Below are 91989 nucleotides of genomic sequence, written 5' to 3' on the forward strand. Positions count from 1 at the left end.
CAGATAAGCCACATTGATAACCAACTCGGTGATACCGGCCTCACTGAGGCGCTCGATATGGTACTCGATCAGCGGCTTGCCCCCTGCTCGTAGCATAGGCTTCGGCGTGTGTTTGGTCAGGGGCATCATCCGCTTGCCCAGACCGGCGGCAAAAACCATCGCTTTCATTGCAGGTCACCTGCCTGTCGGTAATCCCGATACCAGGGTTGGGTTGCACACAGCGGCAGTAAACGCCGCTCGAACCAGGCGCCGAAAGCCGCCAGCTCCGGGTACCGGGCGGCGGCTTCGAGGACATAGCGTATCACCAGCGGCAAGTCATTGAGATAACCCGCCTTGCCGTCGCGCAGGTGCAGGCGCGCGAAGATACCCAGCACCTTTATATGTCGCTGCAGCCCCATCAGATCAAACCAGCGCAAAAACTGCTCCCGGGTCACAGAATCGTCGCCAGGCATAACACCGATATCGGCTTCGATCAGCATATCGCCGTAGGCCAGCGCCCAGCGTCGCACCTGGTCCGGGTCCCAGCGCACGTAACAGTCCTTCAGCAACGACACCAGATCGTAGGTAAACGGCCCCCACAGGGCGCCCTGAAAATCGATCACCCCCAGGTCGCCACCGGCGCAAATGATGAGGTTGCGGGAATGATAATCGCGGTGCACCAGTGCCCGCGGCTGCCCGGCGGCACTGTCGATCAGCAACTGAAACACATCCTCGAGCAGCGCCTGCTCATCCGCTACCAATGCATGGCCGAGCAACCGGGGCACGAACCAGTCCCGAAACAGCGCCATTTCATCGAGTAAACGACCCTCATCATAGGCCGCCACGAGATCGGGCCGCGGACACTGTTGCAGTCGCAGCAGTGTCATCAATGCCTCGCCGTAGAGGCCGGTCGCCGAATCGGCATCGAGGGCGTCGGCCAGCAGGCGATCGCCAAAGTCCTCCAACAGCATAAAGCCGTGCTCGGCGGCACTGGCGACAATCCTCGGAGTGCGAATCCCCTCGGCCTGCAAGGCATCGGCCAGCGCCACAAATTCCTGGTTGTGGGCGCGATCCGGCGGCGCCATCACCGCCAGCAGACCGGGCGCGGTATCGATGCGAAAATAGCGGCGCAAACCGGCATCGCCGTGCAGAGGCTGCAACGCCACAGCCTGCCGCCCCCCGTTTATTTTTGTGAGCGCCCCGGCAACCCAGCGCTGTAAGGCTTGCACTTCGGCCATGAATTTTACCATTCCCCCGCTGACAAGGACGCTACCCTACACCGCTTTAATTCAAACTGACATTCGAAAAAATCAGGCGAAACCATCGTTCGACAAGAACGTTCGAACCGACCAGTCGGCACAGGCATTCGAGCCGGTCATTTAAAACAAGAGGTGGAGCCTGTCGTGCTAATCAATTGTATGAGCCGATCCGCATGGCCCTCTCTTCAGGCGTTTACTTTCGCTCCGGCCCCCCAGGGCAAAGATTCTACCCCATACTGACACAAAGTCATCAGCCAGCCACAACAACAGCGGGTCCACTTCCAACCAAGCCACAGCACCGGCGGCGCTACTGCCCGCTTATAGCTAAAAGGCAGCTTCCCAAGTAGAATCTCACCTCGCCGCCGGCGCGCCCGCAGGGATCACCCGGGGGTAATGAAAAACACAGATTGGACATCGCATTAATGGCCGAGCCCCGACAGCGCCTCAGACAGGACATTTACCGGCATATTCAACAGCAATCCCGCCAGACCGGGTCCCCATCGGCGCTGATCGGCCTGGCGCTGTTGGCGCTGCAGCCGATACTGCCGGTGCAGGCCCAAACCGGCGCCGATGCCAGTCACCGCGGTTGGGATTGCCGCCCCGGGGCGAATCCGTCCGCCTGGGACTGCCGGGAGATTCAACTCCCCGGTCCCGGCGGCCGCCAAACACAGCAGCCGCCGGACCCGGCCGAGACGGCCACAGCCACCAGCGCCAGCCAGATCGACTGGGTGCCGGCACAACAACTGTCCGAGACCCGACGGGCCGAGTTGGCTAATAATTGTTGCGGCGCCTACGTCGAACCCGAACGCACCGATGACGAGGCGAATCTGGCACCCGCGCAGGCGCCGCTGCGCGCCTCCGCCGATCGCGCCGAGGTGTTGCAGCAAACCACCACCGTGCTGGAGGGCGAGGTGTTCCTGCGCCAGGGTGAGCGGGAGCTGCACGCCGATAAAGCGCAACTCGACGACGCCACCCGCATCGCGACCCTCGAGGGCAATATCCGGTTGCGCCAACCCGGCCTGTTGATGACCGGCGACAGGGCGCAGATACATATGGATGACAACCGGGCCAGCCTGGAACAAGCGGAGTTCGTCATTCACGAAGCCCACACCCGGGGCAGCGCCGACCGCCTCGAGCAAACCGACAAGCATCTGCTGGTGCTCGATAACGGCAATTTCACCAGTTGCGAACCCGACAGCGACGCCTGGCTGCTGGAGGGCAGCGAGATTGTGCTCGACAGCAACGAGGAAGTCGGTCGCGGCAAACACGTGCGCCTGGAGGTGGCCGGGGTGCCGATATTCTATGCCCCCTACCTGGAGTTTCCCCTGGGCGATACCCGCAAATCCGGCTTTCTGTTCCCCTACCTCAGCAGCAGCGATATCGGCGGCGGACTCAATGCCGGCGTGCCCTACTACTTCAACCTGGCGCCCAACTACGACCTCACCCTCACCCCCAGCCATATGGACGACCGCGGTGAAATGCTGGAAGCGGAGTTTCGCCACCTCTCGCGTTATTTCCAGACCACCGTCAATGCGGCCTTTCTGGGTGATGATAAAGATGGCGACGACAAGGACGATGAAAAGCGGGTCGAGCGAGGCAGAATCGACTTTGCCGAAGGCAGGATCACCGCCGGGGAACTGGCGGCGCTGGAGGCAAAACTCGGCGAGTTCGAGGGCGAGGATCGCTGGCTGTTCAACCTGGACCAGATCGGCGGCCTGGGACAGCGCTGGAGCACCCGTATCGACTTCACCCAAGTCAGCGACACCGACTACTTTCGCGACCTCGACACCGCCAGCCTGAGCGTCAATGCCAACACGCATTTAAGGCGTCTGGGCCAATTCGATTACCGGACCGACAACTGGCTGTTGAGCGCCCGGGCGGAAGAATATCAAACCCTGTTTTCCACCCGCACCGTACTCGCCCCCTACCGCCTGGTGCCCGAACTCAGCGCCGCAGGTGTTTACCGGGCCGGCAACTGGCTGTTCAACCTGGACAACACGGTGGTGCGTTTCGATCATCCGGACGCCGAGATCGAGGACCTCAACCGGCGCCAGCTGACCGGCGACCGGGCCCGCCTCGAATACAAAGCGACCTGGGACAAGGAGTGGCTGTGGGGCTTTTTCAAACCCGCCGTCGCCCTCAAGCATCTCAGCTACCAACTGGACGACAATCTGGCCACCCCGCTCGAACAGGATGCCCCCGCCGTTACCGTACCCCAGGGCACTGTCGATATGGGGTTGATATTCGAGCGCGATGGGGCCCTGTTTGGCAACGCCTACCTGCAGACATTCGAGCCGCAGCTGTTTTACTTTTACAGCGACTTCAAAGACCAGAGTGAACTGGCCCGCGTCGACTTCGACACCTCGGAGCCCACCTTCACCTACAGCCAACTGTTTCGCGACAGCCGCTTTACCGGCGGCGACCGCATCGACGACGCCAACCAGTTGACCCTGGGCCTGACCAGCCGTTTCATCTCTCCGGAGTCGGGGGTCGAGCGCCTGAGCCTGAGCCTGGGCCAGATTTATATTTTCGAGGATCGACGCGTAACCCTGGCCGGCGCGCCCTCGAACGCCAATAAAACCGAAATCGCCGCCAGGGTGGCGGCCCAGGTCGGCAAGCACTGGCAGTTTACCAGTGAACTGCTCTACGACGAGGAAGAGCAGGTGATGTCGCAGGGCAATTTCTCCCTGCGCTATATGGACGATCAGTACCGCCTGTTCAACCTGGGGCACAGGTTCCGGCGCCAGGCCGGCAGGCCCGATGTGAATGATATTGACAACGACGGCGACACCACCGAGTTGATCGAAAACGACCTCGACCAGGTGGACGCCTCGCTGATCTGGCCCCTCTACGGCGGCCTGAGCCTGGTGGCCCGCTACAACAAGGATTTGACCCAGCAGCGGGAACTGGAGAAGATTGCCGGTCTCGAATATAACAGTTGCTGCTACCGCGTGCGCGCGGTGTGGCGCCGCTGGATCGACAACGACCTTATCGACGTGGTCGACGACTCGCTGCTGGAGTTCGATGAAGGCGTCTTCTTTGAAGTTGAATTCAAGGGACTCGGCGGTACCGGCGGCACCATCAGCAGCGTCCTGAGTGAGGGCATCTTCGGTTATGAGCGGCGCGAGGAAAACCTCCGCTGAGTCCCCGCAACAGGACACGGTAGCATGCGCAACCCCCGCAGACAGAACAGCGGTATACAGAACGACAGCAAGCAGAAAACAGTATGTTGAGAAACCATTTCCCGGCTAGCAAAGCGATATTTATGAACAGACGAGTCAATACCCACAAACCCGCAGCTCACAGCAGGCAACATGCAGATAAAACCCCGCACCAAACGGGTCGACTGCCGGCGCTATACGGCAAACTGCCGGTCTGGCGGGTTGGTGCCGGGCGAGCTTTTGGCGCGGCCCTCGCCGCCGTCGCCCTGATCGGCTCGCTGTGCGCCCAGGCCCAAACCACGACCTTGGACAAGGTAATCGCCATCGTGGATGACGATGTGGTCATGGCCAGTGAACTGGAGCAGCAACTGGCCATTATCAGTACCCGTATCCAGGCCCAGCAAACCCAGCTTCCCCCCGAGGATGTGCTGCGCTCGCAGGTCCTGGAGAAGCTGATTGTCGACCGCTTGCAACTGCAGATGGCGGACCGCGCCGGAGTGCGCATCGAAGATGGGCAGATCAACCAGGCCATCGCCCGCATGCAACAGGCCAACAATCTCACCGCCGAGGCCTTTGCCGAAGAACTGCGCCGCGAAGGCATGACACCCAGCACCCTGCGCGAGCAGGTGCGCCGCGAGATGGTGATCAACCAGGTGCAGCAGGGACGGGTCAACCGCCGTATCCAGATTACCGAGCAGGAAATAGATAACTTTCTCAACTCCACCGAGGGCAAATTCTGGACCTCGCCGGACTACCAACTCGGGCATATGCTGATCGCCGTTGCCACCGGCGCCGGCGAAGAGGAAAAAAACGCCGCTAGAGAGAAGGCAGAGCAGTTGTTCCAGCAATTGCAACAGGGCGCCGATTTCAAACAACTGGCTATCGCCAATTCCGCCGGCCCCCAGGCGCTGCAGGGCGGCGACCTGGGCTGGCGCAAGACGGCGCAACTGCCGGCTCTGTTCGCCGAGGTAGTTCCGGGACTGAAACCCGGCCAGACCTCCGCCCCCTTCGCCAGCGACGCCGGCTTTCACCTGCTCAAGCTCTACGACCAGCGCGGCGGCGGCGAGCGTATGGTGGAACAGGCCAAAGTCCGCCATATCCTGATCAAGCCCTCCACCATCCTCAGCGACGACGAGGCGCGGGAGAAACTCCTCGATATCCGCCGCCAGATCGTCGCGGGCGGCTCGTTTGAAGCGCTCTGCAAAGAACACTCCGAGGACATCGGCTCGATGCTGAGCGGCGGTGACCTCGGTTGGTCGACACCCGGCCAGTTCGTTCCGGCGTTCGAAGAAACCATGAAGCAGACCGCGGTGGGCGAGATCAGCGAGCCGTTTCGCAGCCAGTTCGGCTGGCATATCCTCAAGGTCGATGAGCGCCGCAATCAGGATATGACCGAAACCGTGATCCGCAATCAGGCGCGCAACCTGCTGCGCAAGCGCCGCTTCGAGGAAGAGCTGCAAACCTGGCTGCGGGAAATCCGCGATGAGGCCTATGTCGAAATTAAAGGGTGATCCCAACACAGGTGCCGCCGGCAGGGCCGCGACAGACGCCTTCGGGGAGAGCCGCCGGAACATCGAACCCTGTTGCAGGGTTCGCCTATAGGACCCGTTCATGGCTTATCGTATCGCCTTCACGCCGGGTGAACCGGCGGGCATTGGACCCGATCTGGCAGTAGAGCTGGCACAGCAGGCCCGGGACACTGAATTGGTCGCCATCGCCGACCCGGAGCTGTTGCAGGCCCGGGCCGCCGCCCTTAAATTGCCGCTGCACCTGCGGGAAGTGGATTTGCAGCGCCCGCCGCAGCCGTTGCGAGCCGGCGAACTGGGCCTGCTGCCCATCGGCACCGCCCGGCCGGTGCTCGCCGGCCGCCTCGATCCGGCCAATGCCGCCTATGTGCTTGCCTGCCTGGATACCGCAATAAACGGGTGTATGGCGGGCCGCTTTGCCGCTCTGGTCACCGGCCCGGTGCAAAAAAGCGTGATCAACGAGGCCGGCTTCCCTTTCAGCGGCCACACGGAATACCTGGCCGCCAAAACTGCGACCCCCAAAGTGGTCATGATGCTGGCCACCCCCGGTTTGCGGGTGGCCCTGGTCACCACTCACCTGCCACTGGCGGCGGTTGCGGCGGCAATTACAGTCGAGAACCTGACCGCGGTTATCGACATACTTTACAGCGAGTTGCGGACTAAGTTCGGTATCGCCGCCCCCCGTATTCTGGTCTGCGGCCTGAACCCCCACGCCGGCGAGCGAGGCCACCTGGGCCGCGAGGAGATCGACGTCATCGAACCGGTGCTGGCGCGGCTGCGCCAGCGCCCTATGGACCTGCAGGGGCCGCTGCCCGCCGATACCCTGTTTACCCCCAAATACCTGCAACAGGCCGATGCGGTGCTGGCCATGTATCACGACCAGGGCCTGCCGGTGTTGAAGCACCAGGGCTTCGGCGAAGCGGTGAATATCACCCTGGGCCTGCCCTTTATCCGCACCTCCGTCGATCACGGCACCGCCCTGGCACTGGCGGGCAGCGGCAGCGCCGATGCCGGCAGCCTGGGCGCCGCAGTGGCCAGCGCCGAGGCCATGATCGACACCACAGCCATGGGACCCGGCCAGTGAGCCAGGCCGTCCCCGGCCACCGGCCGCGCAAACGCTTCGGGCAAAACTTCCTGGTCGATCCGGGTATTATCCAGCGCCTGGTCGACACCATTGCCCCACGCCCCGGCGACAACCTGGTGGAAATCGGCCCGGGGCAGGGCGCCCTCACCGAGCCGCTGCTCGCGGCCTGTCCGGACCTGCAGGCGATAGAGCTGGACCGCGACCTGATCCCGCTGTTGCTGGCGCGCTTTGACGATTATGCGGGCTTCAGGATTCACCGCTGCGATGCCCTCACCTTCGACTTCTCCGAGTTGGTGACCGCCGGCCCGGACCGGCGCGCACTGCGTATCGTCGGCAATCTGCCCTACAATATTTCCACCCCACTGATCTTCCACCTGCTCAGCTTCGGGCAATATGTGCGGGATATGCACTTCATGCTGCAAAAGGAGGTGGTGGCGCGGCTCTGCGCGCAACCCGGGCAAAAGGCCTACGGGCGGCTCGGTATCATGGTGCAGTACCACTGCCAGGTGGAAAACCTGTTCCCGGTGCCGCCGCAAAGTTTCCGGCCGGCGCCCAAGGTGGATTCAGCGATCGTCAGGCTGACCCCCTATGCCGAACCGCCGGTGGTGGCCAAAGACGTGGGGGCGCTGCAACGCCTGGTCAATACCGCCTTCCAGCAAAGGCGCAAGACGCTGCGCAACGCCCTGCGCTCACTGCTGCCGGTGGAAGTCATTGAAAAACTGGAAATTGACACCAGTATTCGTCCTGAAAATCTCACGTTGCCGGACTTTGTGCGCCTCAGCGACAGCCTGGCGGAACACAACCCGGCAGCGATACCCACCCCTACACACACCACTAAACACACCACTAAACACACCACTAAACACACCACCAAACTACAGCGAACCCAATGACGCCCGAACACATCGAGATATCCGTCGAAACCAACTATATCGATCAGCAGTCTCAGCCGGACGCCGGGCGCTTCGTCTACGCCTATACCATCACCATCAGAAACTGTTGCGATACCCCGGCCCAGTTAATCAGTCGCCACTGGGTTATCACCGACGCCAACAATGCCCGCCACGAGGTGCGCGGACTTGGTGTCGTTGGCGAGCAGCCTCGCCTGCAGCCGGGGGAAGCATTCACTTACACCAGCGGTGTGGTGATCGAGACCGAGACCGGCACCATGGAGGGCAGCTACCAGATGCGCACCGACGAAGACCTGCTGTTTGACACCCCCATTCCGGCCTTCGCCCTCGTGCCACCCCACGCCGTGCACTGACGCTCGCTATGGCCACTTACGCCGTCGGCGATCTACAGGGGTGTCTGACCCCGCTGCGCTGCCTGCTCGGCGAAGTGCAGTTCGACCCCCGTGCCGATCGCCTGTGGCTGGTGGGGGATATCGTCAACCGGGGCCCGGAATCTCTCGACACACTGCGCTACGTCTACAATCTCGGCGACGCCGTTAGGTTGGTGCTGGGCAACCACGACCTGCATCTGCTGGCGGTCGCCCACGGCCTGCGCCAGCCCAGCCGCGGCGACACCCTGGGCGAGATCCTTACGGCGCCGGATCGCGACCAACTGCTCGACTGGCTGCGCCGGCAACCGCTGGTTCATCACGACCCGGCCCTCGGCTTTACCATGGTGCACGCCGGCATCCCACCCCAGTGGGGTTTGAAAAAAGCCCTGAAGCGGGCCGCCGAACTGGAGGCAGTACTGCGCGGTGATCATTTTTACGCCTTTCTCGCCACGATGTATGGCGACAGGCCACGGGGCTGGAGCAAGGATTTAATTGGTTTCGACCGTTTGCGAGTGATCACCAACTACTTTACCCGCATGCGCTTTTGCAACGCCGCCGGGGAACTCCAGTTAACCAGCAAATCGAGCCCCGATAACGCCCCCCGCGGCTATCGCCCCTGGTATACACACCCGCACCGCAAAACCCGCAAGCACAAGCTGATATTCGGCCACTGGGCAGCCCTGGCGGGCAAGGTGGAGCAACCCAACCTCTACGCTCTGGATACCGGCTGCGTCTGGGGCAGCCATATGACCATGTTGCGATTGGAAGACGAGACCTGGTTCAGTTGCGACTGCGAGCCGTTTGTATGACCGAAATCCGGCCAAGACGCTAAAAACAACATAGAGCAAACGGCGACAATCCGGCTTGCGGCATCAACCCTCAACCATAACCATTGGGGTTGCCCGACTGCCAGCGCCAGGCATCGGTCACCATGCGCTCCAGATCGAAGCGGGCGCGCCAGTCGAGATCGCCGGCGGCAAACGCCGGATCGGCGAAGCACTCGGCGATATCGCCGGGCCGGCGCGGGGCGATATCGTAGGGCACCGCCCGGCCGCTGGCGGCCTCGAACGCCTTTACCACCTGCAACACGCTGTAGCCCTGCCCGGTTCCCAGGTTATAGGTGTAACACCCAGGTGTTACCTGCCGTAGCCTCTGCAGGGCCTTCACGTGCCCCCGGGCCAGGTCGACCACGTGAATATAATCGCGCACGCCGGTGCCATCGGAGGTCGGGTAGTCGTCACCGAAGACCTGCAGGCGGGCCAGTTTGCCCACCGCCACCTGGGCCACATAAGGCAGTAAATTGTTGGGGATGCCCTGGGGGTCCTCACCGATGCGACCGCTCTCGTGGGCGCCGATGGGGTTGAAATAGCGCAGCAGGGTGATCTTCCAGTCGTTGCCGGGGGCGGCACTGAAGTCGCGCAATACCTCCTCCACCATCAACTTGCTGCGGCCGTAGGGGTTGGTGGCCGAGGTGGGGAAATCCTCGCGGATAGGTACGCTGGCCGGATCGCCGTAGACGGTTGCCGAGGAGCTGAAGATCAGTTGCTTCACCCCGACCTCCCCCATCACTTCGCACAGTGCCAGGGTGCCGCTCACATTGTTGTGATAGTAGGACAGGGGAATTTCGCTGGATTCGCCGACGGCCTTAAGGCCGGCAAAGTGCAATACCGCCTCGATATCGTGCTGATCAAACACCCGGCGCAGGGCCTTGCGGTCATTGATATCCAGGGTGTGCACCGGCACGGCGGCGCCGATGATCTCGCCCACACGCTCCACGGCCACGGGTTTACTGTTGCAGAAATTGTCGACAACCACCGGGTCAAAACCCGCCGCCGCCAGCTCTATGCAGGTGTGACTGCCGATATAACCCGCACCACCTGTAACCAAAACCGCCATAACATTACCCCGTGTTGACAAAACGCCCCTGCCATCGCGTCCTTTGAATCCAGCGGCAGGACCGACGATAGCAGCCGACTAAAGAAAAATAACACCCTGCGATAGAACCGTACGTATAGAAACAACGTACAGAACCTCACGTGCAGAACCTCGCGTATAGAACCTTACGGAAAGGATCTTACTTAAAAGACCTTACCTATAGAACCTTACGATAGAACCTGACAGCAGCGCCTGGCAATAAAGCCCCGGTCGGGTTTCGCGCGCAAGTTCGCCGATTGCGCCCGACTATTGGAAAACCGCCGCTAAAACACGTTCGTAAAGCTGGCAGCAAAACACACGGCAAGACCAACAGTAAAACCACAATGCGCCCGCCGGCCCCATTCTCGTGCGGTTTTGCATCGGGCCACATAAAGGCGCTCTATTATCGCACACAATGACACCTGGAAGAGCACCTACAATCCCGGCGCATTTTAGGAAAATATTGTCTGAATTCTAAACTGGGAGAATTTTTTGCCGCCAGTGGTCTATCGCCCACTCAAATTGCGACTATGCTTATCAGAGTGGGGAAAAGCGGTTCCTCTCGAGCCCGCAAAAGCCCCGGCCGCCGCACTTTTGGCCGGTTTTGCCGCGGCATAAACCGGTGCCGGCCGCACATTTTTGCTAACACAGTTGTTGTAAATTGATGGTGGTGACTCTATTGTGGTAACCCTGTGCAGTTGCAACTCTTTACGGTTAAAAGAGTCCCTGAGTTAGTCCCGGCAAAAGTGTAACGGGCGACAACTTACGGGAACAAAGTCAGTTTCTTGAATCTAATCGGTAAAGGAGGCAAACCATGAGTATCTTCAGCCATTACCGCGAGCGCTACGAGACTACTCAACAGGAAGAGATGACTATCCAGGAGTATCTGGATCTCTGCAAGGCAAAGCCGGGCGTCTACGCCAGTGCCGCAGAGCGCATGCTGATGGCCATCGGCGAACCCGAGCTTATCGACACATCCCGCGATTCGCGGTTGAGCCGCATATTTTCCAACAAGATCATCAAGCGCTACTCCGCCTTTGACGACTTCTACGGCATGGAGGAGTGTATTGAGCAGATAGTGTCCTTCTTCAAACACGCGGCCCAGGGGCTGGAGGAGAAGAAACAGATACTCTACCTGCTCGGCCCAGTGGGTGGGGGTAAGTCCTCACTAGCAGAAAAGCTCAAGTCGTTGATCGAAAAACAACCAATTTATGCCATTAAGGGCTCTCCGGTCTTCGAATCGCCCCTCGGCCTGTTTGACGCCGAGGAGGACGGCCAGATTCTGGAGGAGGACTACGGGATTCCGCGCCGCTACATCAAGCAGATCATGTCGCCCTGGGCAGTGAAACGGCTGCATGAATTCAACGGTGATATCAGCCAGTTCAAAGTCGTCAAACTCTACCCCTCGATTCTCGACCAGATCGCCATCACCAAAACCGAGCCCGGCGACGAGAACAACCAGGATATCTCTTCGCTGGTGGGCAAGGTGGATATCCGCAAGCTGGAGGACTTCCCGCAAAACGACCCCGATGCCTACAGCTTCTCCGGGGGGCTGTGCCGCTCCAACCAGGGCATCATGGAATTTGTGGAAATGTTCAAAGCCCCCATCAAGGTCCTGCACCCGCTGCTGACCGCCACCCAGGAGGGCAACTACAACAGCACCGAGGGGCTCGGCGCCATCCCGTTCGAGGGCGTCATCCTGGCTCACTCCAACGAAGCCGAATGGCAGACGTTCAAGAACAACAAAAACAACGAGGCGTTTATCGACCGGGTGTATATCGTCAAGGTCCCCTACTGCCTGAGGGTCTCGGAGGAGATACGCATTTACGAGAAGCTGCTGCAGAACAGCTCCCTGTCCCAGGCCCAGTGCGCCCCCGATACGCTGAAAATGCTGGCACAGTTCAGCACCCTGTCGCGCATCAAGGAGCCGGACAACTCCAATCTCTACTCCAAGATGCGCATCTACGACGGCGAGAATCTGAAAGATACCGATCCCAAGGCCAAGTCCATGCAGGAGTATCGCGACGCCGCCGGGGTCGACGAGGGTATGAACGGCCTGTCCACCCGCTTCGCGTTCAAAATTCTGTCCAAGGTGTTTAACTTCGATCCCACCGAGATTGCCGCCAATCCGGTCCATCTGCTGTACGTGCTGGAGCAGCAAATCGAGCAGGAGCAGTTTCAGCCGGAACTGCAGGAGAAGTACCTCACATTTATCAAAGAGTACCTGGCGCCGCGCTATGTGGAGTTTATCGGCAAGGAAATCCAGACCGCTTACCTGGAGTCCTACGCCGAATACGGCCAGAATATTTTCGACCGCTATGTCACCTATGCCGACTTCTGGATTCAGGACCAGGAATACCGCGATCCGGAAACCGGCGAGATTCTCGACCGGGCGGCGCTCAACGAAGAATTGGAGAAGATCGAGAAACCGGCCGGCATCAGCAACCCGAAGGACTTCCGCAACGAGGTGGTCAACTTCGTGCTGCGCGCCCGTGCCAACAACAACGGCAAGAATCCGGTCTGGAGCAGCTACGAAAAACTGCGCACGGTAATCGAGAAGAAAATGTTCTCCAATACCGAAGACCTGCTGCCGGTCATTTCCTTTAACGCCAAGGCCTCCGCCGACGACAAGAAGAAGCACCAGGATTTCGTCGCCCGCATGACCGCCCGCGGTTATACCGAGAAACAGGTGCGGCTGCTGTCCGAATGGTATCTGCGGGTACGCAAGTCGCAATGATCGGGCGCGCTACTCCGTTGCGGTAATCGGGTGCAGTAGCCGAGAGCAGCGGTCGGGTGCCGAAGCCAGGCCGGAGGGCCCGGCGCCGGCCTGGTCACCGGGCTAAACGGAGACCCTAAGGAGGGTTGTATGGTGAGTTACGGGAAAGCTCTATGAGTTATATTGTCGATCGCCGCCTCAATGCCAAAAACAAGAGCGCCGTCAACCGGCAGCGCTTTCTGCGCCGCTACCGGCAGCATATCAAGAAAGCGGTGGCGGAGGCGGTTACCCGCCGTTCCATCACCGACATCGACAAGGGCGAGCAGATCAGCATCCCCACCCGGGACATCAGCGAACCGGTCTTTCACCACGGCCGCGGCGGCCGGGTCAACAACGTCCTGCCCGGCAATAAGGAATTCGTGCAGGGCGACCGCATTGCGCGCCCGCCGGGCGGAGCCGGCGGCGGCGGTGCGGGCTCCGGCGCCAGCGACAGCGGCGAGGGCATGGACGACTTCGTCTTCCAGATTACCCAGGAAGAGTTTCTCGACTTTATGTTCGAGGACCTCGAACTGCCCAATATGGTGAAACGCCAACTGGCCGGCAACGAGGCCTTTAAAACCCGCCGCGCCGGCATCAGCAACGAGGGCAATCCGGGCCGTATCAATATCGTGCGCTCGCTGCGGGCGGCCAACGCCCGCCGCCTGGCCCTGACCGGCAGCAAGCGCCGCAAGCTCAAGCAACTCGAAGAGCAGATCGAAGCGCTGGAGGCGGTCGAGCCGGTGCTGCGTGATCACGCCAAACTCGAAGCGTTGTTGACCGAAGCGGCGAGCCTGCGCAGCCGCATCAGCCGGGTACCCTGGCTGGACGATTTCGATATCAAGTACAACCTGCTGGTAAAACAGCCGATTCCGCGCTCCAAGGCCGTGATGTTTTGCCTGATGGATGTCTCCGGCTCCATGAACCAGGCCACCAAGGATATGGCCAAGCGTTTTTTCATCCTCCTGTACCTGTTCCTGCAGCGCAACTACGAATACACCGAGGTGGTGTTCATCCGCCACCACACCAGTGCCAAAGAGGTCGACGAGCAGGAATTTTTCTACTCCCGCGAGACCGGCGGCACCATCGTCTCCAGCGCACTGAAACTGATGAAGGAGATTCTGCACGACCGCTACCCGCTGTCGGAATGGAATGTCTACGGTGCCCAGGCATCGGACGGTGACAACTGGAATGACGACTCCAGCACCTGCTACAAGCTGCTGATGAGCGATATCATGCCGAAGATGCAATACTACTCCTACATCGAAATCACACCGCGCAACCACCAGGCGCTGTGGGAAGAGTACGAGGGAGTTGCCGAAGCCTACCCGGACACCTTCGCGATGCAGCAAATCGTCGACGTGAGCGATATTTACCCGGTATTTCGCGCGTTGTTTCACAAGAAGACCGTATGAACCAGCCGACCATGCCAAACCAAGCCAAAACCAAGCAAAGTGAGCCGCTGTCCACCACGTCGGAATGGACGTTTGAACTGGTTGAAGCCTACGACAAAGAAATCGGCAAACTGGCCGAGGCATTCGGGCTCGATACCTATCCCAATCAGATCGAGGTGATCAGTTCCGAGCAGATGATGGACGCCTACGCTGCCGTGGGTATGCCGCTCGGCTACAACCACTGGTCGTACGGCAAGCAGTTTCTCAACATCGAGCGCTCCTACAGTCGCGGGCAGATGGGGCTCGCCTACGAGATCGTCATCAACTCCAACCCCTGTATCGCCTATCTCATGGAAGAGAACACCATGACCATGCAGGCACTGGTGATCGCCCATGCCTGCTACGGGCACAACTCGTTTTTCAAAGGCAACTACCTGTTTCGCACCTGGACCGACGCCGACTCCATTATCGATTACCTGCTATTTGCCAAAAACTACATCTCCCACTGCGAAGAGCGCCACGGCATCGACGATGTCGAGGCCATTCTCGACTCCTGCCACGCGCTGATGAACTACGGCGTCGACCGCTACAAACGCCCCTACCCCATTTCCGCCGCCGAGGAAAAGCAGCGGCAAAAAGAGCGGGAGGAGTACCTGCAAAAACAGATCAACGACCTGTGGCGCACCATCCCCAGGCCGGGGCAGGAAGAGGCCGATGCCGAGCTGCAGCGCTTCCCCGAGGAGCCCCAGGAAAACCTGCTTTATTTCATCGAGAAGAATGCTCCCCTGCTGGAACCCTGGCAGCGGGAGATCGTGCGCATCGTGCGCAAGATCGCACAGTACTTTTACCCGCAGCGCCAGACCCAGGTCATGAACGAGGGCTGGGCCTGCTTCTGGCACTACACACTGCTGAATGAACTCTACGACCAGGGCAAGGTGACCGACGGGTTTATGCTGGAGTTTCTGCAATCCCACACCAGCGTCATTTACCAGCCCCCCTATGACAGCCCCTACTACAACGGCATCAACCCTTACACACTGGGCTTCAATATGATGATGGACATCCGTCGCATTTGTGAAGCCCCCACCGACGAAGACAGGGAATGGTTCCCCGATATCGCCGGCAGCGACTGGCGCGAAACCCTGCAGTTCGCCATGCGCAATTTCAAGGATGAGAGTTTTATCCTCCAGTTCCTGTCACCCAAAGTGATGCGGGACCTGAAACTGTTCACCATTGTTGACGACGACCGCAAAAAAGATATCGAAGTCACCGCCATCCACGACGAAAGCGGTTACCAGTCGGTGCGCGAGTCGCTGGCAGGTCAATATAACCTCGGCAATCGCGAGCCCAATATCCAGGCCTACAGCGTCGATATCAGAGGTGACCGGTCGCTCACACTGCACCACCGGCGCCACTCCCGCAAGCCGCTGGACGATTCCTGCGAGGAGGTCTTACGTCACCTGCACCGCCTCTGGGGTTTTGATGTCCACCTGCATTCACTGCAGGACGACGATATCAAACAGAGCTTCCACTGCCCGCCGCCGACACTGTCGAAAGATGGTGATCTGGGCTGAGTGCCCGCTGAAAATGATGAGGGTGCCGGCACTTCGGTGTGCGCCTGCGCGCTGCTCACCGGCGCCGGCTTACTGGCGTGCAGATTCGAAGTTAAGGACAATTTGAAGAAAGACCCGAAGCGGTTATCCGGTTACCGACTCCAGACGTCATGTCTACTCGGCAATCAACCGCTCTACCTTGGCCAGCAGTTCATTGTTATCGAAAGGTTTGGGCAGGATATCGTTGGCACCATTTTGCAGGGCCCGCTCCAGGCCCTCGGGTGTCTCGGCGGAAATCACCAGCACCTTCGACTGGGCGTGCTCCTCGTGTTCGCGAACATAGGTTAGTACCTGGTGGCCGTCGATACCGGGCATTTTCAGATCGAGCGTAATCAGGCAGGGCTTTAGTTGCGACAACAGGGTACCGGCAACAAAGCCGTCTGCGGCCACCTCCACGTCGTAACCCGCCCGCTTCAACACCCGCCGGATGGCTGCCGCCATCTCCGGTTGGTCTTCGATCACCAGGATCATGCGGTTGTCATCCGCGAGGTCTCCCGGCACCGGCATCTGGTTCTCACGCAGGAAAGCCACAAAGTCATCGGCGCGGATACGATGATCACCCCGCCCCGGCAACTTGTAAGCCTTGAGACGACCTCGCTCGATCCAGCGAATGACAGTGCGGAAAGTGACGCCACAATACTTGGCGGCCTCTCCTGTGGTCAGCACTCTCAATTCAGTCATAGTCGCTCTGTTCTCGCCTCGGTCGGCCGGTCATTTACATTCATGTTATAAAAATCCGTCACCGTTAAAGGTTTGCGGTCATAAGCCGACATTATCCTTAAGACTAGCGAATTTTTCACCTGACATAAATGACAATTATTCCTATTGTGACATAGATACAGACATAATGATTCTAAATGTCACGATTGACAGGTTAGTCAATTAATGTACAATAGCCACGATATACAGGATTCAATACCGCTCGATTCAACGACTGACTCGGCGGCACTGTCGGCTCAACATCCCTCCACCCTTTACGGCAGAGTCGACAACGAGAAGAACACCCTAAGACCCTTGGCCCCCATAGCTTTTCTTGGGGGCGTTTTTTTTATACCTTTGCTTTTCCAGCCACTATTGTCGTGCTTACGGCCGACTGCCGCTTATGTATAAACCCCCCAGGCCCCAGAGCATCTTGCTGGTGGATGACAATGACGTTAATCGCCAATTGGTGCGCCATATTCTGGCCGATACCTATCCGCTGGTTTACGAAGCCGCCGATGGCAACGAGTGTCTGGCAACGCTGCAAAAATACGATATCGACCTGGTGCTGCTGGATCTCAACATGCCGGAGAAATCGGGCTTCGAGGTGCTGACCGAATTGCAGCGCAACGGCGCCAAACGCAACCCGGCGGTCATTGTGGTTTCCGCCGACAGCGATCCCGCCAGTATCAGCCGCACCTTCCAACTCGGTGCCGCCGACTATGTCACCACACCGTTCAATCGCTATGAACTCCTGGCCCGGGTGCATACCCATCTCGCCCTGCACAACCGCGAGCAGGAATTGGAAGAGCGGGTCCAGGAGCGCACAGCAGAGCTTATGGAAACCAATCGGCGCCTGCAGGAAACTCACGGCCAACTTTTACAGGCGGAGAAAATGGTTTCCCTTGGCCAGTTGGCCGCCGGCGTCGCCCACGAAATCAATAATCCGGTGGGTTATATCAGCTCCAACATGGATACTCTACGCGCCTATTTCGACGACCTGCTGGCGGTACTCGACGCCTATCAGGAAACCGAAGAAAGCATCAACAATATACAAATCAAGGACGAGCTGCAGGAGTTGAAGTGTCGATTAAACCTCGATTTCCTCAAAGAGGACATACCGCACCTGGTGGACGAATCCCTGCAGGGCGTGCGCCGGGTTAAACAAATTGTGGCAGACCTGAAAGGCTTCTCCCATCCGGAACAACAGGAGTGGCAACAAGTCGACCTGCACGACACCATCAACAGCGCCCTCAATATCGTCCACGGCCAGCTTAAATACAAAGCTGAAGTCGTTAAACAGTTCGGCGAACTACCGCCCATCGAGTGTATCGCGCCGCAAATCAACCAGGTGCTGGTAAACCTGCTGGTCAATGCCGGGCAGGCCATCGAGGGTCGAGGCACCATCACGCTGGTGACCGGCCTGGCAACTGACATCAAAACCCGCGTTGCGGGCGATGCCGTTTTTGTCAGCGTCAGCGACACCGGCATCGGTATGTCAGCGGATACCCAAATGCGTATTTTTGATCCCTTCTTCACCAGCAAACCGGTGGGCGAGGGAACCGGCCTGGGCCTGTCGGTATCCTACGGCATCATTGAAAATCATCGCGGCGAAATTCTGGTCGACAGCCGCCCGCAACAGGGCAGTTGCTTTACACTCATCTTGCCCGTCACCCAAACCGGAGCCGGCCCCGGTCACTGAAGCCGGCTCGCGCGGCGTTCTGTCGGTAGTCGCAGGCGCCGCAGTCAGTCGACGTCCGCCGCCGGTCGCCGCCTAGGTCCCCGACTGCCGATTCTGGCGATTCTGGCGATTCTGGCGATCACCTGCGGACTCAACCCCTGGTAGAGCCCCAGCGACAACACCACCATGGCAGCACCGCCCAACAGTTGTGCCGACACCTGTTCGCCGGCGACAAATACCCCGACACAGATTGCCAGCACCGGTGTAATCAGGTAAGTCAGCGATACCGTGTTGACCGACAAATGCCGCAAGATATAAAAATACAACGAAAACCCCAACATAGAACCAAACAGGGAAAGATAGCCGATGCTCAACACTGTGCGCGACGACCAGTGCTGCGGCCAGCTACCCTCGAGCAACCACCAACTCACCAGCAGCGCCGGCACCGACATCAATAAAGTACCCGTAGTCTGACGCAGCGGGTCGATATTCCCGCCGAGCCGTTTCAGCCAGACACTGCAGAAAGAGAAAAAAAAGCACGACAGAAGCATTCCCGATACACCGTATACCGCCTTATCCCCGAGCGACAACTGATCGGTGTATATCACCGCCAAACCGGCAAGCGCTATGGCCAGTGCAGCAATTCGGCGCCCGTTGAACGGATTCTCCCGCAACAACAACATCGACATAACACCGGTTATAAACGGTGACAAACCCATAATGAGGGCGATCAGACCGGAGGGAATAAACTGTGCCGACCAATAGACCAGCGGCATGTTTGGAAAAATCCCAAGCGCCGCGACACCGTAACGCTGCCAGTCATTAGCTTCGCAAAACAGATTGCGACGCAACAGCCCGAGCAGCGACAGGCCGATCACCAACGCCACCAACATCCGCAGGCTGACCGCCGCCATAAAGCTGATACCACCGCTGCTCCACTGAATCGCCAGGGGTGTGGTAGCCCAGATCAAAACGACCCCCAGATAGGCCATCAATACAGACATCATCGAATCCTCTTTGGCGAACCTTGAAGTAAAGGTCGCAAACACGAAAAAGGCCGCAGGTTGTTAACGCTGCGGCCTTCGGTAAACTTATCTCTGTTGCAGTTTTATCGCATCAGAGCGACCTCGGGCACACAGCACGGCGGCAGATACCAGGTGACGGTATGCACTCGGCGGCACATCTGCACTTGCAGACCAGCCTTTCTGAAGGTCTTGAGATCGCGTATAAAAACCACGTTGAATGCTACTCTTTAGGTTAAAATCAATTAGGTTAAAATCAATTAGGTTAAAACCGATTAGATTAAAACCAAGGTCAAGATTAAGGTCAAAATCGAAACTTAAAACCGAGAGCCAATATTGAGCGTTGAAATCGGATAAAAGTCAGATTGAAACGGAAAAATAGAAATTTGCAAAAACTTGTTTTAGAGTGTGAGGCAATCCCGTTATAGCGTCAAGCCGCTTTACCGATTTTTTATGGATGTTTATCTCGTTGGCGGTGCTGTCCGCGACCAGTTGCTCGGTTACCCGGTATCAGAAAGAGACTGGGTGGTGGTCGGTGCTACCCCCCGGCAAATGCTCGATCTCGGCTATAAACCGGTGGGCAAGGATTTTCCGGTCTTCCTGCACCCCGACACCCGGGAAGAATATGCCCTGGCCCGCACCGAACGCAAAACCGCGCCGGGCTACACCGGGTTTCAATTCTATACCGCAGCCGATGTAACACTCGAAGACGATCTCATCCGCCGCGACCTCACCATTAACGCCATGGCGCAGGATCAGTACGGACACTTGATCGATCCCTATAACGGCCGCGCAGATATCGCCGCTAAATACCTGCGCCATGTGTCGCCGGCGTTTGCCGAAGATCCGGTGCGGATTCTGCGGGTTGCACGGTTTACCGCCCGCTATCACCATTTGGGATTTCGCCCGGCGCCGGAGACACTGGCACTGATGCAGCGCATGGTGGCGCAGGGCGAGGCCGATCATCTGGTCGCGGAGCGAGTCTGGAAAGAATTGGACCGGGCGCTCGGTGAGCGCAATCCCGAAGCGTTTATTCGCGTGTTGCAACAGTGCGGTGCCCTCGGCGCCGTAATGCCGGAACTGGAGCGGCTGTTTGCCGCCGCCCCGGGTGCCGGCGAGGCCCCGGGGGAACAGGCTCTGCGCACGTTGCAGCAGGCCTGCGCCATGGGCGGCGCTGGTGCCGTGCGCTTCGCCGCGTTGGTTTACCTGCTGGCCGATCACCACCCCCGGCAACTCGACGCCATAACGTCGCTGTGCCGGCGCCTCGGCGTGCCCAAAGAACCGCGTGAACTGGCGTTGTCCGTCGCTGCGCGACGCCGCGATTGCCACCGGGCGCTGGCGTTGGACGGCGCCGCCCTATTGCAACTTGTCACCGCCCTCGACGGCCTGCGCCGCCCGCAGCGTTACGAGCAGTTTCTGTTGTGTTGCGAGGCCGAGGCGCGCAGTTTTCCGGATCGACAACAGGCCCCCTATCCCCAGGCGGACCTGCTGCGCGACGCCCTTAAAACCTGTCTCGCCGTCGATGCGAAAGCCCTAGCGCAGGCGGGTCTGCAGGGCCAGCAACTCGGCGCCGAATTGCGGCGCCGGCGCAGCCGGGCGCTGGAGCAACTGATAGCAGCGCGGTAATCTGCACCCGGCGACCGGGACAGACGTTAATGACACTGGCTAAAGGCACCTACCTCTGGTACTCAAGAGGATTGGTGCCAGTTTATCGACCCCCGCCCCCAGTCGAGAATACCGTGGGGAGGTCTGCCTCCGGACGGGGCAATTGGCACCCCTGTGCTTAAACATCAGAGGCAGTTGCCTGCAGCGGGTGCCATTGAGCACCGACAGAGAAAACCTATTATTAAGGAAAGACAATGACAGCAAACCATCCCGTCGCCCTGATAACCGGCGCCGCCCGCCGCATCGGCGCACAGATCGCCGAGACTCTGCACCGGGCTGATTTCAACGTGGTGCTGCACTACAGAAACTCCGCCACCGCCGCCGAACAACTCGCCGCCACCTTCAACCAGCGGCGACCGGACTCCGCCATTTGCCTGGCAGCCGATCTGTGCCAATCGACACAAGTGCAGCACTTGGCAGAACAGAGCCAGACGCAATGGGGTCGTGTAGACGCGCTGATCAACAACGCCTCGAGCTTCTATCCCACACCTATCGGCAGCGCCACCGAGGCACAGTGGGACGACCTGCTCGGCAGCAACGTAAAGGCGCCCTTCTTTCTCAGCCAGGCCCTGGCAGCGGCGCTGACCCGACAGCGGGGCGCCATTATCAATATCGCCGATATTCACGCCGACAGACCACTGGCCGAACACACGGTTTACTGCATCGCAAAGGCGGGCAACGTCATGCTGACCCAGTCGCTGGCCCGGGAACTGGCGCCGGCGGTGCGGGTAAACGGCATTGCCCCCGGCGCGATTCTCTGGCCCGAGCAGGCCGCTGAGCTCAGTGACGACGGCAAACAGAAAGTTCTCGGCCGCGTGCCCCTGGCGCGGCCCGGCGCGCCGGCGGATATCGCCGCTACGGTGCTGTTCCTATTGACCGGCGCCCCCTATATCACCGGCCAGGTCATTGCCGTGGACGGGGGGCGTTCGCTCACTTGAGCGCCGCCCGGGAGAACTGCTGCCCGCGCCAGCTGAAATCCGCAATCCAGAGCTGTTGCCGGCGCTTGTCGTAGCGCTCCCAAAGCTCACCGTAGGAGCACTTGAGAACCGGGTGCAGTACCTGCGGCGCTATCTCCGCCAGCGGCCAGAGCACAAATGCGTTTTTGGTCACCTCATCGCGGGGCAGTGCAACGCCGTCGACCGTGCCGGCGACATCGCCGTAGGTCAGAATATCGATATCGAGCGTGCGGGAACTGAAGCGGGGCCCGTCGCGCCGGCGCCCGTTGGCGGTCTCGATATGCCGCAACTGCCCCGCCAGTTCACCCACCCCGAGCGAAGTATCGATGCCCGCCACCAGATTGAAAAAGTTATCTCCGGCAAACCCCACCGCCTCGCTTTCATAGACCGACGACAGCAGCAGCTCGCCGTAGGTCTGGTGCAGTGCGTCCAGGCAGGCACTGATATGCCTGTGACGATCGATGTTACTGCCGATACTGAGATACACCCGGGCCATCACCACACCTCTACTGTGCGGCACCGGCCAGCTTGTCGCCGCGCTCGATCAGGATCCCCACATCCCGCGAACCCCGCAGCGCCCCCGGCTTACTCAGGCGCAGGCGCAGCCAACTGACCCCGAATTCCTGCCGCACGATCGCCGCCACCTGCTCGGCCAGGGTCTCCACCAGTTGAAACTGGCTGTCCTCTATAAAGGCGATCAGGCGCTTGGCCACCGCCTTGTAGTCCAGCGCATGCTGGATATCGTCGGTCTGTGCCGCGGGGCGAATGTCCGTCGCCATCTCCAAATCCAGGCTGACCCGCTGTTTCACCTCCCGCTCCCAGTCAAAAATACCGATGATCGTTTCGACCTGAAGGTCTCTGATATAGACAATATCCATACTCACGTCCGCACTATTTGTCATTTATCGGGTGAACCTGCCATTCATGGAGCCGAAAGCTCAGCTACTCGCAGCAGGGGTGCCGGTCAACGCCGGCAGACTTTCCAGCGACCAGCGCGGCTTGACCGTCACCCCCAGATCGTCGCGCTGGCCGGCCAGCAGCCGCTGGCAACCGGCATAAGCAATCATGGCGCCGTTGTCGGTGCAAAACTCCTGGCGCGCGTAGTAGACCCGCCCGCCGGCTTTTGCCAGGGCCGCCTCCAGCACCGCCCGCAGCCGCACATTGGCGGAGACGCCGCCGGCGATAATCAGGGTACTCAGCCCGGTCTGCTCGAGCGCCCGCCGGCATTTGATTGCCAGTGTCTGCACCACCGCCTCTTGAAACGCATGGGCGATGTCGGCGCAGGTCTGCTGGTCCGGCAGACCGTCGGCCCCGGCGTGCTCCGCGACTGTATTGAGGGTAAATGTCTTCAGGCCACTGAAGCTGAAATCCAGGCCCGGTCGATCGGTCATGGGGCGGGGAAATACAAAGCGCCCGGCGGCCCCCTGCTGCGCCAGCCTGGCGATATGCGGACCGCCGGGATAGTCCAGATCGAGCATTTTGGCCGCTTTGTCAAAGGCCTCGCCGGCGGCGTCATCCAGGGACTCACCGAGCAGCTCATAGACGCCGATACCGTCCACCCTGACCAGTTGCGTATGTCCCCCGGAGACCAGCAGCGCCACAAACGGGAAGGCGGGCGGCTGCGCCTCCAACATCGGTGCCAGCAAGTGACCCTCCATATGGTGCACACCGATAGCCGGCACATCCCACGCATAGGCCAGCGCCCGCCCGGCGCAGGCACCTACCATAAGTGCCCCAATCAGGCCCGGACCGGCAGTATAGGCGACCGCATCGACTTCGTTCGCCTCACTGCCAGCCTCGGACAGCAGGCGCTTTACCAAGGGCAGCAATTTGCGCACATGGTCCCGGGACGCCAGCTCCGGCACCACCCCACCGTACTCGGCGTGCAGCTTCACCTGGCTGTAAAGGCAGTGACCGAGCAGCCCGCGCTCACTGTCGTAGAGCGCCAGCCCGGTTTCATCGCAGGAGGTCTCTATCCCCAAAACGCGCATACACCTACCTCGTATATTGAGTCGTTATCCGGCTCCCAGTGATACCCTTGCCCCGGCGACCGGTAACAAACAAAGGCCGCCGGCCTTGCTTTTAGCCGGCATGATAATCGAAACCCGTATCATTAGCCTCCCCCATGCACCAAATTATCTGTCCAATGCCGAACGGCTCGCTTTAGGCAACCGCTTTCGCGTCGAGCGCCTACTTGTTGTTGGTGATGTACGTGGGCGAAACCGTGCCAATTGACCGGCCTGGGCGCTTGCAGCCAGCGCGCTAAGTGTATAGAATTTGCGCCCCTTAGATTGCGAGAAGTCACGGGGCGGACCCGGCAGCGGGCGGCGAGACTTCTGGCGCGAATGAACTCATACAAGGTAACAGCATGCCTTCGGTAAAACTGAAAGAAAACGAGCCTTTTGATATTGCGCTGCGCCGTTTCAAGCGCTCCTGCGAAAAAGCCGGTGTCCTGGCGGAAGTGCGGCGCCGCGAATTCTACGAAAAGCCGACCGCTATTCGCAAGCGCAAGGCCGCTGCCGCGGTAAAACGCCACGCCAAGAAAATGCAGCGCGAAACCCGCAAGTTCCAGCGCCTGTATTAATCCCCGACCTGTCGCGACACCCGGTGTGCGGCTTTATCCGGGCTTTCACCGCTAGCTGCCCCCGCCCGAACGGGGCCGAACCGAAGCGAGAACGACCATGGCCGACGCTGAGCTAAAACAACGTATCACCACTGCCATGAAAGATGCCATGCGCGCCAAAGACAAGCCGCGCCTGGGCGTTATCCGCCTGATCCTGGCGGAATTCAAGCGCATTGAGGTGGACGAGCGCATCGACCTCGACGAACCCCGTATTCTCGCCGTGCTGGATAAAATGGCCAAACAGCGCCGCGACTCCGCCCGCCAGTACACCGATGCTGGCCGCACCGACCTGGCCGAGCAGGAAGACTTCGAGATAGGTGTCATTCAGGAATTTCTGCCGGCAGCCCTGGGCGACGCCGAACTGAACACCATTATCGCCGCCGCGATCACCGACAGCGGTGCCACCAGCGCCCGGGATATGGGCAAGGTGATGGGATTGGTCAAACCCCAGGTGCAGGGACGAGCCGATATGGGCGCCGTCAGCCGGATCGTCAAAGAGCAACTTGCCGCTCAGGCTTGATGGTTTACGACAGCCTCTAAAACCGCAATCACCAGCCCACCGCTCCCTCGCTTGCAGCAAAGGGATTGCCGGCCCGAATGGCGCTGCTGATGCGAAAGAGAAACCCAACGCTCAAAAAAAGCAGCCCACGGCAAATCCGCGGTAACAACGGGCTCAACGCATCGGACGACGCCAAAGAAAAGCCTTCGCAGTGACGTTGACCGCAGGCCCGACGCCCCCAAACTCACCGCCTTGACGTGCTCTCGGCCTGTTGTTAGCTAGCGCCACGAGCCTCTGCCGGTGCGCTGTAAACTCCACCCTGTAACCTGTAAACTCACGCTATGTCCTCCCGAATCCCGCAAACCTTCATCGATGATCTGCTCGATCGGGTCGATATCGTCGAGGTAATCGACACGCGGGTAAAACTGAAAAAAAGCGGCAAAAACTACAGCGCCTGCTGCCCGTTCCACGACGAGAAAACCCCGTCTTTCACCGTCAGTCCGGACAAACAGTTCTACTACTGCTTCGGTTGCGGCGCCAGTGGCAACGCCATCGGGTTTGTTATCGACTATGAACGCCTGAGCTTTCCGGAGGCGGTCGATAGTCTGGCCCGGCTCAGCGGCCTGGAAGTACCTCGCGAAGCCCGGGAGGTCTCACCCGAGGATAACGATCGCAAGCGCATCTACCAGCTGCTGACAAAATCCGACCAGTACTACCGCCTGCAATTGCGCCGTCATCCGCAGCGGGCCGAGCCGGTCGACTACCTGAAGGGACGCGGCCTCAGCGGCGAGATCGCCCGCGACTTCGGTATCGGCTACGCGCCGCCCGGGTGGGACAATCTGCTGCGGGAACTGGGCACCGGCAAGGAGGAAAAGCGCCTGCTGACCAGCGCCGGCATGCTGATCGACCGGGAAGCGGACCGCAAGTGCTACGATCGCTTTCGCCACCGTATCATGTTCCCCATTCACGACACCCGCGGCCGGGTTATCGGCTTCGGCGGCCGGGTGCTGGGAGACGATAAACCCAAATACCTGAACTCGCCGGAAACGCCGGTGTTCCACAAAGGCCTCGAACTCTACGGCCTTTATCAGGCGCGCCAGGCCTATCGCGAACTGCCGCGGCTGTTGGTGGTGGAGGGGTATATGGACGTGGTGGCCCTGGCCCAGTTCGGCATCCGTTATGCCGTTGCCACCCTGGGCACCGCCTGTGGCGCCGAGCACCTGCGGCGCGCCTTCAAGTACACCGCCGAAGTGGTGTTTTGCTTCGACGGCGACAGCGCCGGTCGCACTGCCGCGCGACGGGCGCTGGAGAGCGCCCTGCCCACCATGGAGGACGGCCGCCAGGTCAAGTTTCTGTTCCTGCCGGAAGGGGAGGACCCCGATACACTGATCCGGCAGGTGGGGGCGGAGAAATTCGCCCGCATGATCGACAACGCCCTGCCACTGGAGGAATTCCTGTTCAATGCGGTGGCCGAGGGGCTGGATATTCAGTCCATGGAAGGCCGCGCCCGCCTCAGCAAGCTGGCCGCCCCGCTGTTGGGACGCATTCCCAAAGGCGTATTTCGCGAACTGATGTTCGACAGCCTTGCCAACCGCACCGGCCTGAGCAGAGACACCCTGTCCGAACTGATAACGGCGAGCCCCGAGTCACCGCCCGCTGACCTGCACCAACCCGAGGCGGCGGTACCGGACCCGGCGCCGGCCGCACCCGCCAACGCGCCTGCCGCGGCGCAAGCCACCGCGCCGCCCGCTGCGACCCGGGAGCCGGGCCCGTTAAAGCGCCAGCCCCGCAACCGCAGCGGGCACCAGGTACGGCTGCCACCACAGAAAATGATCAGTGTGCTGCTGCTCCAGCACCCTGAACTGGCTCGGGAGCTCGAAGACACGGCCTGCTACCGCGATGCCGAAGATGATGATCTGGCCTTATTTGCCGAACTGGCGGGCCTGCTGCAAAAGAACCCCAACTACACTATCGGCGGTATTTTGGGTTACTGGATGGCAGCCCACGGGGCGCAGGCCACCGCGGCGCTGGCTGAACTGGCCGGCAACCACATGCCCGCCAGCGCCCGCCAGCTCCACCATTTCGACCCTCAAACCGAGTTTCGCGACAGCCTGGCCAAAATCCACGCCCTGCTGGATGCCCGCCAGCACCGGCTGCTATTGGAAAAAGTCAAAAGTAGCGCCTTTAATCAACTCAGTGAGGACGACAAACAGCGCACCCGGGAACTGCTCGCCAAGTACAAAAAATAACCCGCTTTATTCTCGTAAAAAGCCCTATAAACGGCTTGAATTCCTAGAATGAAACGCAATATATGCGCTATAATCGCCCGTTTTATGTCCACCTACCACCCCCAGGACCTCGAATGCCCGAAAACAACGTCCAGCAACAGTCTCGTATCAAAGAGTTAATTGCCCGCGGCAGGGAGCAGGGCTATCTGACGTATGCTGAAGTTAACGACCACCTCCCGGAAGATATCTCCGATCCCGACCAGGTCGAAGACATCATCCAAATGATAAACGATATGGGTATTCAGGTGTACGAAGTCGCACCGGATGCCGATACGCTGCTGATGACCGATGGCGATGCCTCGGCCGATGAAATTGCCGCGGCCGAAGCCGCCGCCGCCCTGGCTGCGGTGGAGACCGAAGCCGGTCGCACCACCGACCCGGTGCGTATGTATATGCGCGAAATGGGCACCGTGGAACTGCTGACCCGCGAAGGTGAAATCGCCATCGCCAAGCGCATTGAGGAGGGGGTGCGCGAGCTGATGCACGCCCTGGCGTTCTGGCCCGGCGCGGTCAGGGGTATCATCGACGAATACGATCTGGTCGATAAAGAAGAACGGCGGCTGCCCGATGTTATCAGCGGCTGGCTGGACCCCTCTGACGACGTGCCCTCCCCGATTCCCGCCAGTACCGAGGTGGTCGCCGACGCGACCGACGACGACGATGACGACGAGACCACCAACGGCGTCGACCCGGAAGAGGCCAAGCAGCGCTTTGGCGAACTGAAAAAACAGCACGTCAAAGCCGATAAAGCCATCGCCAAATACGGTCGCGACAGCAAGCAGGCCGGCAAAGAGCTGGAAGCCCTGGGCGAGCTGTTCAAGTATTTCAAGCTGCCCCCGCGCCAGTTCGACCCGCTCTACACTTATGTACGCGGGGTACTCGACCGCGTGCGGCAGGAAGAGCGCGGCGTGATGGCCCTGTGTGTGCGCAACGCCAAAATGCCGCGCAAGACCTTTATCAAGGAATTTCCGGGCAACGAAATCAACGAGGAGTGGATTCCGGAGATCATCCGCAAAAAACGCGACTACTCCGAGGCCCTGCGCCCGGTGGTGGACGAAATCATCCGCTCCCAGCGCAAGCTGCAACAGCTCGAGGAAGAGGCCGGGCTGGAACTGTCGGCCATCAAGGAAATCAACCGTCGCATGTCGATCGGCGAAGCCCGCGCCCGGCGTGCCAAGAAGGAAATGGTGGAAGCCAACCTGCGCCTGGTGATTTCCATTGCCAAGAAATATACCAACCGCGGCCTGCAGTTTCTCGACCTGATCCAGGAAGGCAATATCGGCTTGATGAAAGCGGTCGACAAATTCGAATACCGCCGCGGTTACAAGTTTTCCACCTATGCAACCTGGTGGATTCGCCAGGCCATCACCCGCTCCATCGCCGACCAGGCCCGCACTATCCGGATTCCGGTGCATATGATTGAGACCATCAACAAGCTCAACCGGGTATCGCGCCAGATGCTGCAGGAAATGGGCCGCGAGCCAACGCCGGAAGAACTGGGCGAGCGCATGGAAATGCCGGAAGACAAGGTGCGCAAAGTCTTGAAAATCGCCAAGGAACCCATCTCCATGGAGACCCCCATCGGCGACGATGAAGACTCGCATCTAGGTGACTTTATTGAAGACAGCACCATAGTGTCGCCGGTGGAATCGGCCACCGGTGAAGGTCTTACCGAGTCGACCCGGGAAGTACTGGCAGGGCTCACCGCCAGGGAAGCCAAGGTGCTGCGTATGCGTTTTGGGATCGATATGAACACCGATCACACCCTCGAAGAGGTGGGCAAACAGTTCGATGTCACCCGCGAGCGCATTCGCCAGATCGAAGCCAAGGCGCTGCGCAAACTGCGCCACCCTTCGCGCTCGGATCACCTGCGCAGCTTTCTCGACGAGTAGGCTCCCCTGTGATAAAAAGGTCGGTCGTTACCGGCCTTTTTTATTGCCGATTCAACACCCACCCCAGCACCTATCCCGGTATCGACCCAGGGGCCAACGCTTATGAACGTTTACGACGATAACAGTTTAACCATCGGCAAGAGCCCGCTGGTCAAAATCCAGCGTATCTCTGTTGCCGACACCAACATCTACGCCAAAATCGAAAGCCGCAACCCCGCCAGCTCGGTGAAGTGTCGCATCGGCGCCAGTATGATCTGGCAGGCGGAAAAGGACGGCAGCCTCAAGCCCGGCATGGCGATTATCGAGCCCACCAGCGGCAATACCGGTATCGCCCTGTGTTTCGTCGCCGCCTCGCGGGGCTATCCGATCACTCTGACCATGCCCGACACCATGAGTCTGGAGCGACGCCAGACCATGAAAGCGCTGGGCGCCGAGATCGTGCTCACCGACGGCGCCAAGGGTATGAACGGCGCTATCGCCAAAGCCCGGGAAATTGCCGCCGCCGACCCGCAGCGCTACTTTATGCCGGGCCAGTTCGACAACCCCGCCAATCCGGCCATTCACGCTCAGACCACCGGCCCGGAAATCTGGGAGGATACCGATGGTGAGGTCGACGTGCTGGTCAGCGGTGTGGGCACTGGCGGCACCTTGACGGGCATCTGCCGCTATATCAAGGGGGAGCGGGGTAAGGCCATTACTGCGGTTGCCGTCGAACCCACCTCGACCACCATGATCAGCGCCGCTAAAAAAGGCGAGGAGCCGACCCATGCACCCCACAAGATTCAGGGAATTGGCGCCGGTTTCCTGCCCGCCAACCTGGACCTGGAGATGGTCGACCAGGTGGAGCAGGTCAGCAACGAGGAGGCCATTGAGTGGGCGCACAAGCTGATGCAGCGGGAGGGTATCCTGGCGGGTATCTCCAGCGGCGCGGCCATGGCCGCCGCCGATCGCGTCGCCCGCCAGCCCCGGCACCGGGGCAAAAACATCGTGGTGATACTGCCCGACTCCGCCGAGCGCTACCTCTCTACGGTGCTGTTTGAAGGCCGCTTCACCGACAACGAAACGGTACAATAACCGGCGGCGCGGGCTGGCATCGGTGCGGCCGGCGCCGTATAATGCGCGGCTCGCGCTGGTAATTACACCACGCTTTTCAGAAGAACACGGGCCCGTAGCTCAGTTGGTTAGAGCATCCGACTCATAATCGGCAGGTCGACAGTTCAAGTCTGTCCGGGCCCACCATCTATCAATGGCGATACACTCGTCTCTACCAATATCGGTGAACGCTCACCCCAAGATGTCCGGCGACACCATAGACCACAATCGGAGCCCGAACATCCCGTGGTGCAAACCGTCCCGGCAAAAAACGCGCTCACCCAACGCGACTACCCCCACTATATAAAGTACATGGGCTCGAAGTCGAAAATCATGGACTTTGTGCTCACCGGTATCAATGCCGTCTACCGCGGCGGTTATGTCTGCGATTTGTTTGCCGGGAGTGCATCCCTGTGCGGTGCCGCGGGCGATCGGGTACCGATTCACTCCAACGATATACAACATTACTCCTCCATACTCGCCGCCGCCTATCTGACGGCCTGGCGATCAAATGAATGTCCCGGCGTCGACACTGTGATTGCGCAAGCGACCGATATTGTCGAGGCAAACAAACGGCAACTTGGCCTGGATATCTACTACCACGCAGATATGCAGCTGGAAGAATTCAACGCCATCGAACTACTGCAACAATCTTTTATTGAGCAATCATTTACACGCCCGTGGCACCTTTTCCTACAATACTATTCAGGCACCTGGTGGTCGGCGCAGCAGTGCCTGTGGATCGATGCATTGCGCCAGGTCGCCGAGCGCTACCGCCAGCAACCTTGCTATCCGGTTATCCTGTCGGCGCTGATGTTTGCCATGGCATATACCAGTCAGGGCACGGGACACTACGCGCAATACCGGGATGCCAAAACACAGACCTCGATGCAGGATATATTGATTTACCGGCGCCGTGACCTGAGTGTCTATTTCGCAAAAAAATTCGCTGAAGTCATGAACAGCCTGCCGGCAACAGCGACCCGCATCCCGCATAAAATCACCGCACTGGATTTCGCCGCCTGCCTGCAGGAGCTTGAGGGCGGCACCGTCTACGCCGACCCGCCCTACTGCTTCGTGCACTACAGCCGCTTTTATCACGCTATCGAGACACTGGTGTTATACGATTACCCGCAAATCCAACAAAAAAACGGCATCCAGGTTAAAGGCCGCTATCGTGAAAACCGCCATCAATCGCCGTTTTGTATCCGCACCCTGGTCAAACCCGCGTTCGAAACGCTTTTCAAAGGCATAAAAAAGTGCGGTGCCAACCTTGTTCTCAGTTACAGTAACACCGGGCTGATCACCATCGACGAGTTGGGCGAGTTGGCCAGCAAAACACTGGACCGACCGACCATCGAAATACTGACAAAAGACCACCAACATATGACACTCGGCCGCCAGTACGACCGGCACCGTGAGGTCGAGGAATGTCTACTGTTGATTACCTAGGGGTAACTGATGGAACCGCAGCGCCCAATCACTTGGCTCGGTTCCCACAGCGCGATATCTCCCCCATAAAGGCCTTTGGACCGGCAACTGGGAAGTGGTCGACAGATAAACACAATACCTAACTATTCAACACAACCGGCGCGTCGTAAATCAGTTTAATGGCATCACGGTAGGTGTCGATCTGCCCCGCCAGCGTATTTTTGCCAGCGACGGTAGATAGTGTAATTCCGCCGTTGAGTATCGACAAAAACATATCCGACAGGGTACCGTGATCTGTCGGCAGACGTGGCGAATAACACCTTTCGATAGCCTGCAGCGTACCGATCAGGCGTTCTCTCAATCTATCGACGGACTTTTTCAACATTTGCTTCAACTCACTGCCGAACTCGTGGTTTTCATAGATGCAACCGGCCACGATACTGACTACACGAAAGTCATCTTCCGGTATATCCTTAAGCGTGCCGGAGATATCGTCGAGTAATTTGAACATGCGCTGCAACGGATCATCGGAAAAAGCATCGGCCTGTCCGAACCAGATGTCCAGCGCTCGATCGATATTATCGAGGTAGCTTTCCACCAGTTCCTTGGCCAAGTCGTTCTTGGCCTTGAAGTGGTAAAAAAAACCACCTTTTGTAATATGCGATTCAAGCAGTATGTCGTGGATTGAGGTACTCGAATAACCCTTCCTGTTGATCAAGGTATGTGCCGCTCTCAATATACGCTTGCGGGTGTTTATCCTTCTGTCTGCATACATTTTTCTGCCTCTGTCTACGCTTGTATGGTCATAACGGGTTTTTAGGAATTTCTGTACTGTCCACAGCAGCCATCGTATCGGCAATCACGGATGCCGGGCATCACTGAAGTCCGACGCATCTCTGGCGCTGCTGATGACAACTGCCCGACCGCTTGCCGGAACCTTTACGACAGCCACCACAGCAACGCGGGTTAGTGAAGGTTTCATTGCAAATGCTCCTTGTGTTCCTGCTGGTGCGTCTATGCAAAACTGCCAACCGGCGTTTTGGGCAGGGGCCGGCTCAAAGGCAATGCCCATCTGGTATCACAGCGTCGCGCGATAAATCAGGACATGGAAAATGCCAAACATCTCACAAATAAAAAGCGGACCGGCTTGCCCGGCCCGCTCTGAGGGGTCGACAACACGCCGGCCTAAGCACGCCGGCCTAAGCACGCCGACCCTGCATATAAAACCAGCGCGGCCTGGCTACCTTGCGCAACCGCCGGCCGGCTTTTTTGTCCTGCCGAATAAACACCGGCCCCTGATCGACGCTCTCGAAGCAAAATTGCCGCGGCAGGCTGCTGTAGAGAGACTTGGGCGGTTTATCACCACGCAGTCCTTTCAGCACAGCACCGGTATCGAAGCTGTGATAATAAATCCGCCCGATACCCACTTCGTCTACCAGAAAGCCAATGGCCGCATTTAACAGTGCCTCGTGCCAGAGTTTACTGTGCTCGGCCAACTCCCGCAGGTAATCTGTGGCCCGATCCACGTAGACCCTGGTGCCGAAGAAGTCGAAGTGTATCTCTCCAGCCCTGGCAGCCATTTGACATTCGCGACTCAAATAATGGATCTGCCGCAGCCAGTCGGTTTGAATCTCCTCGATCAATGCCTCATCGGTAACCAAGTCCAAATCAATCCTGGCCCAACCCAGTGTCAGGCGCCGGGTGGAGATAGGATGACAATGATATTGAAACAGGTTCACATCAGCGGCCACACCGTACCGATAAGCTTGATCGTGCCGATTGCTAAAGTTCATCTGCAATACCAGGTTGGCACCGGGGCGCGATACCTGGTGATAACCATAGGCTTTATCGTGTCCCCAGGTATCCAGGGTCAGGACATAAACCTGGCTGTCTTGAGGCCAGGCACCGCTCAGGGCGTCCGCTGTCAAGGTGCCGTCACCGCAGTGACTCAGGAGAGCTTTAAGCACCGGCTTATCCAGCAGTTTACCGAATCGGGTTTTTTTCAAAGCCGACAGCCGCACAGCACCGGCACCGTTCATATGGCGCTGCAACAGGCAGACCGCATAGTGATCTTTGTAATAGTGATACAGTGTCCGCTCACCGGCCAGGCAATGGACAATTTCTTTTGCCAGTTTGCTATCCATAACATTGACTCTTTTAAAAGACGCGAGCGCTCCCAGGCAAGCAATACAGCTGCCGCCGCATCGGAATACGATCGCTCAATAGCTAAAGCACGATTGCACGAATTGAAAGTTGGGCAGACACCACCGCGCCCGGGACTAATGCCCAGGGCTTAACAAGACAGTGTTGCAAATATCTATCGGATCGGGTTATCCGAACTGCGAACTGGCAGCGAGGCCCAACAAAGTGACAACATAATTTCTATCAAACATTTGAGCCTCCTGATTTTGGCGAGGTTATAAACGGGGGCGCACTATAGACAGATTTTGCCGCCACTGCAAGCGACGGCCCTAACCGGGAGAGAAAACCATAATATGTCCCCCAGAGCCCACCTGACACAGGTCACCGAGACCAGCCCACCCATAGTGATGGATCACCGGTTTCAAACGTCTACTTCAGAGTCGCATCGTCTCTCTGCGTATGGCCACTATGGATACCGATCACAACTGCCTGCTGTTTTCCAGCCCGCTGGTAAGCGCGGGCACGTTCGATTGCCCGGTGACGGCGCCCGACTTCACCAACACCGGCCCCATCGACGACTATCTGCTGGCATTTCCCCGCACGGCGGTAAAAATCCGCCACCGGGAGATGCGCCGGGCGATTGTTGCCGACCCGAATATCGTCACCATTTACAACAAAGGCCAGGAGTACGAGCGCTACCCCCTGTCGCCCTACGGCGATCGCTGCGACTGGTTGACGGTTTGCCCGGCGACAGTGTGCGAAATGCTGAACAGTCTCGGTGTTCGCCAAACAGGCGACCCGGATCGGTTGTTCCAGGTCACTCACAGCATGAGTTCGCCTGCCGCCTACGCGTCGTTACGGCGGCTGATCGCCGACCTGCACCGCCACCCGGCAACCGATGCCGTAGCGGTCGAGGAAACCGTATTGCGCATCTTCCAACACACCTTATGTGCAGCCTATGCAGAGCGCGGCCCCGCAATGCCGAAACGCCGGGCGACCGGTGCAAAACATAGCGAGTTGGTCCGGCAGACCTGCGAGCTGTTGGCCACCCGCTACACCGACCCTCTGTCTGTGGCGCTGCTGGCCCGGGAAGTAAATACCAGTGCCTACCATCTCTGTCGCGTATTCCGCCGCCTGACCGGGGCCACGATTCACTGCTATCTCACCCAACTGCGCCTGCGCGCCTCGCTGCAGGCAGTATCGGAGCCCCGCAGCGATCTGGCCACCCTCGGGATTAATCTGGGATTTTCCGATCACAGCCACTTTTCACAATCGTTTCGCAAAGCCTTTGGTATCACACCGTCTGAATACCGCCGCACCTGTCGGGTCACAGAACCGCGGCAGCTCAGTCTGCACTGAAATTGAAAACAAGCAAGATTTTCATAGTTTGAGCGCAGCACCCCCACTAAGCTGTGCCAGCGCCTCTCACTCATTGCAGGCGCCGTCCACCAACCACCAATCTCAAGCCTGAAGCCAAACACGGGGGTGTCTATGAACATAAAAAGCGTAGTACAGTCATCATTGCCGGCGGGCTTGCTGCTGCTCGGCGCCGCCTGCTCGCTGGCGGACAGCGACCATGAGAGTCTGATTCCCCAACTGGGATCAACGCCGGCAGCCACGGTCACAGCGCCGGGTACACCGGCAACCCCGTTTGTCGAAGCGGACGTGGAAGTACTGCTGACCCTGACCGGTGAGCAAACCGGGGACAATTTCGGTTGGGTGGCCGAAGACCTCGGCGATATCAACGGCGACGGCGCCAATGACTTCATCGTTACCGCGCCGTCTTTCAAGACCAACCTGCCGTTTTCCGCCGGCAAGTTTTATGTCTACTCCGGTGCCGAGGGCAAGTTACTCAACAGCGTTACCAGCCCCGGCGTGCCACTGCTCGGCTACAGCGCCAAAGACGCCGGTGACGTCGACGGCGACGGCATCACTGACTATGTCGTCGGCTCGTTTTCCAGTGTTATGGTGTTCTCCGGCGCCACCCACGCCATAGTGCAGCAGTGGTTCCGGCCCGGCGAATTTTTCGGCGCCTCAGTGGCCGGCGTCGGCGACCTCGACAGCGACGGCTTTGACGATCTGGTCGTCGGCGCCACCTACGCCGGTAAACGCGCCGCCAACCGCGGGCGGGTCTATGCCTACTCCGGCCGCACCGGTGAACTATTGTGGCGGCGCAGCGGCCGCCGTGCCGGCGACCAGTTGGGCACCGCTCTGGGCCGGCTCGGCGACGTCAACTACGACGGTATACCGGATATCGTCGCCGGCGCCCGCGGTGCCGGCCGCCGCGAAGAGGGGCGCGCCTATGTGTTGTCGGGCAAGAACGGCCGGCGCCTGCACACCCTGAGACCGATAGGCGAGCCGGGGCTGACCGGTGACACCGCCGGCGTGGTGGCGGGCACCTTCGCTGTCTTCCATGCTTTCGGTGTCGGTGATATCGACAGCGACGGGGTGGCGGATATCTACATCGGCGACTATAACGCCCGGCGCGAGGATACCGACGGCACCGGACGCGGCTATCTGTTTTCCGGCTACACCGGCAGACGCCTGCATGTATTCGAGGCGGAAAACCTCGGCGATGGTCTGGGGCCGGCGCGGGGCGTCGGCGATGTGGATCACGACGGCATTAACGATATTTTCGTTGCCGCCTACACGTTCACCGGCGGCAGCTTTGCCGGTAAAGGCTACCTCTACTCAGGTGCCGAGCGGCGCCTGCTGCGCACTATGACCGGCGCGGCAAGCGGCCAATTGCTCGGCGTGGACGCCCTGGGTGTCGGCGATGTCAACCGCGACGGCCTCACCGATTATCTGCTCACCGGCAGCGGCATTCTGCATCTGATCGCCGGGCAGGCGCATCGGTGACACAAAAGGCTGATTCGGCGCCGCACTATATAAGCGAGGACGTAGAAGAGTGCGATATTTACCTAATCTTCTTTCGGAAAACTGCCTGGCAGTTTGATGTCAATCTCTTCCGAGGAGTTATCTGCCATATTATTTCGACTTATTCGCTGAAGAGCACCTTGAGCGACTAACATGCCGGTACTGAAAGTTGCGTCTGAAGCTTTGTCATATAGTTTATTTTTCGCCTTATCTTGCATTGAAGGCGGAGGAGCTTGCGACGTCAACATATCTTTAATCTCGGCCTCCTGCTCAGGTAATGTTGCAGGCATTAACGGGAGGTCATGAGTCTTTCTGTCCAGTTCAGGTGGTAAATCCGGGAGGCTGGGTAAATATGGGCCAGCGGCCCTCACGGCGCCATTCAGAAACATCCCGGCGGTGTCAACTGTGGTATGAAATGCCGCCAAGTCCCGTGTATCTCTCAATCTTTGCCGGTGTTCTTCCGGGGCTTTTCTAAGCTTTTCCAATGCATTTTGTGCTTGCTTTGAAAAACGCCTACCCTCACTGTTTTCCGGCTTAACTTCTTCGGCTTCATCCTTTTCGATGGGCAACGCACCGGGCATCGTAAGATCTGGAGTATCACTCGACAACGGATTTTTAATGGTTTCAACTCGGGCTATTTCATCACGCAAACCGCTTGCTATAAATGCTCCCCTCGCAGCTTGCGCGGCTATAGAAGGAACCGTTTTTTCCGCTATCGTATAAGCCGTGTCGGCTGTTGTGGAAGTTATATAATTGTCCGTTCTATTCTTAACGGTGCTGGCAGATTGCTTGAGATGCGTGCCGGCCTTTTCAATGCGCTGGCCGGTTCCGGCTACTGCGGACTTTAAACTTTTCCCAGCATTCTTTATTCTTCCCGGGTTAGCACGGCGATCTACCGCTTGCGTACTCTCTTTCTTACCACCGTTGTCTCTGCGGGGTAAAAGATGTGCCTTTTGTAAACCAGACGAAAGTGTAGTGCGAAAATCCACGACCGCAGCCTATAAAATCTGTGTATTTTAACAAGAGAATCCCTTCTTTATATTCCTAATAAGTAGCGCTATGGCCAGTTTAGTTCCAGGTATCAGCGGCGATAGGCAATCTCGATAAAGCTCCGGGTATTCTCCGGTGTCAACCCGGGTTGGCCTCTATCGGCGCGGATCAAAACGTGAGGGGTCGTGTAATAAGCTTCCATATGCGACAAAATGGCGAAGCCCGGCGGCATGCTTTCCATCAGTATATGTTCACCGCCCGGCAGCTCTTTGTATTCAAAGTTCGGCAGTTGTTGCCGGTAAAACGCCAGCACTTTCTCCACGGTGTCGGGTGAGGCAAAGGTGGCGGCCGGCAACTGTCCGGCCTGCCCCATAATGCTCGGGTCTAACGCGTGCATCATAATTTTGCTGTTGGCGTAAACCGGCAGCGTCACCTGGTCCTCGGTGCCCTGGCTGGCCCGGGACACCTTGGCCATCATCTCGGCGAGTTGTTGCTGCTGGCGATCCATTTTCGCCTCCGACAGCGCCATGATACGCCGGCGCTGCGCCGCGGACAGTTCGCCGCCACCGGCGGCGTCCATAATGGCATCCACTTCGCGGTCATACTCGTCACGGTTAAAGGCTGCCAATTCGTCTTCCAGTGCGTGTTGCTGTTGTTCGAGCTTGGCCAACTGCCGTTCGAGCACCGCCAGTTGGCGCTCGTCGGCGGCGCTCAGCTCGCCTTTTTCGGTGAGCGAGCGGTAGCTTCTGCGCAAGCTTCCGGCGTGCCGTTCCAACTTCTCAGCCTGCGCCATCAGCTTGTCTTCAGGACTCCTGCAAACCTCGACCTGGGTCTGGGTGCGATCCAGCGTGCGCAGCATATGCGGTTCGATACAGGCGCCGAAAGCCGTCATAAAATCCGTCGCCCGGCGAACTTCGCCGCTCGCGTAACAGGCGTCGACAGCGCCGCGGTAGCTGTCCAGAAACGTCTTCTTCGGCACATCGAGGCAGACAGCCGTTTCGTAGAAATCTTCATTTTGCTGTGCCATCTTCACCATCATATCGATAGCGGACCTGGGAGGAACTTCGGCAATAGCGGGCGCGACCAGCAACACGGCTGCGGCCACAAGGGTCGTTTTCATGAGTGGTTACACCCTGGTATTACAAATAGGATTACAGCCGGTTCACCCGCTGAGGGGGAAAGCGATACATGCTGGCGCATTATATGAAAGGCAGCGCGGTGGCGATGTGAATCCTCTCACAGTCCAGAGTGACATCGCCTCAAGTCACACGATGCGCAGTCAGACCAGAATGGAGGCCGCCAAGCCACCCCCAACCGATGAAAGAAAAACCAAGCTACTGCTTGTCAACCCGCACATTCATTTTCCGGGCACGCCGTTTCCACAACCGGCGCGCAAGTTTCTGCATGTCCTCGGTTTTATCGCCCTCGTCGATAATCTCCAGCCCGAGCAGCGTCTCGAGCACATCCTCAAGTGTTAAAATCCCTTCCATACCGCCGTATTCATCCACCACCAGCATGATGTGGGCACGCCGCTTGAGAAACTCCTCGAAGGCCCGGGACAGGGAGATGGAGGGAGAAACCGCATTTAACTCCCGGCGGTAATTTTTCACCTTGCCGGTGCCGTCGGTGTTGACGTGAGCCTCGAGCAAATCGCTGCGCAGCACAAAGCCGGTCACTTTTTCATGGTCACCGGCGTAAATGGGGACACGCGAAAAGCGCGCGTTGTTATAGTTGGTAAAGTAATCTGCAACAGTGGTGTCCTCCGGCAGCGAGAACACCACAGTGCGCGGCGTCATGACATCCTTGACCCGCGTTTCACGCAAGCGCAGCAGATTTTTCAGCATCTCCGATTCCCGCCGCGCCAGCTGGCCCTCATCGACACTGAGTTCCGCCATGGCGGCGAACTCGTGGCGGCTAAACCCTTTCAGGGTCGGCTCGTTGGCCAGTCCCTGGGTCAGCTTTTTGGAGAGCTTCACAAACGGGTACAACGCCAGGATCAAGTACTTGAGACCGTAGGCGGTAATCGGGGCCAACCTGCGCCAGTAATGGGCCCCCAGGGTTTTCGGGATGATCTCGGAAAAAACCAGTATCAACAGCGTCAAGATCGCCGAGGTTATGCCCACGTAGCCACTGCCGAATACCACCGTGGACTGGGCCCCGACACCGGCAGCACCTACCGTATGGGCAATGGTGTTGAGGGTGAGAATCGCCGCCAGGGGACTGTGTACATCGTCTTTCAGGCGCCGCAGCAGCCGCCCGGAGGGCTTCTTGTTCTTCTCCAGCAGCGCGATATGAGGGGTAGTCACACTCAGCAGCACCGCCTCGGCAATGGAGCAGAGGAAGGAAAAACCAATGGCGACAAACAGGTAGGTAAAGAGCAGTACCATAGTGATAAATCAGAATGACCTCTTGGAAAGCCCTGCCCTTTATTATGCGTGGGTGCCTATTCAAGCAAATCCCAGCGCCACTGTCACCACCCGAACCGGGAATTTCAGCCCGCCCATCGGTTCCGCCGCAGCGGCGCTGGCACGCCTTACTTCATTGCTGCCGGCGTGATAGTTTTGTGATTATTAATTGACACCTGCGTGAAGTATTACCCTCCCCATGCTCCTAGTATTTATTCGGGTTGCAAAAAACGTTGCGAAAGCCCTTGCAAGAGCGCTTTAAAAAGCGCGCCGAAAGAGTCCGCTGCGATTTTCAGTTGCTTGCGCCCCCTAACGCCCGAGCCTTCCATAAGAGGATATACACCCATGAAATCACGTTTTGTCTGGCCCCTTTTACTGATCTGCGGCCTGTTTGCCAGCCATGCCGCTGTGGCAACCGATATAGAATACGAAGTGACCATTACCAACTTGACCCGCGGCAATAACTTCACCCCCATCCTGGTGGCCAGCCACCGCTCGGGCGTGGCGCTGTTCGAACTGGGCAGCCGGGCCGGTGCCGAGCTGGCGACGCTGGCCGAGGGCGGCGATACCGGTCCGCTCGATGCGCTGCTGAGCAGCAACCGGCGCGTGGCCGATACCAATACCTCGGAGGGCCTGTTGGCACCGGGAGCAACGGTCAGCATCAAGATCAAAGCCAGTCACTGGACCCGGCGCATCAGCCTGGCCTCGATGTTACTGCCCACTAACGATGCCTTCTTCGCCCTCAACGGCGTAGCCCTGCCGCGCGGCCGCCGGCAGGTGACTTACCTGGCGCCCGCCTACGACGCCGGCAGCGAAGCCAATGATGAACTGTGTTTCAATATCCCCGGCCCCACCTGCCAGGGTGAAGGTGCCTCACCCGGCGCCGGTGGGGAGGATTTTGTCCATATTCATGCGGGTATCCACGGCATCGGCGATCTGTCTCCGGCCGCTTACGACTGGCGCAACCCGGTGGCCCGGATCACTATCCGCCGGGTCTCTTCCTATTACTGATCAGTGAGCCGCGGTGCGTCTTAGCGAACCGCGGTGCTTGCTATGAGGTGCGCCGCTGTTACAAAGGCGCATTTCCGGTATTAGAGGTGCATGTATTGCTGCTACAGAGGTGCGTTGTTGTCACAGCGGTGCCTTGCTGTAACGGCCGGCGCTATCCGGCACTATCCGGCGCCGGCCGATCGCCTCCGAACAGTATTTCTATATCGGCATCCTCTTCGGTTATTTTTGCGTACCAGACCCGTGCCGCCCCCGCGGCCACCCAAATGCCGGAGAAGTGCAGCAGGTCCGGCAACTCGGCAAGCTCAGAGACCGCAGCCGTTGCCAGCCGGTACTGTTTTAGCACCGGCACCGCACCCGCTCTGCGCTGCACATAATAAATAGCCTGCTCATCAACCTGCCAGTTGTTCCAATCCACCAGCGCCAGGGCGTCCACCACCAGCGTTTCCTTCGCGGCGTCACCCAGATCGGTTTTCCAGATACCCGGTACGCCGGCCTTGGTAAAGTAAAGCGTCTGCCCGTCGGCGGATAACTGTCCCACCTTGGCGCCGCCGCGGGTAATCTGCAGCAGCTCACCGGTCGAGAAGTTTTTGCGCCAGATTTGCCACTGCCCGCCGCGCTGCGAACCGAAGTACAAAGACTCACCCGCGGCGGACCAAAACGGCGCAAAGCCGCTGTCAATACCGTACTCCGGTACCTGTCGCTGCCTGTCCACATCGTATACGCGCACGCCAAAGGCGCCGTTGACCGGCACTGTATAGGCGATCAAATCGCGGTTCGGCGACCAGCGCGGACGCATCACCCAGGGGCCGTTGCTGCGGGTCAACTGAAACAGTTCACCCGCCTGTTGCAACCACAACTCGGCACTGCCGCTGCGATCGGACACAAACACCCGGCTGCCGCCGGGTGCGGACGGACGCGCATCCCAATTGACACTTTTATCACGCACGATGCCGGTAGCCGGCGCCGGCGCCGGCAACCGCAACTCGACTACCGCGCTGCGTTCGCGCCAGCGCTCCAGCACGATATTGCCGTCTGCACTGACATCCACAGCATCACCGGCCACCAGCCCTTCGGGAATCAGTACCGGGCTGACCCCGGCGGTAGACTTATTCACGCCGGCCCGCCACAGTTGAAACGGCCCCAGGCGATTGGAGGTAAACACAATCGACCCGCCGTCCGGCGCCCAGGCCAGTCCGTGCACCTTGGTCAGGTCGCGGGTCACCCGCTGCCAGGGCCCGCGCCCCGCAGACGGCCCGATAAAAATATCCTCGACCCCGAGTTCGAACTGCACACTGACGGCAATACGCCCGCCATCCGGGGCAATGGCGAGATCGTCGACACCCTGGCCGACCGGCAACGACAGGTTCTCCACAGCCCCGTTCTCGAGGCTGATACGGCGCAGTCGGGCCGGCTCCAGCGCACCGGCGCCCGTCACCATCAACAGTTGCGTGCCATCGCCGCTCCAGACCAGGTCGTGCAGAACCCGGCCGCCACAATCGCCCACCAGGGTTTCGCGCCCGCCGATCACCGGCACCAGCCATAGCTCGCAGCCGCGCCCGTCGCTAACCCGGGCAAACGCAATGCGGGTCTGGTCAGGGGCAAAGACCGGTTGGTGATCATGACTGTCGCCGGCAGTCAGTCGCTGCAGACCGCGACCGTGCAGTTCGCGCACATAGATGGCCATGGCACCGCGGCGGCCGCTGGCATAGGTGAGCAGCGCACCGTCCGGGCTAAAGGACGGGTAGCGCTCCAGCAACTCGCTGACCACCAGTGTCCGGCGCTCATAGGCAGCAGCCGACGGCATCGCCGTCTGTGATGCCGGCCAGCGCAGCAGCGCCAATACCAGCACGGCGGCGAGTCCGAGGGCGGCCACCAGCCAATACCGGTGTTGATGCCAATTGGCAGCGGAAGCCCCGGCAGTGCTGTCAGCGCCGGTCAGTATATTGAGGCGATAGCCGTTCTTGGCCAGAGTCTCTATCGCCACAGGGGCTTCGAGCTGTCGATCCAGCGCCTTGCGTAACAGGGAAATACAGCGTGTCACCGCATCGTCAGTCACCGGGCGCCCGGCCCACACCTGATCGATAAGCTCCTGCCGGCTCACCACTTCGCCGCAGCGCTGCCCCAGCAGCCGCAGCACCCTGGCAACCTTGGGCTCCAGGCGCACGCGCCGGTCGGCGTAGATAAGGGCGCTCTCACGCAACAGCAGCCGGCAGGGGCCAATCGAAACCTCGTCGTCCCGCGCATCGGGCATATGTAAGACAGTTGTCATACCGGCTCTCCCGCTTCACTGCCTGGCGGTTTGTAATTGGGGGTATTCTATACCAGCGCCCGGGTCCCCGCCCGCTCTCTGCCTTCAGGTCTCAACATCCTGCGCCGCCAACCAGTCCCTGGCATCCGGCCCCGGCGCTGTCTGCTCACTTTTACGTCAAAATACCGTCCCTCGGAAAAAAATCAGCATTTCCTCAGTATCCGCAGGCCCGCAATCGCTAGGCTGGCCGCACCTGTTTTCCCACTGAGGACCCACACCATGCAGTTACCCAGAGGTATAGCAATCATCGCGCTGGCGCTGTGTCTCGGCAGTGCCGCCGAGGCCGCCAGCTTTATCGAGGGCGACCTCGCGCGCCGGGCCGAACTCGGCTTTCGCATCCGTATTGCAGATGACCAGTTGCAGGTGGCACGCCTGCAGGAGGAATCGGCAGCGGCAGCGGCCGGGCTGCGCAACGGCGACGTCATCACCCGTATCGATAACCGCCGCCCCGGCTCGCTGCTGGACGCCCAGGCGCGGCTGCAGAAGCACAGAGGCGACGTCAACCTGAAGCTCAGGCTGAGCCGCGGGGGGCGCATGTTTGACGCCGGTTTTACCCCGCCGCCGCGACCCCTGGAGGCGATTCCCAATGTCGACAGCCACTACGGCGTGGTAACTACGGACGACGGCGCCAGACTTCGCTCAATTGTGGCGGTGCCGGCCGGCAACCGCGACAAGCTGCCGGCGGTGTTTTTTGTGCAGTGGGTATCCTGCGGCTCCCTCGAATATGTGCCGCGCAATACCAGCCGCACCGTCTTCGAGCGGCTGGTACAGGATGCGGGCTGGGCGCTGATCCGCGTCGAGCGCAGTGCCAGCGGCGACAGCGAGGGCCCGGCCTGCCACCGGCTTGACTACGACACCGAACTGGCCCACTACCACCAGGCCTTCAAGCAAATGCTGTCGCACCCGCTGGTGGACGCGCGCAAGGTCGTCATTTACGGCTCGAGCCTGGGCGCGACCCTGGCGCCGCTGCTGGCCGAACGGCTGGCCGCAGAGAATATCCCGGTGGCCGGTGTGATGGTCAGCGGCGGCGGTGGCGTCACGTATTTCGAGCGCATGCTGGCGTTTGAGCGGGCCTACCTCGAGCGCCGTCCCGAGGTAGACCCCGCCAGCATCCACAGCGAGCTGCTCGAGCGCAGCGTTTTCTATACCGAATACCTGATCAAGGGCCGCCAGCCGGACCGCATTGCCGGCGATTCCAAAGCCATGGCAAGAGTCAGGGACAATATCCGCGGCCTGGGCCGGGAGGAACAATACGGCAGGCCCTTCAGTTGGCACCAGCAGGCGGCGCGGCATAACTTCCTGCGCGCCTGGCATCGAACCGAGGCGCCGGTGCTGGTGGTATTCAATGAATTTGATCAGTATGAGTCCCGCCACGGCCACAAGATGATCGTCGATATGATCAACCGCTGGCGGCCCGGCAGTGCCACTTATGTCGAACAGGAAAAGACCGGCCACAGCAACTGGCGCTTTGCCACCATCGAAGCGGCCTATGCGGACACCGAGGGGGTCGCCGCCCCGGAATTTATCGCCGCCCAGTATGTACACTGGCTGAAGGGACGGTAGCTCACCCCGACCGCCGCTTGGCTGGTAGGAGACCGGTCATCGAAATTCGGGCGCCGGCGCGGCCGATACCTCATCAAGCATATCGCGCGCCGGTTGGTAGTCCCGATCGGCCGCGCGGGTCAGCCAGGTGACGCCCTGTTCGCGATCGCGCTCCACACCGAGCCCCAACAGATAGAATCGGCCCACATTGAACATCGCCGGCGAGTGCTCCTGCGCGGCTGCCGCCCGATAGTGGGACAGTGCCTGGGCCGCGTCCCGCTCGACACCCCGGCCGTTTTCATACAGGTAACCGAGACTGTTCTGGCCGGCGGCGAGCTTTTGCGCAGCGGCTTTTTCAAACCAGTAGCGCGCCTCGGCGTCATTCTGCTCGACCCCCTCCCCATCGAGATACAACAGGCCCAGTTCATGCTCGGCAAGCGCGTAACCCCGGCGCGCGGCTGCCGTAATCTGTTTCACGCCGGTGGCGGTGTCCTTTTCCACACCCTGCCCGCGCAGGTATTGCAGCCCGGAAACCAGTAGCGCAGTGGGCTGCTTCTTCGCGGCGGCCCGGTCGAGCCAATAGCGCGACTGGCCGTAATCCTGCGCCACACCCCGGCCGTAATAGTAGGCCAGGCCGAGGTTGACTTCGGCGGCGACAAAATCCTGTTCGGCGGCCAGCCGAAACCAGCGCACGGCTTCGGTTTGATCCCGCTCGAACGTCCAGCCTTTTTGATAGGCGGCCCCCATCAGGTTTTGCGCATAGGCGTTGCCCCGCTCGGCAAACGGCCGGGCAATATCCAGCGCTTTCTGGTATTCGCCCTGCTCCACCAGCGCCTGGGTTTGGCCCAGAATGCTGTCCGCCGCCGGCTGGTCACCGTCGCGGCGCTCCAGCACGGTAAACACTTTCACCAGAATAAAAAGCACCACCATCCAGGCCCAGACGTTGCGCCAGCCGCCTTTTGACTCGCCGCTCGACACCTCTGTCGGGGTGGCGCGCTCGCCTTTGAGCAGCCACATCATCGCCTGGATGTGTTCGTGATCGAAACAGCGTTGCAGTTCCAGTTCGTCCTCGGACCAGAGGAACACCTCGTTGTAGGCGCGAATCACCTGTTGCGGAAAACGGATGGTATTGTTTTCAGCATCGCGGTGGACGATATCGGCAAAGAAGTGAAACAAGCTGTACCACAATTCCTGCTTCAGCAGGATATCCTGCAGTTCGTCGGTCTCCAGCAGTGCCAGCCAGGCCTGGGGTTCATACCGCTTTCGCGGGTTTTCCCACACGGCGTTGACCCAAGCCATAAAAACCTCTGCCGTCAAAAAGTCCGCCTCTTGCGGGGCGGAGGCGGCAGCCAGCTGCGCAGGTGGTTCCGGCAGCACCTGAGCGCCGGTCAGCGCTTCACCGGCCTTCGCGGCCGTGGGTGCCTCCAACTGGCGCACCGGTGGGGCTTCTGACTGGTGTTCAGATACAGTCTCTGGTTTGTGCTCCGGTGAAGCCTCTTTTTTATGGTCCGGTAAAGCCTCTTTTTTATGGCCCGGTGAAGCCTCTTTTTTAAGGTCCGGCGAAGCCTCTTTTTTAAGGTCCGGTGAAGCCTCTGGCCCGCCTTCCGGCAAAGCCCGGACTGGGTTCTCCTGTGAGGGCGCGGATTGATACCCAGGTGAGGTCTTTAATTGATGTTCACCTGAAGCCTCTAATTGATGTTCAGGTGAAGCCTCTAATTGGTGTTCAGGTGAAGCCTCCAGTTGATGTTCAGGTGAAGCCTCTAATTGATACTCCGATGAGGTCTCCTCATCGAGAAACTGGCTGATATACATGGCCTGTTCATAGGCGTCGCGCAGTTGTTGAAATCTTTCCGGGTCGGTCTCCGGCGAGCACTCCTTGATCAGCGAGGTGTAGGCCATTTTGATGGAACGCCGATCGGCAGTCTCGCGGATGTTCAACAGCTCCCAACAGCTATTCACCCGAGCAGGTCCCCCTCCAACTCCTCGAGTTTTTCCACCAGGGTCTCGCGCGCTTTTTCCGCCAGCGCCAAGTCTTGCTTGTCGAGTACCTGTTCGAATTCACTGATCAGATGGGCGACATACTGGCGCACGTCGCCGAGGTTCTGCTCGTAGATACGCTCGGCTTTCGCCAGCACGGCGCGGTTGGCAGCCGTCTCCCGCGGGTGAACCTTGATATTGGCGAGCTTGTCCAGGCTTTTGCGAATATCCCCCTGCGACAGGCTGCCGGGGGCCTTCTCAATCACCTTGCGAATAATTTCACCGCTGGAGACGATCTTCACCTCCACCTCCAACAAACCGTTCACATCGTAGGAAAAACGCACATCGGCGCTCTCTTCACCGGCCTTGGCCTTGGGTACTTTGATATTCAACTCGCCCAACAGGATGTTGTTGAGCGTCAGGCGGCTCTCTCCCTGAAAGATTTTCACCGCCAACTCGGTTTGCTTGTCCTGGATGGTAACGATATTTTCAACCCGACTGGTGGGAATTACGGTATTGCGCTCGATGATCGGCATAAAATGGCCTGCCTCGTAGCCCGCGGCGCTGCCTTTCTCCACGGCGACTTCGATCCCGAGCGTGTAGGGACAGACATCGGTCAACACCACATCCCGCAGCGCCTGGTCGCGGGACTTGAGCGCGGCCTGAATCGCCGCGCCCCTGGCCACCACTTCGTCCGGGTTGATGGTGCAGGAGGGCAGGCGGCGAAACATGCGCGAGATGGCACCGCGAATCAACGGCATGCGCGTGGCACCGCCCACCAGAATCACATCCGACAGGTCCGTCGGGCGCATGCGGGAATCGCGCAGCACCCGCTCGATCGGCTGGCGCAGGCGCTGCACCACCTCGGCGCAGAGTTTTTCCATGGTGGCCCGATCAATGCGCCATTCGAGTTCACCCGCCCCGGTGGTTACCGCCAGCGCGGCACCGTCCGCATCGGTCAACTGGTGCTTGGCGCGGTTGACCGCGGCCCGCACTTTACTGAGGTCTTTGCTGCTCAAATCGCGCTTGGCCACGCCGGCGGCCTTGAGGAACGCCACCTGTAAAGCCTCGGTAAAATCTTCGCCGCCGAGAAACGTATCGCCGGCGGAGGCATGGACCTCCATAACACCGTTAAACATTTCCATGACCGATACATCAAAGGTGCCGCCACCCAGGTCCACCACGATAAAGGTGCACTCCTCCTCCCGATCGTGCAGGCCGTAGGCCACCGCCGCCGCCGTGGGTTCGTTGATCAGCCGCTCCACGGTGAGGCCGGCCAGTTCGCCGGCCACCTTGGTGGCATGGCGCTGGGCGTCGTTGAAATAGGCAGGCACGCTGATCACGGCTTCAGTAACGGTCTGCCCCAGCAATGCCTCGGCATCGCCCTTGATATTTTGCAGGACCAGGGAGCTGAGTTCGACCGGGGTAAAGACCTGTTTGCCGAGGGTGACGCTGGCTTTGGAACCCATACGGCGCTTGAACGCCTCGACGGTAAGCTCCGGGTGGGTGAGCAGGCGCTCCCTGGCGGCCTTGCCCACCAGGCATTCGCCGTTATCGTCGACCCCCACCACCGACGGCGTCAGGAGATCGCCGTGCACATTGGGAATCAGTTTTACCTCGCCCTCCTCCCAATAGGCCGCCAGGCTGTTGGTGGTGCCCAGGTCAATTCCAATGATTGTCATAATTCTCCCTTGCAAACTGTCACATTGAAAACACGGCTCAGGTCCGCCGACCACGTCAAAAGATGGTGATATAGAGTACCAACAAAAATGTTTTTAATCACCTCGGACACCCCGGCCTGCGGTTGTGCCGCGCCCCGATTTCAACATTACTGCCGGCCTGAAAGTACACAACTCAGACCATCTCCTATAATCTTTCTGTCAAGCGCACAAGACGGACACTTTTAATGGAACACAGTATTGTCAATCACGCAGTCTACTATCTGTTGGCGGCTGTCGTCGCCGTGCCCCTGTTTAGAAAGATCGGCCTCGGTGCCATCCTCGGCTACCTGGCCGCCGGTGTCATATTGGGGCCATCGGTTACCGGCACCATCAACGATCCCGAAGACGTCCTGCACTTTGCCGAATTCGGTGTGGTGATGCTGCTGTTTCTGATCGGCCTGGAGCTGGCGCCGGATAAACTCTGGCAAATGCGCAGCCAAATCCTCCTCAACGGCGGCACCCAGTTAGTCGCCAGCGCGGCGCTGATTGCACTGGTGCTCTATGCCGCCGGGCTCTCGGCAACGCTCGCCGTGGTGATCGGACTGACGCTGGGTCTGTCGTCCACTGCGTTTGCCATCCAACTGATGGCCGACCAGGGCGTGCTGGCCACGGCGGCGGGGCGGCAGGGTTTCGCCATACTGCTGTTGCAGGACATCGCGGTAATTCCGCTGCTGTTGTTCGTGGAGTCCCTGGCGCCGGCAGCGAGCGCCAGCAACGCGACGCCCCTGCCCTGGTGGCTGGGCCCGGCGGCGGTGGTGGCGGTACTGGTGGCGGGTCGCTATCTGGCCAACCCCATACTGCGGATCGTCGCCGCCTCCGGCAGCCGCGAGATCATGACCGGCGCCGGTCTGCTGATCGTGCTCGGGGTGGCACTGCTGATGGAAACGGTCGGTCTGTCGATGGGACTCGGTGCGTTTGTCGCCGGTATCGTGCTGGCGAACTCCAGCTTTCGCCGCCAGTTGGAAACCGATATCGAACCTTTCAAAGGTATTTTGCTCGGCCTGTTTTTTATCGCCGTGGGCATGACCCTGGACTTAGAATTGCTGCTGCGCGAGCCCCTGCTTATCCTCGGCGCCGCCCTCGGCCTGATGGCCGTGAAGACCGCCGTTATCACCGCTATTCTGCGGCTGCAGAAAACCGCCTGGGGCGACAGCCTGCAAACCGCGCTGATGCTGTGCCAGGGCGGTGAATTCGCCTTTGTGATCATGGCCCAGGCACTGGCCATCGGCGTCGCCGATCAGGCCACCGTGGATATGATCGTGCTGGTGGTGGGCGTATCCATGGCACTGACGTCGCCGCTGGTGGCACTGCTGCGGCTGTGGGGCGGCACCGGCCAGCAGCAGCCGCAGGCCGATTACGACAGCCGCAGCCACGAACACGAACCGGAAGTCATCATCGCCGGCTTCGGCCGCTTCGGCCAGATCGTCGGCCGCATGCTGGTCGCCAACCGCATTCCCTTTACCGCGCTGGACAAAGATGCCTCCCATGTGGATTTCATCAAGCGTTTCGGCAACCGCATCTTCTACGGCGACGCCACCCGCAGCGATCTGTTGCACGCCGCTGGTATCGAACACGCCCGCTTGCTGGTGGTGGCGGTAGATGACGTCGAGGAATCCCTGCAAATTGTCAGGCAGGTAAAAGCCGACTGCCCCGAGGTGAAGCTGATCGCCCGCGCCCACAACCGCATGCATGCCTATCAGCTCTACGAGGAAGAGGTGGACATCGTCGTGCGCGAGACCTTCGAGAGCAGCCTGCTGGCGGCAACCCAGACGCTGATTCAACTGGGATACAACGAGGGTACGGCGCTGGAGCGCGCCGATATGTTCCGCCTGCACGACGAGGGCCTGATCCGGGAGGCTGCCGAGCACCGCGACGATCTCAACAAACTGCTGGCGATCGCCCGCGAGGGGCGGCGCGAGCTGGAGCAGTTGTTTGGCCAGGACTCGGCAGCCTGAGCCGATCGCGACGATTGTCGCGCCGCAGTGCCGCTGCGCGACCTTTGGCCTGTCGCACGGGGATAAAGCGGCGTTGAACGACTACACTTACAGGAGCGGCAGGCAGATTAGGAGAAGCGCGGTCAGATATAGGTTTTGAAGATCAAAATGCTTTAATATCGTCGTGTTATAAGGCAGATGTACTTAGCAAGGATACCGCCATGGATACCGTGAGTGAAACCAACGTTCGCCCCCTGAGAAGCCTCAACCTGCTGTCCCACCGCGAAATATCCGAACTGATGGAGACCAATGCCGAGGTTTTCCGGCAGTTTCGCCAGTGCGCACTGGCGGTATTGAATACCGACAGTCAGATCGACGATGCCGCGGAAATGTTGACCCGGTATGCGGACTTCAATATCGAGGTGGTCCCCCAGTCGCGCGGACTGAAGTTGAAAATCTACAATGCACCGGCCTCGTCGTTTGTCGACGGCGTGATGATCAGGGGGATTCGCGACCACCTGTTTGCGGCGCTGCGCGATATTGTCTATTCCCACAACAAAATCGCCAAAAGTGGCGAATTCGACTTGCAGAGTTCGGCCGGCACCACCGACGCCGTCTTCAAGGTGCTGCGCAATGCCGACATTGTGCGGCCCAATCAGGCACCGGACCTGGTCGTCTGCTGGGGCGGCCACTCCATCAGTCGCGCCGAGTACGACTACTCCAAGCGGGTGGGCTATGAATTGGGACTGCGCGGCATCAATATCGCCACCGGTTGCGGCCTTGGCGCCATGAAAGGCCCCATGAAAGGCGCCGCCGTCGGGCACGCCAAACAACAACTGCGCGACGGCCGCTATATGGGCATCTCGGAGCCGGGCATTATCGCCTCGGAGTCGCCCAACCCCATCGTCAATGAACTGGTGATCCTGCCCGATATCGAAAAGCGCCTGGAGGCGTTCGTGCGCCTGGCCCACTGTGTGGTGGTGTTTCCCGGCGGCGCCGGCACCGCCGAGGAGGTGCTCTATCTGATCAGTATTCTGATGCACTCGAAAAACAAGAATAAACCCTTTCCGTTGATTTTTGCCGCCCCGGAAAGCAGCGGCCTGTATTTCTCCTCACTCAACCGGTTTATCCGCAACACACTCGGCGAGGAGGCCACCCGCTGCTATCAGATCATCATCGGCCAACCGGACAAGGTCGCCCGGGAGGTAAAGCACGGCATCGAGCGGGTGCACCGCTTTCGGCGCAAGACGCAAGAGGCCTACTACTTCAATTGGCAAATCGAAATCGATCGCGCCCTGCAGACGCCTTTTATACCCACCCATGAAAACATGGCCGGGCTGCGCCTCGACCGGGAGCTGCCGGCGGCCGAACTGGCCGCACAGTTGCGCTGCGCCTTCTCGGGCATTGTGGCGGGCAATGTCAAGGCCTTTGGTATCGAACAGATTGCCGAGAAGGGCCCCTATCAACTCCGCGGCGACCCGGCCATCATGGCCGAACTGGAGCAACTGCTGCAGCAATTTGTACAACAGCGCCGCATGAAACTGGGGGCCGGTGAATACCACCCCTGCTACGAGTTGCAATCGGGTTAACCGCGAATTTTTTGCCAAGTTTGCGAACTGCTTCTAAATTATGGATAAAGCGTCGGCTGAAAAAAGAAAACTTGCTATGGTTTAAGGAATAACCCGATCCAAGGTATGGGTCACCGTTTTGCGGTCATGTTATCTGACAGCCTTATTTTGACAGTTAAGGGAAAATAACAATGCCCAGTGACAACCTGTTTGCGCCCGATTACTGGTATGTCGTCAACGATCACTTCAAGCACATCGTCTATCGCAACAAAGACAAGGCAAAAGCCCTGCGGTATGCCGAGAGTAAAAACCGCAATAAGGCCGCCGACGGCTCAGCCGGCATCCAATACAGCGTTATGTCCGGTCACCAGGCCCTCGAGAAAAACTACCGGGCCATCGGCTGTCCACCCACCGGCGGCTGAGCTGTAAAGCCGCCAGTCCGGGGCCTCCGGGGCACGCATCGCGCCGCGTGTGCAGATTTTAAAACCATCCTTACAACCCGGAACAAAGCCGCTACCCTCACCTCTTCTTCCCTTATATAATGCGCGGTCTTGGTTGTATTTATCACCGCTTGGCTTTATAAATAGGTGTCGCCTAAGTTCACCTGTGATGGCTATCGCCCGGGCGTGCGGATTCTGCACTCCGGGAGCCGGCATCGCACGCCTTACAATCCCATTAAACAAGAGCGAAGGGATGATCAAGCAGTCCAAGAGCATCGAGTTCAAGCTGAATGTAGGCTTTGCAGCCATAGTGCTGGGCCTGATCGGCGTGATTACGCTGGTGCTGCAATTCAAACTGCGCGCCGAGCTGGAGGACGACAAAGCCACCCAATTGCAACTCAACGGGGAGGTGCTGATCGCCGAACTGAACCGCCAGATCGGCATGATCAACACCCTGGCGTTGAGTGTGGCGGAATTTGCCGCCAGCGCACCGCCGCAGCGGCAGCTGTTCAACCAGGTACTGCCGGACCTTATCGATCTGACGACGTCGCAAAGCCTGGTGGCGGGCGGAGGTTTCTGGCCGGAACCCTACGCGTTTGACGCCGATACCGAAAGGGCCAGCTTTTTCTGGGGCCGCACCACCAATAACAACCTGATGTTTTTTGACGACTACAACGACCCCAGAGGTAACGGCTATCACCGCCAGCAGTGGTACGTCGCCGCCCGCCACCTGCCCAAGGGGCAGTGCTACTGGTCGCAATCCTACGTGGACCCGCACTCCAATCAGTCGATGGTCACCTGCACGGTGGCTGTGCACAAAGACAAAAAATTTATCGGCGCGGCCACAATTGACCTGAGGCTGGAGGGTTTATCGGCGTTTTTTCGGGAACATACCCGAGACACCGACGGCTATGCCTTTGCGGTGGACCAGGACAACCGATTCATCACCTATCCGGAAACGAGTTGGATCAAAAAGGACGGCGCCGGTGACAATTACACAGTCGCGGAACTGGCCGGCACCCTGACGGCGCTCTATCCCATCGCCGCCGCCCTGGATAAACTCAACGCCGATATTATCGCCCGGGCCAGGCGCAGCACCAACGGCTTTCGGCAAATTGCCGGCAGCCTCACCGACAGCAGCCCGCAGGTGTCAACCCGCAACGCGCAGATTATGGCCGCGGCACTGCTGCGCATGCCCGACTGGCAGGGCCTGAACACACCGACACTCTCGATCAACAACGATCCGCTGTTTAAGGAACCGGTCAACGTCGGCATCTTTCTGATTCCCGATACCCTGTGGAAAATTGTCGTCGTCACCCCGATCAGCAAAAACCTGCTGTCGACCGACACCATTATCGGCGACACCCTGAAAAGCCTGCTGGTGCCGGTGGTGATTCTGGTGGTGCTGTGCTTTATCGCCCTGCGGCATGTGGTCATTCGCCCGCTCAGGACCATTACCAATACACTCAAAAAAGAAACCACCAATACCAGCAATGAGTTCAATCTGCTCGATGAAAACCGCAAGGATGAATTCGGCCAAATGGCTTACTGGTACAACCGGCGCAACCAGGAGCTGGCCAGCGCCATGGACAAACTCTACTACGCCAACTCGGAACTGGCCTACCACGCCAGTTACGATCCCCTGACCAATTTGAGCAATCGGCGCGAATTCGAAAATCAACTGGAGCAACTCGCCAAAAGCGATCAGTGGAAAAACTACGCGCTGCTGTTTCTGGACCTGGATCAGTTCAAAGTCATCAACGACACCTGCGGTCACCTGGCCGGCGACCAGTTGCTGACCAGGGTGGGCAGAAAACTGACCATGGAAACCCGGGACAACGATATCGTCTCGCGCTTCGGCGGCGACGAATTCGGTATTCTCACCTGTTGTGAGGATATCGAACACGCCGGGCACTTTGCCGAGCGAATCAGGTTCACAATCGAAAAAGCGCATTTCAGTTGGGAAAACCAGTCCTACGCCGTAACCTGCAGCATCGGCGTGGTCCACCTCGGCGACATCCCCGCCGATAAGACCACGGCGCTGCGCTATTCCGACAACGCCTGCTACGCCGCCAAAGATGCCGGTCGCAACCAGGTGCACTGTTACCACAGTACCGATCAACTGGTGATGCAGCGCGAAGGCGAAATGAACTGGCTGTTCAAGATCAGGGATGCGGTCAAGGCCAACAAACTTTTTATCGAATACCAACCGATCATTTCACTGAAAAGCCACCAGCGCAAGATCGTCGCCCTCGAAGCCCTTATCCGCATGCGCGGCTCGGACGGTGCCACCGTGCTGCCGAGCGCCTTCCTGCCGGCGGCGGAACGTTACTCGGCGATGCTGCAGGTCGACAAATGGGTGATCAAGGAAGCGCTGAAAACCTTGTCCCAGTGGCGGCCGGTGATGAACAATATCGAGTTCATTTCCATCAACCTGTCGGCCGAGACCCTGTGCCACGCCTCGCTGCTGCCGTTTATCGAGTCGAACCTGAAAGAGTATCCGGTCGACCCCAGCAAGCTCTGCTTTGAAGTCACCGAAACCCACGTCATGATCAATCTGGAAGCGGCCAGGGCGACACTGCTGGCGCTGCGCGGCCTCGGTTGTAAAATCGCCCTCGATGACTTTGGGGCCGGTATGTCGTCGTTCGGGTATCTGCGCGAGCTGCCCGTCGACATCGTCAAAATCGACGGCGCCTTTGTCAGGGACATGGCCACCGACAGCGTGCACTACGAATTCGTCAAGTCGATACACAATGTGGCCCAGGTGATGAGCCTGCGCACCATTGCCGAATTCGTCGAGGATGAAAACACCATCAACCTGCTCGACGGTATCGGTATTCACTACGCCCAGGGTTACGCCATCGACAAGCCGCAGAGCTGGAGTATCGTGGCGACCATGATCACCAACGACAATATCATTGCGTTCGCCAAATAAACCACCAATAGTTACGGCGGAAATACCGTATGATACGGCTTTTGCCGCCGGTGGCGGTGCTTGTGAATACGTGAGGAGAGGTTGTGGCTATACCGGTACCCGAGGATATTGTTCCGCTGGAGACTATTCTGCCCGATGAACCCCTGTTGATGATGGGGGCCGGCCCGGTGCCGATACCGGCCAGGGTGGCGGCGGCAAACTCTATCGTTATCAACCATCTCGGCGACACCCTGGCGCAGGTTATCGAACAAGTCAAAGCCATGTCGCGCTACGTGTTCCAGACCCGCTCACAACATATTCTCGGAGTCGCCGGGCCCGGTTCCGCCGCGATGGAAATGGCCGTCGTCAACCTGGTCGAACCCGACAGTACTGTGCTCAGCATCTGCAACGGTTTTTTCAGTAACCGCCTGGCCGATATGTCCCGGCGCGCCAGGGCCCGGGTGGTTCAGGAAATCGTGCCGGACGGCGTCGCGGCCGACCCGATTCAAGTGGCGGCACTGCTGGCGCAACACCGCCCGGCGGTACTGACCATCGTCCAGGGCGAAACCTCAAATACCGTCTTCAATCGGCACCTGCCGGCTATTTGCAAAGCTGCGCAGGCACACAACTGCATGGTGGTGGTCGACGCAGTCTGCACGCTCAGCACTATGGAACTGGCGATGGACCAATGGGGCATAGACGCGGTGATCACCGGCGGGCAAAAGGGGTTGTCCTCGATTCCCGGCGTATCCCTGGTAGCCTTTTCCAATAGCGCCTGGCAGTTTATCGAGGCGCGCACCGATGAACTGATGCACTGGTGTTACGACGCCAAGCTGGCCGACCAGTTCTGGTACAAAAAGTCCTACCACTATACTGCGCCGGTTTCAGGCATACTGGCCATTCACGAAGCCCTGCGGCTGATCTGCGAGGAGACCCTGCCGGCCCGCATCGATCGCCACCTGCGCTGCTCGCAGGCGTTGCAGGCGGGCATTGAGGGAATGGGACTGTCGCTGTATGTCAAACCCGAGGCGCGTTTGAATTCGGTCGTAGGTATCGAGGTACCGGATGGTATCGAGTCAAAAGCCCTGTTGCGCTATATGTCCGAGCGCTACCGGGTGGAGATTTCCGGTTCGTTCGGACCCAATATCGTCCGCATTGGCCAGATGGGGGAACAGAGTCGCAGCCACCACTTGTTTCGCACGCTGCACGCCCTCGGTTCCAGCATCAAAGCGCTCGGAGCCCGTATCAACCTGCCGGCGGGTGTCGCTGCGCTCGAGCAGAGTCTGGAGGCCCATGAGTTCGGCGATGGTTATTGATCGTTGTTTTGCCAAGGCTCTGCTGCCATAGCTACGTCCAGTCTCAGTTATATCCGGTCTCATCGAAGCGGCTTCGGGCCGGTATCCGCTTTATGAGCACCCATGCCCGGTATGAAAAGATTGACGTGCAAACTCTCGAAAACCGGAGGGTTAACGGTGGGCAGCAAACCGATTGAAACTGATGCCGGCCAGCGAACGGTATTAAAAGAAGTTGGGAGCCTGATGGTGGCTGGGCCAGATACGCCAGCAGGTGAAAAATTGGATGTAGCGGCTACACTTTTCGAGGCTTATGGAGCGAGGCATTTCTCTATGAATACGCCTGATCCTGTTCAGGCCATCAAATTTAAAATGGAGCACAAAGGGTTGTTTCAAGCGGGATTGAATCGGGAATGCTGCGCGCCGGTGCCGATACCTGACCCGGAAGATCCCCGGTCTGTCATCCCGGCACCGGCCTGGCGCCGCTGCTGCCAATCATCGAGCCACTCGACAAGACGTTCGATGTGCCCGATATCGTGACTCACACGCGACGGCGACATATCGTGCAGTCCCATACCCAATTCCGCCGCGCGCACATAGTTCTGGCTGTCGCGCAGTACCGCGACCACCGGAATACCGAGCGCGTCGAGAAAGCGCATCAGCTTGGCCAGACTCTCGGTATTTTTGCGCGTGCGATTGGCGACGACCGCCAGTTTGCACTCGCTGCGGTTGATCTTCGCCACCAGCAACAGGTCGGCAATACAGCGCGACGCCGCGTGAATATCCATCAGGGACGGGAGTACCGGTACCAGAATACTCGACGAGCCCCGCGTCAGCTCCCGAATCTGGTCGCTGGTCACACCGGCCGGCGAATCGACAATCAAGTGAGCGGTCCCGCTCGGTACCCGCAGTTGCCAACTGCGGGTCGCCTGCATATTGCGCTTGTAGGCCGCAATGCCCTGGATCGTCGGCATGGTCACCGACCGCCGGTCCAGCCAACCCATGGTCGAGCCCTGGGGGTCGTAATCCATGACCACCGGTGCAGCACCGCGCTTTGCATAACAGGCGGCAATATTGGTGACGAGCGTCGATTTGCCGCAGCCCCCTTTCGGGTTGAGGACGACTATCTTGTTCAGCGGCTTGTTCAGGGGCTTGTTCATTGGGTTACAGCGTGGCCGGCATAGCCTTGGGGTCCGCAACAGCGATATGTTAAAGAAGAATAAAAGGCCACCCCCGAAAAGTCCACCAGCGGGCCGGTCCGTTCCGGCCCCGGCATAGGCTTCGGCCGCTACCAGCTGTAGGACACACTCAGAGAGCCGTAATTGTGGGAATGGGGTTGCTTTTTGAACTCCCGGGTTCGAAACACCCGGGCATAGGACACTTTCCAGTGCCCGGCGGTAAAGCTCACACCGGTGGAGATATCAGCCACCAGCACTTCCTTGTCAACCGAGTGACTGTTTTTAAACGTATTGCCGTCGAGAAAAATATCCCGCCCTACGATACGGGTATCGAGCGAAATAAAACCGTGCAGGCCGGAAAAGCCACTGCTGCTGAGGCGCGGATCGATGCGGCCCGGGGCGCTGTTATCGCCGCCCGGGCGCACGGCGGAGGTGCCGAAATCATCCGGCAAGCGCCAGCCGATACGATACTCGACCCCGACATTCAGGTAGGCCGCCACATTGCCCAGGTTGATGCCGCTGTGGCCGATCAGGTCGTGGGCCAGACCGCGCCCGAGCGGTTTGTCAAACAGGCGGTGTTTGTGTTCGTAGGAAATTTGCAGAGCCGGCTCGTTGCGCAACTGGTTATCCCAGCCCTGAAATTTGTCGAAACCGCGCAGGTCGTGAATAAAATCCTGCGCCTCCCGGGCGTAAGCGCCCGGACCGACAATGCCGAAGGTGACACCTACGGTATCGAGCTGATCGCGACTGCGGGTGTGGTATTCGATACCCGTGTAGAGAAACCCGGCATAGGGCCGTTCATCTTTCACTAACTCCCGGGCCTCGATATCGGCCGGCGTATAGATCAACTGACCGGCGCTGAACACCAGGTTGCGGGAGAGTTTTTTGCGGTCGCGCAGGTCGTGGAAAAAGTGCAGCTTGTCGTTGACCTGCCGCAACCACTTCGGAATTCTGGGATCGGTCTCGTAAGACGACAAATCCGGTGAGACCCAGGAGGCGCGAATGCCGTTGGTATAGTTTTGGTCGCTTTCGGCAAACAGGTCATTTTCGAAGTACAGGTTCAGGGACCAGGGATCGCTGTTGTGATGTGCCGCCGCCGGTGGACCGGCCAAACTCAGCAAACTGATAAAAAATCGAGTGTAAATGCGCATAGACCTCTCATTCGCAGATGGTAGTGTTGGGTAACCCAGTGGGGTAATTCTTATCGGATAACGCTATAACCGACTACATGATTGCCGGCTGCATAAATAGTACCGCACTCGCCTCAGGCGCCTGCTGTTGGCGATACCGAAGCGAAGGCGTGCCAGTTGATCGGTCTGCCTCTGGCTAAGGCTCTCAGAAACACGTCGTGAACCCGTCCATGGGGACTCGCCTAAAGCGCCTACTTCTGGTCCCGACAGCATCCCTGCTGTCGAGAGTTTCTGAAAGCCTTAGCCAGAGACAGACCTAACCGCAATACGCTTAATCAAGACCGATACGACTTGAACGGGCATCAATAAACTGGCGTAAATCCCCCCAGGCAAGTGCCATTCGTTACAGGTTTTTTTGAGGTGCCGATATAGAACCGGCTGGCGGCAGGGAGTTCAATCGGCCACCGCCGATCCACTGCCAACCGCCGCTACCCGGGCTGATAAGTCTGCCCCTGCAGCAGCGGTTTGCTGCGTTCAAACGCCTCCACCATCGCCGCCATAAACACCCGCACCCGCGAGGTGCGGCGCAGGTCGCGGTGGGTGAACAGCCAGATCTGGTAGGCCTCTTCGCAGCGCAGGTCCGGCACCCGCTGCAACTCGGGGTGCTGGTCGGCCATAAAGCAGGGCAACATGGCAATCCCCAGCCCTTCACGCACGGCGGATAGCTGCAACAGCGGATTGTTGAGGTGGTGACGGGTGGGCAACTTCGGGTAAGCACTGTTTTTCACCCAGTCGGGGTGAGATTCCAGGTCGTCCCAGCCGATCCATACGGCCTCCTCGGCCAGATTCGACAGCCCTACTTTTTTGACGTAACTGCGCGCCGCATAGTTGGCCCGGGCATAGGTGGTCACCTTGCGGCCCACCAGGTCGCCGGGGGGGCGGTTGGTAATCCGAATGGCCACGTCGGCCTCGCGGTTGTTGAGGCTGAGGGCATCGTAAGTGGCGACAACGTCCAACTCGATCTGCGGGTATTTGCGAGTGAAGCTGACAATATCCTGCATCAATAATGTCGAGGCCAGGATATCGGGCATAGTGACTTTCAGCGGACCGCTGAGCTTGGAGTCCTTGCCGAGCACGCGCCGCTCCAGCGCGTGCACCTTGTCCTCCACTTCCTGCACCTCTTGAAAAACATCTCGCCCTTCGGCAGTCAGGCGATAGCCGCCGGCCAGGCGGTCGAACAACCGCACTCCCAGGTCCTGCTCCAGCGCCCGCACCCGCCGCGACACCGTCGAATGGCTGACATCGAGCTTCTGGGCCGCCGCCCGCACCGAGCCGGCATCCGCCATGGCCAGGAAGACTTTAAGGTCCGACCACTCCATTGCCATCTACAACCACCTTACTTCGCCAAAATCGATACATATTGCCGACACCATTCCATTTTCGTCTCATTTTTGCAACAGAGAAGCGCAGATATCGCCGGTTTTTATTCCCAAATGCAACACCTATACTTTGCCGCAGCAAGGAGATCGCTTTGTGACATCGCCTATCGCCGCCAATACAGCCAAGTTGCAGGAAGCCTTTCGCCACCGCCGCAGCGTGTCGGAGTCACTGACCCGGGGTCTCAGCGCCGAGGATATGGTGGTCCAATCAATGGACGACGCCAGCCCGGCCAAATGGCACCTGGCCCATACCACCTGGTTTTTCGAAGCCTTCGTCCTCAACAAGTATCAAGACAACTATCGGCCGGTGGACCCGGACTATAACTTTCTCTTCAACTCATACTACAACAGCGTCGGCGAACGGCACGCACGCCCGCTGCGGGGCATGTTGACGCGCCCCGGGATCGAAGCGGTCAGGGCTTACCGACGCGCCGTAGACGCTTCGGTGCTGGCCTTACTGGAGCAACCCCACCCGCGCGCCAGGGGGCTGGCCGATACGGTCACCGTCGGCCTGCATCACGAGATGCAGCACCAGGAGCTGCTGTTGACCGATCTTCTGCACGCCCTGTCGATCAATCCCACGGCACCCGCCATGCGCCCCGCCCCGCCCGCGGACGACACCCGTGCCGCCGGCCTGGTGTTTATGCCCTTCGACGAGGGCCTCTATGAAATAGGCGCGGCCGGCGACGGTTTCAGTTTCGATTGCGAGGGGCCGCGACACCAGACCTACCTGCGCGGCTTCAGCCTCGCCAACCGCACCGTCACCAATGCCGAATGGCTGGCGTTTATGAACGACGGCGGCTACAGCACGGCCACCCTGTGGTTGTCCGACGGCTGGGCCCAGTGCCAGGCAGAGCAGTGGCAGGCACCGCTCTACTGGAGCCAGCGCGATGGCGAGTGGCACCAGTTCGGGCTTTACGGACGCCAGCCGGTCAATCCGGAGGCGCCGGTCTGCCACGTCAATTACTTCGAGGCCGATGCCTTTGCCCAGTGGGCGGGCGCGCGCCTGCCCACCGAGCAGGAATGGGAAGTAGCCGCCGGCGATGCGCCTATCGCCGGTAACTTCCAGGACCGCGAGTACTGGCGGCCCCGCGCCGCCGCCGGCAGCGGCCTGCAACAACTCTACGGCGACGTGTGGGAGTGGACCCGCAGTCCCTACGCGCCCTACCCCGGTTTCAGCGCCGCACCCGGCGCCATCGGCGAATACAACGGCAAGTTTATGTGCGGCCAGTTCGTGCTGCGCGGCGGCTCCTGTGCCACGCCGCAGCAACAGTTGCGCCGCAGCTACCGCAATTTTTTCTACCCTCACCAGCGCTGGCAATTTTCCGGTCTGCGCCTAGCCAAGGACCTTTGATATGCCCGCCGCACAATCCGCCAGAGCCAGCGCCACAAAGACCGACGATACCCTGTTGCGGGAGGTGGTGGAGGGCCTGAGCCAGGTCCACAAACAGTTGCCGTCAAAATATTTCTATGACTCCGCCGGCTCGCGCTATTTCGACGAGATTTGTCAACTGGAGGAATACTACCCCTACCGCACCGAGTTGGCGATGCTGCCGGGGATCGCCGATGACTTGTCCCATCTCATCCGGGACCAGCGCGATGTGGTGGAATTCGGTGCAGGCTCGCTGGTCAAGATTCGCCTGTTGCTGCAGCACCTGCCGCAGATCAAGCGTCTTCTCCCCATCGATATCGCCGGCGACCACCTGCGCGAAGCGGCCGCCGAGCTGCGCCGGGAATTCGAGCACCTGGAGATTGTGCCGATCGTGGCGGATTTTACCCGGCAGGTGGAACTGCCGGATCGCAACAAGGTAAAAAAACTGGGGTTTTTCCCCGGCTCCACCATCGGTAATTTCACCCCGCTGCAGGCGGTGGCATTTCTGGATCGCGCGCGCCGTTCCCTGGGAGCGGGCGCGCTGCTGTTGATCGGCGTCGACACCAAAAAGGCACCGGAGATTCTGCACCGGGCCTACAATGACAAACTCGGCGTGACGGCAAAGTTCAATCGCAATATCCTCACCCATATCAATCGCGAGGCGGGGGGCGACTTTGACGAGGATAAGTTCGATCACTACGCCTTTTACAACCCCACCCAGGGCCGTATCGAAATGCACCTGATCAGCCGCGAACAGCAGGTGGTGACAGTGGAGGATTACCAGTTCGCGTTCTCGAAAGGGGAAAACATCCACACCGAGAATTCCCATAAGTACACGCCCGAGGAGTTTCTGACCCTGGCAGCAGAAGCCGGCTGGCGCGGCGTGCGCAAGTGGCTGGATGATGAAGAATTATTTTGTGTGCACTTGTTGCAGGCCGGTGGCTGATTCGCACCTCTTGCGGTGACACGGTGCGGGGACGTAACTTTAGTTGCGTCCCCTTAGCATGGTGCCACTCCCCTTTCTAAAGGCACCTCTTCCAGCGGCACAGTTCAGGGACAGGTAAAACCTGTCCCTGAACTGTGCCGCTGGACAATCGACTCTTAAAAACATCGCGCCACCATCCCTCACATATATTCGTCATATAGGATTGAAAGGCGGGCTTACACAGCCGCCTCAAACCCGCGTCTGAAATAAACACCTAACGCCATGCACTGAAACGGGGCCTAAAAACATCCCAAAACAAAAGAGTTGGATGAACAGGGTCGATTTAACACGCCCGGCTGCTATAAACTTGTTAAGATTACCTGTCCATCTCTGTAAACCGGATGCTTCAGGCGAGCGACGTAACGGCAGTTCCGATGAAACCAACCAAGACCAAAGCCCAGGTGCGAAAGGAGATCGGCAACCAGGTCCGCGACTTCCTCGCCGAGGGCGGCAAAGTGGAACAGTTGCAACCGGGTGTCAGCGGCCGCGACATCAACCAGGCCCTGCCGGTCACCTTCAACCAGCCGAAAGTTAAACGCACACCACTGCTCGAGGAGATCAAGGCCCTGGATGCCCGCAAGGGCAAACACCAACCGAAAGTCCTGGCGCCGAAAAAACCCGTGAAAAAACTCCTGCACGATGACTTCGGGGAACCGGTGCGCTGGGTATGGCTGGAGGACTGAGGCACACGCCGGTCAATTCAAACCACACCGACCCGCCAGGCAATCAGGTAACTGGCCAACCCGAATAAAACCATCACCCCCCAGATAATCCCCAACAGCAACCACACGCGAAACGGCTTGCGTTCGCCGGCGTTGGTCGGGCTGTTCAGATAGCGCTGCACTCGGTCGCGATCTTCGGGGGTTAGCTGACTCATCAAAACAGTTCCGCCTCCAGGGCCATCAGGGTATCACTGCCCGCCAGGATATGGGCACTGAGCGCCTGGGTCTGGGGCAGCAGACGCTGAAAGAAGAAGCGCGCCACCACCAGTTTGGCGCGGTAAAAATCGGCCTCGCCACCGCTGCCACCGGCCAGTGCCGCCTTTGCCATGCGCGCCCACAGATAAGCATAAATGGTGTAGCCAAACAAGTGTAAATACTCGACCGCGGCCGCACCGGGGGCATTGGGATCGCGCTCGGCCTGTGCGATCACCGCCTCGGTCACCTGCTGCAGGCGGGCCAGTTCGGCGCCCAGCGGCTGAATAAATTCCGCCAGCTCTTCACTGTCGCTATTGGCCTGTATAAAAGCGTCGACCTCACCGGCGAACTGGCGGAAGTAGCGCCCGCCGGCGGCCACTGTTTTTCGTCCTATCAGGTCCATCGCCTGCACGCCGTTGGTACCCTCGTAAATCTGAGTGATGCGCGTATCGCGCACCAGTTGCTCCTGGCCCCATTCGCGGATAAAGCCGTGGCCACCCAACACCTGTTGGCCGATCAGAGTGGCCTCCAACCCTTTGTCGGTAATAAATGCTTTGGCGATTGGCGTCAGCAGCGCCACCATGCCGGCAGCCTCCTCTTGCTCCGCGGCAACGTCGGAGAATTTCGCGATGTCGAGCCAGCGGGCTACATAAGTCGAGAAGGCGCGGGAACCTTCGTTAAATGCCCGCATGGTCAACAGCATGCGCCGCACGTCCGGGTGCACGATGATCGGGTCGGCGGCCCGATCCGGGTTCTTGATACCTTCGGGACTGCGGCCCTGCAAACGCTCGCACGCGTAGTCCGCCGCATTCTGGTAAGAGGCCTCGGCCGCCCCCAGTCCTTGAATGCCCACCCCCAGGCGCTCGTAATTCATCATGGTGAACATACAGGCCAGCCCCTGGTTGACCTCCCCCACCAGCCAGCCTTTGGCCCCATCGTAATTCATCACGCAGGTGGCGGAGGCCTTGATGCCCATTTTTTTCTCGATGGAACCGCAGGTTACGGCGTTGCGCTCACCCAGACTGCCGTCGGTATTTACCAGAATCTTCGGGACCAGGAACAGCGAGATACCTTTGGAGCCGGTCGGGGCGTCGGGCAACTTGGCGAGCACCAGGTGAATGATGTTCTCGGCCATATCGTGTTCGCCCCAGGTAATGAAAATCTTGGTGCCGGTGAGACTGTAACTGCCGTCGGCATCGGGCTCGGCGCGGGTGCGGATCATGCCCAGGTCGGTGCCGGCGTGCGGTTCGGTCAGGTCCATGGCCCCGGCCCAGGTACCGTCATAAAGCTTGGGCAGATAAGTCTGTTTGAGTGCATCGCTGCCGTGGGCATCGAGCGACAGGCAGGCGCCGGCAGATAACATAGGGGCCAGGCCGAACGACATATCCGCGCCCTGCACCATCTCCTCCACCTGTGCCACCAGGGTTTTCGGCATGCCCATGCCGCCGAACGCCGGGTTGCCGCCCAGGCCGCACCAGCCGCCCTCGGCATAGGTTTGGTAGGCCTCTTTGAAGCCCGGCGGTGTGGTTACCTGGTGGTCCTGCCAGCGGCAGCCGTGCTCGTCTGCCTCGCGACTCAGGGGTGCCACCGCTTCGGCGGCTATCTTGGCCGCCTCCTCCAGAATGGCATCGGCGGTATCCACATCCACCTGCTCGCGGGTGCCGGCCAGGGCGGACCAGAGCTTGTCCACCTCGAGAACTTCCTTGATAACGAAACGCATATCGCGCAGGGGTGCCTTGTATTCAGCCATTGTCGCCTCTCAATCAATACCGGAAAGCTTCAGAGCCAGAGCCCGTTACTACACTTTGGACCAATTTTGCAGCATCGGAAAGTGTGAACGGACCTCTGGTGGGGATTACGCACTCTAGTACAAAAATGGATCAACTTCAAACAAACGTTTGAAATAGGATTGTATCGATAATACCGGTGATCTGGAGGTGGTATGGTTCGTGTTCAGATTCGTTCCTCCGGTGGCACGGTGCGGGGACAGGTTTTACCTGTCCCCTTCGAGGGGGACCACTCCCCGTGCCAATAGCACCATTTGCAGGATACTGCGGGGTAGCTCTAGCGCAGGGGAGTGGCACCATTCTATGGGGACAGGTAAAACCTGTCCCCGCACTGTGCCGCTGGAAGAGGTGCCTTTAGAAAGGGGAATGGCGCCATGCTAAGGGGACGCAACTGAAGTTACGTCCCCGCACCGTACCGCCGCAAGAAGTGCCAATAGCACCTTAAAATAAACCGCCTAAACAACCTCATCCAGCAAAGCACCCGCCGGATTATCCGCCTCCCTGGCTCCGCTATCGATCAGTCGCTGATTGATATCCACGTTTCGATTACCGGCTTCGACCGGTGAATTCGCAGCGGCCTCTCCACCCCCAGGTTGGCCGGCGCGAGCAGCCTCCTGCCCGGCTTCTTGCGCACCGTCACCACCGCCTGCAAGCTGTTCCGCCCGCAGGCGCGCCTCCTGCTGTTGCAGTTCGCGCAACTCGACCTGCGCATCCAGTTGCAACTGCGCCGCGGCGGCCGCCACCCGTCGATCCTGGGGAGACGGATCGCTCGGCGCCAACGCCGCCCGCTGCACCTGTTGCGCCTTGGCGATAGTGGCCTCGGGATCGCCGGCCACACGACTGGTGTCAATACTCACTTCCCCGGCAACGGCATAGCCCACCCCGTCAGGACCCCGCTGTAAGGTATACCGCGGCGCGCCGGCATACTGGCCGCCCACTGCCGCATGGGCCTGCTCATGGGCACGCACTTCCCGATCCCGGGCCGCCAGTTCGCGAATCTCGCGCTGGTCCTCCTGCAAGCGCCGCGCCTGTTCGTCCCGCTCGCGGGCCGTTTCCCGCTCGCCTTCATCACGACCCCGCACGCGCAGGCGTTCCTCGGCCTCGGCAGGTCGCTCGCCGGGATCGCGGCGATTCTGCAGGCGCCCGGATTCGGCGGCTATCTCCACCGCCTTCAACGGCGAACCGCGCAACTCGGCGCTCTCCTCGCCCACGCTTGACTTGTCTACGGTACTGTAGGGTGAAAAATTATTGGCAAAATTGGGAGGTAAATTCGGGTTTATCATAACAACCGGTCTGCACCGCCCCCTAAGCCTTGGTATCCAGGAGGGTGCCGAGGGTTTCATCGGCGGTTCTCACAATCCTGGCGGAGGCATCAAACACCCGCTGCTGGATTCTCAGATCGATCAGCGGCTCGACCAGACCGGCGCCGCCACCGGTGTTATCGCGAACGCCTTCACTGCTTTCAATACTGGTGGGACTGCTGTTGCCTTCGATCTCTGCCACGCTGCCGGGATTGGCTGTGGTGCCGGCCCTGGCAATCTCGTTGGCTGCTTTCAGCATCTCCTGCTGACTCTGGCGGATACCGTTCAAACCCTCGTTGAGAATCGTATTGATCGTCACTGCATACCCTCTCTGGGGACAACCTTTGAAAAGCCCACAGCGGCAATAAGTTGCCGGCTGTTACTTAGTCTAACCATTTTGTGGATAAAAAACAGACAGCAGGCGGCAAAATCTCCGTTTCTTTAATACGCATTTGTCTTAAAAGACGACTTAATCGAGTAGTTTTTGAATATCGAGACAATCTGCGGCGAGTTCCGGGCGGCCCGCATCCAGATGGGGCACCTCCCCCAGACAGGGGGCGGGCAGGGACTGTTTCAGCGTGTCGAGATTATCCTGATAGGCGGCCATGGGCGGGGTCACGCCGTTGGCGACCCAACCGCTCAGTGTCAGGCCGTCGCGGTGGATAGCCTCGGCGCTCAGGAACACGTGATTGAGGCAACCGAGCCGCATGCCCACCACCAGAATCACCCCCAGGTTGAGTTCCCGCGCCACATCGGAGAGATACTGGCGGCGGTTGAGCGGTACCCGCCAGCCACCGGCGCCCTCGACCAGAACCAGATCGCAGCGCTGGGTCAGGACGCCGCGGCAAAAGCCGGTCAGGCGCGCCGCATCGAGCTGCCGCCCGGCCTGCGCAGCGGCGATATGGGGGGCGATGGCCGGCGCCAGGGCGACGGGATTGACCTGCTCATAGGGCAGATCGAGGGTCATGGCGGCCTGCAATTGCAGGGCATCATCATTGCGCAACCCCGCCGGAGTGACTGCGCATCCGGCCGCCACCGGTTTCACCGCCGCGGTGGTCAGGCCGCGCTGCCTGGCAGCCCACAACAGGGCACAGGCAATAAATGTCTTGCCGACCTCGGTGTCGGTGCCGGTCACAAAAAAGCCTTTGGCCATCTCAATCACCTCGCCAACACATAGTAAACCTCATAGCTGGCCGGCAGTGTGTGACCACAGCGAAACTGTTCGTAGGCGGCTGTAAACTGCCGCAGGCGCCGGCGTCCGGTCAGTCCGGCGCGCTGGCCGGCATTGACATTATGGGCCCCCAGGGCTTTCAGTTCCCGGGTCAACTCGCGCACATCACCGTAGTGCATCACGCGGGTCTCGCACTGCCACTGGATTGCGCTGAAGCCGGCATCACTCAGCGCCTGCTCGATCTGCTCGCGGGGTGCAAAACGGTTGACGTGGGTGTAGTTGTCGACCCGGCTCCAGGCGCAACGCAACTCGTGCAGGGTAGCCGGCCCCAAAGTGGCGACAGCGAGCCAACCGCCCGGTTTCAGCACCCGCCGCCACTGCTCGAACAAACGGCCCGGGTGCTGGCACCATTGAATTGCCAGGCTCGAGAAAATACCCGCGATGCTGCCCGCAGCCAGGGGCAGGCATTCGGCGTCGCCGCCGACCCAGTGGACAGGACCGCGCTCGGGCGGCGTACCGCGGCGGGCAAAGGCCAACATCCCCTCGGCGATATCCAGTCCCAGCACCCGGGCCGCCGGCACTTGTCCGGCCAGCGCACGGGTAAAGTGTCCGGTACCGCACCCCACATCCAGCAGCGTTGCATCGCTGCGGTTGATAGCTTGCAGGTGACCCTCCCCCTGCAGCAGTTGCAGCAGACGTTCGCCCACCTGCCGCTGCAGTACAGCGGCCGCATCATAGGTCGCGGCAGCCCGGCTAAAGGAGGCCGCCACTTTGGTTTTATCGAGACGGGCCCCGGCATCGCCGCCTTCGACAGGCGCGAGGCGCTGCAGAAACGCCTCCACTTCCGCCGCCAGCTGCTGCGGTTCGGCCAGACACAGGGCATGGCCGCAACCCGCCAGGCATTTCACCGTCTGCACTGGGTTGAGTTGCGCCATAGCCGCCGCGGCGGCGGCCGGCACCAGGGCATCACGGTCACCCAGCAAATGCAGGCCCGGCGGTTTCAAGTCGGCAAAAGCCTTGCGGTTATCGAGACCGGCCAACAGCGCCAGTGCCGCCCGCCAACGTGGATCGGGCTGCGCGCCGCCCGCCCGCCGGTAACCGCGCAGCCACTTCAAAACTGCCCGTTCGCGCCGATCACCGCGGGCCTGCAAACCGTCAAACCGCTGTAGGGTGACCGCCGGCCGGCGCCGAAAGTCTTCGGCAAACGTTTGGAAGACGTCGTTGGGCATGGCACTTGGCCAACCCGGCCGGGCCACGAAACAGAGATTGCTGGCCAGCGTAATCACCCCTGCCACCCGCTGCGGGTAGCGGTGGGCATAGCGGCAGGCCAGCATACCGCCCAGCGACCAGCCGAGCAGCACACAGCGGCGGGGGAGTTTTTGCCGCAATCCCTGCAATAGCGACTCAAGCCCATCATTGCCGACGGCGTGGTCACCGGCAAAGCCCGGTATATCCACCAACAGAATATCTATCTTGTCATCCAGGTGGGCCAGCAGCGGCTCGAAGACCCGGCTGTCAGAGCCCCAACCGTGCAGCAATACCAATGGCGTCGCCGCCGCCTCGGCGGACGCTGTCGCCGCGGCGGCCCGCCGCCAGCGCAGGGTAATCCACTCGGGGCGACACCGCGCGGCAGCGGTCACGGCCGGTAACCCCCGGCGTCGGCCAACGCCGCCAGCAGGCCATCCACATCCGCCTCGGTATGCGCGGCGCTGAGGGTAATCCGCAGGCGCGCACTGCCGGCGGGTACCGTCGGCGGCCTGATGGCCCCCACCAAAAAGCCCCGCGCCTCAAGATAAGCGGCCAACTGCAAGGTGCGCTGGGAATCGCCGAGGATCACCGGCTGAATCGGCGTCGCGGAATCTGCCAGCGACAGCCCCAGCGTCGAGGCGCCGCGGCGAAAACGTTGAATCAGCGCCGCCAGCCACTGGCGCCGCCAGGGCTCGGCGCGCAGCACCTGCAAACTCGCCCGTGTCGCCGCCGCCAGCGCCGGCGGCAGGGCGGTGGTGTATATATAGGTGCGCGCCTGTTGAATCAGGGTTTCTATCAAAGCCTCGGAACCCGCCACAAACGCACCGGCGGTGCCAAAAGCCTTGCCCAGGGTACCGATCAGAATCGGCAGTGCCGGCTCGGCCAGCGCGAAGTGTTCGGCCACACCTCCGCCGCTCGGCCCCAGGCAACCGAAGCCGTGGGCGTCATCCACCAGCAGCCAGGCTCCATGTTGCTGCGCCAGTGTCACCAGTTCCGGCAGCGGCGCAATATCACCATCCATACTGAAAACACCATCGACTGCGATCAGGCGCCGCCGCGCCTCTGTGGCCAGCAGGCGGCGCTGTAAATCGCTGCTGTCGAGATGCCGGAAGCGCTGGAAGCGCGCACCGCTGGACAGCCCCGCATCGAGCAGCGAGGCGTGGTTGAGACGGTCCTCAAACACCGCATCGCCTTTGCCCACCAGTGCTTTCACGGTACCCAGATTGGCCATATAACCACTGCAGAACAGCAGGGCGCGGGCGCGGCCGGTGAAATCCGCCAGCTCGTCTTCCAGCGCGCGGTGCTCGCGTCCGTGCCCGCTCACCAGGTGTGAGGCGCCGCTGCCAACGCCATAGCGTTCGGCAGCACGCTTGAACGCTGCGACAACTTTGGGGTGTTTGGCGAGACCGAGATAGTCGTTGCTGCAAAAGGCGGTAAAACACCGGCCCCCGGCATCCGTCACCCGCCGTCCGGGCGCCGTTGCCAGCACCCGCCGGTGGCGATAGAGGTGATCTTCACTGCGCTGTGCCAGCGCCGGCGCCAGGGCCTGCTCCAGCGTCACGCTGTCATCCCGCCGCGTTGTAAAAGTGGCGATCCGCACCGGGCTCTTTATTCACGGCGCTGCCATTGGGGCTGGCGTCACCGCGGTGCTGAACAATTCCTTCCAACAGCGCCTCGGCCTCGGCGTTGTGCGGCACCTCGCCGGCCTCGGCCTCGATACCGAGCCGCCGGAATAGAACTTTGTCCTTGTCCGCAGCCGGGTTGGGTGTGGTCAGCAGTTTTTCACCGTAGAAAATCGAATTGGCGCCGGCTAAAAACGCCAGCGACTGCATCTGTTCGTTCATATCTTCACGGCCCGCCGACAGGCGTACATGAGACCGCGGCATCAGTATCCGGGCCACGGCGATGGTGCGGATAAAATCGAAAGGGTCCAGGTCCGGCTGTTCCGCCAGGGGCGTACCCTTGACCTTGACCAGCATATTGATCGGCACGGATTCCGGGTGGCTCGGCATGGTCGCCAACTGCTGCAGCAGACCGGCGCGATCGGCGGCCGCTTCGCCCATGCCGACAATACCGCCGCAACACACCTTCATACCCGCCGCCCGCACATTGTCGAGGGTGTCGAGGCGGTGCTGGTAGGTGCGGGTGGTGATGATCTCGCCGTAGAACTCCGGCGAGGTATCCAGGTTGTGGTTGTAGTAGTCGAGGCCGGCCGCGGCCAGGCTCTGCGCCTGGGTCTCGCTCAGCATACCCAGGGTCATACAAGTCTCCAGCCCCAGCGCCTTGACGCCCTTCACCATTTCCGTGACATAGGCTATGTCTTTCTGCTTCGGCGAACGCCAGGCGGCGCCCATGCAAAAGCGGGTGGCGCCGGCGGCCTTGGCCTGCCGGGCCTCGGCGACCACCTTTTCAACCTGCATCAGTTTTTCTTTTTCCAGGCCGGTGTCGTAGCGGGCGCTCTGCGGGCAGTACTTGCAATCCTCGGGGCAGGCACCGGTTTTAATGGAGCACAGCGTGCTGACCTGCACCCGGTTGGGATCGAAATTCTGCCGGTGCACGGTCTGGGCCTGAAACATCAGGTCGTTGAACGGCAGGGCGAACAGCGCCTCCACCTCCGATCGCTGCCAATCGTGACGCACGGTTGTCGCCGTATCGGTTTGCATAAACCACCTCGCTTGCTCGCGTTATGTCGACACTGCGTCCCTGTCACCCGGCTGCGTGTCCCGACCGCCGGCCCTTGTTCCCGGCCGACTCCCAAGCGCACAATACTAACGGTACTCACCAACCTGTCAACCTCAAAAGGACTTTAGGGTTAACAACTTATGCCACATCTCACCCGTTTTATCGATTACCTGCTGCCCGCCCGCTGCCTGCTGTGCGACCTGACAGTGACCGGACCCGACTGTATCTGCGCGGGTTGCCGCGGCGATCTGCCGCAGCTCCCGGCCGGTTGCCGGCGCTGTGCCCTGCCGCTGCCCGGCGACGCCGATATCTGCGGCGCCTGCCTGCAGCGGCCACCGGCTTTTGCCCGCACCCTGGCACCGTTCACGTTTATGCCCCCTGTAGATACCCTGATCCACGCCTACAAGTACCGCCGCCAATTGGCCGCCGGTGCACTGCTGGGACAGTTGCTGGCCCAGCACCTGCGCCGGGCCTATGCAGACGACCAACTGCCGGAATGGCTGCTGCCGGTACCGCTGCACTGGCGGCGCTTGTTGCTGCGGGGTTTTAACCAGGCGGCACTGCTGGCCGCACAACTGGGCCGGGAGCTTGCGCTGCCGGTGGTCGACGGCTGCCGGCGCCGGGTCCACACCCCGCCGCAGGCGGGCGTTGAGCGCCAGCGGCGCCGGCGCAATCTGCGCGGCGCCTTTACCCTGCGCTGCGATCCCGCTCACCGCCATGTCGCCATTGTCGATGATGTCGTGACCACCACCAGCACTGTCGCCGAACTGGCCGGACTGCTGGCAGCCGCCGGTGCCCGGCGCGTCGACATCTGGTGTATTGCCCGCACACTGCAAAGTTATTGATGCCGGCGAAACAGTTGGCATCAGGCTGACAGACAAGATGTCCGGCCGGCTGTGAGTCATTACAAACAGCTATTGGAATTGACCACAAATAAGCTATTGGAATTGACCATATATAAGTCAATGCAAACCATTGATCGATAGCAGGAAAATACTGTTGTAGAACCGCGCGCAATTGCGGCACAATTGCCTGTTTACCGAAAAAATGATGGCGCGACGACCCCGGGTAGTGAAAACCCGGCGGCAAAAACACAGAGTAGTGACGACAATGAGCAGCCCAATCGTAATCAGTGGTATCGGCTTGTGGACGCCGGCGGAAAGTATCAGCAACGAAGAGCTGGTAGAGAGTTACAACGCCTACGCCGATCATTTCAATACGGCAAACGCCACCGCTATCGCCGCCGGCGAGTTGGAGGCCAAGCCCTATTCAAGCGTGGAATTCATCGAGAAAGCATCGGGCATCAAAAGCCGCTTTGCCTACCAGAAGGCGGGCATTCTGGATATCGATCGCATGCGCCCGCTGATTCCGGAACGACCCGATGACGCCCTGTCGGATCAGGCCGAGATGGCATTGAACGCGGCCCGCCCGGCGCTCGCCGCGGCCGGCAAAACCGCCGCCGATATCGATGCGGTGATTGTCTCCTGCGCCTACACCCAACGCTCTTACCCGGCCATCGCCATCGAAGTGCAGGACGCCCTCGGCATCCGCGGCTTCGGCTTCGATATGCTGGTGGCCTGCTCGGCAGCCACTTTCGGCCTGCACCGGGCCTACGAAATGGTGGCCGCCGGTACCGCCCGCTGCGTGCTGGTCATCAACCCGGAACTCACTTCTCCGCAGGTCAACTATACCGACCGCGACAGCCATTTTATTTTTGGCGATGTCGCCACCGCTACCGTGGTGGAGAAAGCTGATACCGCCAGCAACAGCGCCACGCGCTTCGAGATTTTAAGCACCCGGGCGTTGACGGCCTACTCCAACAATATCCGCTCCAACTTCGGTTACGTCTCGCGGGCCAATGACGTCGATCCTTTCGCCGGTGACAAGCTGTTTCACCAGGAGGGGCGCAAGGTTTTCAAAGAGGTCTGTCCGCTGGCGGCCACCCATATCACCGAACACCTGCAAGCGCACGACCTCACGCCCGAGAACGTCAAGCGCTGGTGGCTGCACCAGGCCAATATCAATATGAATTTATTGATCGCCAAAAAATTGCTGGGCCGCGACGCCAGCGCTGAGGAGGCGCCGATTGTGCTGGACCGCTACGCCAACACCGCATCGGCCGGCTCGCTGATCGCACTGAACCTGCACCACCAGGATTTGCACAGCGGCGACTACGGCCTGCTGTGCTCGTTCGGCGCCGGCTATTCGATCGGCAGCCTGTTGTTGCGAAAAGTGTGAGATATGCAGGGCCATCCCTATGATCGCCTCACCCCGGACACCGTGTTGGACGCCATCGAAAGCCGGGGCTATCTCAGCGACGCCCGCATTCTGGCGCTCAACAGTTATGAAAACCGCGTCTATCAGGTGGGTCTCGACAGCGGCGATCCACTGATTGCCAAATTCTACCGGCCCGCCCGCTGGAGCGACGAGCAGATACTCGAAGACCACGCGTTTACCCAAGAGCTGGCGATGCTGGAAATCCCGGTGGTGCCGCCGCTGTCCCTCGACGAGCCGGACGGGGGCGAGCCGATAACTCTGGCGCGCTGGGGGGGATTTCGCTTTACGCTCTACCCGCGCAAGGGCGGCCAGGCGCCGGAGCTGGACAACTACGACAATTTACTGATCCTCGGGCGCTTTCTGGGCCGTATCCACGCCGCCGGCCGCAGCCGTCCCTTCGCCCACCGCCCGGCGCTTGAGGTGCAGAATTTCGGCATCGACAGTTATCGCTATCTGCTGGATCACCACTTCATCCCCGATGAATTGATCGTTCCCTACCGCAGCCTCTGCGAGGACCTGATCGACAAACTCGAGCGCACGTTTGCACGCACCCCTTACACGCCGATACGGCTGCACGGTGACTGCCATCCGGGCAATATCCTCTGGCGCGATCAGGCGCCCCACTTTGTCGACTTCGACGATGCCCGCAACGGCCCGGCGGTGCAGGACCTGTGGATGCTGCTGTCCGGCGACCGCCAGCAGCAGACCCTGCAGTTGAGTGAGATTCTCGAGGGTTACCAGCAGTTCTGCGACTTCAACTTCGCCGAGTTGGCCCTGATCGAGGGGTTGCGCACGCTGCGCATCATGCACTACGCCGCCTGGCTGGCACGGCGCTGGGAGGACCCGGCGTTTCCCCACAATTTCCCCTGGTTCAATACCCAGCGCTACTGGGCTGAACATATTCTGGAACTGCGTGAACAACTGGCGGCCATGGACGAACCCCAACTGGTGGTGATTTAGGCCGGCAGCGGCGACAGGCGGTCCGAATCGGTCACTATTGGCGCCGCTACCACTGGTAATAGAACCTTTCTGCCCCAATAATGGTCTCTAACTGAACACCGCACCAAAGCAGGTCCGCCCCATGCGCCATCTCCGCGACACCGCCAGCCTTGAACATCGAGACGATACGGTCTGGCAGACCATCCGCTCGGAAACCCGCCTGCAAAGCGAACAGGAACCGATTCTCGCCAGTTTCCTGCACGCCACTATTCTGAATCACGACAGCCTCGAGGCGGCCCTCAGTTTTCACCTGGCCAATAAGCTCGACAGCCCCGCCGCCTCGGCGCTGCTGGTGCGGGAGGTGATCAGCGAAGCGCTGGAGGCGGACCCGGCCATCGGCGTCGCCGTGCGCGCCGATCTGCGCGCCATTCGCGAGCGCGATTCCGCCTGTGCCTCGCTGGCGGTACCGTTTTTGTTTTTCAAGGGTTTTCACGCCTTGCAGGCCTATCGGGTGGCCCACTGGCTGTGGGAGCGGGGCCGCGAGCCCCTGGCATTATTTCTGCAAAATCGTATTTCGGTGGTATTCGGTGTGGATATCCACCCGGCGGCGCTTATCGGCCAGGGCATTATGCTCGACCACGCCACCGGCATCGTGATCGGTGAAACGGCGGTGGTGGATGACAATGTCTCCATTATGCAATCGGTGACCCTGGGTGGCACCGGCAAGGAATCCGGCGATCGCCACCCGAAGGTGCGCAAGGGGGTGCTGATCAGCGCCGGCGCCAAAATACTTGGCAATATCGAAATCGGCGAGGGTGCCAAGGTCGGTGCCGGCAGTGTGGTATTAAAGCCGGTGGCCCCACACACCACCGTCGCCGGGGTACCCGCCAAGGTGGTGGGGCGGCCGCAGACCAACCAGCCGGCGTTGGATATGTGCCACGAACTCAACTGCGATATGGATTGCGACGATCTGACCGGGGCCGACTCGGAGCTGCGCCGTAAAACCTAGCAATACCAATCTGGACACACCCCGAAACCCGCCTGCGCCGGCTTGCCTTTCACTCCAGATGCCTGCTTTTGGTAGTTGTGGTACCAGGGGTGGTGCTAGTGGTAGTACTTCAGCAAGTGAAATGTCAGTTAGTCGGTCTGCCTCTGATGGTTATTGCGTGCTGAGAGAAAACCGTCTGGATAAGTTAGCGTTCTAAACTTTTTATGTGCCACGCCATGGCCCGGCGGGGGTGCGCTGTCCCGATCGGGCGTAAGCTTGCCTGTCGCCCCGGCAGCTGCGGAACTCAACCATTTTTTTGCTTCGCAAAAAAATTGGGATTCGAACAGTCCTCACTCAAAAACGCCGGGGCGACAGGCAAGCTTAAACACGCCCTGATTGATCGGGACAGCGCACCCCCGCCGGGCCTTAACTCCTGCATATTTTTCCTGTATCGAGAAATCCGCAACAGGCAGTATAAAAAAAGCCGCTGCCCGCGCCGGGTGGCACTCCCCTCACTCGCATCACCTAAAAATGCCGGAACCACAGGGAAGCGTAAACACGCCCTGATTGATCGGGGCAGCCCCCCCCCCCCCGCCGGGCCTTACCTTTTGCACACTGTTCTTATATCGAGAAAACCGTAACAGGCAGTATGAAAAAGAAAACAACACAGAAGCAGACCGCTTAATTAACACATATTCGCCAGGGCAAGTGCCGCTGCACCGAGTCCTGGCAGCTCACTAAGCCCGATCCCAGGGAAAAGCCACCACCGTATCGATATGATCGGCGCCCATTACCTGCATCAACAGTCGATCCACACCTAACGCCACACCGGCACAGTCCGGCATACCGGCGGCCAGCGCCGCCAGCAGGCGCCGGTCCGACCGCGGACAGGGCAATTTGAGGGCCCGGCGGCGCCGGAGGTCGGCGGCGAACCGCCGTCGCTGTTCCGCGACATCAATCAGCTCCCAATAACCGTTGGCCAGTTCCATACCACCCAGGTAGGCTTCGAAACGCTTGGCTACCGGCTGACCCTGCGAGTCGTTGCCAAGCCGTGCCAGGGCGGCCTGCGAGACGGGGTAATCATAGATAAAGGTAAGGCCCGGCCCGAGCTGAGGTTCGACGGCGTGGGAAATCAGCAGGTCCAACCAGGTATCCCGGTCGGCACCGGGCCAGTCGGCACCGATATAGGGCTGCGCCAGTTGCCGCAGTTCGCTCTCCGAGGCCGTGTGCGGGTCGATCTCCAGATGCCGCTGGAAGACTTCCCGATAACTCAGCCTGCACACCGGCTCGACATCGACAACCGCCTGTAGCAGCGCCGTCACCTCATCCATTAATGTCTGCTCGTCGTAACCCGGGCGGTACCACTCCAGCATGGTGAACTCCGGATTGTGGCGGCGCCCCGCCTCGCCGCGGCGAAACGCTTTGGCGAGGGAGTATATCGGCCCGCTGCCGGCTGCCAGCAGGCGCTTCATGGCAAACTCCGGCGAACTTTGCAGATAGCGGTCACCGGCGCCAGTGGGCACCCGCAGACTGTCGATATGGGGGTCGGTGGGCGCCGCCGCCGCCAATAGCGGCACCTCCACCTCCAGCACCTGGCGAGCTGCGAAAAAGCGGCGAATTTCTGCGTTGAGCGCGGCGCGGGCACGCTGCGCCGGCAAGGTCGCCGCCGGGGGCCAGAGTGAATGCTGCACGGCGGCGCGCGGAGGCCAGTGGCAAGCGGCGCTTACTTGCCCGTCGCCCGCCCCAGATATTCCCCGGTGCGCGTATCGACCCGCACCACTTCACCCTGGGATAGAAACAGCGGCACTTTTACCACCGCGCCGGTGGCCAGGGTCGCCGGCTTGGTGCCACCCTGGGCGGTATCGCCCTTGAGCCCGGGATCGGTTTCGACTATTTCCAGTTCGACATGGTTGGGCGGTGTCACCATCAGGGGCGCGCCGTTATAAAGGGTAACCACACACACATCCTGCTCCTTCAACCACTTGGCGGCCTCGCCGACACTGGCCTTGTCCGCCGGGTGCTGCTCGTAGGTATCGGGCTCCATAAAATGCCAGAACTCGCCGTCGTTGTAGAGATATTCCATATCCCGGTCGACCACGTCCGCCCCCTCCAGGCTCTCCCCGGACTTGAAGGTGCGCTCCCACACGCGACCGCTCTTCAGGTTGCGCAACCGCACCCGGTTGAACGCCTGGCCCTTGCCCGGTTTGACAAACTCATTTTCTAAAATGGAGCAGGGCTCACCGTCGAGCATGACTTTAAGACCGCCGCGGAATTCGTTGGTAGAATAGCTGGCCATTATCCCCTCATTACCAAACTGATTATTAATAAACTGGCATTAGACAAGATCAGCAACCCGCTACTGACCCGATGACAAAGGCGCTAATGATACCTCGAACCGTACCAACATGGCAGACCAACCACTGGCAGGATGAACTGGCCGACCTGATTCGCGATCCCCGTGAACTCCTGCAACTGCTGGACCTGGACCCGGCGCTGGCCGGCCCCGGCGACGCCGCGCAACAACAGTTTCCACTGCGCGTACCGCGGGCCTTTGTGGCAAAAATGCGCCGCGGCGACAGCCGCGACCCGCTGCTGCGCCAGGTGCTGCCGCTCGGTGAGGAGCTCACCGCCAGCGCCGGTTACAGCCGCGACCCGCTGCTCGAGACCTCCAGCAATCCCCACGCCGGGCTGATCCATAAATATGCCGGCCGCGTGCTGCTGATCGTCGCCCGGCAGTGTGCGATTCACTGCCGCTATTGTTTCCGCCGCCACTTTCCCTACCAGGACAACAGCCCCGGCCGCCGTGCCTGGCAGGCGGCACTGGACTATATTCGCGCCGATACCGGCATCAGCGAGGTGATCTACAGCGGCGGCGATCCCCTGGCCCTGCCGGATAAACAGCTCGCCTGGTTGAGCGGCGAAATCGACGCCATCGCGCACGTGAAGCGGCTGCGTATTCACACCCGGCTGCCGGTGGTGTTGCCCAACCGGATCGACGACGGCTGCCTGCGCTGGTTGTCCGCCACCCGGCTGCAGACCGTGGTGGTGCTGCACGCCAATCATGCCAACGAGATAGATGCGGAAGTCGGCGCAGCCACGGCACGCCTGCGCGAAGCGGGCGCCACGGTGCTCAATCAGACGGTCTTGCTGCGGGGTGTCAACGACAGCGTGGAGGCCCTGGCGGCGCTGAGTGAAACGCTCTTCGCCCGGGGTATCCTGCCGTATTACCTGCACCTGCTCGACAAGGTGGCGGGCGCCGCTCACTTCGACATCCCGCTGCCGCAGGCGCGGGCGCTATACCGGCAGTTATTGGGCCGCCTGCCCGGCTATCTGGTGCCCCGCCTGGTCCGCGAGGAACCCAATGCAGCCTCCAAAACACCTATCCTGTGACACGTTTGTAAAAAAATGTTATACAACGCGGGTGACCAGTACCTATTGACATAGGTTCGACAATTAATATAACTGTTGTGACTAACCCGCCACTACTTAATAATACGGTCACGCCCAGCAGGTCGTAAGGTGAAATAACCCATCTTGATGCGGTGGGTTTGTTTGCGTGTCTCCTATACTTAACAAGACCGAGAGGACTGGCCAAGCCACTGTAATGAGTTCGGAAACTGTCTCCCATCTACTATCCCAGTTCATCCTGCCGGCCCAGGACGTGAAGGCGCTGAGTTTTTGCAAAAGCCCCCGCGCCGCCAAGGTGAAACAGTGGGCGCAGACGTTGCCGGCCACCCGCATGAACCGTACCGGCGCCCTGCTCTACCAAGCGCTGCCCGAGGTGGTGCGCCTCAACACCAGTGCCGAAAACAGACTCGAGATGCTCGAGGGCCTGCGACCCTATGTGCAACAGTGCATCCAGGGGCTGTCGAAGGACTTTCTGAACCAGCCGCTGCTGTTGCCGGAGGGTGCCCTGAAAATGGCGACCGTGGCGCAGGCGTTACAAAAACATATGACCAGCGGCTACCTGCTGGTAATTCGCGATTTATGCGCTAAACCGAAGATCAACAAGAGCCCGCTGCTGCAAAAACTGGTGCTCGCCCTGCACCGCGCGGTTACCGGTCTGGGGCTGTCCCTGTTGCGCAGCTATCAGCTCTACACCCCGGTGCCGGCGCAGTGCTGGCTCAACCTGCACACCCTGTACAAACTGGCCGGCAAGTTGGACCTGCTCGAGCAGGTGGTCCCCGATGTCATGGCGACGGATGTGCAGGCCTCCACCATTCAACGCACCTATCTGCGCGCGTTGATGCTGGCCTGCGCCAGACCCAACCAACTGCGGCAGAACGAGGTCAACGCCCTCTATGAAGCCCTCGGAAACTGGGTCACGCTGGTGAGTTTCAACGCGGGGCGGGAACAGCACCGGGAAAACCTGTTTGTGGTGAATCTGTCGGCCGATATCGCCCCCATGTACAAATCCCGCTTCCAGGGCTCGATGGATGACGACACCCGCGAACTCGACGTCCGGCAACTGCTGGCGGCGCTCAAGAAACAAAAAGATCACAAAGAGGGCGGTGAGCAGATCATTCCCATCCCCGCTGAAATCAGCCCCGCACTGCTCGACCATATTCTCGACACCTGGGGTACAGTGCGCCAGCGCAGTTTCGAACGACGCCTGGCCAACGGCGAACTGGAAGTGACCGTTGGCATCGCCAGCCTGCACTTCCACATTACCGACGGTCTGCCGTTCACCCGCTTTTTGGGCGACGCCGCCGCACCGGGCCAGGCACCGAGCGCGTTTCGCGCCCGCGGCGACAGCGGAGAACGCTGGTCGGCGGACAGCTTCGAGACAGCCACCGGCGATGACACCGCCGAAGATATCGGCGCCGCTGCCGCGGTGCATATTCTCGATGCCAGCCCCGGCGGTTACTGCCTGGACTGGCGCGAGCAGGTATCGGTACAGGTGCGGGCCGGCGAGGTCTTGGGCCTGCGCGAACCGGGCCGCAAAAAGTGGAGTATTGCCGTAGTGCGCTGGCTGCGGCAAAATCGCGGCGCCACCCAGTTGGGCGTGCAAATTCTGGCACCCTCGGCCACACCTTACGGCGCCTGCATGGTGCGCTCGGCCGGCGGCGGCTACACTGAATATATGCGCGTGCTGATGCTGCCGGAACTGCGCGCCGCCAATCGTCCGGCCAGCCTGCTCACCGCGGCGGTGCCGTTCCAGGAGTATTGCAAAGTGAAACTGAACCAGCGCGGCGAGGAACAGATCGTACAACTGACCCGCAAAATACTGACTACGGCGTCAGTCAGCCAATTCAGTTTCCGCCACCTGGACACCGGCAAGAAAAACCAGCAGCAACATCAATCCAAAGAGTTTGCATCGGTCTGGAACAGTGTTTGAAAAAACTACAGAAAGTCGAAAATTCATGTTGCGGCAGCCGACTGCGCCCCCCAAAATCCATGACCGGAAAGTGATACCCAGTTCGCATTCCAGTTGCACACTCGTTCAAGAGAACTACCATGGTGCAGTATTTATCGAGTAAGATAGCGGCCACTATTTTCAGCATAATAAATCAACGACCTGAAGATAAACGGTCTTACTGCCTAGCCTGGCGGTTATCAAGAGGCAAGCGGAAATTAGGTAGCTAGGGCAGTATGAATCCCAACGACACCATCAGATTACTGATTTTGAATGATGCCCGGGACGAAGCCGAGCGGCTGGTCAGTATGCTGCGCAACGCCGGCAGACCGAGCCGGGCCCAGCACGTCGACAGCGAAGAAGCACTGGTCAAACTACTCCAGGAACAGGTGTGGGAGTTGTTGATCGGCCACGACCAAACCCAAAATATCACCCCTCAGACCGCCATCAAACAGATCAAGCGTCTCAACAAAGATGTGCCGGTGATCCTGCAGACCGATGAGGAGGGTTCAAAGCCCATCGTCGACGGTATCAAACAGGGTGCTGCCGATGTCGTGCGACTGGATGAGGACCAGCACCTGCTGCTGGTCATCCAACGGGAGCTTGAGTGCCGGGAACAGCGCCAACTGCGGCGCAAGACCGACCGCCGCTTTCGCGAAGCGGAGCGCCGCAGCCAACAACTGCTGGACAGTTCGCGCGACGCCGTGGCCTATATCCAGGACGGTATGTACCTCTACGCCAACGAATCCTTTGCCGAACGCTTCGGTTACGACGACCGCGACGATATCGAGTGCATGCCGGTCATCGATATGGTGGCCGACGAGGAACAGGATAAGATCAAGCAGTTCTTCAAGTCGTTCATCCTCAAGGCCGACGACGCCGAGAGCAGCACGCTGGAATTTACCGGCATCCGTGCCGACGAGAGCAAAGCCACCTTCCATGTCGAGGTGGCCCACGCCATTTACGACGAAGAGCCCTGCATCCAGTTTATGATGCGCGCCAGTCAGGCCAGCAACGAGGAGCTGGAACAACAGATCAATCAAATCAAACACCAGGATGTGGCGACCGGGCTGTACAACCGCCAGTACCTGATGGAAACCCTGGAGCGGGCAGTGGATGCCGCCGCCAACGACAACCGCTCCAGTGTCTTGTTCGACCTCGAGATCGACAATTTCCTCGACAGTGTCCAGGGCAACCTGGGCGTCGCCGCCGCCGATCAGGTTTTGAGCAATATTGCCACCCTCACCCGCGAGCATTGCAGCGATCGCGATACCCTGGCGCGCTTTGCCGACGGTAATTTCATGCTGCTGGTGGGCAGTCTCAATGCCGATGCCGCCCTCGATCGCGCCGAGGACCTGTGCCGCAAGATCGAAGACCATATCGTGGAGGTGGACGGCAAGACCATCCAACTGACCGTCAGCATCGGCATCGCCCTGGTGACCGAGAGTTCCAGCAGTGCCGAAGCGGTGATCGAGCAGGCCATGGAGGCGGCCGCCAGCGTGCGCAACGAGCACGACCAGCCGGGTGTGGGCAACGGCGCCAAATTGTTCGAGCCGAAGCTCTCGGCCGCGGACATGGAGCACAAAGACGTCGCCCAGGCCGTGCAGTCGGCGCTCGACAAAGGCCGCTTCCGCTTACTGTTTCAGCCCATTATCAGTCTGCGCGGTTCCGAAGAAGAGCACTACGAAGTGCTGCTGCGCATGCTCAACGACGCCGACGAAGAGATATCACCGAGCGAATTCCTGGCCACCGCCACACAGATCGGCGCCGCCACCAAGATCGATCGCTGGGTCATACTCGAGGCCATCAAAGTACTCTCCGAGCATCGCAGCAACGGCAACCGCACCCGCCTGATCGTCAACCTGAGTAGTGACTCGTTGAGCGACGCCACTTTGCTGCCCTGGCTGAACGTCGCGTTCAAAGCCGCCAGTCTGCCGACCGACGCCGTGGTGTTCCAGGTCAGCGAGGTGGATGTCACCAACCACCTCAACGCGGCCAAAGTGTTTGCCACCGGTTTGAAGGAAATGAAAAGCAGTTGCTCGATCAGCAAGTTCGGCTGCTCCCTGAACCCATTCAACACGCTCAAGCACGTGCCGGCCGAATATATAAAGGTCGACGGCTCTTTCACGCTGGACATTCAGAACAATGGCGAAAGCCCGGAGACCCTGACCAATCTGGTCAAACAACTGCACGAGGAAAGCAAAACCACGATTGTTCCCTTTGTTGAAAATGCCAGTGTGCTGTCGACCCTCTGGCAGGCCGGCGTTCACTATATCCAGGGCCACTACTTGCAGGCGCCGACCAACAAAATGGACTACGACTTTAATATGGAGAGTTAGCAACCGCCTCCCTGTCCCTGAGCCCGATCAAGTACAAAATCGCATCCAAGCCCAAATGCGAAATAGACTGCTTGGCTGAAGCCTTGACCAACGGCTTGGCGCGAAAGGCGATACCGAGACCGGCGATACTCAACATCGGCAGATCATTGGCACCGTCGCCGACAGCGATAACCTGCTCGAGTGAGATATTCTCCCGCTGCGCCAGCTCGCGCAACAATTCCGCTTTGCGCCGGCCGTCGACGACGCTGCCCACCACTGCGCCGGTTACCTTGCCGTCTTTTACCTCCAACTCGTTGGCATAGACATAGTCGATACCGAGTTGGCGCTGTAGATAGTGGCCGAAATAATTGAAACCCCCGGATAAAATAGCGGTTTTGTAGCCGAGTTTCTTCAAGGTGCTGATCAGGTGCGCCGCGCCTTCGGTAATCGGCAGTTCAGCGGCAATATCGGCCAACACCGCTTCGTCCAGCCCTTGCAGCAACGCCATGCGGCGGGCGAAGCTCTGTTTGAAATCCAGCTCGCCCGCCATCGCCGCCTCGGTAATCGCCGCAACCTGGGCGCCGACACCGGCGCGCTTGGCCAACTCGTCGATCACCTCCGCCTCGATCAATGTCGAGTCCATATCAAAACACACCAGGCGCCGGTTGCGGCGAAATACCGTGTCTTCCTGGATGGCGATATCGATGTCCATACGGGTCGACAACTCCATAAAATCCGCCCGCAACGCCGCCAGATCGGCGGGCGTGCCGCGGGCGGAAAATTCCACGCAGGCCTTGTCCTGGTCCGCCAGCGAGTCCAGCTCGATACGCCCCGACAGGCGATTGATATTGTCGATATTGAGCCCGTGCCGCACCGCCACCGCGGTCACCTCGGAGATATGCCGGGCGCTGACCTTGCGCGCCAACAGCGTGACGATATGACGCTGCTTGCCCTGCTGGCCGACCCAGTGACTGTAGCTGTCGGCACCGATCGGCTGGAAACGCACCCGCACCCCCAGTTCATGGGCGCGGTACAAAATGTCCTTCACCACCGGTGACGACTCCGATGCCGGCGGTATCTCGGCGAGGATGCCAAGCGACAGATAATCGTGGATGACGGCCTGGCCGATATCGAGAATATTGGCCTCGTACTGCGCTAATATCGAGGTAATGGCTGAGGTCACACCGGGTTGATCCTCGCCGGTGACATTGATCAGTAGTATTTCTTTCACAAAAAGCGCTCACAGTGGCTGGCGGGTTGGCAGCGGATTATATAACGGTTGGGTATAACTTTAGCGGATAATTGAGCTAGAATGCGTAACTGGACTTTGTAACGACGGTTACCCACCACCACAATAATCAACCCTAATCACTATTCGGCACACCGCACTGACTTCCATGCCCCCACCGCTCACCACGCTGCTGCGACAGCTCCCGAAGCCTGCTTACCTGTGTCTGGGGGCGATTTTGGCAATGCTCGCTACGGCTGCCTATGTGCAACACCATATGGCGCGGGAAGTAGCAGACGGGCACAATCGCTATGGCCAGGCGCTGGCCGATATGACTGCGCAGCAGGCGGTCGAGGCAACACTGAGTAAAGACCTGGTCAGCCTGCAGGTTATTCTGAGCCATGTGGCACAACACAGCGGCGTCGCGACTGCCACCATCCACGATGTGGAAAACCGGTTGCTGGTACAGGCCGGTGACTCACCCGGCACCGCGGCGCGGCGCAACTTCACCGCCACCATCACCCTGCAGGATACGGTGGCGGGCTACGTCACCGTCAGTACGCAGATCAATGCCGATCCGGCCGGTATCTGGCCACCGCTTAGCATCGCGGTCGCGTTGCTGTTGTTGTTCGGCGGCCTGGCCTGGCAGCGAAACCGGCGCCCATCCGACCTGTCGTTACCGGTGGTCACCCCGGCCCGCGTGGTGGATGAGGTCGTACCCCTGGAGACCGAGCCCCCCAGGGAATACCACAGTGCGCTGTTGACCCTGCACAGTGCCAACCTGGGCGAACTGCGCCAACAGCTCAATGGCCAGGCCCTGAAACAACTGTTGAGTCAATTCGAACAACAACTCAACGGTGTAACGGCGCTCTACAACGGCGAATTGCTGCACCTTGACGACCGGTGCCTGCAACTGGTCTTCTACAGCAATAACTCCCGCGATGAGAGCAGTTTTCACGCCATTTGCGCCGCCCTGCTGATGCTCGGCCTGCAGGGGCGCAGCGAGCAGGCGGTGCAACTGCGCCTGAATGCTGCCGTCACCGCGGCTCAGGACAGCGAAGAGACGTTTTACCAGCGCCTGACAACCGGTGTGCAACAGCGCGAGAGCCTCGCCTACCTGGCCCGGGCACCTGTCGATACCCTGCTGGTGCAACAGCAGTTGCTGGAACACAGCACACTGCAGCAACGCCTGCAGTTCCTGCCGCTGGAGGACAACCGGCAGTTCCAACGGGTCAGGGAAATCGACGAGCCCTATCTCAGCCTGCTGGAAAAACAACGCCGGCAGTTGCTGGCGCTGTAGTCAAAGGCCTGTTGCTGATGGCACTTCCTTTTGCAAATTTGTGCCAATTGATCGGTCTGGCACTGACTGGGGCTTTCAGTTGGTTCTGCTGGGCCTGACAAAGCGCCAATCCCGGCGCGAAAGGGCAATGCACTACTGCCCGAAACGCTTGCCGCCACCGTCCAGATAGGCGATTTCCTCAGCGCTCGAGGTGCGCTGCAACACGTCATTGCGGTGGGGGAAGCGTCCAAAGCGCTGGATCAGCGCGAGGTGTTCCCGGGCCGAATCGAGAGCACCGCCCAGCAACCCCCGAAAAGGCGGCGGGGCGACACGCTCCAGTTGCTCGTACAGCTGCACCGCACGGTGGTGGCACGCCAAATCCTCCGCATGTTGCAACGGCATATAGAGAAACATTGCCTCCACCGGATGCAGTGTCCGATCGATCACCCGGTCCAGTGCCCACTGCAGGAGCCCGAGCGCCTGCGCGTCAAACGCAAATGCCCGGGCCTGGCCGCGGTAACAGTGGCGGCTGAACTGATCCAGCACCAACACCGCCGCCAGACAGGTCCGCGGCTCCGCCAACGCCTCGGGGGTGGACGCCGCCACCGGCTCGATCCAGTGACCAAAACGCTGCCTGACCGTCTCGTCGTGAAGCCGGCCCTCGACAAACCAAAACCGCGAGCGCTGCGCCAGTCGACCGGGGTCGCGCTGGCAGTCGTCGAACCAGAAATCCACGATATCCGCAACCGGCAGGTTCTCCACACCCTGTGAATCCGTTGTCATTGCCGCACCTCGTCATATAAGTGTCACAACCCTGTCACCGATTCGTCACCGGCGCGTCGTCTAATTGCAGACAAAACTATAAGTGGTTTTTTCTATGATTAATATCGAACAGGCCGTCACCGATAAATTCCCCGCCTTTTCCCACCAGCCGGCGCTGATTCGCAAGCCGACCCTGACCCTGCTGCGCAAGCTCACCCACGAGCGGGAAATCAACGACTTTCTCGATCATCACCGCAATATCGAGAGCTTCGAGTTTATCGACAGTGTGTTTGACTATTTTAATTTCAGCTACGCCGTCAGCGCCAGCGACCGGGACAATATCCCCGCCCAGGGGCGTCTGGTGGTTATCGCCAACCACCCCATCGGTTCGCTCGACGGCCTGGCCATCCTGCGCCTGGTGGGCGAAGTGCGTCGCGACGTTAAAATCGTCGCCAACGATATGCTGATGAACTTCCGCGCCCTGCAGTCACTGCTGGTGCCGCTGGACAACATGAACGGCGGCGGCGCCCGGCGCAGTTACCGCGCCGTCCAGGAAGCCCTTGAGCGCGAGGAGGCGGTGATTATCTTTCCCGCCGGCGAGGTCTCCCGCGCCCGGCCCACCGGCGTGCGCGACACCCGCTGGCGACCGGGCTTTCTGCACTTTGCCCGGCGCGCGGGCGCACCGATTTTGCCGATCCATATCGGCGCGAAAAACTCCCTGCTGTTCTATAGTGCCTCCATGCTGTTCAAGCCGCTGGGCACTGCGCTGCTGGCGCGGGAGATGTTCAATAAGCAATCCCATGTGATTCGATTTCGCATCGGCGAGCCGATCCCGAGCAGCGCCCTGCGCAGCGATCAACTGCACGACAAAGCGCTGTTGAAGCGCCTGAGAAAGCATCTCTACAAAGTCGGCAAGCGCCACCGCCCGATCTTTGTCACCGAGAAAACCATCGCCCATCCGGAAGACCGCCGGGAACTGCAGCGGGAGCTGAAAAGTGCCAAGCTGCTCGGTGAAACCCGCGACCAGAACGGCATTTACCTGGCCGATTACCGCAACGACTCGCCCCTGATCAGGGAAATTGGCCGCCTGCGGGAAGTCGCCTTTCGCAAGGTTGGCGAGGGCACCGGCGCGCGCCGCGATCTGGACCGCTACGACCGGCACTACCGCCACCTGGTGCTCTGGGACCGAGACACCCTGGAGCTGGCCGGCGCCTACCGGCTGGGCGAAATGGGCAAGCTGCTGACCCGGCAGGGCGAGGACGGACTCTATATTCGCTCTTTATACCGATTTCAGCCTGAGTTTCGCGGCTATCTGGAACATGGCCTGGAGCTGGGCCGCAGTTTTGTCAACCCATTGTACTGGGGCAAGGCCAGCCTCGATTACCTGTGGCAGGGCATCGGCGCCTATCTGCGCCATCACCCCGAGGTGCGTTACCTGATCGGTCCGGTCAGCATGAGTGCCGATTATCCCCGCGAGCTGATCGACCCGTTGGTATTCCACTACCAAAACCACTACGCCTGTGCCGAGACCCTGGTAAAGGCCAACCAGCCTTATACCATGACGCCCGCCAGCGCGCGCGCTATTGCGGCAAAGTACGGGCACCTGGACCGCGAAGCGGCCTTTGCGCTGTTGCAAACCACCTTCCAGGAAGCCGGCCAAAAACTGCCGGTGCTGTTTAAGCAGTATGCGGCCCTGTTTGAAAGCGGTGGTTTTCAACTGCTCGCCTTCAGTGTCGATCCGGATTTTGGGGATTGCCTGGACGGCTTGTTCCTGGCGGACCTGACCAAACTGAAACCGGCCAAGCGCAAGCGGTATCTGGGTATCTGAAAGCTGCTTTAGAACTGCCGGATACAACCTCCCTGTTGTGCCGGCAGGTTGGTATGCGCGGTTCAGTTAATTTTCCACAGACAACCCGACCAATTTCACACAGATCCGGGTATAGACTGTGATGTAGTCTATACCCTGCTGTCGCAGTATCGACTGATGCGCGGGCTTTCACAACCGGCGGCAGTCGCTCACAGTTGCAGCCGACAGGGAGAAAATCGACGTAGGTAGGGACGACAATGGAAGGCATGGACCGGCTGCCGGCACTGATTTCCGGCGCAGAGTATGAAGACTATCACCCCGGCACAGTAGCGATCAGCAGTAAAGGGCAAAAATACTGGGACAATCTGCTGCTCACCCGTTACCTGTCACCGAAGTGCTCAGCGGGCAGCGCCTGCCCGGCCACCACTGATCATATTCTCGCTTTTTCTGACAGCGGTGCGGTAAAGGGACACTACGCATTCAATACAGGGAAATGGCAACCCTATGTCTGGCGCCAGCGAGAATGGCTGCTTGGCCAGGCATTCCAAAACGCCTGCAAGTCGAGGTGGAATGCATTGAGCGATGACGGCACCGAGTTATCGGTATGCTACCTGCATCTGTCTCCGACATTCCTGGAAAACGTGGCGCTACAGGTGGCGGATCGCGATGCCACTAACATCGAACTCCCCCATCAGCTCGGCATTAGCGATCCGCTGATGCTTCAACTTGGGCTGGCGTTGCGCAGCGAAGCTGAATGTCCCAACCTCTATGGGAAAATTTTTATAGAGACAGCCGCCCACTTGCTGGCAACACACCTTCTAAAAAACTACAGCACCACACCCTACAGGATATCGAAGCCCAATCACCGCAGGCACGGCGGAGCGTGGAGAACAGTCATTGACTATATACACAGCAAACTCGATAAAGAGCTTTCCCTCCAGGCCATCGCCGGCGTTGCCAATATGAGCCCCTACCATTTCGCGCACACGTTCAAGGACACCATGGGAATAGCGCCGCACCGGTATATCATAAAAACCCGTATCGAGAAGGCGAAGCGATTATTGCGGGACACGAATTTACCCATCAATCTGATTGCCCTGGAAGTCGGCTATACGAGCAGCCACTTCATTCGTATGTTTAAACGTCTGGTCGGGGTCTCGCCGGGTATATACCGCAAACAAATTTGAGTCAGGTGTTACCGCGGTGCCGGGCCAACCGCTGGCCGGCATTGCACCGCGGCAGCGCGCGGCGGCCGGCCTTTCGAAGGGAATATTGTATCCCACCCGGCAGCTCAATGGTCTCTGTCCGCAACCAGCCGCTCCTCGAGCTCTCTCATGGAAACCCCGGCATCGGTAAAATAGACGGTAAGCCTGCCGTCATCACCGGGCTTGGTAAAGCCGCTGCCGACAAACGGCGGCAGCCCGACCACATCACTGATATCCGGCACTTCGCCACCGGCCTGGGCAAACATCGCCCGGCAAAAACCGTCGCCGCACTGCATCGCTTCAACACTGACACCGGGCAATCGCTCAAGCGTCTCAGTGACCTCCGACAGAGCCCGCTGGGAATACTCGACATCGACATAGTTCATAGCGATCAGATCGTCCATCCAATGCCTCAGATCGACTTCGGTCACAGTTGCAACCGCCCCGGTATGGCCTGAGAGATTTTCGGTTTCCGCTTTTATGTGAGCGTCGTCACCAGTATCGCCGGATCCCCGAGCGGAAGTCTTGCCGCCGGTTTCCACGGCCGCCACCCTGGCCTCAAGCGCTTTGACCAGATCGATAAGGCTGTTTTTCTCGGCACGCACTTTATCCAACTGTCTCTGGTTGGCCTGCTGCAAGCCTCTCAGGCTGTCAGACAAGTCGTCCATCTTGCTATTGAGTTCTTCAAAGCCATATAAATCCGTTTGCTTCAAACCCTGTAAATCCATCGACACCAGCGGTGCTTCCGGGACTCTGTCACTGAGAAAAAAAACCGCCCCGACACCCACCACAAACGTCACGGCTATCGCTAGCTTCGCTTTCATTTTGGCACCTCCATGCAGGCCAAATACAGCAATACCCCGACCGGGCACCAGGGTAGCGTCCCGGTCGGGCGGTGCCATATCGACGCCTTAATTGAAAAACTACTGTGTTATAACATCAGTTGTTATAACAGATGGCCGAGCAACGGGCGTCGGCGTCACTGCTTTTTCCGAGCCTGGCCTCGAGAATCCAGTCGGCCCCGCTCGACCGGTATGCCCGGCACCGCGCCCACTCCCTTGAAGTATCCGTTTCTTCAATTTCAACTTTACTTAAAAAGCAAAAATGATTGGCGTGAGTACGCATCGGCGTCCAGGCCACCCCGGCGTTGCTTTTGTTTTGTGTCCATGTACCATCGTAAGACACGGCTTGTGCTTGCAGTGAGCCCAGCAACACCCCTAATACCGCTAACACTTTAATCAGTCTGATTTCCATTTTGTTACTCCTATAAATATATCCAATTGCAAAAAAAGTGATAAAACCAAAAGGTCGATCATGGACAGCATCAATCGGCCACGGTGCTGATAGTAGACAAAACCGGCGTTGCAGGAGTTGCTGTTCTTGCGGAAAAACGGCGCTCGCTTGCGGAGCTGGTGGATCAGGGAAAAAGCGGGCATCGGGTCCGGGGACGGCAAGAAACTTACCGTAGCCACCGGCACCCACGCCGCCGCAACGGCAAAGTCAAGATAATCTCAATGTTACGCAAATCGATTTGGCACTATTGGCAACCGGTGCCACATATTCGGTTCAACCGAGCTGTGATGTCCCAGTACCAGCGCGGTGCGGGGTCCGGTGCGGTCGGTCCGGTTCGGGGTCGGTTCGGGGTCGGTTCGGGGTCGGTTCGGGGTCGGTTCGGGGTCGGTTCGGG

74 protein-coding genes and 1 tRNA gene (1 of these 75 running past the window's edge) are annotated in these 91989 nt (G+C 59.8%); 41 read left to right on the forward strand and 34 right to left on the reverse strand.

All coding sequences use genetic code 11. The features are described from left to right. Both murU and FKG94_RS19250 read right to left on the reverse strand, forming a co-directional pair. On the reverse strand, positions 1–168 hold the 5' portion of the coding sequence (gene murU / locus FKG94_RS19245; RefSeq protein WP_142928560.1) for an N-acetylmuramate alpha-1-phosphate uridylyltransferase MurU. Its footprint begins 522 nt before the window's first position; only the first 168 of its 690 coding nucleotides appear in the window; its start codon is at positions 166–168; its stop codon lies beyond the left edge, outside the window. After that, positions 165–1217: an aminoglycoside phosphotransferase family protein gene (locus FKG94_RS19250; protein WP_179957723.1), complete on the reverse strand. Its 1053-nt coding sequence runs from the start codon at positions 1215–1217 to the stop codon at positions 165–167. Before FKG94_RS19250 ends, murU begins: the two co-directional genes overlap by 4 nt. Positions 1218–1660: 443 nt before the next feature. Here FKG94_RS19250 and FKG94_RS19255 point away from each other — a divergent pair, with 443 nt between their 5' ends. The 6 genes from FKG94_RS19255 (at position 1661) to FKG94_RS19280 (ending at position 9100) form a co-directional block, all read left to right on the forward strand. Next, the gene (locus FKG94_RS19255) at positions 1661–4381 is read left to right on the forward strand and encodes an LPS-assembly protein LptD (protein WP_142928562.1); all 2721 of its coding nucleotides are present in this window, start codon (positions 1661–1663) and stop codon (positions 4379–4381) included. A gap of 122 nt (positions 4382–4503) precedes the next feature. After that, the gene (locus tag FKG94_RS19260; protein WP_142928563.1) at positions 4504–5910 is read left to right on the forward strand and encodes a peptidylprolyl isomerase; all 1407 of its coding nucleotides are present in this window, start codon (positions 4504–4506) and stop codon (positions 5908–5910) included. Positions 5911–6010: 100 nt separating this feature from the next. Next, positions 6011–7009, forward strand: coding sequence for a 4-hydroxythreonine-4-phosphate dehydrogenase PdxA (gene pdxA, locus FKG94_RS19265; protein WP_142928564.1), 999 nt, complete (start codon positions 6011–6013; stop codon positions 7007–7009). After that, the gene (rsmA, locus tag FKG94_RS19270; protein WP_142928565.1) at positions 7006–7902 is read left to right on the forward strand and encodes a 16S rRNA (adenine(1518)-N(6)/adenine(1519)-N(6))-dimethyltransferase RsmA; all 897 of its coding nucleotides are present in this window, start codon (positions 7006–7008) and stop codon (positions 7900–7902) included. The genes pdxA and rsmA overlap by 4 nt, the downstream gene beginning before the upstream one ends. Continuing rightward, positions 7899–8273, forward strand: a complete 375-nt coding sequence (gene apaG / locus FKG94_RS19275; protein WP_142928566.1) for a Co2+/Mg2+ efflux protein ApaG — start codon at positions 7899–7901, stop codon at positions 8271–8273. The genes rsmA and apaG overlap by 4 nt, the downstream gene beginning before the upstream one ends. Positions 8274–8281: 8 nt before the next feature. Continuing rightward, complete coding sequence (locus FKG94_RS19280; RefSeq protein ID WP_142928567.1) at positions 8282–9100, forward strand: symmetrical bis(5'-nucleosyl)-tetraphosphatase; 819 nt, start codon at positions 8282–8284, stop codon at positions 9098–9100. A gap of 70 nt (positions 9101–9170) precedes the next feature. On the opposite strand, the gene galE is transcribed toward FKG94_RS19280, so the two are convergent. Continuing rightward, positions 9171–10187, reverse strand: a complete 1017-nt coding sequence (gene galE / locus FKG94_RS19285; protein WP_142928568.1) for a UDP-glucose 4-epimerase GalE — start codon at positions 10185–10187, stop codon at positions 9171–9173. A gap of 832 nt (positions 10188–11019) precedes the next feature. On the opposite strand from galE, the gene FKG94_RS19290 reads away from it, so the two are divergent. The 3 genes from FKG94_RS19290 (at position 11020) to FKG94_RS19300 (ending at position 15925) form a co-directional block, all read left to right on the forward strand. Next, a complete protein-coding gene (locus FKG94_RS19290) occupies positions 11020–12942 on the forward strand; it encodes a PrkA family serine protein kinase (RefSeq protein WP_142928569.1) in 1923 nt (640 codons plus the stop codon). 152 nt (positions 12943–13094) lie between these two features. Further along, positions 13095–14372, forward strand: a complete 1278-nt coding sequence (locus FKG94_RS19295) for a YeaH/YhbH family protein (RefSeq protein WP_142928570.1) — start codon at positions 13095–13097, stop codon at positions 14370–14372. After that, the gene (locus tag FKG94_RS19300) at positions 14369–15925 is read left to right on the forward strand and encodes a SpoVR family protein (RefSeq protein ID WP_246125265.1); all 1557 of its coding nucleotides are present in this window, start codon (positions 14369–14371) and stop codon (positions 15923–15925) included. The genes FKG94_RS19295 and FKG94_RS19300 overlap by 4 nt, the downstream gene beginning before the upstream one ends. A gap of 153 nt (positions 15926–16078) precedes the next feature. Here FKG94_RS19300 and FKG94_RS19305 read toward each other — a convergent pair whose 3' ends face one another. Continuing rightward, positions 16079–16645, reverse strand: a complete 567-nt coding sequence (locus FKG94_RS19305; protein WP_142928571.1) for a response regulator — start codon at positions 16643–16645, stop codon at positions 16079–16081. A gap of 421 nt (positions 16646–17066) precedes the next feature. On the opposite strand from FKG94_RS19305, the gene FKG94_RS19310 reads away from it, so the two are divergent. After that, entirely contained in the window at positions 17067–18365 is a 1299-nt protein-coding gene (locus FKG94_RS19310) for a response regulator (RefSeq protein WP_142928572.1), read from the forward strand. A 44-nt stretch (positions 18366–18409) separates the two neighbouring features. Here the strand turns inward: FKG94_RS19310 and FKG94_RS19315 are convergent, their stop codons facing one another. Further along, a complete protein-coding gene (locus FKG94_RS19315) occupies positions 18410–19351 on the reverse strand; it encodes a DMT family transporter (protein WP_142928573.1) in 942 nt (313 codons plus the stop codon). 468 nt (positions 19352–19819) lie between these two features. Here FKG94_RS19315 and FKG94_RS19320 point away from each other — a divergent pair, with 468 nt between their 5' ends. Then, positions 19820–20992, forward strand: a complete 1173-nt coding sequence (locus FKG94_RS19320; protein WP_142928574.1) for a multifunctional CCA addition/repair protein — start codon at positions 19820–19822, stop codon at positions 20990–20992. Positions 20993–21225: 233 nt separating this feature from the next. Continuing rightward, positions 21226–21969, forward strand: a complete 744-nt coding sequence (locus FKG94_RS19325) for a pteridine reductase (RefSeq protein WP_142928575.1) — start codon at positions 21226–21228, stop codon at positions 21967–21969. Here FKG94_RS19325 and folK read toward each other — a convergent pair. From folK to tsaD, 3 genes are read right to left on the reverse strand one after another with little or no spacing between them, the layout of a single operon-like run. Continuing rightward, positions 21962–22507, reverse strand: coding sequence for a 2-amino-4-hydroxy-6-hydroxymethyldihydropteridine diphosphokinase (gene folK, locus FKG94_RS19330; protein WP_342779103.1), 546 nt, complete (start codon positions 22505–22507; stop codon positions 21962–21964). The two genes, FKG94_RS19325 and folK, sit on opposite strands and share 8 nt — an antisense overlap. Further along, a complete protein-coding gene (gene folB, locus FKG94_RS19335) occupies positions 22494–22865 on the reverse strand; it encodes a dihydroneopterin aldolase (RefSeq protein WP_142928638.1) in 372 nt (123 codons plus the stop codon). The genes folK and folB overlap by 14 nt, the downstream gene beginning before the upstream one ends. A gap of 60 nt (positions 22866–22925) precedes the next feature. After that, the gene (gene tsaD / locus FKG94_RS19340) at positions 22926–23978 is read right to left on the reverse strand and encodes a tRNA (adenosine(37)-N6)-threonylcarbamoyltransferase complex transferase subunit TsaD (RefSeq protein ID WP_142928576.1); all 1053 of its coding nucleotides are present in this window, start codon (positions 23976–23978) and stop codon (positions 22926–22928) included. 377 nt (positions 23979–24355) lie between these two features. On the opposite strand from tsaD, the gene rpsU reads away from it, so the two are divergent. From rpsU to FKG94_RS19375, 7 genes are all read left to right on the forward strand, one after another. Next, positions 24356–24571 carry a 30S ribosomal protein S21 gene (gene rpsU / locus FKG94_RS19345; protein ID WP_142928577.1) on the forward strand — a complete coding sequence of 72 codons (216 nt, stop codon included), beginning with the start codon at positions 24356–24358 and terminating at the stop codon, positions 24569–24571. A 97-nt stretch (positions 24572–24668) separates the two neighbouring features. Then, positions 24669–25130 (forward strand): GatB/YqeY domain-containing protein, encoded by a 462-nt coding sequence (locus FKG94_RS19350; RefSeq protein ID WP_142928578.1) that lies wholly within the window; start codon positions 24669–24671, stop codon positions 25128–25130. Between the two features lie 320 nt (positions 25131–25450). Continuing rightward, entirely contained in the window at positions 25451–27358 is a 1908-nt protein-coding gene (gene dnaG, locus FKG94_RS19355; protein WP_142928579.1) for a DNA primase, read from the forward strand. Positions 27359–27471: 113 nt separating this feature from the next. Beyond that, positions 27472–29289, forward strand: a complete 1818-nt coding sequence (gene rpoD / locus FKG94_RS19360) for an RNA polymerase sigma factor RpoD (protein ID WP_142928580.1) — start codon at positions 27472–27474, stop codon at positions 29287–29289. Positions 29290–29391: 102 nt separating this feature from the next. Continuing rightward, positions 29392–30363 (forward strand): cysteine synthase A, encoded by a 972-nt coding sequence (gene cysK / locus FKG94_RS19365; RefSeq protein WP_142928581.1) that lies wholly within the window; start codon positions 29392–29394, stop codon positions 30361–30363. Between the two features lie 88 nt (positions 30364–30451). After that, positions 30452–30528: transfer RNA gene (locus FKG94_RS19370), tRNA-Ile, on the forward strand. 99 nt (positions 30529–30627) lie between these two features. After that, positions 30628–31833 carry a DNA adenine methylase gene (locus FKG94_RS19375; protein ID WP_218943585.1) on the forward strand — a complete coding sequence of 402 codons (1206 nt, stop codon included), beginning with the start codon at positions 30628–30630 and terminating at the stop codon, positions 31831–31833. Between the two features lie 118 nt (positions 31834–31951). Here FKG94_RS19375 and FKG94_RS19380 read toward each other — a convergent pair whose 3' ends face one another. The 3 genes from FKG94_RS19380 to FKG94_RS19385 form a co-directional block, all read right to left on the reverse strand. Continuing rightward, on the reverse strand, positions 31952–32587 hold the full coding sequence (locus FKG94_RS19380; protein ID WP_142928582.1) for a TetR/AcrR family transcriptional regulator: 636 nt from the start codon (positions 32585–32587) through the stop codon (positions 31952–31954). 84 nt (positions 32588–32671) lie between these two features. Then, positions 32672–32794, reverse strand: a complete 123-nt coding sequence (locus FKG94_RS29390; RefSeq protein ID WP_281284264.1) for a hypothetical protein — start codon at positions 32792–32794, stop codon at positions 32672–32674. 217 nt (positions 32795–33011) lie between these two features. Continuing rightward, positions 33012–33956 carry a hypothetical protein gene (locus FKG94_RS19385; protein WP_142928583.1) on the reverse strand — a complete coding sequence of 315 codons (945 nt, stop codon included), beginning with the start codon at positions 33954–33956 and terminating at the stop codon, positions 33012–33014. Positions 33957–34422: 466 nt separating this feature from the next. Here FKG94_RS19385 and FKG94_RS19390 point away from each other — a divergent pair, with 466 nt between their 5' ends. Continuing rightward, on the forward strand, positions 34423–35313 hold the full coding sequence (locus FKG94_RS19390; protein ID WP_179957724.1) for an AraC family transcriptional regulator: 891 nt from the start codon (positions 34423–34425) through the stop codon (positions 35311–35313). Between the two features lie 132 nt (positions 35314–35445). Then, the gene (locus FKG94_RS19395) at positions 35446–36813 is read left to right on the forward strand and encodes a VCBS repeat-containing protein (RefSeq protein ID WP_142928585.1); all 1368 of its coding nucleotides are present in this window, start codon (positions 35446–35448) and stop codon (positions 36811–36813) included. A 62-nt stretch (positions 36814–36875) separates the two neighbouring features. On the opposite strand, the gene FKG94_RS19400 is transcribed toward FKG94_RS19395, so the two are convergent. The 3 genes from FKG94_RS19400 to FKG94_RS19410 all read right to left on the reverse strand — a co-directional run bounded on the left by FKG94_RS19400 (position 36876) and on the right by FKG94_RS19410 (position 40208). After that, positions 36876–37820, reverse strand: coding sequence for a hypothetical protein (locus tag FKG94_RS19400; RefSeq protein ID WP_142928586.1), 945 nt, complete (start codon positions 37818–37820; stop codon positions 36876–36878). Positions 37821–37912: 92 nt separating this feature from the next. Next, entirely contained in the window at positions 37913–38941 is a 1029-nt protein-coding gene (locus FKG94_RS19405) for a hypothetical protein (RefSeq protein WP_142928587.1), read from the reverse strand. Positions 38942–39155: 214 nt separating this feature from the next. Beyond that, positions 39156–40208, reverse strand: a complete 1053-nt coding sequence (locus tag FKG94_RS19410) for a CNNM domain-containing protein (RefSeq protein ID WP_142928588.1) — start codon at positions 40206–40208, stop codon at positions 39156–39158. A 363-nt stretch (positions 40209–40571) separates the two neighbouring features. Here FKG94_RS19410 and FKG94_RS19415 point away from each other — a divergent pair, with 363 nt between their 5' ends. After that, positions 40572–41237: a spondin domain-containing protein gene (locus FKG94_RS19415; RefSeq protein ID WP_142928589.1), complete on the forward strand. Its 666-nt coding sequence runs from the start codon at positions 40572–40574 to the stop codon at positions 41235–41237. Between the two features lie 151 nt (positions 41238–41388). Here FKG94_RS19415 and FKG94_RS19420 read toward each other — a convergent pair whose 3' ends face one another. Further along, on the reverse strand, positions 41389–43506 hold the full coding sequence (locus FKG94_RS19420; RefSeq protein WP_142928590.1) for a winged helix-turn-helix domain-containing protein: 2118 nt from the start codon (positions 43504–43506) through the stop codon (positions 41389–41391). 258 nt (positions 43507–43764) lie between these two features. Here FKG94_RS19420 and FKG94_RS19425 point away from each other — a divergent pair, with 258 nt between their 5' ends. Then, positions 43765–45108 carry a PDZ domain-containing protein gene (locus FKG94_RS19425; RefSeq protein ID WP_142928591.1) on the forward strand — a complete coding sequence of 448 codons (1344 nt, stop codon included), beginning with the start codon at positions 43765–43767 and terminating at the stop codon, positions 45106–45108. Positions 45109–45144: 36 nt separating this feature from the next. Here the strand turns inward: FKG94_RS19425 and FKG94_RS19430 are convergent, their stop codons facing one another. Together FKG94_RS19430 and FKG94_RS19435 are read right to left on the reverse strand one after the other, a co-directional pair. Next, complete coding sequence (locus tag FKG94_RS19430) at positions 45145–47046, reverse strand: J domain-containing protein (protein WP_142928592.1); 1902 nt, start codon at positions 47044–47046, stop codon at positions 45145–45147. After that, positions 47043–48746 carry a molecular chaperone HscC gene (locus FKG94_RS19435; RefSeq protein WP_142928593.1) on the reverse strand — a complete coding sequence of 568 codons (1704 nt, stop codon included), beginning with the start codon at positions 48744–48746 and terminating at the stop codon, positions 47043–47045. The genes FKG94_RS19430 and FKG94_RS19435 overlap by 4 nt, the downstream gene beginning before the upstream one ends. A gap of 224 nt (positions 48747–48970) precedes the next feature. On the opposite strand from FKG94_RS19435, the gene FKG94_RS19440 reads away from it, so the two are divergent. The 5 genes from FKG94_RS19440 (at position 48971) to FKG94_RS19460 (ending at position 56957) form a co-directional block, all read left to right on the forward strand. After that, complete coding sequence (locus FKG94_RS19440; RefSeq protein ID WP_142928594.1) at positions 48971–50740, forward strand: monovalent cation:proton antiporter-2 (CPA2) family protein; 1770 nt, start codon at positions 48971–48973, stop codon at positions 50738–50740. Positions 50741–50940: 200 nt separating this feature from the next. Continuing rightward, positions 50941–52308 (forward strand): nucleotide 5'-monophosphate nucleosidase PpnN, encoded by a 1368-nt coding sequence (gene ppnN / locus FKG94_RS19445; RefSeq protein ID WP_142928595.1) that lies wholly within the window; start codon positions 50941–50943, stop codon positions 52306–52308. 170 nt (positions 52309–52478) lie between these two features. Next, positions 52479–52709, forward strand: coding sequence for a hypothetical protein (locus FKG94_RS19450; protein ID WP_142928596.1), 231 nt, complete (start codon positions 52479–52481; stop codon positions 52707–52709). Between the two features lie 271 nt (positions 52710–52980). Then, positions 52981–55662 carry a bifunctional diguanylate cyclase/phosphodiesterase gene (locus tag FKG94_RS19455; RefSeq protein ID WP_179957725.1) on the forward strand — a complete coding sequence of 894 codons (2682 nt, stop codon included), beginning with the start codon at positions 52981–52983 and terminating at the stop codon, positions 55660–55662. An 83-nt stretch (positions 55663–55745) separates the two neighbouring features. Beyond that, positions 55746–56957 (forward strand): pyridoxal-phosphate-dependent aminotransferase family protein, encoded by a 1212-nt coding sequence (locus FKG94_RS19460; RefSeq protein ID WP_142928598.1) that lies wholly within the window; start codon positions 55746–55748, stop codon positions 56955–56957. A gap of 368 nt (positions 56958–57325) precedes the next feature. Here FKG94_RS19460 and FKG94_RS19465 read toward each other — a convergent pair whose 3' ends face one another. The 3 genes from FKG94_RS19465 to FKG94_RS19475 all read right to left on the reverse strand — a co-directional run bounded on the left by FKG94_RS19465 (position 57326) and on the right by FKG94_RS19475 (position 60626). Next, complete coding sequence (locus FKG94_RS19465; protein ID WP_142928599.1) at positions 57326–58093, reverse strand: nucleotide-binding protein; 768 nt, start codon at positions 58091–58093, stop codon at positions 57326–57328. 128 nt (positions 58094–58221) lie between these two features. Further along, positions 58222–59262, reverse strand: a complete 1041-nt coding sequence (locus FKG94_RS19470; protein WP_142928600.1) for a lipid A deacylase LpxR family protein — start codon at positions 59260–59262, stop codon at positions 58222–58224. Positions 59263–59729: 467 nt separating this feature from the next. Further along, positions 59730–60626 carry a LysR family transcriptional regulator gene (locus FKG94_RS19475; RefSeq protein ID WP_142928601.1) on the reverse strand — a complete coding sequence of 299 codons (897 nt, stop codon included), beginning with the start codon at positions 60624–60626 and terminating at the stop codon, positions 59730–59732. 148 nt (positions 60627–60774) lie between these two features. On the opposite strand from FKG94_RS19475, the gene egtB reads away from it, so the two are divergent. From egtB to FKG94_RS19490, 3 genes are all read left to right on the forward strand, one after another. Then, positions 60775–62034 carry an ergothioneine biosynthesis protein EgtB gene (egtB, locus tag FKG94_RS19480; RefSeq protein WP_218943586.1) on the forward strand — a complete coding sequence of 420 codons (1260 nt, stop codon included), beginning with the start codon at positions 60775–60777 and terminating at the stop codon, positions 62032–62034. 1 nt (position 62035) lies between these two features. Continuing rightward, on the forward strand, positions 62036–62998 hold the full coding sequence (gene egtD / locus FKG94_RS19485; protein WP_142928603.1) for an L-histidine N(alpha)-methyltransferase: 963 nt from the start codon (positions 62036–62038) through the stop codon (positions 62996–62998). 413 nt (positions 62999–63411) lie between these two features. Then, positions 63412–63720 carry a hypothetical protein gene (locus FKG94_RS19490; protein WP_142928604.1) on the forward strand — a complete coding sequence of 103 codons (309 nt, stop codon included), beginning with the start codon at positions 63412–63414 and terminating at the stop codon, positions 63718–63720. A gap of 17 nt (positions 63721–63737) precedes the next feature. Here the strand turns inward: FKG94_RS19490 and FKG94_RS19495 are convergent, their stop codons facing one another. The 8 genes from FKG94_RS19495 to bioB all read right to left on the reverse strand — a co-directional run bounded on the left by FKG94_RS19495 (position 63738) and on the right by bioB (position 72124). Beyond that, the gene (locus tag FKG94_RS19495; RefSeq protein WP_142928605.1) at positions 63738–63914 is read right to left on the reverse strand and encodes a DUF3094 family protein; all 177 of its coding nucleotides are present in this window, start codon (positions 63912–63914) and stop codon (positions 63738–63740) included. After that, on the reverse strand, positions 63914–65704 hold the full coding sequence (locus FKG94_RS19500) for an acyl-CoA dehydrogenase C-terminal domain-containing protein (RefSeq protein ID WP_142928606.1): 1791 nt from the start codon (positions 65702–65704) through the stop codon (positions 63914–63916). The genes FKG94_RS19495 and FKG94_RS19500 overlap by 1 nt, the downstream gene beginning before the upstream one ends. Positions 65705–66196: 492 nt before the next feature. Then, positions 66197–67024, reverse strand: a complete 828-nt coding sequence (locus tag FKG94_RS19505) for a putative metalloprotease CJM1_0395 family protein (protein ID WP_142928607.1) — start codon at positions 67022–67024, stop codon at positions 66197–66199. Between the two features lie 22 nt (positions 67025–67046). Further along, on the reverse strand, positions 67047–67361 hold the full coding sequence (locus FKG94_RS19510; RefSeq protein WP_142928608.1) for a hypothetical protein: 315 nt from the start codon (positions 67359–67361) through the stop codon (positions 67047–67049). 150 nt (positions 67362–67511) lie between these two features. After that, complete coding sequence (gene bioD, locus FKG94_RS19515; protein WP_142928609.1) at positions 67512–68195, reverse strand: dethiobiotin synthase; 684 nt, start codon at positions 68193–68195, stop codon at positions 67512–67514. 5 nt (positions 68196–68200) lie between these two features. Then, positions 68201–69853, reverse strand: a complete 1653-nt coding sequence (gene bioC / locus FKG94_RS19520) for a malonyl-ACP O-methyltransferase BioC (protein ID WP_246125266.1) — start codon at positions 69851–69853, stop codon at positions 68201–68203. Continuing rightward, complete coding sequence (bioF, locus tag FKG94_RS19525) at positions 69850–71061, reverse strand: 8-amino-7-oxononanoate synthase (RefSeq protein ID WP_425460056.1); 1212 nt, start codon at positions 71059–71061, stop codon at positions 69850–69852. The genes bioC and bioF overlap by 4 nt, the downstream gene beginning before the upstream one ends. Beyond that, positions 71027–72124, reverse strand: coding sequence for a biotin synthase BioB (bioB, locus tag FKG94_RS19530; protein ID WP_142928610.1), 1098 nt, complete (start codon positions 72122–72124; stop codon positions 71027–71029). Before bioB ends, bioF begins: the two co-directional genes overlap by 35 nt. Positions 72125–72283: 159 nt before the next feature. Here bioB and FKG94_RS19535 point away from each other — a divergent pair, with 159 nt between their 5' ends. The 4 genes from FKG94_RS19535 to cysE all read left to right on the forward strand — a co-directional run bounded on the left by FKG94_RS19535 (position 72284) and on the right by cysE (position 76368). Then, positions 72284–72988 carry a ComF family protein gene (locus FKG94_RS19535; RefSeq protein ID WP_142928611.1) on the forward strand — a complete coding sequence of 235 codons (705 nt, stop codon included), beginning with the start codon at positions 72284–72286 and terminating at the stop codon, positions 72986–72988. A 265-nt stretch (positions 72989–73253) separates the two neighbouring features. Further along, entirely contained in the window at positions 73254–74381 is a 1128-nt protein-coding gene (locus FKG94_RS19540) for a beta-ketoacyl-ACP synthase III (RefSeq protein ID WP_142928612.1), read from the forward strand. A 3-nt stretch (positions 74382–74384) separates the two neighbouring features. After that, entirely contained in the window at positions 74385–75380 is a 996-nt protein-coding gene (locus FKG94_RS19545; RefSeq protein ID WP_142928613.1) for a serine/threonine protein kinase, read from the forward strand. A 121-nt stretch (positions 75381–75501) separates the two neighbouring features. Further along, a complete protein-coding gene (gene cysE, locus FKG94_RS19550; RefSeq protein ID WP_142928614.1) occupies positions 75502–76368 on the forward strand; it encodes a serine O-acetyltransferase in 867 nt (288 codons plus the stop codon). 716 nt (positions 76369–77084) lie between these two features. Here cysE and epmA read toward each other — a convergent pair. Beyond that, positions 77085–78038 carry an EF-P lysine aminoacylase EpmA gene (gene epmA / locus FKG94_RS19555; protein WP_142928615.1) on the reverse strand — a complete coding sequence of 318 codons (954 nt, stop codon included), beginning with the start codon at positions 78036–78038 and terminating at the stop codon, positions 77085–77087. A gap of 32 nt (positions 78039–78070) precedes the next feature. Next, positions 78071–78643, reverse strand: coding sequence for an elongation factor P (gene efp, locus FKG94_RS19560; protein ID WP_142928616.1), 573 nt, complete (start codon positions 78641–78643; stop codon positions 78071–78073). An 86-nt stretch (positions 78644–78729) separates the two neighbouring features. On the opposite strand from efp, the gene epmB reads away from it, so the two are divergent. The 3 genes from epmB to FKG94_RS19575 all read left to right on the forward strand — a co-directional run bounded on the left by epmB (position 78730) and on the right by FKG94_RS19575 (position 84042). Continuing rightward, on the forward strand, positions 78730–79737 hold the full coding sequence (gene epmB / locus FKG94_RS19565; RefSeq protein ID WP_142928617.1) for an EF-P beta-lysylation protein EpmB: 1008 nt from the start codon (positions 78730–78732) through the stop codon (positions 79735–79737). A gap of 214 nt (positions 79738–79951) precedes the next feature. After that, a complete protein-coding gene (locus tag FKG94_RS19570) occupies positions 79952–81685 on the forward strand; it encodes a hypothetical protein (protein WP_142928618.1) in 1734 nt (577 codons plus the stop codon). Between the two features lie 254 nt (positions 81686–81939). Beyond that, complete coding sequence (locus FKG94_RS19575) at positions 81940–84042, forward strand: EAL domain-containing response regulator (protein ID WP_142928619.1); 2103 nt, start codon at positions 81940–81942, stop codon at positions 84040–84042. On the opposite strand, the gene serB is transcribed toward FKG94_RS19575, so the two are convergent. Then, positions 84026–85252 (reverse strand): phosphoserine phosphatase SerB, encoded by a 1227-nt coding sequence (gene serB / locus FKG94_RS19580; RefSeq protein WP_142928620.1) that lies wholly within the window; start codon positions 85250–85252, stop codon positions 84026–84028. The two genes, FKG94_RS19575 and serB, sit on opposite strands and share 17 nt — an antisense overlap. 166 nt (positions 85253–85418) lie before the next feature. Here serB and FKG94_RS19585 point away from each other — a divergent pair, with 166 nt between their 5' ends. Continuing rightward, a complete protein-coding gene (locus FKG94_RS19585) occupies positions 85419–86549 on the forward strand; it encodes a hypothetical protein (protein ID WP_142928621.1) in 1131 nt (376 codons plus the stop codon). Between the two features lie 132 nt (positions 86550–86681). On the opposite strand, the gene FKG94_RS19590 is transcribed toward FKG94_RS19585, so the two are convergent. After that, positions 86682–87311: a DUF924 family protein gene (locus FKG94_RS19590; RefSeq protein ID WP_142928622.1), complete on the reverse strand. Its 630-nt coding sequence runs from the start codon at positions 87309–87311 to the stop codon at positions 86682–86684. Positions 87312–87405: 94 nt separating this feature from the next. Here FKG94_RS19590 and olsF point away from each other — a divergent pair, with 94 nt between their 5' ends. Further along, the gene (gene olsF, locus FKG94_RS19595; protein ID WP_142928623.1) at positions 87406–89118 is read left to right on the forward strand and encodes a bifunctional ornithine lipid synthase OlsF; all 1713 of its coding nucleotides are present in this window, start codon (positions 87406–87408) and stop codon (positions 89116–89118) included. A 236-nt stretch (positions 89119–89354) separates the two neighbouring features. Beyond that, a complete protein-coding gene (locus tag FKG94_RS19600; protein WP_142928624.1) occupies positions 89355–90284 on the forward strand; it encodes a helix-turn-helix transcriptional regulator in 930 nt (309 codons plus the stop codon). 104 nt (positions 90285–90388) lie between these two features. Here FKG94_RS19600 and FKG94_RS19605 read toward each other — a convergent pair whose 3' ends face one another. Beyond that, positions 90389–91126, reverse strand: coding sequence for a hypothetical protein (locus tag FKG94_RS19605; protein ID WP_142928625.1), 738 nt, complete (start codon positions 91124–91126; stop codon positions 90389–90391). Positions 91127–91241: 115 nt separating this feature from the next. After that, the gene (locus tag FKG94_RS19610) at positions 91242–91784 is read right to left on the reverse strand and encodes a hypothetical protein (protein WP_142928626.1); all 543 of its coding nucleotides are present in this window, start codon (positions 91782–91784) and stop codon (positions 91242–91244) included. Positions 91785–91989 lie beyond the last annotated feature (205 nt).

This window comes from Exilibacterium tricleocarpae, assembly GCF_007004655.1.
Classification (GTDB): Bacteria; Pseudomonadota; Gammaproteobacteria; order Pseudomonadales; family Cellvibrionaceae; genus Exilibacterium; species Exilibacterium tricleocarpae.

What these genes read in the sequence shown, in the direction of transcription:
- FKG94_RS19250 (WP_179957723.1), bottom strand. Translation starts at nt 1,217, where the DNA reads ATGGCCGAAGTGCAAGCCTTACAGCGCTGGGTTGCCGGGGCGCTCACA.
- FKG94_RS19255 (WP_142928562.1), top strand. Translation starts at nt 1,661, where the DNA reads ATGGCCGAGCCCCGACAGCGCCTCAGACAGGACATTTACCGGCATATT.
- FKG94_RS19260 (WP_142928563.1), top strand. Translation starts at nt 4,504, where the DNA reads ATGAACAGACGAGTCAATACCCACAAACCCGCAGCTCACAGCAGGCAA.
- pdxA (WP_142928564.1), top strand. Translation starts at nt 6,011, where the DNA reads ATGGCTTATCGTATCGCCTTCACGCCGGGTGAACCGGCGGGCATTGGA.
- apaG (WP_142928566.1), top strand. Translation starts at nt 7,899, where the DNA reads ATGACGCCCGAACACATCGAGATATCCGTCGAAACCAACTATATCGAT.
- FKG94_RS19280 (WP_142928567.1), top strand. Translation starts at nt 8,282, where the DNA reads ATGGCCACTTACGCCGTCGGCGATCTACAGGGGTGTCTGACCCCGCTG.
- galE (WP_142928568.1), bottom strand. Translation starts at nt 10,187, where the DNA reads ATGGCGGTTTTGGTTACAGGTGGTGCGGGTTATATCGGCAGTCACACC.
- FKG94_RS19290 (WP_142928569.1), top strand. Translation starts at nt 11,020, where the DNA reads ATGAGTATCTTCAGCCATTACCGCGAGCGCTACGAGACTACTCAACAG.
- FKG94_RS19295 (WP_142928570.1), top strand. Translation starts at nt 13,095, where the DNA reads ATGAGTTATATTGTCGATCGCCGCCTCAATGCCAAAAACAAGAGCGCC.
- FKG94_RS19300 (WP_246125265.1), top strand. Translation starts at nt 14,369, where the DNA reads ATGAACCAGCCGACCATGCCAAACCAAGCCAAAACCAAGCAAAGTGAG.
- FKG94_RS19305 (WP_142928571.1), bottom strand. Translation starts at nt 16,645, where the DNA reads ATGACTGAATTGAGAGTGCTGACCACAGGAGAGGCCGCCAAGTATTGT.
- FKG94_RS19310 (WP_142928572.1), top strand. Translation starts at nt 17,067, where the DNA reads ATGTATAAACCCCCCAGGCCCCAGAGCATCTTGCTGGTGGATGACAAT.
- FKG94_RS19315 (WP_142928573.1), bottom strand. Translation starts at nt 19,351, where the DNA reads ATGATGTCTGTATTGATGGCCTATCTGGGGGTCGTTTTGATCTGGGCT.
- FKG94_RS19320 (WP_142928574.1), top strand. Translation starts at nt 19,820, where the DNA reads ATGGATGTTTATCTCGTTGGCGGTGCTGTCCGCGACCAGTTGCTCGGT.
- FKG94_RS19325 (WP_142928575.1), top strand. Translation starts at nt 21,226, where the DNA reads ATGACAGCAAACCATCCCGTCGCCCTGATAACCGGCGCCGCCCGCCGC.
- folB (WP_142928638.1), bottom strand. Translation starts at nt 22,865, where the DNA reads ATGGATATTGTCTATATCAGAGACCTTCAGGTCGAAACGATCATCGGT.
- tsaD (WP_142928576.1), bottom strand. Translation starts at nt 23,978, where the DNA reads ATGCGCGTTTTGGGGATAGAGACCTCCTGCGATGAAACCGGGCTGGCG.
- rpsU (WP_142928577.1), top strand. Translation starts at nt 24,356, where the DNA reads ATGCCTTCGGTAAAACTGAAAGAAAACGAGCCTTTTGATATTGCGCTG.
- FKG94_RS19350 (WP_142928578.1), top strand. Translation starts at nt 24,669, where the DNA reads ATGGCCGACGCTGAGCTAAAACAACGTATCACCACTGCCATGAAAGAT.
- dnaG (WP_142928579.1), top strand. Translation starts at nt 25,451, where the DNA reads ATGTCCTCCCGAATCCCGCAAACCTTCATCGATGATCTGCTCGATCGG.
- rpoD (WP_142928580.1), top strand. Translation starts at nt 27,472, where the DNA reads ATGCCCGAAAACAACGTCCAGCAACAGTCTCGTATCAAAGAGTTAATT.
- cysK (WP_142928581.1), top strand. Translation starts at nt 29,392, where the DNA reads ATGAACGTTTACGACGATAACAGTTTAACCATCGGCAAGAGCCCGCTG.
- FKG94_RS19380 (WP_142928582.1), bottom strand. Translation starts at nt 32,587, where the DNA reads ATGTATGCAGACAGAAGGATAAACACCCGCAAGCGTATATTGAGAGCG.
- FKG94_RS29390 (WP_281284264.1), bottom strand. Translation starts at nt 32,794, where the DNA reads ATGAAACCTTCACTAACCCGCGTTGCTGTGGTGGCTGTCGTAAAGGTT.
- FKG94_RS19385 (WP_142928583.1), bottom strand. Translation starts at nt 33,956, where the DNA reads ATGGATAGCAAACTGGCAAAAGAAATTGTCCATTGCCTGGCCGGTGAG.
- FKG94_RS19390 (WP_179957724.1), top strand. Translation starts at nt 34,423, where the DNA reads ATGGATACCGATCACAACTGCCTGCTGTTTTCCAGCCCGCTGGTAAGC.
- FKG94_RS19395 (WP_142928585.1), top strand. Translation starts at nt 35,446, where the DNA reads ATGAACATAAAAAGCGTAGTACAGTCATCATTGCCGGCGGGCTTGCTG.
- FKG94_RS19405 (WP_142928587.1), bottom strand. Translation starts at nt 38,941, where the DNA reads ATGAAAACGACCCTTGTGGCCGCAGCCGTGTTGCTGGTCGCGCCCGCT.
- FKG94_RS19410 (WP_142928588.1), bottom strand. Translation starts at nt 40,208, where the DNA reads ATGGTACTGCTCTTTACCTACCTGTTTGTCGCCATTGGTTTTTCCTTC.
- FKG94_RS19415 (WP_142928589.1), top strand. Translation starts at nt 40,572, where the DNA reads ATGAAATCACGTTTTGTCTGGCCCCTTTTACTGATCTGCGGCCTGTTT.
- FKG94_RS19420 (WP_142928590.1), bottom strand. Translation starts at nt 43,506, where the DNA reads ATGACAACTGTCTTACATATGCCCGATGCGCGGGACGACGAGGTTTCG.
- FKG94_RS19425 (WP_142928591.1), top strand. Translation starts at nt 43,765, where the DNA reads ATGCAGTTACCCAGAGGTATAGCAATCATCGCGCTGGCGCTGTGTCTC.
- FKG94_RS19435 (WP_142928593.1), bottom strand. Translation starts at nt 48,746, where the DNA reads ATGACAATCATTGGAATTGACCTGGGCACCACCAACAGCCTGGCGGCC.
- FKG94_RS19440 (WP_142928594.1), top strand. Translation starts at nt 48,971, where the DNA reads ATGGAACACAGTATTGTCAATCACGCAGTCTACTATCTGTTGGCGGCT.
- ppnN (WP_142928595.1), top strand. Translation starts at nt 50,941, where the DNA reads ATGGATACCGTGAGTGAAACCAACGTTCGCCCCCTGAGAAGCCTCAAC.
- FKG94_RS19450 (WP_142928596.1), top strand. Translation starts at nt 52,479, where the DNA reads ATGCCCAGTGACAACCTGTTTGCGCCCGATTACTGGTATGTCGTCAAC.
- FKG94_RS19455 (WP_179957725.1), top strand. Translation starts at nt 52,981, where the DNA reads ATGATCAAGCAGTCCAAGAGCATCGAGTTCAAGCTGAATGTAGGCTTT.
- FKG94_RS19465 (WP_142928599.1), bottom strand. Translation starts at nt 58,093, where the DNA reads ATGAACAAGCCCCTGAACAAGCCGCTGAACAAGATAGTCGTCCTCAAC.
- FKG94_RS19470 (WP_142928600.1), bottom strand. Translation starts at nt 59,262, where the DNA reads ATGCGCATTTACACTCGATTTTTTATCAGTTTGCTGAGTTTGGCCGGT.
- FKG94_RS19475 (WP_142928601.1), bottom strand. Translation starts at nt 60,626, where the DNA reads ATGGCAATGGAGTGGTCGGACCTTAAAGTCTTCCTGGCCATGGCGGAT.
- egtD (WP_142928603.1), top strand. Translation starts at nt 62,036, where the DNA reads ATGCCCGCCGCACAATCCGCCAGAGCCAGCGCCACAAAGACCGACGAT.
- FKG94_RS19490 (WP_142928604.1), top strand. Translation starts at nt 63,412, where the DNA reads ATGAAACCAACCAAGACCAAAGCCCAGGTGCGAAAGGAGATCGGCAAC.
- FKG94_RS19495 (WP_142928605.1), bottom strand. Translation starts at nt 63,914, where the DNA reads ATGAGTCAGCTAACCCCCGAAGATCGCGACCGAGTGCAGCGCTATCTG.
- FKG94_RS19500 (WP_142928606.1), bottom strand. Translation starts at nt 65,704, where the DNA reads ATGGCTGAATACAAGGCACCCCTGCGCGATATGCGTTTCGTTATCAAG.
- FKG94_RS19505 (WP_142928607.1), bottom strand. Translation starts at nt 67,024, where the DNA reads ATGATAAACCCGAATTTACCTCCCAATTTTGCCAATAATTTTTCACCC.
- bioD (WP_142928609.1), bottom strand. Translation starts at nt 68,195, where the DNA reads ATGGCCAAAGGCTTTTTTGTGACCGGCACCGACACCGAGGTCGGCAAG.
- bioB (WP_142928610.1), bottom strand. Translation starts at nt 72,124, where the DNA reads ATGCAAACCGATACGGCGACAACCGTGCGTCACGATTGGCAGCGATCG.
- FKG94_RS19535 (WP_142928611.1), top strand. Translation starts at nt 72,284, where the DNA reads ATGCCACATCTCACCCGTTTTATCGATTACCTGCTGCCCGCCCGCTGC.
- FKG94_RS19540 (WP_142928612.1), top strand. Translation starts at nt 73,254, where the DNA reads ATGAGCAGCCCAATCGTAATCAGTGGTATCGGCTTGTGGACGCCGGCG.
- FKG94_RS19545 (WP_142928613.1), top strand. Translation starts at nt 74,385, where the DNA reads ATGCAGGGCCATCCCTATGATCGCCTCACCCCGGACACCGTGTTGGAC.
- cysE (WP_142928614.1), top strand. Translation starts at nt 75,502, where the DNA reads ATGCGCCATCTCCGCGACACCGCCAGCCTTGAACATCGAGACGATACG.
- efp (WP_142928616.1), bottom strand. Translation starts at nt 78,643, where the DNA reads ATGGCCAGCTATTCTACCAACGAATTCCGCGGCGGTCTTAAAGTCATG.
- epmB (WP_142928617.1), top strand. Translation starts at nt 78,730, where the DNA reads ATGATACCTCGAACCGTACCAACATGGCAGACCAACCACTGGCAGGAT.
- FKG94_RS19570 (WP_142928618.1), top strand. Translation starts at nt 79,952, where the DNA reads ATGAGTTCGGAAACTGTCTCCCATCTACTATCCCAGTTCATCCTGCCG.
- FKG94_RS19575 (WP_142928619.1), top strand. Translation starts at nt 81,940, where the DNA reads ATGAATCCCAACGACACCATCAGATTACTGATTTTGAATGATGCCCGG.
- FKG94_RS19585 (WP_142928621.1), top strand. Translation starts at nt 85,419, where the DNA reads ATGCCCCCACCGCTCACCACGCTGCTGCGACAGCTCCCGAAGCCTGCT.
- FKG94_RS19590 (WP_142928622.1), bottom strand. Translation starts at nt 87,311, where the DNA reads ATGACAACGGATTCACAGGGTGTGGAGAACCTGCCGGTTGCGGATATC.
- olsF (WP_142928623.1), top strand. Translation starts at nt 87,406, where the DNA reads ATGATTAATATCGAACAGGCCGTCACCGATAAATTCCCCGCCTTTTCC.
- FKG94_RS19600 (WP_142928624.1), top strand. Translation starts at nt 89,355, where the DNA reads ATGGAAGGCATGGACCGGCTGCCGGCACTGATTTCCGGCGCAGAGTAT.
- FKG94_RS19605 (WP_142928625.1), bottom strand. Translation starts at nt 91,126, where the DNA reads ATGAAAGCGAAGCTAGCGATAGCCGTGACGTTTGTGGTGGGTGTCGGG.